This window comes from Bradyrhizobium sp. LA6.1, from assembly GCF_040547805.1.
Taxonomy (GTDB): Bacteria; Pseudomonadota; Alphaproteobacteria; order Rhizobiales; family Xanthobacteraceae; genus Bradyrhizobium; species Bradyrhizobium barranii.
Genome location: NZ_JBEPQK010000007.1, coordinates 170533 through 284688, shown reverse-complemented (window position 1 = coordinate 284688; position 114156 = coordinate 170533). Strand labels below are relative to the sequence as shown.

Genomic DNA, 114156 nt, shown 5'->3' with positions numbered 1-114156 from the left:
GCTCGGCCAGCACCACCTATGGCACGCTGGCCTCGCTCGGCGGCTTGACGATGACCGGTGTGAACGCCAATCGCGTCACGCTCGGCTGGGGCAGCGCAGTCACCACCGCATTGGGCGCGGGCAGCTACAATCGCAGCGGCCCCGACGTTCTCAGCGCGACCGGCTCAGGCGGCGCGGTCTATGTCGGCTCGGTCGCGGTTGGCCTCACCATCGACAGGGCGCCGCTCACCATCAGCGCCAACGCGTCCAAGACCTATGACGGCCTCGCCTTCTCCGGCGGCAGCGTCGCTTATTCCGGCTTCATGAATGGCGAGACTGCATCCGTGCTGTCGGGCACGCTTAGCTATGGCGGTACGGCGCAGGGCGCGGTGAATGCCGGCCGCTACAGCCTGACGGCGTCGGGTCTCTCCTCGGCCAATTATGTGATCACTTATGTCGACGGTTCACTCACCATCAACAAGGCGCCGCTCACCATTGCAGTCAACGGCGTCACGAAGAATTACGACGGCGTGCCGTTCTCCGGCGGCAGCGCGATCTATTCCGGCTTCGTGAACGGGGAGGGGCTGTCCGCGCTGTCCGGCACGCTCGTCTACGGCGGCTCGGCCCAGGGCACGCGTAATCCCGGGGTCTACGGCATCGCCGCCTCGGGGCTGACATCCGCGAACTACGACATCACCTATGTCGACGGCCGGCTCGCGATCATTCCGCGCGACGCAGGCGCCTGTTCGCTTGGGGCCGGCGGCAACCCGGTCTGCGGCGCCACTCCGCCCGATCCCGCCGCGCCCCTCGGGTCGAACGACCAGGCGCCGATCGAGGTCGTGCTGCGTTAGAGCACCCGGTAGCGGCACAATCGCAGCTACGCCGGCAAGGGCGTCCTGCGCTACGCCTGGTGAGACCGCAGAGGCGGCCCTCATCCGTTCGAACCGAAGCCCCGCCGTCTGCGACTTATTTTCGCAGCCGGGCGCTGTGATGTTTCTCCGCCGGATTCGATCGTCGCCCGCTTGCGCGACCCGGCGCGGCTTCGATGCAGGGTTTTTTGAGCCATGAATTGCGGGTCGATTGGCCGGATTTTCGGTCTGCTTTGCGCGGTCACCATTGCCGTGACGGTTGCCGTTCATGCCGACGATACGTCCAACGACCGCGTCATCGCCGAAAAGACCGAGATCATCGCGGCCGATCCGACCAACGCGGTTGCTTACGAGCTGCGTGGCGAAGCCTGGTACCTCAAGCGGGACAAGGATCGCGCCTTCGAGGACTGCAGCGCCGCGATACGGATCGATCCGAATTTCGGGCGGGCTTACAACTGCCGCGGCCGCGCCTATTCGGCGAAGGGCGAACGGGATCGCGCTTTGGCCGATTTCAACGAGGCCATTCGCCTCGATCCCGGCTACGGACCGTCCTACACCTCCCGTGCCCTCGAATATTTCAACAAGCGCGACTTCGATCTGGCGATCGGCGCGTTTACCGAGGCCATCGAACGCAATCCCAAGCAAGCCTACTTTGCTCTTATCAAGAGAGGGGAAGCGTATGCGGCGAAGCGCGACTCCGATCATGCCGTCGCCGATTACAACGAGGCGATGCGGCGCAATCCCGCCGCCGCATGGCCCTACGAGCTGCGAAGCACCGTCCATTTCAACAAGGGCGAGATCGACGAGGCTCTCGACGACTGCAACACCGCCGTCCGTCTGGAGCCCGGGAGTGCTGGCGGTCATTATTGCCGGGCCATCGTGCTCCTGAAAAAGGACGACACCGACAACGCCATCCACGAGCTCGATGACGTCACCAGGATCACGCCTTCCTTCGAGAAGGCCTACTTCGTTCGTGCAACCGCCTGGCGCAAGAAGGGCGATGATCGTCGCGCCATTGCCGATTTCGACGAGGGCATCCGGCTGCAGCCGGGAAATTCGATGGCCTACAGCAATCGCGCCAGCACGCTACGCGACATCGGTGAGCACGCCCGCGCGCTCGCCGACTACAACGAGGCGATACGGCTCGATCCCAACAATCAGGTCGCTCTGGTCAATCGCGGCATCCTCTATATGAAACTGTCCGACGCCAAACACGCGCGCGCCGATTTCAATAGCGTGCTCGCGCTGCCGCCGGGCGACCAATGGGCCGTGGACACGGCGCGCGAAGGACTCGGCTTTTTGAAGTGATGCGTCTCGAAAGAGCGCGCGTCTCCGCTCTCGTGCCCCGGACGCAGCGCAGCGCTTCCCTCGCGATGCGAAGCATCGTCGAGAGCGGTGCGCTGCAGAGCCTTCGCCGGCGCCGCTGTGCGCGTCAGCAGACCGTCGGCAGCAGGCGCCGGACTTCGTCGAGCAGTTCGGGAATCGCCGTCTTGTCACCCGCGAGGTGCTTAAGCAGCGCACTTTGGAATAGTCCGTCGAACAGCGCATAGAGCGCCGCGGGCGACGACGCCGGCCGCTTGCCGCCGAGCTCGGCATAGCGGGAAGCGATGCGCCAGATCATCGCTTCCAGGCTCTTGTCGATCTCGAGTACATCCTTGCGAAACGCCGCCTCGAACATCGCCTGCGAGCGCAGGTCGTACCAAAGGCGGTGCATACGGGCTTCGTTCTGCAGCGTTGCTGCGAGCTTGGCGAGGAAACCCTCCGTCAATTCGTCGCGGCTCGTTGCTGTCGCGACGACATCGTCATATCGCGTCACGCACTTCGCCTTGTAGTGGCGGACGCAGCAGCAGATCAGGTCGAGCTTGTCGCTGAAATAATAGTGGAACACGCCGTGCGTGAACGCCGAGTTCTGCGCGATTTCGCGCAGGCTGGTGCGTGCGAAGCCGAGCTCTCCAAGCGTTTCGAGCGCGGCCTCGGCAAGTTCGACGCGCCGCGCGTTGAACTTCTCGTCGCGCAGCACCTCGGCCGCATCAGCCACACGCCGGGCCGCTCCCGTCACCTGCCGCGCCATCTCGTCCCTTCCTCAGTCCCGTTCTTTCAAGGGCTTATACCGCGCCGACCGCGGAATGCTCCATCCCCTCACAACCACTTCCTTTGACAACTGTCAAATTCGTTCTTGACAAGTGTCAAGATTTTGGCAGAGGTTCGCACCAAGAATTTGGACAGTCGTCAAGACGTCCGACCATGGAGGAACGCTTCGCTGGGTGCCGCCGAAAGGCCTGCGCCCATCGACCTGGTGCGCGCCGATTGGCGCAGCACGAATCGATCACCAGCAACGGAGGAGTGCGTCATGAGTGGGAAGAGCCTTGCAGGCAGGAACGCCCTGGTCACCGGCGGTGCCCGAGGAATCGGCGCGGCCATCGCGCAAGCGTTGGCGCGAGCCGGCGCCTCGATCATGATCGCCGACATCCTGGAAGAGACCGGCCGCGCCAGCGCAGCCGCTATCGCGAAGGAAGACGTCGCCACGGGCTTCGTCCAGCTCGACGTCACCGACGACGCTCAATGGGAGCGGGCGGTTGCCAAGACCGTCGCAACCCTCGGCGGCTACGACATTCTGATCAACAATGCCGGCATCGAGATCACGTCGCTGATCTCCGAGGTCAAGGCCGAGGACGCGCGGCGGATGTGCGACGTCAATATCGTTGGCACCGTGCTCGGCATGAAGCACGCCTTCCGTGCTATGCGCCCGGGCGGGCCGGCCGGCAAGGGCGGCGCCGTCGTCAACATCTCCTCGGTTGCGGCAACGATCGCCTTCCCGAGCATCGCAGTCTATTCGGGCACCAAATCCGCGGTTGACCGCATGACGCGGGTCGGAGCGATGGAAGCCGGCAAGCTCGGCTTCGGCGTGCGCGTAAACTGCATCTATCCGGGCCTGATCCCGACCGACATGGGCATGCAGCTCGCCAACGACATCGTCAAGGTCGGGCTCGCGGCCGACGTCAACGCCGCAGTCGGCTCGGTGGTGGAGCAAACCCCGCTCGGCCGTCTCGCCGAGGTCACGGACATCGGCGATGCCGCAGTGTTCCTGTGCTCGAACGAGGCGCGCTTCATCACCGGCATCGGACTGCCGGTCGATGGCGGCATGGGCATGTAACGACAAAGCCGACAACAAGCATTTCGGAGGAACGCAATGAGCGAGAAGAAGCCCGTCATCGTCTATGGCGCTTCCGGCTATACTGGCCGGCTGGTCTGTGAATACTTGCGCGAATACAACATCCCCTTCATCGCCGCCGGCCGCAGCAATGAGAAGCTCAACGCCGCGATGAAGTCGAATGTAGCGGGCATCGAGACCGCCGACTACGAGGTGGTCAAGGTGCCGCACACCGTGGCTGCGCTGACTGAATTGTTCAAGGGCGCCTCGGTGGTGCTCAACACCGTGGGTCCCTTCGCCAAGTTCGGCGGCGAAGTGGTGCAGGCTTGCCTCGCTTCCAAGTGTCATTACACTGACACCACCGGTGAGCAGGACTGGCTGATCACGCTCGAGCAGGAGTGGGGCACGAAGTTCGCCAATGCCGGGCTGCTGTTGGCGCCAGGCATCGCGCAGATGTACACCACCGGCGAGATCGCCGCGCAGCTGTGCCTGGAGACGCCCGGCCTCGACACGCTGGACATTGCCGTGTTCTGGGGTGGCAGCCCGACCATCGCATCGACGCAGACCATCCTGGTCAACGCCGCGATGGCCAAGGCCTACTATCTGGAGCAGAACAAATACGTCGAGCATCAGCCCGATGCCGGCCTCTACAACCTCGCCATCCCCGGCCAGCACGAGCTGGCGCTGGCGCTGCCCTGGGGCGGCACCTCGCATCCGGTGTGGTTCAAGCGCGATCCGCGCGTCGCCAACGTGAAGGTGCTGGGCGGCGTGTTCAACCGCGGGCTGATGTTGGCTGTGCCGCAGATCGTCGCGGCCGCGCTGGAGGCGACCAAGGATATGAATCCCGACGATCGCTACGCCGCATTGGCGCAGACCGCTGCCGGTGTGATGAACACCATGCCGCCGCGCGAGAACCCGCGCGTCAACAAGTCGATGGATTCGGTGCATGCCTCCGGCCCGTTGGGGCGCGCGCACTGCGTCATCAACGGCAACAGCAACTACAAGCAGACCGGCATGTTGCAGGCCTATGCTGCGGCCCATCTGTTGCAGCAGCCGCCCATGCGCGTAGGCTTCGCCTCCGGCTGCCAGGCGTTCGGCCATCACGAGCTGCTCGGGCAATTGCGCAGCTTCGGGCTCGTCAGTAAGCCTGTTCTGACCGTGCACGATTAAGTCAATCGCGGGTGGCGCGGTCCTCCGCGTCACCCGCTGCTGCTTCGGGTGTTGATCATGCGCTTCATCGATTACCTGGACAAAGGTGCCTCGCTCCGCGCCGACGCGCCGTGCCTCACCATGGATGGACGCGACCTCAGCTATGGCGAGGTGCAGCGGCTGAGCTACCGCGTCGCGCGCGGGCTCGCGCGATCGGGCATTGCTGCCGGCGAGAAGGTCGCAATCCTCTCCGGCAACGATCCGATCGCGTTTGCCTGCGTGTTCGGCATTTCCCGCGCAGGCGCGGTCTGGTGCCCGATCAATCCGCGCAACGAGGCGGCCGAAAATCGGCTCATCCTCGAGCAATTCGACTGCAGCCTGCTGTTGTTTCATTCAAGCTTCGCGGCGATGGTCGAGGCGGTGCGCGCAGAGCTGCCAAAGCTGCGCGCCGTCGTCTGCCTCGATGCCGAGTTGTCCTTCGCGCCCTCGTTCGCCAGCTGGCTCGCCGGCCTTGCAGACGACCACTATCAACGCGAGACGATCGACGATCTTGCGATGATCCCGGGCACCGGCGGCACCACCGGCAAGCCGAAGGGGGTCATGCTGTCGGGCCGCAACATCGAGGCTATGACGGCACTGACGCTGATGGGCTATCCCTTCAAGGGCCGCCCGATCTACCTCGCGCTTGCGCCGCTGACCCACGCGGCCGGCGTGCTGTGTTTCCCGATCATGGCGCTCGGCGGCCGCATCGTGATCATGCATCACCCCGACATCGCAGAATTTCTCGATCTGATCGAGCGCTACCGTGTCACGCACACCTTCCTGCCGCCGACCGTGATCTACATGCTGCTCGATCATCCGAAGCTCGAGTCCGCGAGGCTCGGGTCTCTGCAATGTTTCTGGTACGGCGCGGCGCCGATCTCGGCCGCGCGGCTTGCGGAAGCGCTCCAGCGTATCGGGCCGATGGCGCAGTTGTTCGGTCAGACCGAAGCGCCGATGATGATCTCGATGATGGCACCTAGCGAGCATTACAATGCCGACGGCACGATCGCGATGGAGCGTCTCGCCTCGGCCGGGCGGATCAGCCCGCTGGTGCAGGCCGGTATCATGGATGGCGACGGCAATTTGCTGCCGACCGGCGCCCGCGGCGAGATCGTGGTCCGCGGTTCGCTGGTGATGGAGGGCTATTACAAAAATCCCGAAGCTACGGCGGAAGCCTCCGCGCATGGCTGGCACCACACCGGCGACATCGGCTACATCGACGACGACGGCTACCTCTATATCGTCGATCGCGCCAAGGACATGATCATCACCGGCGGGTTCAACGTCTACTCGATCGAGGTCGAGAACGCGCTGCGGGCGCATGAGGCGGTGCAGGATTGCGCCGTGATCGGGCTGGCGGACGAGAAATGGGGTGAGCGGATCGTCGCCGTGGTGCAGCCCCGCGCCGGCCAAAGCGTCGATGCGACGGCGCTGGCTGCCTTCGTCAAGGCGCGGATCGGCAGCGTCAAGACACCGAAGCAGATCGAAGTCTGGGACGACCTGCCGCGTTCCAAGGTCGGCAAGGTCTTGAAGCCGGACATCCGCGCGCGGCTGGCGGAGCGTTCAGGCGGCTGAGGCGCATCTTATTGCAGCGCCCATCGCTTCGAAGATATCCGCGAGACGCGCTGACGCGGACATTCGCGCGGGCCTGGAACTCTCATCCGTGTCCGGGCAGGCAAAGGCATGTTTCCGCTTTTCGATGCGCGTTTTGGGTGTCACCATGCTTTTGAACGGACGGGAGGGCCGCCATGCGCTGGTGTGTCTCGGTCGGGGCGGTGCTTGTTGCGGGGGCGATCGTCGGAGGTGACGTTGCCAGCATTGCCGCGCCGAGCCCGAAATCAAGGATAGCCGACGCCAGGCACAGCGCACTGTCCGTCAATGTCGAGCTCGTTATCGCCGTCGACGTCTCCTATTCGATGGATCTGGACGAACTCGCCATTCAGCGCGAGGGCTATGCACAGGCCATCGTCTCGAAAGATTTTCTTCAGGCGCTAAGGGCCCGTCCGGCCAGCAAGGTGGCTCTGACCTATTTCGAGTGGTCGATGTCGGGCGACGACAGGATCATCATTCCGTGGCGCGTGATCGACGGCCCGGAATCGGCGGACGCCGTGGCCGCCGAGATCATGAAAACGCCGATTCGCCGAGGTTCGAGCACCTCGATTTCCGGCGCGATCAATTTCGCAGTGCAGCTGTTCGAAGAGAATCCCTATCGCGGGTCGCGGCGCGTCATCGACATTTCCGGCGATGGGCCGAACAACGACGGAGCCCCCGTCACCGGCGCGCGCGACACTGCCGTTGAGAAAGGCATCATCATCAACGGCCTGCCGATCATGGTGAAGGAGCCGTCCTATTTGACGACCGATATCGAGAATCTCGATCTCTATTACGAGGACTGCGTGATCGGAGGGCCGGGTGCCTTCATCATGACAATCAAGGATCGCGAAAAATTCCAGGAAGCGATCCGGACCAAGCTTGTTCTCGAAGTTGCGGGCCTCACGCCGGAGGGGAGGATCGTCCGAACCGCCGAGAAAGAGCCCCGGGTGTCCTGTCTGGTCGGCGAAGAAAAATGGCGGGAGCGCGGGCGACGGTGAGACACCGAAGCTGATCGAAGTCCGGGACGACCTGCCGCGCTCGAAGGTGGGCAAGGTGCTGAAGCCGGACATTCGCGCGCGGCTGGCAGGGCGGTCAGGCAGCTAATCAAGGGTGACGGTGCGTCGGCAATACCCGAGCGGTGCAAGACGACGTTCGGTCGATGTGGTCGCCTTCTCCTACTCGCTACCTTCTGAAGCCGGCTTCGCGCGGAGCGAATTGGCAAAATTGACGAGATACTGCCGCCCATCGCGCTGAGCGAGATCGAGATATGACGGCAACAACGGCGAGTTAACCGCGGAAAGTGCGTCGAGCGCGGCCATCCGCTGATATTCATGCTCCGTGCTCCACGCGCGAAGCGCCAGCGTCTCCGACCTTTTCGACCGCCTGCGCGCGAGAGCAAGAAGCGCTCGCCGGCTTACATACTCATCCGCGTCGTGAAAGAATTGCTCCAACAGTGGTTCGACTTCATCGGCGGCAAATTCGTCGCTCCCAAGCGCATCAGCGAGTTGCCACCGGGCATCTCGCTCCGGCGAATGCGGGGCCAACCTCGCCAAAGCCAGCAGATGAGCCGGCTTGGCCATCAACTCACGCTTGAGTACCTCCACCTCATTGTCGCGAGCAAGGATGTAAAGCAGCAACTCGACGATAGGAGCGCTCCAATGCTGCGGAACGCCCGAATCCAGGAACGCGGCGAAGGCAGTCGTGATCGCGGGCCATTCTCCATAGTCGCATTCCCACTCGTCAGATCTCTGGCCAACAGGGTAGCGATCAGCCCAACGGCGAAATGCCAACACCGCCTCAACGAATCGAGCCTGAGCACCTCCAATGTACGCGATTGGCTCGTCGGTCATGATGGTCTGGTCACGCTTCCATAGCCCGATCCGGCTGATCGAGTAGCCGGAGGATATCGGGCCATAGCACAAAGAAAGCGAGGCGTCCGCTTGGTGCCGCGTCATGGGATGGCCCATAAAAAATGCGCGGGCCGCCTTGAGGCATGCCCGCGCATTTGAATTCGCAGATGTCGCGCTAAGCGTGCGTCAGTGCACGCTCACGGCTTGCAGCTCGTTGCTCCAGGCGTTGGCGACCGCGGCTTCGCGGCTGTCGGTCAGCATGATCGGCGTGCCGTCGGCGGCGTGGAGCGCGAAGAGCTTGAGGCCCGGCGCGATTTTCGGCGCCTCGGGAAACAGGCCCGGCACATCCTCGGAGCGGATCTGCTTCACATAGGCGATATGACCTTCGCCGAGGGTTGCCAGCGTCTCGGGCGAGACGTTCTTGGCTTCGTATTCGAACGCAACGTGACCTTCACTCATGGTCTCGACTCCTTCACAGAAACTAAGCGGTCGAGTCCGCTACTCGTTCCATTATTCGTGCTCATTGATAGCGATTGTCTTAACGATCCTCTCCGGTTCAGGCCGGGCAAGATCGACCGACAGCAGCCCGTTCTTCAGATCCGCACCCAGCACCAGCATCCCCTCCGCCAGCACGAAGGTGCGCTGGAAGTGGCGCGCGGCGATGCCGCGATGGATGTATTGCCGGGACTTGTCGTCCTGCTGACGCCCGCGAATCACGAGCTGGTTTTCCTCAATGGTTACATCGAGTTGGTCGCGGGTGAATCCGGCGACCGCCAGCGTGATCCGCAGCCGCTCGGGCTGGCCGTCCGACCGGTCGCACCTCTCGATATTGTAGGGAGGGTAGCCGTCGGCGCCTTTGACGACGCGATCAAGCACGCGCTCGATCTCGTCGAAGCCCAGAAGGAACGGACTGGAAAGCGTTGGAACACGAGACATAGTTTACAAAGTCCTCTCGAAGCGACTTTGGCATTTCAGGGCCCGGAAGCGGCGCCCCTTGGTCAGCAATATGGTCATAACCCCTTGGGGGTTCAAGGACGTAGCGGGGGCCTGTGGATTGCCCATTTTCGCGCCTGACCCCGCCCGCGGTCGCGCGGAAGCGCCCAATTCGTCACCGGGAACGCAAATGCTCAGGCAAGCCCGGGCATGACGAATCGGCCGACGATTTATCTCAATGAAATCAAACCCCCGGCTACTGTGCATGGGGTTGTTTTTCGCGTTTTTGATCGGCCGGCCCTCGGAACCGCTCAGGCCCCGATCCGCGTCCGTCCGTCGCCGCTGAAAAGGTGCAGCTTCGGCCGTACCGCGGCGACGCGGATCCTCTCACCGATGGCGGGGGCCTCGGTTCCGGGAATGCGGACGATGACCTCGCCGGGCGGCAGTTCGCCGGGGGTGGCGGCGACGCGCTGCTCGTCCTGGGCCCGCGTGCCGTAGACGAAAGTCTCGGCGCCGACGCGCTCGATCGCTTCCACGGTCAGCGGCAGTGCGACGCCGCCGGCCGGGGTCTGGTCGGTGATGACGAAATCTTCCGGGCGGATGCCGAGGATGCCGGCCTCGCCCGCGCTGCCGCCGAGCTGCGATTTGATCTCATCGGCGCGCGTCGACATCAGGTTCATCGGCGGTGCCCCGATGAAGGAGGCGACGAAGGTCGTCGCCGGCTTCTCGTAGATCGCAAGGGGATTGCCGACCTGCTCGACCTGGCCGCCGTTCATGACCACGAGAATATCGGCGAGCGTCATCGCCTCGAGCTGGTCGTGGGTGACGTAGATCGAGGTCGTGTTGAGCCGGCGCTGCAATTTGCGGATCTCGACCCGCATAGCGATGCGCAGCTTTGCGTCGAGGTTCGACAGCGGCTCGTCGAACAGAAACACTTTCGGCTGGCGCACGATGGCGCGGCCCATGGCGACGCGCTGGCGCTGGCCGCCGGAGAGCTGGCGCGGCTTGCGCTCCAGCATCGGCGTGAGCTCGAGCACGCGTGCGGCCTCGTCGACGCGGGTCTTGACCTCGGCCTCCTTCATGCCGCGGTTGCGCAGGCCGTAGGCCATGTTGTTGAAGACGCTCATATGCGGATAGAGCGCGTAGTTCTGGAACACCATCGCGATGTCGCGATCGGCGGGCTCGATCTGGTTGACGACGCGGCCGCCGATGTCGATCTCGCCGCCGGTGACGGTCTCGAGACCTGCGACCATGCGCAGCAGCGTGGACTTGCCGCAGCCGGAGGGGCCGACCAGCACGCAGAACTGGCCGTCGCCGACATCGACGTTGACGCCCTTGATGGCCTCGAAGCCGCCGGGATAGGTCTTGCGGACGTTGCGCAGGGTGACGTTAGCCATGAAAACTCATTCCCAAAACCTACTTCTCGGTCTCGACCAGGCCGCGCACGAACAATTTTTGCATGGCGACGACGACGAACACCGGCGGCAGCATGGCCAGCACGGCAGTCGCCATCACGATCGGCCATTCGGTCAGCGCATCGGTGGTGGTGATCATCTTGCGGATGCCGACCTGGATGGTCTGCATGTCGTCGCGCGTGGTGATCAGCAGCGGCCAGAGATATTGATTCCAGCCGAGGATGAAGAGGATCACGAACAGCGCCGCCATGTTGGTGCGCGACAGCGGCAGCAGCGTATCCCAGAAGAAGCGCAAGGGGCCGGCGCCGTCGATGCGCGAGGCCTCCAGCAGCTCGTCCGGCACGGTCATGAAGAACTGGCGGAACAGCAGCGTCGCGGTGGCCGACGCGATCAGCGGCAGCGCGAGGCCGGCATAGCTGTCGAGCATGTGCAGATCGGCGACGATCTTGTAGGTCGGGTAGATGCGCACCTCGACCGGCAGCATCAACGTGATGAAGATGATCCAGAAGATCGCCATCCGGAACGGAAAGCGGAAATACACGATCGCATAGGCCGAGATGATCGAGATCGCGATCTTGCCGATCGCGATCGCCAGCGCCATCACCAGCGAGTTCAGCATCATGTTGCCGACGGGCTCGCGGGTCGAGCCGCTCGTGCCGACGAAGATGGTCTTGTAGTAGACCTCGAAGAAATGGCCGCCCGGCAGCAGCGACATCTGCCCGTTCGCGATCAGGGCGTTGTCCTGGGTCGAGGCGACGATCGCGATGTAGACGGGGAATGCGACGATCGCGATCCCGATCCAGAGAATCGCGTGGGCGACGTAGCGCCGAAAGCCCTCTTCTTCGACCATCAGTAGGTCACCTTGCGTTCGACGAAGCGGAACTGGATTCCCGTCAGCACAATGACCATGACCATCAGGATCACCGACTGCGCCGCCGAGCTGCCGAGATTGCCGCCGAGCAGGCCGTCGGAATAGACCTTGTAGACCAGCGTGACCGTCGATGTGCCGGGACCGCCGCGGGTCATGGTGTCGATGATGCCGAAGGTGTCGAAGAAGGCGTAAACGATATTGACGACCAGCAGGAAGAAGATCGTGGGCGACAGCAGCGGGAAGGTCACTGTCCAGAACCGCCGCATCGGACGGGCGCCGTCGATCGCGGCGGCCTCGAACACGCTTCGGGGGATGGCTTGCAGGCCGGCGAGGAAGAACAGGAAATTATAGGAGATCTGCTTCCACGCCGCGGCGAGGATGATCAGCCCAGCCGCCTGGTTGCCGTCGAGCAGCGGATTCCAGTCGACGCCCAGGTTGCGCAGATAGCGCGACAGCACACCGAGCGAAGGATGCAGCATGAAGATCCAGAGCACGCCGACCACGGGCGGCGCCACTGCATAGGGCCAGATCAGCAGCGTGCGGTAGAGCATCAAGCCACGCAGCGGCTTGTCCGCCATCACGGCGAGCAAGAGCGCGAAGGACAGCGATGAGACGGCGATGGCGAACGAAAAGACGAACGTACGGACAACCGCCTCGAAATAGGCCGGGTCCTTGAACAGGTCCTGATAATTCTCGAACCAGACGAAGCTTGTCGACAGACCGAAGGCGTCCTGGAGCAGGAAGGATTGGATCACCGCCTGCGCGGCCGGCCAGTAGAAAAAAATCAGGACGATCGCGAGCTGCGGCGCAACCAGCGCGTAGGGCAATAGTTTTGCTTGGAAAATGGCTTGCTTTTGCATGATGTCAGCAGAAGCGGCAGGCCGGGTCGCGGCCTGCCGCTCGTCGCCTCACTTGACGGCGGTTTTTTCGAACTGCCGCAGCATCGTGTTGCCGCGCTCGACGGCAGCATCCAGCGCCTGCTTGGCGGTCTTCTTGCCGGCCAGCGCCTGCTCGATCTCTTCCGACCAGACGTCACGGAGCTGAACCATGTTGCCGAGGCGCAGACCGCGCGAATTGTCGGTCGGCTCCTTGTTGGTCAGCTCGATCAGCGGGGTCTCGAGATAGGGCTGATCCTTGTAGAAGCCTTCTTCCTTCGCCTTGGCGTAGGCCGCCTTGGTGATCGGCAGATAGCCCGAGGCCTTGTGGATGTAGACTTGGCGGTCGGTGTCCGAGAGGAAGGTCAGGAACTTCGCGACACCCTTGTATTCGTCGGCCGACTTGCCGCCCATCACCCAGAGCGAAGCGCCGCCGATGATCGAGTTCTGCGGCGCGCCCTTGACGTCCGGATAGTATGGCATCGGCACGGCGGTGAAGTTGAACTTGGCCTGCGCCTTGACGTTGCCGAAGAACGCCGACGAGGTCAGGTAGATCGGGCATTCGCCGGAGGTGAAGCGGCCTTCGCCGGTGTTGGTGCGGCCGGCATAGTCGTAGGTCTTGGTCTTCTGCAGCTCGACCAGGGTTTCGAGATGCTTGACCTGGAGCGGGCCGTTGAACTCCAGCACGGTGTCGAAACCGTCGAGGCCGTTGGCCTTGCTGGCGAGCGGCACGTTGTGCCAAGCGGAGAGCTGCTCGAGATTGACCCAGGTGACCCAGGAGCCGGAGAAGCCGCAGGTGTCATGACCCGCAGCCTTCAGCTTCTTGGCGGCCTCGAACGTTTCCGGCCAGGTCTTGGGGATCTCGACGTTCGCCTTCTTGAGCTCGTCAAGGTTGACCCACATGACGGTCGACGACGAGTTGAACGGGAACGACAGCATCTCGCCCTTCGAGGTCGAGTAGTAGCCGGTGATGGCGGGCAGATAGATCTTGGGGTCGAACTTCTCGCCGGCCTCGGCCATCAGCTTGTAGACGGGTTTTACGGCGCCGGTCGCGGCCATCATGGTCGCGGTGCCGACTTCGAACACCTGCATGATGTGCGGGGCGTTGCCGGCGCGGAACGCCGCGATGCCGGCGTTCATCGTATCGGGATAGTTGCCCTTGTAGGTCGGGATCACCTTGTAGTCGGTCTGCGAGGCGTTGAAGTCGGTGGCGAGCTTGACGATGACGTCGTTGTTGGCGCCGGTCATCGCGTGCCACCACTGGATTTCGGTCACGGCCAAGGCCGGCGATGCGCCCATGCCGATCGTGATCGCAACTGCGGCAGCCGCCCCAAAGTGTCGAAGAGCCATCAAGTAAACCTCCCTTGGCCGTCAAAAAGAAGCGCTTGCGCTAGCAGCGCCATATGACGTTCACATGACTGTGTAAGCGGGAGAAACGAAAGCAGCAAGCGCGGCCAAAAGGGAAGCTGTCAAATAGGCGAATGCCGAGCGCGCAGCCTCCTCCGTTCGCGGCGCACATGCGTGCCCGCGCCGCAGTGCGGCATTTGCTCGGGTGAGGCGGCGAGGGCGTTTAGCGCTTGCGCTCGGGGCCGCAGACGGTGCCCTGCTCGACCATCGCGTCGATCTCCGATTTGGAGTAGCCGAACTCGCCCAGCACCTCCTGGGAGTGCTGGCTGAATTTCGGCGGCAGGCGGCGCAGGCTCGGCTTGCTGCGATCGAGCCGGATCGGCGAGGCCACGCCCTTGTACCAGTCCTTCTCGATGACATCGCCGCGGGCGATCGTGTGCGGGTTGGTCAAGGCCTGGTCGATCTTCTGCACGGGACCTGCGGGCAGGCCGGCGGCGAGCAGGCGGTTGCACAGCGGCTCGGCCTCGTGCTGGCTGAACACGGCGGCGAGCTCCGCGCGCAGCGCCTCGCGATTGGCGATGCGGTCCTTGTTGCGGGCAAAGCGCGGATCTGTGCCGAGTTCGGGCTTGCCGATTTCCTTGGCGAGCTTGCGGAAGGTGCCGTCATTGCCGACACCGATGAAGATATCGTCGGTCCTGGTCGGGAAGATCGCGTAAGGCACGAGGTTGGGATGCTCGTTGCCGGTGAGCGACGGCGGCTTGCCGTGCATGAAATAATTCGCGGTGTGCGGATGCATGATGGCAAGGCCGGTCTCATACAGCGTCGTCTCCAGGAACTGGCCCTGGCCCGAGCGCTGCCGCTCCGACAGCGCCATCAGGATGCCGATCGCCGCATAGAGGCCGGTGGTGATGTCGACCAGCGGCACGCCGATCCGCATCGGTCCGCTCTCGGGCGAACCGGTCGCCGCGATCATGCCGGTCATCGCCTGGATGATGGCGTCATAGCCGGGATTGCCGCCGCGCGGACCGTCGGCGCCGAAGCCGCAGATCCGGCAATGCACCAGGCGCGGGAATTTCTTGCTGAGCACATCGTTGCCGATGCCCCATTTCTCCAGCGTGCCCGGCTTGAAATTCTCGATCAGGACGTCGGCGGTCTCGAGCATCTTGAGCAGCACGAGGCGGCCGCCTTCGGAGGCGAGGTCGAGGCCGATCGAGCGCTTGTTGCGATTGATGCCGATGAAATAGGCCGCGTCTTCCTCGTGGAACGGAGGGCCCCAGTCGCGCACCTCGTCGCCTGCGGGCGGCTCGACCTTGATCACGTCGGCGCCGTGGTCGGCGAGGATCTGGGTGCAGTAGGGACCGCCGAGCACGCGCGTGAGATCGATGACGCGCAGTCCGCTCATTGCGCCCAAAACGGCTTCAGTCATGCCTTCGCTTCCCCTGTGTCGATCATTGATCACAGGCCTAGCGAGGTTTTTTTGCGCCAGCAATGGCTTGGTGCGTAGGGGCGTATGCGGTGCCGCCGTGCAATCCCGCGGCGTGGCAAAACAACAAAACAAAGGGAAGCGGCCGGCCCGAGGGGGATCTCGGGCCAGCCAATCCGCCGTTTGATCAGACGACCGTCAGGCGAACGTCGACATTGCCGCGCGTGGCATTGGAGTAGGGGCACACCTGATGGGCCTTCTCGACCAGCGCCTCGGCTTCCGCGCGGGCAAGGCCCGGCAGCGAGACGGCGAGATCGATGTCGAGACCGAAGCCGCCGGCCGCGCGCGGGCCGATGCCGACGGTGGAGGTGACCGAGGCGTCAGCCGGAACCTTCGGGCCGCCCTGCGAGGCCACGAACTTCATCGCGCCGATGAAGCAGGCGGCATAGCCGGCCGCGAACAGCTGCTCGGGATTGTTGCCGGCGCCGCCGCCGCCGCCGAGTTCCTTCGGCGTGGTGAGCTTGACGTCGAGCGCGCCGTCGAGGGTCGCGGCATGGCCATCGCGGCCGCCGGTGGCCTTTGCGCTGGTCTTGTACAGGACGTTTACCGACATTTTCGTCTCCTCAGGTGTTCGGGTTGGGGTGGAACCTACATCGCAAACAATTAGATTGCGCGCAATTGAAATTTGCATGCCTCACATTTAATTGTTCGCAATTGAATGTACGGCCGCCCGGTCCCAGAATGGAGGAAACCGCGTGAGATTCTCGATGCCCCGGAAATTATCGGCGCTGGACCCGCAGCGCCTCGACAATCAGATCTGCTTCGCGGTCTATTCGGCCGCGCATGCCTTCAACCGGGTCTACAAGCCGCTGCTGGACCGGCTCGGCCTGACCTACCCGCAATATCTGGTGATGCTTGTGCTGTGGGAGCGCGACGACGTGCCGGTCAAGGACATCGGCGAAAAGCTGTTCCTGGATTCGGGCACGCTGACGCCGCTGCTCAAGCGCCTCGAGGCCGCCCACCTCGTCAAGCGCACGCGCTCGCGCGAGGACGAACGTCAGGTGCTGATCGCGCTGACCCCGCAGGGCCACGCCTTGAAGGAAAAAGCGCGCGCCGTGCCGCAATCGATCCTGGCGGCGTCTGATTGCTCGGTCTCGGAACTGGTCGCGATGAAGGACGAGATCGTCGCGCTACGGGATCGGTTGAATGCGGTGATCGGGGAGTAGGGGGGCGCGGCGAGCTCAATCCTCTCGTACCTCGCCGCGAGTTTCTCTCCTCAAAGCCGCTTCTTTGCAAATGCGCGGCCCGAAGCTGATTTCAGATATTTCTCGAACGCAACAGCCTTAGCCTCATCGCTGAAAGCGATGTAGGTCTTGATGCGCCATGGGCCATACTTTGATGTATGTGGCACTTCGCCGGCGTTGTGCTTTGCGAGCCGGGCTCGCAGATCATCAGTGATGCCGATGTAGAAATGGCCGGAATCGAGGCTTTCGAGAATGTAGACGTACTTCATCCTATCCCCCGCCTTACGCAGTGGATGGACAGTATCTCTCAGGATCAGCTTTTGCCGAGGCCCGGCTTCGCCCTTCGGGCTACGCCGCGGCAGCCTTCGCTAGCTTCGCTACGATGGAGCGGAGCTGGCTTGCCGAGCCGTAGCTCGCGAAGCGAGCGAAGGCTGGTGGAGCCAGGCGGGATCGAACCGCCGACCTCTTGCATGCCATGCAAGCGCTCTCCCAGCTGAGCTATGGCCCCTTAGTCTTCCAGTTGGGAGGATCCTGGTGGATCACTCCCGACCGCCGAGCCTGGTGACTCGCGCGGTGCACCCTTTTTCACAGATCAGGGCTGATCTCAAGTCTCTTCATCACCTCCGACATCACCAATGATGTCCGTGACGTCCTCATCGCCCTCTTCGTCGTCAGCGATAAAGGTCGAATCATCGTCGTCATCGTCCTCGATGGTCTCGTCGACCTCGATGTCGTCCTCGGATTCGGGCACGGCGGCCTTGACCTTGCCGGTGTTTTCCTCGGCGTCGGCCTCCTCGAGCGAGACCTCTTCGACTTCTGCCGGCTCCGGCGTGGTGTCGGCAGCCGGCGTGTGGCGAGGTTCGGCGCCGCGAGTCGCGCGGGCCGGCGCCACAGGCGCGATAGGGACGACTTCGCCGGTATAGGGCGAGATCACCGGATTCTTGTTGAGGTCATAGAACTTCTTGCCCGTGGTCGGGCAAATACGTTTGGTTCCGAGTTCGGACTTGGCCACGGCAGGAATCCTGGGAATGTCTGAAAAGCGGTGTTTCACTTGGCTAGTTGGCGGCCCGCTGTCAATAGCGCATTACGGGAGAAAGACATGCCCGTGACGGCGGGCAGACCTTGTGGTACCTGCCCCGCGAGCCCCGCAGGGATGTTTCGGGCCTATCCAAGGACACAAACTTGACTGATTCCGACAAGCCGACGCCGCTTCAGTCGCGCGCAAGCGGTCCCCTGACCGGGAAAGTACGGGTCCCCGGGGACAAGTCGATCTCCCACCGTGCCCTCATCCTGGGCGCGCTCGCGGTCGGTGAGACCCGGATTTCGGGCCTGCTCGAGGGCGAGGACGTCCTCAACACCGCCAAATCCATGCAGGCGCTGGGCGCCAGGGTCGAGCGTACGGGCGATTTCGCCTGGAAGGTGAATGGCGTGGGCGTCGCCGGCTTCGCCGCGCCCAGGGCGCCGCTTGATTTCGGCAACTCCGGCACCGGCTGCCGGCTCGTCATGGGCGTCGTCGCCGGCTGCCCGATTTCGGCGGTATTCGACGGCGATGCCTCGTTGCGCAGCCGCCCCATGCGCCGGATCCTCGATCCACTCGAGAAGATGGGCGCCAAAGTGGTGTCCGGTGGCGAGGGCGGCCGTCTGCCGCTGACCGTCCAGGGCGCGCGCGATCCGCTGCCGATCACCTACAAGACCCCGGTCGCCTCGGCCCAGATCAAATCCGCCGTGCTGCTGGCGGGCCTGGCCGCGCCCGGCACCACGACGGTGATCGAGACCGAGGCCAGCCGCGACCATACCGAGCTGATGCTGAAGCACTTTGGCGCCGACATCACCTCCGCGCAGGAGGGCCAGCACGGCCGCCGCATCACGCTCATTGGCCAGCCTGAGCTGCATGGCGCCACGGTCGTGGTGCCCGCCGATCCCTCTTCGGCGGCCTTCCCGGTCGTCGCGGCGCTGATCGTCGAAGGCTCCGATGTCGTCCTGTCCGACGTGATGACCAATCCGCTGCGTACCGGCCTGTTCACCACGCTGCGCGAAATGGGCGCCTCGATCGAGGAAAGCCAAGTCCGCGGCGATGCCGGCGAGCCGATGGCGCAGCTGCGCGTGCGCGCGTCGAAACTGCGCGGCGTCGAGGTGCCGCCGGAACGCGCGCCCTCGATGATCGACGAATATCTCGTGCTGGCGGTGGCGGCCTCCTTCGCCGAGGGCACGACGATCATGCGCGGCCTCCAGGAGCTGCGCGTCAAGGAATCCGATCGGCTTGAGGCCACCGCCGACATGCTCCGCGTCAACGGCGTCAAGGTCGAGGTCTCCGGCGACGATCTGATCGTCGAGGGCCGCGGCCATGTCCCCGGCGGCGGCACTGTCGCCACGCACATGGATCATCGCATCGCGATGTCCGCGCTGGTGATGGGCTGCGCCTCCGACCAGCCGGTGACGGTCGACGACACCGCCTTCATCGCCACCAGTTTTCCGGACTTCATCCCGATGATGCGTTCGCTTGGGGCCGAGTTTTCATGATCATCGCCATCGACGGGCCCGCGGCCTCGGGCAAGGGGACACTCGGCAAGCGGCTCGCCCATCATTACGGCTATCGTCATCTCGATACCGGCGTAATTTACCGCGCGGTGGCCTACGCCGTGATGGAATCCGGTCATGATCTCCGGGACGAGGCGGCTGCGGTGCAGGCTGCGCTGGAGCTTGATCCCGAAAAGTTCGGCAATCCCGCCCTGAAGACCCAAGAGGCCGGCGAGGGCGCCTCGATCGTCTCGGCGATCCCCAGGGTTCGCGAGGTCCTGCTCAATTTCCAGCGGCAATTCGCCGCCGATCCGCCCGGCGCCGTGCTCGACGGCCGGGACATTGGAACCGTGATCTGCCCGCATGCCGACGTGAAGATCTTCGTCGTGGCCGACCCTAGGGTCCGCGCCCACCGCCGGACCATGGAGGCCAAGGCGAGGGGCGAGGAGGCGGACGAGGCGGCGGTGCTCGCTGACATCATCCGGCGCGACGAGCGCGACAAGAACCGGCCGATTGCGCCCTTGAAACCGGCCCCGGATGCTTACTTGCTAGATAACTCCCAACTGGATATAGAAGGCGGCGTCCGGGCCGCCATCGACATTATCGAGGCCGTCCGAGCGGGCCGGTCGCGGGGTTAAGCCGCCGCCGTCATTGGAGGAAGCGCCCGCTCCCGCTCTTTGAGGTCGATAACCCCGGTCCCCTGTTTGGGCCCGGCGCGATCCAGGCTCCGGACCAAGATTTCCACGTATCGAACGCGCGGGCCTCAGCCGGCCCGCCTCCGCTGTTCCGCCTCCATACCGGAGCAACGAGCGGTCGCTCGAAGGTCTTGCGGACCTTCCGACACTGCGTGTGCGATGCGCCCATGAACCCAACGGCCGGCACGACATCCGCAACTGGAGAACAAATGGCTTCGATTTCTGCTGATACCTATAGCCCGTCGCGCGACGATTTCGCCGCGATGCTCGACGAGTCCTTCGCAGGTGGCAACCTGCAGGAGAGCTCCGTCGTCAAGGGCAAGGTGGTTGCAATTGAAAAAGACATGGCCGTCATCGACGTCGGCCTGAAGACCGAGGGCCGCGTCGCCCTGCGCGAATTTTCCGGCCCCGGCCGTGAGAGCGAGATCAAGGTCGGCGACGAGGTCGAAGTGTTCCTCGATCGCATCGAGAACGCCCTCGGCGAAGCCGTGCTGTCGCGCGACAAGGCGCGCCGCGAGGAGAGCTGGGGCAAGCTCGAGAAGGCCTTCCAGAACAACGAGAAGGTCAACGGCGTCATCTTCAACCAGGTCAAGGGCGGCTTCACCGTCGACCTCGACGGTGCCGTGGCCTTCCTGCCGCGCTCGCAGGTCGACATCCGTCCGATCCGCGACGTTGCGCCGCTGATGAACAACTCGCAGCCGTTCCAGATCCTCAAGATGGATCGCCGCCGCGGCAACATCGTGGTGTCCCGCCGCACGGTGCTGGAAGAGACCCGCGCCGAGCAGCGTCAGGAGCTGGTGCAGAACCTCGAAGAGGGTCAGGTCATCGACGGCGTGGTCAAGAACATCACCGATTACGGTGCGTTCGTTGATCTCGGCGGTATCGACGGTCTGCTGCACGTCACCGACATCGCGTGGCGCCGCGTCAACCACCCGACCGAGGTGCTCTCGATCGGCCAGACCGTGAAGGTCAAGATCATCAAGATCAACCACGAGACGCACCGCATCTCGCTGGGCATGAAGCAGCTGCTGGACGATCCGTGGCAGGGCATCGAAGCCAAGTACCCGCTGGGTGCCCGCTTCACCGGCCGCGTCACCAACATCACCGACTACGGTGCGTTCGTCGAGCTCGAGCCGGGCATCGAAGGCCTGATCCACGTCTCCGAGATGTCGTGGACCAAGAAGAACATGCACCCCGGCAAGATCGTTTCGACCTCGCAGGAAGTCGAAGTGCAGGTGCTGGAAGTCGATTCCGTCAAGCGCCGCATCTCGCTCGGCCTCAAGCAGACCATGCGCAACCCCTGGGAGGTCTTCGTCGAAGGTCACCCGACCGGTTCGGTGGTCGAGGGCGAAGTCAAGAACAAGACCGAGTTCGGTCTGTTCCTGGGCCTCGAGGGCGACGTCGACGGCATGGTCCATCTCTCCGACCTCGACTGGAAGCTTCCGGGCGAGCAGGTGATCGACAACTACAAGAAGGGCGACGTGGTGAAAGCCGTGGTGCTCGATGTGGACGTCGAGAAGGAGCGCATCTCGCTCGGCATCAAGCAGCTCGAAGGCGACCCCTTCGCCGAGCCGGGCGATGTCAAGAAGGGCGCGGTCGTGACCTGCGAAGTGCTCGAAGTGAAGGAAAGCGGCATCGAGGTGAAGATCACCGGTACCGACTTCTCGACCTTCATCAAGCGTTCGGAGCTCGCCCGTGATCGCAACGACCAGCGCGCCGAGCGCTTCGCCGTCGGCGAGAAGGTCGATGCCCGCGTGATCCAGTTCGACAAGAAGGCCCGCAAGGTCCAGGTGTCGATCAAGGCGCTCGAAGTCGCCGAAGAGAAGGAGGCCATCGCGCAGTACGGCTCCTCCGATTCGGGGGCGACGCTCGGTGACATCCTCGGCACCGCGCTCAAGAACCGCGACAAGTAAGCGAAACACCTGTTTCGCAACCATCAAAGCCCCGGCGCGAGCCGGGGCTTTTTTGTTAGGCCCGTAGCCCGGATGGAGCGCAGCGAAATCCGGGGCCTTGCCACGATCGAAAGCCGTCCCGGATTGCGCTGCGCTCCATCCGGGCTACGCCAGCCTTGTTTTCTTCAAATTACGCCGCAATTGATGTATCCAGATAAGCCAATGGTCACGCTGTGACGGCACAACGCGCCCAGCCTTTCATTTGGAGATATTCCGATGTCGCTTGATTCGGACATCATCGTCGATCGCCGCAGGATTCGTCGCAAGCTGACGTTCTGGCGCGTGATGGCTGCGCTGATCGCGATCGCGGCGATTGCGGGCTTCGCGCTGATCGCAACACCTGGTGCGCGCGGCACGTTCGCATCCGCCGGCTCGATCGCGCGGGTCCAGATCGATGGCCTGATCCGCAGCGACTCCGATCGCACCCAGGCGCTGGAGCGACTGGAGAACTCGCAGGCCGCCGCCGTCATCATTCACATCAACTCGCCGGGTGGCACCACCGCCGGCTCCGAGCAGCTTTATGATTCGCTTGTACGGCTGAAGGCGAAGAAGCCGCTCGTCGTCGTGGTCGAAGGCCTCGCCGCGTCCGGCGGTTACATCACCGCGATCGCGAGCGACCACATCATTGCCCAGCAGAGCTCGCTGGTTGGTTCGATCGGCGTGCTGTTCCAGTTTCCCAACGTCACGGAGCTGCTGAAGACCGTCGGTGTGAAGGTCGAGGAGGTGAAATCCTCGCCGCTGAAGGCCGCACCGAACGGTTTTGAGCCGACCAGCCCCGAGGCACGCGCCGCGCTCGATGCGCTGGTGAAGGATTCCTATGCCTGGTTCAAGGGATTGGTGAAGGAGCGGCGTGGCATGGATGACACGCAGCTCGAAAAAGTCGCCGATGGCCGCGTCTTCACCGGACGCCAGGCGATCGATCTCAAGCTGATCGATCAGCTCGGCGACGAGAAGACCGCCGTGACCTGGCTGGTCGAGCAGAAGGGCGTCAAGAAGGGCCTCACCGTCCGCGATTACAAGCTCCAGCCCCGCTTTGGCGATCTGCCGTTCCTCAAAACGGCTGCTGTCGTCACGCTGGAAGCGCTTGGTTTAGGCTCGATTGCGCATCAGATCGGGCAAACCGGCGTCGCGCAGGCCGTCGATCGGCTCGGAATGGATGGAATGCTGGCCCTGTGGCAGCCGGCTGCGTCAAATTGATGGAACCGGGCGAGCTTCGGAGGCTTTTCCCGTCTGGCGGGTAGCGGGGCAGCCCGCTTTTTCGGCATTTGTCACGCAATTTCCCGACGCCCAACCTTCATTTAGCGTCTTGACAGATCACAGTATTTTCACGGAAATGGTCATCCGCACGCTTCCGGGTCCTATCTCTCGATGATCAAATCCGAACTTGTTCAGCGTATCGCCGAGCACAACCCGCATCTGTACCAGCGGGATGTCGAGAACATTGTGAATGCGATTCTCGAAGAGATCGTAGCGGCTCTCGCGCGCGGTGATCGCGTCGAGTTGCGCGGCTTCGGTGCCTTCTCGGTCAAGCATCGCCCTGCGCGCGCAGGGCGCAATCCGCGCACCGGCGCCCATGTACCCGTCGATCAGAAGAGCGTTCCGTTCTTCAAGACCGGCAAGGAAATGCGCGAACGGCTGAACCGCGACCATCCGGATCCAGGCGCGCCAGACTGAGACCGGCGTCAGGGTTTTCCGCGGTCGCGAGCGATGCGGCCGGAAGCTTGATTCAAGGCGAGCGAAGCGAGATGCGAAAGTTCCTGACCGCGCTGATCGTGATTCCGTTGGGCCTGATCCTGGTGACCTTTGCCGTCGCCAACCGGCATTTCGTTACGGTCTCATTCGACCCCTTCATTACGAACGACCCGTCATTCTCGGTGACGTTGCCGCTGTTCCTGCTCCTCATCCTGGTGGCGGCCCTCGGGGTCCTCGCGGGCGGCTGTGCTGTCTGGTTCGGCCAGCGGCGCTGGCGCCGCGCGGCGCGCCGGAATGATGCGGAGGCACGGGCTGCCAGGACCGAATTGGCCGATCTGCGGGCTCAGGCGGCCGCAGCGAAGCCCCAGCCCCAGCGCCTCCCCGTTCCCTCCGGGGTTGGCCTTTACGGGCCCATCGGGCGAGACAAGCAGCGCGCGACGTTGTAGAAGCGGCCGCAACCGAAAACCCGGTTTTCCGGCCGCAGACCCGCGGCCTTCACCTGCTTCGAGACCATGTCCCTGCTCGTCAAGATCTGCGGCCTGTCCACGCGCGAGACGCTCGAAACAGCGCTCGACGCCGGCGCCGACATGGTGGGGTTCGTGTTCTTTCCACCGTCGCCGCGGCACGTCTCTCTGGAGCTTGGCCGCGACCTCGGCCGCCAGGTGAAGCGGCGCGCGCTCAAGGTCGCGCTCACGGTCGATGCCGATGACGCCACGCTCGACAACATCATGGACGCGCTGTCGCCGGATATCCTTCAGCTCCACGGCAAGGAGAGCGTCGCGCGCCTGCGCGACATCAAGCAGCGGTTCGGCCGTCCGGTGATGAAAGCGGTGCCGGTCGCAACCGCCGCCGATCTCGCCGTGCTGCCTGGCTACGCAGAGGTTGCCGATCGCATCCTGTTCGACGCGCGGGCGCCAAAGGACGCGACACGTCCCGGCGGCCTCGGCGCGGCCTTCGATTGGCATCTGCTCGAAAACCTGGAACTCAAGCTGCCGTATATGGTCTCGGGCGGACTTGATGCCCACAACGTCGCCGAGGCTCTTCGGGTCACGCGCGCCGGCGGCGTCGACGTCTCCTCCGGTGTCGAGAGCGCCTCCGGCGTCAAGGATCCCGAGATGATCAAGGCCTTCATTCGCGCCGCGCGCGCCACCCAAGATGCAAGTCAAGAGTTGAGCGTTCGATGAACATCGCCAAACCAAATTCCTACCGCAGCGGTCCCGACGAGCGCGGGCACTTCGGCATTTTCGGCGGCCGCTTCGTCGCCGAAACCCTGATGCCGCTGATCCTGGATCTGGAGAAGGCCTACACCGCGGCCAAGGCCGATCCGGCCTTCCAGGCCGAGATGAACGGCTATCTCAAGAACTATGTCGGCCGACCTTCGCCGCTCTATTTCGCCGAGCGCCTCACCGAGCATCTCGGCGGCGCCAAGATTTACCTGAAGCGCGAAGAGCTCAACCACACCGGTTCGCACAAGGTCAACAACGTGCTCGGCCAGATCATGCTGGCGCGGCGCATGGGCAAGAAGCGCATCATCGCCGAGACCGGCGCCGGGCAGCATGGCGTTGCCACCGCGACGCTGTGCGCGCGCTTCGGCCTCGAATGCGTGGTCTATATGGGCGCCGTCGACGTCGAGCGGCAGCAACCCAACGTCATCCGCATGGAGATGCTGGGCGCAACGGTGGTCCCGGTGCAGTCGGGCACGCGCACGCTGAAGGACGCCATGAACGAGGCGCTGCGCGACTGGGTCACCAACGTGCACAACACGTTCTATTGCATCGGCACGGTGGCGGGCCCGCATCCCTATCCGACGCTGGTGCGCGACTTCCAGTCGATCATCGGCAACGAGACCAAGACGCAGATGCAGGAGGTCGAGGGACGCCTGCCGGATTCGCTGGTCGCCTGCATCGGCGGTGGCTCGAATGCGATGGGCCTGTTTCATCCGTTCCTCGACGATCCCTCCGTCGAAATTTTTGGCGTCGAAGCCGCCGGCCATGGGCTCACGCAACTGCATGCGGCCTCGATCGCGGGCGGCCGTCCTGGCGTGCTGCACGGCAACCGCACCTATCTCTTGATGGATGCGGACGGCCAGATCCAGGACGCGCATTCGATCTCCGCCGGCCTCGACTATCCCGGCATCGGTCCCGAGCATTCCTGGCTGCACGAGATCGGCCGCGTCAACTATCTCTCCGCGACCGATGACGAGGCGCTCGCAGCATTCCAATTGCTGTCGCGGCTGGAAGGCATCATCCCCGCGCTCGAGCCCGCGCATGCCATCGCCAAGGTGATGGAGCTCGCGCCGAAGCGGCCGAGAGATCACCTGATGGTCGTCAATCTCTCCGGCCGCGGCGACAAGGACGTCCCGCAGGTCGGCGACATCCTGAGGGGCAAGAGCAAGTGACCACGCGTATCGACACCCGTTTCGCCGAGCTGAAGAAAGCGGGCCGCTCGGCCTTCGTCACCTATGTGATGGCCGGCGATCCCGATCTCTCGACGTCGCTCGATATCGTCAAGGCGCTGCCCAAGGCAGGCGCCGACGTCATCGAACTCGGCATTCCCTTCACCGATCCGATGGCCGATGGTCCTTCGATTCAGGCGGCAGGTCTGCGCGCGCTCAAGAACGGCATGACCTTGAAGAAGACGCTGGAACTGGTGCGCGACTTCCGCAAGGACGACAACGTCACGCCGCTGGTGCTGATGGGCTACTACAATCCGATCTACATTTACGGCGTCGACAAGTTTTTGGTTGATGCCAAGACGGCCGGCGTCGACGGCCTGATCATCGTCGATTTACCGCCGGAGGAAGACGACGAGCTCTGCATTCCCGCGCTGAAGGCGGGCCTGAACTTCATTCGCCTCGCGACCCCGACCACCGACGACAAGCGCCTGCCCGCGGTGCTCGCGAACACATCAGGCTTTGTCTACTACGTCTCTATCGCCGGCATCACCGGTGCCGCGGCGGCGGACGCGAATGCCGTCGGTGAAGCTGTCGCGCGCATCAAGCGGCATACCAAGCTGCCGATCTGCGTTGGTTTTGGCATCCGCACGCCGGAGGCGGCGCGCGCCATTGCCGAGAAGGCCGATGGTTCGGTGGTCGGCACGGCACTGGTCGATGCACTCAAGAACAGCCTCGATGCCGAGGGTCGCGCGACCGCCAAAACCGTTAACGCCGTGGCCGAGCTGACGGCGGCCCTGGCTCAGGGTGTCAAGGGCGCGAAAGCTGCGGCCGAATAGGCCATAATTCCGCTTTGGGGGCGGGCGAACACGGCGGCTTGCCGGGCAGAGGCGCGGCCGCCATATATCCTTCAGGCGGCCCTTCCGCGGGGCCCGCACATCGGAGCAAACCATGAACTGGCTTACCAATGTGGTCCGGCCGAAGATCCGCAACATGCTGCGGCGGGAGACGCCGGAGAATCTGTGGATCAAGTGCCCGGATTCCGGGCAGCTCGTGTTCTACAAGGACGTCGAGGCCAACCAGTTCGTCATCCCCGGCTCGAACTACCACATGCGCATGGGCGCAGTGGCGCGTCTGAAGTCGATCTTCGACAACGAGACCTGGTACGATGTCGCGCTGCCCGACGTCACGCCCGATCCGCTCAAGTTCCGTGACGAGAAAAAGTACGTCGACCGCATCAAGGATGCCCGCGCGCGCACCAATCTGAACGACGCGATCAAGGTCGGCTACGGCAAGCTCGAAGGCGCCGCCGTCGTCGTCGCCGTGCAGGATTTCGATTTCATGGGCGGCTCGCTCGGCATGGCCGCGGGCGAAGCGATCGTGCGTGGGCTGGAGCTCGCCGTCGAGAAGAAGTCGCCGTTCATCGTGTTCGCCGCGTCCGGCGGCGCGCGCATGCAGGAAGGCATCCTGTCGCTGATGCAGATGCCGCGCACCACGGTCGCGGTGCAGATGCTGCGCGAAGCAAAACAGCCCTACATCGTCGTGCTGACCAACCCGACCACCGGCGGCGTCACCGCGTCCTATGCGATGCTGGGTGACGTGCAGATCGCCGAGCCCGGCGCGCTGATCGGCTTCGCCGGCGCGCGCGTGATCGAGCAGACCATCCGCGAGAAATTGCCGGAAGGCTTCCAGCGTGCCGAATATCTGAAGGATCACGGCATGGTCGACATGGTCGTGCATCGTCACGAACTGCGCCCGACCCTGGCGCGGCTGTGCCGCCTGCTGACGAGGGCGCCGGCGCAGGAAGGCGCATCGAAATCGGTGCAGCCGGTCGTCAGTCCGGCGCAGATCGTCTCGGCCGCCGAGACGGCGCCGGCCGCGCCGCACGCGTGAACGCATCCTCTGACAGCGCAAAGCCGCCGCTCGGTGAATTGATCGGGCGGCTGTCGGCCCTGCATCAGAAGCGCATCGATCTCGGGCTGGAGCGGATGCACCGCCTGCTCGAGCGGCTCGACCACCCCGAACGCAAGCTGCCGCCGGTGATCCACATTGCCGGCACCAACGGCAAGGGCTCGACGCTCGCTTATCTGCGCGCGACGCTGGAGGCCGCCGGTCTGCGTGTCCATGCCTACACCTCGCCCTATCTCGTCCGCATCAACGAATGTTTTCGTCTGGGCCGCGTCGGCGGCGGGGTGCTCGTCGGCGACGACGAGTTGCGCGCGGCGCTGGAAGAGGTCGAGCGGGTCAATGCCGGCGAAGCCGCGACCGTGTTCGAGCTGAAGACCGCGGCTGCCTTCCATCTGTTCGCGCAGAACCCGGCCGATGTGGTGCTGCTCGAGGTCGGCCTCGGCGGCCGGCTCGATTCGACCAATGTGGTCGACACACCGGCAGCCTGCGTGATTACGCCCATCAGCATGGACCACATGGATTTCCTTGGTGATACGCTGACCTCCATCGCGGGTGAGAAGGCCGCGATCATCAAGCGCGGCGTGCCCGTGATTTGCGCCGAGCAGACGGGCGAGGCGATGGCCGTGATCGAGGCGCAGGCCGGGCGCTTGCGCGCGCCGCTGTTCGCCGCGAACGAGAGCTGGCACGTCAATGTCGAGCATGGACGCCTGGTCTATTCCGACGATCGCGGCCTCATGGATCTGGCGGCGCCGCGCCTGTTCGGCCGCCACCAGTTCGAGAATGCCGGCCTTGCGATCGCGACGCTGCGCGCGATTCCGGCGTTCAAGGTCAACCAGGCGGCCTTCGAGGCGGGCATCGTCGGCGCTGAATGGCCGGCGCGGATGCAGCGCATCACCTCGGGCGAGCTGCTTGCGCTCGGACCGCAGGGCTCGGAGATCTGGCTCGACGGTGGCCACAACGCCGAAGGCGGGCGCGTCGCGGCGGCTGCGCTCGGCGATCTCGAAGAGCGGGTCTCGCGTCCGCTGGTCGTGATCGCGGGCATGATGGCCAACAAGGACGCGCAAGGTTTTCTCGCCAATTTCGCTGGCCTGACCCGTCACATCATCGCGGTGCCGATCCCCGACACCGAAAATGCGATGCCGGTCGATCGCCTCGCGGATGCCGCGCGCAGCCTCGGCATGCGCGTCGAGACCGCGCCCGGCATCGAAGCCGCGCTGCGCGGCTTGGCGAAGCTCGCCTACGAGGTGCCACCGCGCATCCTGATCACCGGCTCGCTTTATCTTGCCGGCCACGTGCTGGGCATCAACGGCACGCCTCCTGCATAGTCTCTTGTCCCGGACGCGCTGCAACGCGTAAGCGTTGCTGCGCAGAGCCGAGACCCAGAGGCCACATGGGCCCCGGCTCTGCAGCGCACCGCACTCGACGATGCTTCGCATCGCGAGGGAAGCGCTGCGCTGCGTCCGGGGCACGAGAGTGATGAGAATGCCAATGCGTTTTGCCGCGATTGCCGACGTCCACGGAAACCATCTCGCGCTGGAGGCGGTGCTTGCCGACATCCGCGCGCAGGGCATCGCCGACATCGTCAATCTCGGCGACATGCTGAGCGGCCCGCTCGATGCCGGCCGGACCATCGAGATCCTGATGCAGCTCGACGCGGTGAACGTGCTCGGCAATCACGACCGCTACCTGCTCGACCGCCCGCCGGAAAAGATGGGATCGTGGGACCGTCCTGCCTACGAAGCGCTCAATGCCGCCCAGCTCGACTGGTTGCGCGCGCAGCCGATGACGCGGGTGTTTCGTGAGCAGGTTTTCCTCTGCCATGCGACGCCCGATGACGACGAGGTCTATTGGCTCGATACCGTGCATCCCGACGGCACGGTGGCGCTATCGCCGCTCGACCGCATCGAGCAGTTCGCGCAAGGCGTCACGCAATCGCTGATCCTCTGCGCCCACACCCATCTCGCCCGCGCGGTGCGGCTGCGCGACGGCCGGCTGATCGTCAATCCCGGCAGCGTCGGTAGCCCCGGCTATCGCGACGTGCATCCATTCCCGCATGTCGTCGAAGCCGGCACGCCGCACGCGCGCTATGCGATCCTCGAGCTTGCCGGGAGTGCATGGCAGGTGACGTTCCGGCACGTCGCATATGACCACGAGGCGATGGCTGCACTCGCGCGCCGCAGCAATCAGCCGGAGCTGGCGAATGCATTGGCGACGGGGTGGATCGGATAGAGGCGCTTCGTCCTGGTTGCCTCGACTCCTGAATAAGCGCTCGTATTGTGAGCATACATATTAAAGAGGGCAGCGTGCGATGAATGACGACAATGTCTGGCGGGGCGAATACGCGGTCGAGACATCGGCAGCCCCGGAGGCGATCTGGAGCATCTTCCGTGATGTGCCCGGTTGGAAAACCTGGAACGCGGGTATCGAGCAGATCGACATTGACGGGCCATTTATAGCCGGGACCTGGTTCACGATGAAGCCTCCCGGCGAGGAGGCACTGCGCTCGCAGCTGATCGAGGTCCGCGAGAACGCGTGCTTCATCGACGAAACGCGAGTCGGCGATCTCGTCATCAAGGTCGCCCATCGCATCGAAGCCCTTGGGGCAGGGCGCACGCGGATCGTTTACGCCGTCGACGCGCGAGGGCCGCAAGCGTCCGAGATCGGTCCGGCTGTCGCGTCGGACTTTCCCGATGTTCTCGCCAGTCTCGCCAAACTCGCCGAAACGAAATCTGCGTGATTGCCGTCGAGCAAAAACAAAACGGCCGGCGGGTTGCCGGCCGTTGAAGAATTCTCAGTTTCGCGCGAAGCGGATCAGACCGCGGAGGTGATCCACTGCTGAAGCTTCGCCTTCGGCGCGGCGCCGACCTGACGGGAGGCCATCTCGCCGCCCTTGAAGATCATCAGCGTCGGGATCGACATCACGCCATACTTGGACGCGGTCTTCGGGCTCTCGTCGACGTTGAGCTTGACGATCTTGACCTTGTCGCCCATCGCGCCGGCGATCTCGTCGAGGGCGGGTGCGATCATGCGGCAGGGGCCGCACCATTCGGCCCAGAAATCGACGACCACAGGGCCGTTCGCCTTGAGCACTTCGGCTTCGAAATCGGTATCGGAAACCTTGCCAACGGCCATTGGAGCACCTCGTACGGTTGAAAGAGAATCGGCGCGACGTGGAATCGCGCCCGGGATCATGGCGTCAACCTATGAACGGCTCCTTGCCGGGTCAAGGACGCTCACGCCGACATGAAGGGATGCCAGCGCCGCGTCCAGCGCGGGGGCTGAAATCTCCATATATTCAAGGGCCTCGGTCCAGAGCAGGACGGCCCGGATCGGCTTTTGGGGATAAAGCCGGGCCAGCACCGCCCGGTACAGCGCGAGCTGCCGGACATAGGCGGCGGGCGCCTCCGCGGCGCTTTTGGGCGCCGCCTGGTTGGTCTTGAAATCGACGATCAGAACCTCGTCCGGACGGACGACCAGCCGGTCAATCTGCCCCGACACCAGCGCTGGCGGCCGCCCCGGCCGGTCCACTCGGCCGACGATCGAGACCTCGGCACGGCTGCCGGCGGTAAACACCGGGGCAAAGCGCGGTTCGGCGATCAGGGCGAGAACCTTGTCGGCCAGCGCGGTCCGGTCGGCCTCCGTCCAGTCGGGCGCGTTGCGCGCCATGAAGCCAAGCGCGGCCTCGCGCCGGCGCTCGGGGGCGATGTCGGGGAGGGATTGCAGCAGCCGGTGCACCAGCGTGCCGCGCTGCAGCGCCACCGCGCGCGACTGCACCGATTCGCCTGGCCGCACGCTTCGGCCGTCCTCGGCCGACTGGCCGGAGGGGCGCACTGGATCGTCATCGACGCTCTCGTGCGGTAACGGCGTCCGCAGCCAGTCCGGCAATGCGATCGATTGGTCCACCGACATCGCAGGCGTGCCGAGCGCCCCGACATCCTCCGGCCGGGCGAATCGGGTCACCTTGCCGAGCGGCGTCTCGATCGTCTGCTTGTCCAGGCCCGAGCCGGTGAGCCCGGTGTCGATGAGGTCATACCAGCTCAGCTTGCGGACCGTCTTCATGTTACCGGGCATGCAGCCGCCGACGATCAGCCGATCGGCCGCGCGCGTCATCGCGACATAGAGCAGGCGGCGATACTCGTCCTCGGTCTCCTCGATCATGGCCTTGCGTGCGTCGGCGACGGGCTTGGGATCGTCGGCCTTGCGCCCGGCCCAGACCACGACTTCGCCGCCATTGCCGCGCGGCACGTGGATCAGCCGGACCCGCTGCGAATCCGCGGGCGATGATGTCGTGTCGACCATGAACACGACGGAGGCTTCCAGGCCCTTGGCGCCGTGCACGGTCATGACCCGCACCTCGTCGCGCGAGATCTCCATGTCGCGCTTCACCTCGGTGTCGGCCGAGCGCAGCCAGGCCATGAAACCCTGCAGCGAGGCCGGTGCCTTGCGCTCGTAATTCAGCGCCAGCTCCAGGAACTCGTCGAGCGCGTCGTTGGCCTCATGCCCGAGCCGGCGCAGGATGCGCGCGCGTCCGCCGTCGCCGCCGAGCAGCCAGGCGTAGAACGCGAACGGAGTCTCCTCGCGCGACCGCGCCTCGCAGGCTTCAAGCCGCCGCAGTGCCGTGGCGAACGTCTCGCTTGTGGCGGCATGTTCGGCAAGCGCGCGGCGCAGCGACCCCTTGCGGCCCCAGGCGAGCTGAAACAGGTCGTCGTCATCGAGCCCGAACAGAGGGCTCTTCAGCGCAACCGCGAGCGCGAGATCGTCCTGCGGCAGCAGCAGCGCGTCCGCAAGATTCATCAGGTCGATGATCGCGATGTGCTCGGTCAGCTTCAGCCGGTCGGCGCCGGCGACTGGAACATTGGCGTGCTTCAGCGCCTGGATCACGGCGTCGAACGCATTGCCGCGCCGGCGCACCAGGATCAGCATGTCGCCATAGCGCAGGGGGCGGCGCTCGCCTTCATGCCCGGTCAGCGTGCCGCTCTCGACCAGTTGCTTGATCTCGGTCTGGATGCGGCGGGCGAGCTTCACCTCCGGGCTGGTGGCGGCGACGCCATCGAACGGTGCGCGCCAGCCCTCGATCTCCTGCCTGTCATCGGGCTCGGCGAGATCCCACAGCTCGATCACGCTCGGGCCCGCATCGGCGAGCGCATTGTGCAGGGGATGGCCGATCTCGACCGAATGGATGCTCTTGTAGATCTGGGGTTCGCGGAAGACGTGGTCGACCGAGTGCAGGATCGCCGCGCCTGAGCGGAACGAATAGGTGAAGGCGACCGGATCGAATTTCAGCCCGGCGGCGGTGAACTTGCGGTGCAGCTCGCGCCGGCGTGCGTCGAATTCTCGGGGCTGGGCGCCCTGAAAGGAGAAGATCGACTGCTTCTCGTCGCCGACGGCAAAGACGGTGCGGTTCAGCCCCTCGCGTGCGCCTTCGCCGGCGGTGAACTCCGAAATGATATGCGCGACGATGTCCCACTGCCGCGGGCTCGTATCCTGGGCCTCGTCGATCAGCACGTGGTCGACGCCGCGATCGAGCTTGTAATGCACCCACCCCGAGGAAACGCGGTCGAACATCGCCAGCGTCTTGTCGATGAGGTCGTCGTAGTCGAGCAGCCCGCGCTCCTGCTTCTCACGGCGGTAGTTTGCGGCGGCCGCGGTCGCGATGTGCAGCAGGGCCGCGGTGCGGTCGCGCATGGTCACCGCGCGGCGCTTCTCGATCAATCCGCTGAGGCGCTGCACCTCGTTCTCGAACAGCCGGGCGACGGATGGGTTGTGATCGCCAAACTTCTTGGTCAGCACCGCCTTGCGCGGCAGTTTTTCGTCGGTGAGGAAGACGCCGAGATAGGCATCGACCTGTGCCGCGCCGGAAAACACCTTGGCCTCGCGGAAACGAGCGGCCTGGCTCTTGTCGGAAGAGGTGCCGTCTTCCAGCGCGAAGGCAATGTCGTCCCAGCGCGACCGCGGCAGGAAGGGACCGTCGAGAATTTCCGTCTCGACGTCCTCGATCCGATCGCTCGCCTCCACGCCCAGCACCGCCGCCATCTGCTCAGCAGCTGCCCCGGCGTTGCCGGCCTCGTCGGTCCAGGCCATGAAATGATCGCGGCTGAGACAGGCCTCGCGCACGACCTCCTTGAAGGTGACGTCGGCCGCACTCGCCATCGCGGTGAGCAGCGCGCGGCCGGTGACGGTCTCCGGATCGCGCGCGGCCTCGAGCAGCACCTTCAGATTGGCGCGCTCCATCATGTCGGTCTGGTCGCGCTCGTCGATCACGGCAAAGCGCGCCGGTACGTTGGCCTCGAACGGAAACTGCTGGAGCAGGCGGGTGCACAACGCGTGGATGGTCTGCACCTTCAGCCCGCCCGGCGTCTCCAGCGCGCAGGCGAACAGCTTTCGCGCTTCGCGGCGCAGTTTTCGATCGGGACGTGGGATGCCGACCGCCTTAATCGCCGCGTCGAGCGCGTTGTCGTCCAGCGTCACCCAATGGCCGAGCGTCGTGAACACGCGTTCGGCCATGTTGGCGGCGGCGGCCTTGGTGAAGGTGATGCAGAGGATCTTTTCCGGCGGCACGCCCGACAGCAGCAAGCGGATCACCCGCTGCACCAGCACATGGGTCTTGCCCGAGCCGGCATTGGCCGACACGAAGGCCGACGCAGTCGGATCGGACGCGCGCGCCTGCCGCGCACGCACTTCGTCGGGAATGGGACGCGGCAGCTTCACCATTCCTCGATCCCCAGGCCGCCGGCCGCGGACCATTCCTTGATCCGGGCGAGGTCGTCATAAGTGCCGTAGCGGTTGGTCCACATCGGCAGGTTCAGCGAGGTGTACGCCTGGTTCTCGTCCTCGAAGGCACGGATCAGCGCCTCCAGCTTGGCCCGTGCTTCGTCGGCGGCCGTGTCCGGCGGCTGCGGCTCGTCGCCTTGCCTATACTTGAGCTCGAGGATGCGCTCTTCGCCGGGTGGATTGTTGCCGCTCAGGCGCACATAGACGAGCTGGCTGACGGACGAACCCGCGTCGATGTCAGGGAACCCGCCCTCGCGCAGGATTGCCGCTTCGAGAGTGAGCTGCGGCGACAGGCCCATGCGGACCTGCTTGCCCGTCGGCGGCTGCCCGGTCTTGTAGTCGAGGATGGCATAGCTGCCGCCCTGGCGCCGCTCGATGCGGTCGGCACGGGCGGAAAGCTGGAAGCTGCGGTCGTTGTCGAGCCGGATCGAGATCTCGCCGCGCGTTTCTGCCGTGATGACCTCGATCACGTCGCGACGCGCCGTCTCCCATTCGCCAAACCAGCGCGCGATGCGCTGGAAACGCGGCCACCACAGTGCGCGCGCTTCGGGGCGCTCCATCAGCGGCTCAAAATACTTCTTACCGATCGCGTGCAGCACGCGGGCGGGATCGTCGGGCAGGCGCGCGGCGTAGCTTTCCGTGAACTCGCCGAGCGCATCGTGAATCGCCGAGCCGCGGTCGGCGGCCGACAGAGGCATGTCGACGGGGTCGAGCGCGTCGAGCCGCAAAATGTGCTTTGCGTAGATCGTGTAGGGATCACGCAGCCAGTCCTCGATCGCGGTGACCGACATCTTGAGCGGCCGCGTCGCGCGCGGCGGCCGCGGCTCGGGCTGCTTGACCGGCCTGACCTCGTCGGGCTGGTCCAGCGCGCCCGCAAACTGCACGTATTTTTCGCCCGCGCGGATGGCCGTCTTCCAGAACTCGCCGCCCGCGACCGCCTCTAACCGGTGCAGGAAGCGCGAGGCGACCGCTGGTGCGCCGCCGGCCTTCGCGGAATGGGTCAGGATCACCTCGCCGCCGCCGAGCAGTTGCGCGAAATCGTGTGCGGAGAGGCCGATACGGCGCTCCGGCAGATCGAGGCCAAGCTCGTGCCGCATCGGCCGGCTGAGCCAGGGATCGATGCGCGGCGCCGGCGGCCAGACGCCTTCGATCAAGCCGCCGATGATGATCCGGTCGGCCTGCATCAGGCGCGATTCCAGCGGGCCGTAGATCTGCAGCCGCGCGCCGGGTCTGTCCCGCCGCCGCACGGCCCGGTCGCTGAACGCGGTCTGGAAAACGTCGGCATAGTCAGACAGCGTCACCATCAACCCGCTGGTGGTGCCGCCGCGCAGGAGGTCGTCGAAGGCGGCTGCGAGCGCCAGGCCCTCGCGCTCCTCGAAAGCGAGCGGGATGCCCTGCTCGTCGCGCGACAGTTCGATCATGATCTCGCGATGCCGGTGCGCGAGCTCGGCGAAGTCGTACGGTTTCGATGACGCGAGACTCTCGATCGGCGCCAACGCTTGTCGCAGGGCATCGATCAGCGCCTGGATGCGATCGAGGTCCTCTGCCTTCAGACGCGCACGTGGCTCCGCGTGGTGGAGCGCAGAGACCTCCTTGCGCCACAGCTTTGCCAGCTCCTCGCGGAAACGATTGAATTCGCGCAGCAGGCCCGCGGTGCCCGCAGGCGGCCGCGTGCCGCGCAGGACTGCAAGCTCGAGGCCCTCGATTGCCGCCTTCCATGCGCCAGGCAGCCGGCCAAGCCGGCACAGCGGATGCTTCAGCATCGCCAGCAGCGTCGGCGGCTCCAATCCCTTGGTCGCAGCCTCGGCCGCGAGGCGCGCAAAGACACCGGCGGATGTTTCCATCAGCACGTCGCCGCCGGAATCGTCGAATGCGAGATCCCATCGCGTCAGCGCGGCCATCACCCGCCGCGCCAGCGCGCGGTCCGGCGTCACCAGCGCCGCCGATTTGTCGAGATGGCGCGCCTCGCGCATCGCAATGGCGATCGCGAGGGCCTCCATTTCGGGATTGGGCGCCTCGACCACCGCGAGGTTTGACATGCCGCCGGCGATCTTCGCTGCGACATCCGGTTGCTTCAGCCGGTCGTGCCAGACTTCCGTCTTGGCAGATGGCCGCATCGATTCGGAGGCGAGCAGATCGCGGCCGCCGTCCGCTGCCGGTTGAAGCAGCTCGACATCGCCGCGCTTGATGCCGAAGCGATCCAGCAGCGCGTGCATGGCATATTGCGGATGGTTCGACGCCGGGTGCTCTGCGAACTTGCCGAGCGAGTCGCGTACGCCACCGATGGTGCGCCAGGCGTCGTCGTCGAGGTCGGTGTCGAGGCCGGGCAGCACCACGGCACCATGCGGCAGCGATGCGACCGCATGCAGGAATTTTGCGGTGGCCGGCATCGAGCCGGTCGAGCCGGCGGCGATCACCGGACCATGGGGATGCGCGGTCAACCGCCTGGCTTCCGCCGCGATCAGGAGGTCGCGCCGCGCCGCGGGCTCGATCCGGTTGATCTCCGCGAGATGACCGGGCCAGGCAATGCGCGCGATGCGCAGGAATTCGAGCGAGTGCTGCCAGTAGCGGTCGAGCATATCCGGCACCAGGCCGTCGAGCGCGCTCCAGTCGACGCCGCGCGTCACCATGTCGTCGATCAGGCGTACGAGGTCGCCGGCCAGCGCGAGTGTCGAGGCGGGGCCGCCGACCACCAGCGGGGACAGCACCGGGCCCTTGGCCCAGGCGGCGACAAGCTGCGCCAGCGTCAGCCGCCGTTCCAGCTCGCCAAGCCGCGGCGGAATGTCGAGCGGCGCTCCGCCGGAGAACTGCTCGCCCTCGTCGGCGAAAGCGAGTTCGTCCTCGTCGATGTCGCCGAGCGCGACGATGCGCGGCAGCACCACTGCATCTGCCTTCATCTCCTCGAGAAAGATCTCGCGCACGACGCGCATGGCGCGCCTTGTCGGCAGGTACAGCGTGGCATCCGCAAGCCGCACCGGTTCCTTGCGCGCCTCGAATCCGTCGACCAGCCGGCCGTCGAGCAGGCTCGAGACGACCGTGCGCAGGAACGGAACTGAGATGGGAACGCTGAAAACGCGCATGGGCTGCCTGATTCGGGAATCAGGCGCCAATATAGGGAGGCGGATTCAAATGGATATGGGTGGAGGGGAGATAGTCCCCGCTGTTCGCTTTACACCGCTCTCGTGCCCCGGACGCAACGCGGCATGAAATGACGCGTTGCTGAGCCGGGGCCTATGCTGCTTGGTCGAATTTGCGAGCTTGCCGGGTCCCGGCTCTGCGGAGCGGCACGTCGCGCCGCGTCCGGGACACGAGAGCGGCTTACGCCACGCTCTCCAGAAACGCCTCTTCCGCCGCATGCACCGCATCTGGCGTGCCGACATGCATCCAGACGCCGTCGAGGCGGAGGCCGAACAGCCGCTCCTGCTCGTTGGCGCGGTCGAACATCTTGGTCAGCGAGAACTCGCCCTGCGGTGCGTTGGCGAAGATCGAGGGCGACAGGATCGCCGCGCCGGCATAGACGAACGGAACGACCTCTTTTTCCTTGCGCTTGCGCAGGGCGCCGTCGGGCAGCATGCCGTAATCGCCGCGGCCGCTATAGCCGATGCTGGTCGCGGTCGGCGCCATCAAGAGCAGGATGTCCATGCGCTCAGGGTCGAAGTTTTCCGCAAGCCGCGCCAGGTTCGAGCGCACGCCGTCGATCCACAGCGTGTCGGAATTGACATGGAAGAACGGCGCGTCGCCGAGCAGCGGCAGCGCCTTGACCACGCCACCACCGGTGCCGAGCACCTGGTCGCGCTCGTCCGAGATGGTCACGCGCGGATGCTGGCGGGATGCGGTGTGATTGATGATCTGGTCCGGCAGATAGTGCACATTGACGATCGCCTCGGTCACGCCGGCGTCGCCGAGCTTGTCGAGCACATGATCCAGCAGCGGCTGGCCCGCCACCGGCACGAGCGGCTTCGGCATCTTCTCCGTCAACGGACGCATGCGCAGCCCGAACCCCGCGGCGAGCACCATGGCTTTGGTCGGTTTGACGGACATCGTTCGCTTTCTCAGACTCTTCTTTCCCGGAATCCTGGACTTGAGAACTTTTGAAGTTCGCGTACGCAGCAATCCTAACACGGACCGCAATTGGCCGCACCGCGTCTTAACCGCCTTAACCACCTGCCGTGACGGTTGTACGACGGGTGTGGCCGTCACGCCCCAACGGATGTGGAACGCGCCTTCTTCTTCTTGTCGCCGAGCTTGAGAAAATTGACGCCGATCTGGTCTCCATTGACCCACGCCAGCTCGCAGCGCCGGTACGCAAGTCCGGTGGACGACAGCAGGAGAAAAAATTCCTTCAGATGCAGGCCCTCGACCGAGCCGTCGATGGTCAGCTTGGCGCCGCTCTCGGAGACGTCCTCCATGGTGCACTCGCGCCGCCAGGTGCCGTCGATCCCCATCATCTGCGCCGGTATCCCGCGCTCGAAAACAACCCGGCTGTTGCCACGATGGTCCGTCTTGACCGCCATCTGCCCTTGCTCCAGCCCCGTCCTTGTCCGGCTGCCTGCGGGCGATGATACCGATGCGATGGCTAACAGGCGGTAAATCGGGCCGCGAATCAGGCTTGGGGCTGCTCTTGAGGCTGCTCTTGGGACGGCTCTTGGGACGCCCCCTGGGGCGGCGGGACGTTGGCGAGATACCAGTCGCGCAGGTGAGCCAGCGCGGGATGTGCCAGCGAGCGCTGGAGGTAGGTCCAGATCCGCGGCTGGTGGCGCAGATAATGCGGCTTACCGTCGCGGCGGTTGAGGCGGGCGAAGGTGCCGAGCAGGCGCGTGTTCCGCTGCGCCGACATGATGGCGTAGAGCTCGGCGAAGCCGGCCGGATCGAAGCTCGCATCGGCCGTGCGCCGCGCCTTGATGTAGCGCGACAGCAGTGTCAGCTCGAGCGTCTCAGGGACGTCGATACGCGCGTCCTGCAGCAGCGACACTACGTCATAGGAGTGCGGCCCGAGCACGGTGTCCTGGAAGTCGATCACGCCGACGCGCGCCATGCCAGTACGATCGGCGAGCCAGATCAGATTGGGCGAGTGGTAGTCGCGGATGATCCAGGTTTTTGGCGCGGCCAGCGGCTTCTTCAGCAGCTCGCGCCACATCGCGAAGAATTCCGCGCGCTTCTCGTCGCTCAGTGGCGCGTTGCGATCGGGCAGATACCATTCCGGCATCAACCCGATCTCGATCAGCAGCGCCTCGGTGTCGAAGGCAGGAATGGTGTAGGTCTGATCCGCCAGCCGCAGCGTCTCCGGCAATGTCTTGCTGTGCAGCACGGCCAGCACGTCGGTCGCAGCTTCGTAACGTTCGGCGATCGGGCGCGGCGGATCGCCTTCGATCACGCCGTCGCTGCCGAAATCCTCGGAGATCAGGAAGCCGTGGTCGAGATCGTAATGGTGGATCGCGGGCGCTGAGACTCCCGCCACGCGCAAGCCTTCGTCGACGGCAACGAACGGCTTGATGTTCTCGGCAAGATGCACCGCCGCGCTGTAGGATTTTCCGTTGTACATTGCAGCGCCGTCGGGCCGCTGCGGAAAGTTCATGAGGATGACGATCTCGTCGTCGCGCAGCAGTCGCGCATAGGAGCGGGTCGAGGCATCGCCGGCCATGTGCTTGCGCGTTGCATCCATGTAGCCGGATGCCTCGAGGAATTCCCGCAGCGCCTTCAGCCGCGCGACTTGCGCGGCGGCCTTGCCGTAACCGGTGATGTCGGCGGCGCGCGCATTCGAGCCCAGCGCCGGCCGGTGCGTCAGCGCGATGTCGATGCGGTCTTGCGGCATCGCTGACGGTGCGCGTTCCGGCCATTCGATCAGGACGAGCGTGGCATCGGGAAGCGGCGACAGGCCGATCTCCTCGAGCTCGCTCTCGTCCTCGACGCGGTAGAGATCGGCATGCATCACCGGAAACGGCGGCAGCTCGTAACCCTGCACCAGCGTGAAGGTCGGGCTCGGAACTTCCAGCGCCTCGTCGCCGGCGAGATAGCGGATCATGGCGCGCGCAGCCGCAGTCTTGCCGGCACCGAGATCGCCGGTGAGGGTGATGACGTCGCCGGGGCCGACCAGCAGCGCGAGGTCGGCCATCAATTGCGCGGTGGCCGTCTCGTTGACAAGCGCGACGGAGAATGTGGTCGGTTCAGTCATTCGGCGGCGTCGCGATGCGCCGCCTGGTCGGTCGGGAAGTCGCAGATCACGACCGTGCCTCTGCCCACGATCGAATCCACCCGCACCTTGCCGCCATGCAGCTCGACGAAGGAGCGCACCAGCGACAGGCCGAGCCCGGCGCCGCGGTGACGCGACCCCTGCGAGCGGCTTTCGAACCAGTTGAACACCTTGTCCTTCATGTCGGCAGGTATTCCAGGCCCGGAATCTGTCACAGTGAAGACCACGCTGCGTTCGGTGCGGCGTGCGCTGATGCCGACGGTGGAATCCTGTGGAGAAAACCCGACGGCGTTCGCGAGGAGGTTATAGAGCACCTGCACCACGCGCTTCTCGTCGCCGACGAAGCTGCCGATATCCGGCGCGATCTCGACCTTGAGGCGGATGCGGTCGGTGGCGAGGCGGTCCTGGATGCCCTCGGCGGCGAGCTCAATGGCCTTGCTGACGTCGACCGGGCCGAGTTCCAGCTTCATGGCGCCGGCGTCGATCGTGGCGAGATCCAGGATGTTGTTGGTCAGCGCCAGCAGGGCGTTGGTCGATTTGGTGACGTAGTCGAGATATTCGGCCTGTTTCGGCGTCAGCGGCCCGGTCGAGGGATCGCTGAGGAAATGCGCGAAGCCGATGATGGTGGTGAGCGGCGAGCGCAGCTCGTAGGAGACGTGGTGGACGAAATCCACCTTCATCTGGTCGGCGGCCTCCAGCGCCTCGTTGCGCTCGCGCAGCGCACGCTCGACATTCTCGGTGTCGGTGATGTCCTGGAACGTCAGCATGGTCGCGCCGTCATGCAGCGGACGGATCATGCCGTCGAGCACGCTGCCGTCCTTGCGCTCGAGCTTCAGCGGCACGTCGGCGCGGCTCTCGATCGAGGTGACGGCCTCGCGGATCTGCCGCCAGACTTGCGGGTCGTCGAACAGCTGATGGCACCAGCCTTCGACCGTCTGGATGTGCGGCTCGTCGCGCATGGCGTCGCTCGACAGCTTCCACATCCGGACGAAGGCCGGGTTGAACAGCTGCGCCCTGCCGTTGCTGCCGAACACCGCGACGCCCTCGGCGAGGCTGTCCAGCGTCTCGCGCTGGACGCGGATCATGCCGTCGAAGCGGCGGGCAAGCTCGAGGCTTTCGGTGACGTCGTCGAACAGATAGGTGACGCCGCCTTCCGGATTCGGCGTGGTGACGACGGAGAGCGCGCGGCCGTCGGGCAGGTACCAGGTGTCCTTGGCGGCCTCGACCGCGCGATAGGCCTCGTGCAGCTTGGCCTTCCAGGCGCGGAAGTCCGGCTGCTCCGGCAGCTTGCGCGCTGCGCGGAGTTGGTCGAGCACGCTGGAATCGTCGGGATTGGCGTCGAGGAAGATGCGGTCGAGGTCCCACAGCCGGCGGTAGGAATCGTTGTAGAAGGCGAGCCGGCGCTGGCCGTCGAACACGGCAACGCCCGAGGAGAGCTGGTCCAGCGTGCGACGATGCGCCTCCGCCATCCGCACCAGCGCCGAGCTCAGCGCATCCGCCTCGCTGGCATCGATGGCGACGCCGACATTGCCGCTGCCGACATTGACAGCGCGGACGTCGTAGATGCGCCGCTCGCCGCCGATCACGATCGGCAGTCGCGAGGTGAAACTGGCCGCGTCCTTCAGGCCTCGCTCCATCGCGGTCCGGTCGGCACTGTCGAGCAGCTCGAGCTTGCGCTGCTGGGCGTCGGTGGCGCTGCTTGCCTCGGTCGCGCGTACATAGGCCGGATTGGCGTAGCTCAGCGTGCCGTTCTCGGCCTTGGCCCAGATCGGCCAGGGAGCCGCGGCGGCAAAACCGCGCAGCATCTCGGTCTCGTCGGCAAGTGCCTTGTAACGCAGATTGGTCTCGGCCAGATCGCGCCGGAGACCGGAGAGTTCGCGAATCCTGACGATGGCCTGGCCGCCGATGGCGCGGCCGATGGCCTCCAGCGTGTGGCCGTGCGCGGTGGTCAGCGTCAGCTGGAACCCGTCGCCGCGGTCACGCAGCGCATCGACCGCGTGATCCATTTGGAGCGCGGGCTCCGGCGGCAGCCATGTTCCGAACGCGAGGACGCGCTGGGGGGAGGAATCGCGCGGCAGCACCATGGAGATGTCGCCGGAAATCTGCGCGCGATTGTCGCCGGCGGGCCAAGAGATCAGGATCTGCGGCTCGGCGAACAGCAACGCGCCGAAGCGATCGGACTGGAGTTGCAGTTCCCCGATCCGCGCGCGCAGCCGCGCCTCGTTGTTCGCCGTGCGCACGCGCGTGCGCATCAACAGGATCGCGGCCACGACCGAGAAGCCGAGCAGCGCGAGCGCGGTGGCCAGCACCGCGAGTTCCTGCCGGTTGAAGTCCAGCATTATGGAAAGTGTGTCGACGAGGTCGGCAGCCTCAGCCGGCGCAGCCGGCAGCAGCGCCGCGAGAGCGCCTCCCAACAAGCCGTTGCGCGCCAACGATGTGCACGACAGCAGCGTCCGACGCATCGACACGATCACGCCTGACATAGTTGCCCCAGATCGCACGAATTTGCGCGCGGCGACCCCCGTCGCGCGCGAATCAAACGACAATACCCCCACCGTGACTCCAGCGGTAAGAGTCCAGATCGTGAACGCAAAGGCGGTCCCACAAAAATGCCGGGCGCGCGGTTCCAATCCACCTAGTTCTTCGGGATGATTCGGCTGGAGTTGCCGTGTGTTAGCGGCCGGTCGAGCCGAAGCCGCCGGCGCCGCGATCGGTCGCGGACAATGTTGTCACGGGAACCAGCGCGGCCTGCACCACCGGCGCGATCACCATCTGCGCGATGCGCTCGCCGCGCTTGACCACGAAGGGCGCTGCGCCGTGGTTGATCAGGATCACCTTGATTTCGCCGCGGTAGTCGGCGTCGATGGTTCCGGGTGAGTTCAGCACGGTGACGCCGTGCTTGGCGGCAAGCCCCGAACGCGGCCGCACCTGCGCCTCGTGGCCGGGCGGCAGCGCGACCGCGAGGCCTGTCGGCACCAGCGCATATCGGCCGGGGGCGAGCGTCAGCGGCTCGCTGTCGGGAACTGCGGCCATCAGGTCGAGGCCGGCGGCTTCGGAGGTCTGGTAGGTCGGCAGCGGAAGGCCTTCGGCGTGGGCCAGTTGCTGCAGTTCGACCGTGACTTTCGTGCTCAAGATGCCGGCTCCCGGGATTTGTCGGTCACGCTCTTTGCGACATGCGCGACCAGCTCGATGGCGACCTGTTCCTTGGTCATCACCGGCCAGGAATCAACTGCGATCTCGCCGTCCTCCTCACCATTCTTGCGACTGATCAGATGCACGGTGTTGCGGTCGCCGCCCATGACACCGGTCGCCGGCGAGACGTCGTTGGCGACGATCCAGTCGCAGCCCTTGCGGGCCAGCTTGGACTTGGCGTTGTCGATGAGGTGCTCGGTCTCGGCGGCAAAGCCGATCACCAGCGGTGGGCGCCGGTCGGTCAGCTTCGAGATCGTGGCGAGAATGTCGGGATTCTCGACCAGCTGAAGCGGCGGCATGCCGGCCGAGGTCTTCTTCAGCTTCTGCTCGCCCTCACTGGCGACCCGCCAGTCGGCGACCGCGGCCGCGAAGATCGCGATGTCGGCGGGAAGCGCCGCCTGCACCTGCTCCAGCATCTGCCGGGCCGATTCCACCCGCTTCACCGTTACGCCCGGGGGATCGCCGAGATCGACCGGGCCGCTGACCAAGATCACCTCGGCACCTGCGGCTTGCGCGGCGGCGGCGATGGCAAAGCCCTGCTTGCCGGACGAGCGGTTGGCGATGTAGCGCACCGGGTCGATCGGCTCGTGGGTAGGGCCTGCGGTGATCAGCACGCGCTTGCCGGCGAGCGGGCGCGGCACCGGCGGCCGCAGCAGCCGCTCGGCGGCGGTGGCGATCTCGATCGCCTCGGACATGCGGCCCACGCCGGCTTCGCCCGCCTCGGCCATCTCGCCTGAATTCGGGCCGATCAGGACCACGCCGTCACGCTGAAGCTGCGTGACGTTGCGGCGGGTCGCCGCATTCTTCCACATCAGCGGATTCATCGCCGGCGCCAGCAGGACCTTGCGGTTGGTCGCGAGCAGGATGGCGCTGGCGAGATCGTCGGCATGGCCATTGGCCATCTTCGCCAAGAGATCGGCGGTCGCGGGCGCGACGACGATCAGGTCGCAGTCGCGCGCCAGGCGGATGTGACCGGCGTCGAACTCGCTCTGCGGGTCGAACAGGTCGGTGTAGACGCGCTCATGCGACAGCGCGCTCACGGCCAGCGGCGTGACGAATTGCTGCGCCGCCTTGGTCAGGACGCAACGGACCTCGATCCGGCGTTCCTTGAGCCGGCGGATCAGGTCGAGCGACTTATAGGCCGCGATTCCGCCCCCGATGATCAGGGTGACGCTGGCCTCGGGAAGGGCGCCGGTCCGTTGCGGCGTGGGGGCGGTAGATTGGGCCGGCGGCAGCGCAAACGGCGTCAGCGGCTCCTCGCGGCCCTCGATCAGCTCCCCGAGGATGACCCGGACCTCTTCCTCGACCGACCTGCGGTTCCTGGCCGAGCGCAGGCGCAAATAGGTTTTGACGCCCTCGTCGAGCTTGCGGATGGTCAGGCTTGCCATGACGCCCCTCCAGCACGGAATGATAGCGATAGCGATGCTATCGTTTCCGTGATTGCAGTGCAATCACAGATTCCGAACGGCGATCAGGATTCCGATGAAGGTGGCGGCGATGATCCAGAGCGCCACGGTGCGCCAGCGATTCTTGCGGCCTTCGCTGCGGCCCATCGCGGCGATGCTCTCCGGCGACAGCCGGATGCCTTCCCGCGTCATGGTCTCGAGCTGCTCGAGCACCGCGACCGAGCGCTGCGCGATGTCGGGCAGGCGCATCAGCACGCGGGCGAGGTCGCTGCCGCCGGAGAGCGCGCCCTGCACGCGGCCGATCGGGCCGAGATTGCGCTCGATCCATTCGCGCACCACGGGGTCGGCGACCTTCCAGATGTCGAGCTTGGGATCGAAGGCGCGCGCCACGCCCTCGACCACCACCATGGTCTTCTGCAGCAGGATCAGCTCGGGCCGCGTCGTCATGTCGAACAGGCCGGTGACCTCGAGCAGCAGCGTCAGCAGCCGCGCCATCGAGATCTCTTCCGCCGTGCGGTTGTGAATGGGCTCACCGATGGCGCGGATCGCTTGCGCGAAATTCTCGACCGAGTGATGCGCCGGCACATAGCCCGCCTCGAAATGCACCTCGGCGACGCGGCGATAATCGCGCGTGATGAAGCCGAGCAGGATCTCGGCGAGGAAGCGCCGCTCCTTCATCCCGAGCCGGCCCATGATGCCGAAATCGACCGCGACCAGACGGCCGGCGTCATCGAGGAACAGATTGCCCGGATGCATGTCGGCGTGGAAGAAGCCGTCGCGGAGCGCGTGGCGCAGAAAACTCTGGATCACCTTGCGGCCGAGATCGGGCAGGTCGACCTGCGCCTCTGCAAGGCGCTTGTGATCGTTCAGCGCGATGCCGTCGATCCACTCCATCGTCAGCACGTTGTGCGTGGTGCGGTCCCAATCGACGGTTGGCACGCGAAAATCAGGATCGTCGCCCGTGTTCTCCGCCATCTCCGACATTGCAGCCGCTTCCAGCCGCAGGTCCATCTCCATCGCGACCGAGCGCGACATGGTGTTGATGACTTCGATCAGGCGCAAACGCCGCGCCTCGCTCGAATAGGTCTCGGCCTTGTGCGCGACGTAGAAGAAATCGGAGAGATCGCGGCGGAATCGCGAGGCCACGTTGGGCCGCAGCACTTTTACGGCGACCGGCTTGCGGATGCCGTCGCGCAAGACTTCGCCGCGATGCACCTGCGCGATCGAGGCTGCCGCGACCGGCGGGCCGAGGCTCGCGAACACGTCCTTGAGCGGACGCTCCAGCGAGCTCGCGATCGCAGCTTCCGCTTCGGCTTGCGAAAACGGCGGCAAGCGATCCTGGAGGCTTTCCAGATCACGCGCCATGACGACGCCGACGACGTCGGGACGCGTGGCCAGAAACTGCCCGAGCTTGAGATAGGCCGGGCCCATCCGGGTCAGCGCGCGCGTCAGCCGTGGTCCGTGCTTTGGACCGCGCCGTTCGACGAGGCGCGCAAGCTTCAGCGCGAGTTGCCCTGGCGGCGGCACCAGGGTCGGATCGACGGAACCGAACACGCCCTCGCGCGCAAACACGAACGCGGCGCGGATCAGGCGCGAAATGTGGGTAATGGAAGAAATCACAAACGCCAGCCCGAATGCAGTGCGACGATGCCGCCGGACAATGTCTGCCAGCTGACGCGGGCGAAGCCGGCGTCGCGGATCATGTCGGCGAAGGCGTTGGGTTTCGGAAACTTGCGGATCGATTCGACGAGATACTGGTAGGACTCGGCGTCGCCCGTGACCATGCGGCCGAGCGGCGGGATCACCTTGAACGAGAACAGGTCATAGATCCGGTCGAGCCCGGGCATCTCGACGGTGGAGAATTCCAGGCACAGGAAGCGGCTGCCGGGCTTGAGCACGCGATAGGCCTCGCGCAGCGCCAGGTCGATCCGCGGCACGTTGCGAATGCCGAAAGCGATCGTATATGCGTCAAAGCTGCGGTCGGCGAAGGCGAGCGCTTCGGCGTTGCCCTCGACGAAATCGACCTGGGTCTCGAGATGCCGCTTCGCGGCACGCTCGCGGCCCACGGCCAGCATCTCGGCGTTGATGTCGCACACCGTGGCATGGAAGCCGGGACCTGCCGCCTTGGCAGCGCGGAACGAGATGTCGCCGGTGCCGCCGGCAACGTCGAGCAGCGCGAACGGCCGGTCACCCCGCGGCGGGTTGAGCGCGGTGATCATGATGTCCTTCCAGACCCGGTGCAGGCCACCGGACATCAGGTCGTTCATCAAGTCATAGCGCGACGCCACGCTGTGAAACACATCGTTCACCAGCGTCTGCTTGTCCCCCAGGGGAACGTCCCTGAAGCCAAAATGCGTGGTTTCGCCCGGCCGATCCATTACTCTACTCCACTGGGCGGACCATAGCGCGGCCGCCGCAATGGCGCTATCACACCGCCCTCATAAGGTGAATGCCTGACCATGCCTGAATTGCCCGAAGTCGAGACCGTCCGCCGCGGCCTTCAGCCCGTCATGGAGGGTGCGAAAATCCTCGTCGCGGAGGCCCGCAGGCCGGATCTGCGCTTTCCCTTCCAGCCCGATTTCGTGGCCCGGCTCCAGGGGCAGGTCGTCACGGGGCTTGGCCGCCGTGCAAAATATCTCATGGCCGATCTCGCCTCCGGCGACGTGCTGCTGATGCATCTGGGGATGTCGGGCTCGTTCCGCGTCATCAAGCCGGACAACGAGGCCGCGCCGGGCGAGTTTCACTACCCGCGGGCTAAGGACTCCACGCACGACCACGTGCTGTTTCGGATGTCGTCCGGCGCCGACATCGTGTTCAACGACCCGCGCCGCTTCGGTTACATGAAAGTGATCGCGCGCAACGCGCTTGAGGACGAGCCGCTGCTGCGCGATCTCGGCCCCGAGCCGCTCGGCAATGAATTCGACGCCGCGATGCTGGCGCGGTCGTGCGAGGGCAAGACGACGAGCCTGAAGGCCGCGCTGCTCGACCAGCGCGTGGTCGCCGGGCTCGGCAACATCTATGTCTGCGAAGCGCTGCATCGCTCGCATCTGTCGCCGCGCCGCATTGCTGCGACGCTCGCGACCAAGGGTCGCAAGGGTGTTGGCGGCGGCGAGCCGACCGATCACGCGAAGCGGTTGGTGAGTGCCATTCACACTGTGCTGAACGACGCGATCAAGGCCGGCGGATCGAGCTTGCGCGACCATCGCCAGACCTCGGGCGAGCTCGGCTATTTCCAGCATTCCTTCAAGGTCTATGACCGCGAGGGCGAGACCTGCAAGACGCCAGGCTGCGGCGGCACCGTGAAGCGATTCACCCAGAACGGCCGGTCGACCTTCTGGTGCCAGAAATGTCAGAAGTGAAGATCGGGCCTGCCGCCGATAGGCCGTGAGTCTCGGCGAAGGCGACGACCCCACCACGCCGTCATTGCGAGCGCAGCGAAGCAATCGAGAAGCCCTCCGCGGAGAGCTGCGCTCGCAATGACGAGGAGGATGGTTGCTCGTCTAGAAAACGCGAAGCGAAGCAATCCGGCCGGGCTGGTGGCCGGATTGGTTCGTCGCTTGGGCTCTTCAACCGGATAAGTGAAGAGGCCGCCTGTCGTCCGAGCGATCGCCCCGCTCAGGACGCCAGCGTCGTGGTCTCGTCCGCCGCGTGTTCGGCGGCGACGTGCAGCATCCCGTCCGCGACCGAGATGACCTGGTCGATCAGGACATTGGTCGTGGCTTCGAGCTCGAGCCGGGTCTCGATCCAGCGCCAGAGGCCGCGGATCTCGTCCGCCGACTTGCCGTTCGGCGCGAATTCGCTGACGGCGAGGCCGCTCGCGAGCGAGTCCTGGTGGTCATTGCGCATCACGATCAACGGGCGCGCGAGCACTTCGGCGAGATCGAGCGCGGCTTCCTCGGCGAGGGTGTTGGCGGCGTTGTCGATGCGCTGGCCTCGGATCGGCGCCTGGTTCAGCACGAAGCCGTAGGGCCGCTTCCAGGCGCGCGCGACGCTGAGCGTCGAGACGGTCGCCTCGATGTCGGCGACGCTCGGGCGGGCCGGAATCAGGCAGAGGTCGGAATGGCGGATCGCGGCGGTGGTCGCGGCGCTGAGGCCGGCCGCGGTGTCGACGATCGCGAGCCGCAGGCCGCTGTCGGCCAGCATCTTCAGGCGCGGCGCGATGTCGGCGGCGTGATAGATCGGCTCGACGACGAGATCGTCAGCGTGGCGGCGACGCAGCCAGTTGGACAGGGTACCCTGCGGGTCGGTTTCGATCAGGCGGACGGTGAAGCCGGCCTGCTTGGCCGCCAGCGCGAGGCCGATGGCAAGCGTGCTCTTGCCACTGCCACCCTTTTGGGTGGCCAGTACGATCGTGTGCATGGAAAGTTGAATCCTTTGGAATGCTTGGGTCTGTGGGGTAACGCCACGCGAACGTGCATCGCTTCTCGATGCTGAGCTCTACTCGCTCAGGACGTGCCCTGCCCGATCCAAAGGGGACCGCGGATGTCCGAATCAACGCCAACGATGATGGCAGAATCGGGAATGCCAGCTAATCCGTACCAATACTGGACCCGTCGTCGCCCGTATGATGTGCTTGCCGCCGTGAATAAAAGGGGCAGGCGGCATGGACGGAAACTGGCGCGACCGGACGGCAACGACCTTTGAATGCCAGAAGATGCCGGCGGTCTCGAGCCGCGGCATGGTGGTCAGCAACCATCCACTGGCCTCCAGCGCCGGCGCCGAGATGCTGGCCGCGGGCGGCAACGCCATCGACGCCGCGATCGCGACCCTGTTCACGCTGACCGTGGTCGAGCCGATGATGGTCGGCATCATCGGCGGCGGCATGGCGCATATACGTCTGGCTGACGGCAGCCACCGTTTCATCGACGGGCAGAGCACCGTGCCTGCGGCGGTGCGTGACACCAGCTACACATCCGCGCCGGGCGCGGCGCATGACGTGTTCGACACCGTCGGCAACGAGAACCTCAACGGCCCGAAGGCGGTCGCCACGCCGGGCTCGCTGAAAGCCTGGTGCGAGACGCTGCGCCGGTTCGGCACCATGTCGCTTGGCGATGTGATGCAGCCCGCGATCAAGCATGCCGCGCGCGGCTATGCGGCGACGCCGTACTTGCACGAATGCATCAGCGAGAGCGCTGCCGAGATGCGCAAGGACAAGCCGATTGCGGCGATCTATTTGCCTGATGGCGAGCCGCTCAAGGTCGGCGAACGCGTGGTGCAGGCCGAATATGCCGAGACGCTCCGCACCATCGCCGACCACGGCGAGACCGCGCTCTACGAGGGGCCGCTTGGTGACATCCTCGTCGACTACATGGAGAAGACCGGCGGCTTCATCCGCCGCAACGATCTCACCGGCTACAAGACCGTCGAACGGCAACCGATCCGCGCCGACTATCGCGGCTGGACCATCCTTGGCCCGCCGCCGCCCGCGGCCTCCGGCGTCCACATCGCGCAGATGCTGAACATTCTGGAGGGCTATGACATCGGAGACCTCGGTTTCGGCACGCCGGAGACAATCCACTATCTCGCCGAAGTCCTGAAGATCGCCTTCGCCGATCGCGCCGCGGCCAGCGGCGATCCGGATTATGTCGGCGTCCCCGTGGAGCGGCTGACGTCGAAGGCCTATGCCGAGGAACGCCGCCGCGCCATCGATCCGGCGCGGGCGCAGGCCTGGGGCGCCGGCGTCTCGCAGCTCGAAGGCGCGCACACCACGCACATGACCGCGGCGGACGCGTTCGGCAACGTCGTCGCGACCACGCAGACCATCAACAATCTCTTCGGCGCCAAGATCATGATTCCGGGCCTGGGCGCCATCGCCAACAACTACATGAACCTGTTCGATCCGCGTCCCGGCCATGCGCTGTCACTGGCGCCGGGCAAGCGCGTCACCACCTCGATGTCGCCGATGATGGCGCTGCGCGACGGCAAGCTGCGCTATGCGCTCGGCCTGCCCGGCGGAAAACGCATCTTCCCCAGCGCGATGCAGGCGCTGGTCAATCTGATCGACCACGGCATGAGCCTGCAGGAAGCGGTCGAGGCGCCGCGCATCTGGACCGAGGGCAACGCGCTCGAAGTCGAGCAGAAGGTGCCGGAGGCCGTGCGCGCGAAGCTTGCGGGCCTCGGCCACAAGGTGGCGCCCGTCGCGACGGTGGCGGGCGGCATGAACGGCATTGCCTTCCACGACGACGGCACCATGACCGGCGCCGCCTGCTGGCGCGCGGACGGCACGCCGGTGGGAATTTCGGGCGGGCTTGCGAAGGCCGGGATCAGGTTCAGGCTGAGCTGACCGCGCATTCACAAGGACGGTGCGCTCGTACCTCTTGTACAACTGACGTCGTCCAATCGCCGGCAGGTGTCGCGACCGCAAATCCAGCGGTTCGCGGTTTTCGAACCTCCGCGGTATTTTTCGGTGCGAGGCAGATGTCGCCTATGCGGCCCGATCCGCGCAGATGACGGCACAAGTTCGGCAATGTAGGGTGCGGAACACTGGCGGCAGGCTCGTCGATCAGCGTCTGAGTAAGGCTGTGCGTATGGGCGGCGATATAAGCGGCGACTTCCTGGCCGGCGGCGGCGAGATGGGCGCTTTGACGCGAGCGTTTGACTGGTCAAGCACATCCGTGGGCTCTCCGGACACTTGGCCCCAAAGTCTTCGAGTTACAGTGCGGCTCGTTTTGACCTCGCGGCACCCGATGTTCATTTGGTGGGGACCAGAACTCATCCAGTTCTACAACGATGCATACCGGGAGACGATGGGGCCGGAAAGGCACCCAAGCGCTTTGGGCGCGCGCGGCCGTGAGTGTTGGGCCGAGATCTGGGACATCATTGGTCCCCAGATCGAGTACGTCATGTCGGGCAAGGGGGCGACCTGGAATGAGGACCAGCTGGTGCCGGTGACCCGTCACGGGCGCCGCGAGGACGTTTGGTGGACGTACAGCTTTGGTCCAATTGATCTTGAAGGCAAGGTGGGCGGCGTGCTTGTCGTCTGCAGGGATGTCACGTCCGAGCATATGGCAAGGGAAGCGCTGAACCTCATCAATGAGGAGCTGAAGCACCGCGTCAAGAACACGCTTGCAGTGTTGAGCGCGGTAGCTGCCCAGACATTTCGCGACCCGACGAGCAAAGCCGATCTCGAAAAGTACCAGGCACGGCTCGGCGCGTTTGGACGAGCGCAGGACTTGCTGACCGCATCAAATTGGGCGGCCGCACCACTCCACGATGTGATCGGCACTGCTCTTGCACCTTATCGGACAGGCGAAGGCCGCTTCATCGTCTCGGGTCCTCCACTCGTTGTGAAATCTAGACAAGCGCTTGCTCTGTCATTGGCGCTCCACGAGCTCGCAACCAACGCTTCGAAGTACGGCGCTCTGACCGTAGCGGGAGGCTGCGTATCGATTACATGGTCAACCGAGGCTCAGGATGGCGAGTCAAAATTTGTCTTTGTCTGGCAGGAGATTGGCGGTCCGTCCGTATCGAAACCCGTCGGCACAGGCTTTGGCTCCAGGCTGATTTCCCGCGTGCTGAAGGACGATTTCAGCGGTTCCGTTGACGTTTCGTATGACTCGGCCGGGTTTACATGCAGGCTGACCGCGCCCCTCGAAAATCTGGGACCTTTGCCAAAAACCACGTGAGACCGTGCAGGAGCTGCGTGGCTCAACGGAGAGGCATTGCGTCCCGCACCGCGTCCGGGACACGAGAAGAGTATTGTTCTCCCTCGCCTACTTCCGCACGCAGATCACGCGGACGACGGCCGCCTTCGCATCCGTCGACGTGCCATTCGCAGTGACGGCGTTCGCCTTCAGGAAATCGCGCACCGTTTCCGCAGACACCATCACCGCTTGCGACGCCGGCACCGATGTCGCGGGCCCCGCGAGCATCGCCGGCTTCAACAGCGCGACGCCGGCGAATTTGCCGTCGCCGTCGATCGCCGGGCTGCCGGAGAAGCCGACCGCCGGCGGAGGCGACAGCGCGGAATCGCTTGCTGTGACCGGCGCCAGCGCGCCCTTGAGGCTCGATACGCCCGCAGCTCCGCCCTGGCTCTGCGGATCGGCAATACCGATGACGTCGACGCTTGTCTTCGCTGTACCGCCGGTGAGGCTGAGCGGCTTCAGGCCGCGCGCGCCGTAGATGTGCAGGAGCGCGAGATCGTGCTCCTTGTCCTCGGCGAGACGATCGGCGCTGCCATAGCCGGCAATGGTGATCGCGAGACAGCTATCGGTGACGAGGCGGTCGGTGACAATCGCACCGTCGTCGCTGACGACGATGCCGGTGCCGTATTCGACGGTCTTGCGCGGCGGCGGCCCGGCCTGCGGTCCTGTCGGAAACGCGTTGAACGCGCTCGACATTGCAATCACGACCGGCTCGACGGTGTTCTCGGTCGCCTGGTCGTAGAGGATCGTCATGGTGCGGACTTCGTCGCCCTTAAAGGTGCCTCGCACGTAGAATTTCTTGAGGCCCTGCAACCCCGACAACACGAAGAAGTCGGGCTTCACCACGGTGTAGTCGACCTTGCGCCCCGACGGTTCCTTCTCCAGCTCGGCGAGTTTCGCCGTGGTCGGGTTCGCCTCCTTGCGGCGGCTCAGCAGCACCTGCACCGTGCCGGTCGGCGAAGTCCATTTCGAGCCGTTGGCATCGGTCACCTGCTGCGGCACCAATTTGCCGGGGATGCCGAGCCGGGCGCCGCTGGTCGGCTCCATCACGATCTTCCAGCCGACGCTCTCCTGCTTCCGCCGCGCGGTCTCGGTGAGCGCGGCGCGCTCCTGCGGATTGAGCACGCCGGTCGGCTTGCCACCCTTGACATTCTGATATTCCTTGATCGCCTCGACCATGCGCGCGCTGACGTCGCCGGTGATGGCGCCGTTATATTGGCCGACCCAGGCGAGGTCGGACTGGAGCGACAGCCGTTCCGCCTGCGCCATCGCATCAGCCGTCGCCGACGGCGTCTGCAGTGCGGGAGGCCGGATCGGCACGGTCTGGACCGGCTTCGGCTTGGTGCCGGGGATCTCTGGCGTCGTCATCTGCGCGCTAGCGCCTGTGGCAGCCGCAAACATCAGTGTTGCCGCAAGCATCGATCTCATGACAAATCCAGCCAGCCCATTGAACGTGCTACCATTGAAGCACATCTCGTTGGTCGCGAACAATGTTGGGGTGGTTCAGGCTAAGAGCCGAGCCACGCACTGAGGCCCTCATCCTGAGGAGCGGCCGAAGGCCGCGTCTCGAAGGATGGCCGCAGGCGAGATCGGGGCCTTCATGGTTCGAGACGCGCGTTCCGCGCTCCTCACCATGAGGATTTGAGAGAACGAAGGACGACGATGCTGAGCCCGGACGAACTGGAACGCTATGCCCGCCATATCGTGCTGCGCGACGTCGGCGGGCCGGGCCAGGCTGCGCTGAAGCGGGCCTCCGTGCTGGTGATCGGCGCCGGCGGGCTCGGCGCGCCCGCGCTGATGTATCTGGCGGCCGCCGGCGTCGGTACGCTCGGCGTGGTCGATGACGACGTGGTCTCGCTGTCAAACCTCCAGCGCCAGGTGATCCATACGACGCCCGATATCGGCCGGCACAAGGTCGAGAGCGCGGCCGAGCGGATCTCCGCGCTCAATCCGCATGTCCGCTTCGTCGGCCACGCCACCTGGCTCAATGCCGACAATGCGCTGAGCATGATCGGAGACTACGATCTCGTGCTCGACGGCTCCGACAATTTCTCGACGCGTTATCTGGTCTCGGATGCCTGCTTCTTCGCGAAGCGGCCGCTGATCACGGCGGCGCTCGGCACCTTCGACGGCTCGCTCACCACCATCCGCGCGCATGAGAAGAACGAGCAGGGCGTGTTCAATCCGACCTATCGCTGCCTGTTTCCGGAAGCGCCGCCGCCCGGCACCGTGCCGGCCTGCGCGGAGGCCGGCGTCATGGGCGCGCTTGCGGGCGTGATGGGCTCGATGATGGCGCTGGAGGCGATCCGCGAGATCGTCGGCTTCGGCGACGGCCTCGTCGGCCGCCTCCTGATGATCGATGCGCGCGCGATGCGCTTCGAGACGCTGCGCTACGCGCGCGATCCGGCCAATCCGCTCAACGGCGATGGGCCTGTCATCACGGACCTCAGCGCCCATCGCACCTGATCGCTGCCGCTACCGCGTGGCCGGCTTCTCGCTGTCGAGATGCGCCATCTGCTCGGCCGCGTAGCGCGTGCCGGAAGCGACGTCGGGCGGAAATGCTTTTGCAAGCGCCGCGAGATGCGCCGGCGTCAGCGTTACCTTCGCCGCGCCGAGCGCTTCGGTGAGACGGTTGCGCGTGCGTGCGCCGACCAGCGGTATGATCTCTTTGCCCTGCGCCGCTACCCAGGCGATCGCAACTTGCGCCGGCGTTGCGCCGATCTCTGTGGCGATCGCCCGCAGGGATTCCACCAGCGCGAGATTGGCGTCGAGATTTGCGCCCTGGAAGCGCGGCGTCATCAGCCGGTAATCCCTGCCGGTCTTGCCGGAGTCCTTCGACCAATGGCCGCTGATCAGGCCGCGCGCCAGCACGCCGTAGGCCGTGATGCCGATGCCGAGCTCGCGGCAGGTCTTGAGGATGTCGCGTTCGATGCCGCGCTCGATCAACGAGTATTCGATCTGGAGATCGGCGATCGGATGCACGGCGTGCGCGCGGCGGATGGTGTCGGAGCCCACCTCGGACAGGCCGATATGCCTGATGTAGCCGGCCTTCACGAGATCGGCGAGGCCGCCGATCGTCTCCTCGATGGGAACGTTGGGATCGAGACGCGCCGGACGGTAGATGTCGATGTAATCGGTGCCGAGGCGCTGCAGCGAATAAGCCAGGAAGTTTTTGGTCGCGGCTGGCCTTGTGTCCATGCCGGAGAATTCGCCGGCGGGACCGCGCAGCGCGCCGAACTTCACGCTGATCTGCACCTTGTCGCGCGACACATCCTTCAGGGCCTCGCGCACCAGCATTTCATTGTGGCCCATGGCGTAGAAATCGCCGGTGTCCAGCAGCGTGATGCCGGCATCGAGCGCCGCATGGACCGTGGCGATGCTTTCGCCGCGGTCGGCGGGGCCATAGACCTCCGACATGCCCATGCAGCCGAGACCAAGGGCGGAGACGGTCGGACCGGTTGAACCGAGTTTGCGCTGTTCCATGATGGTTCTCCTCGAAAAGGCGGCAGGCTGATTGTGCCGCGTGACGAGGCCAGATATGCGCCTGACCGATTAGGCTGATAAGCTGGACAATCCAGAATGGCTTGTTCATCATAACGAACAATGGCCGAGCCCGATCTGCGTGATCTCGACGTCTTCGTGGCGGTTGCCCGCACCCGCAATTTCCGGCGTGCGGCGATTGAAATTCGCGTGTCGGTGTCGAGCCTTAGCCAGCGGCTGCGGGACCTGGAGGAGCGCCTTGGCGTCCGCCTGATGAACCGCACCACCCGCAGCGTCGCACTGACCGAGGCGGGCGAGCTGCTGTTGTCTCGCATCGCTCCGGCGCTGCGCGATGTCGGCGATGCCCTGGACCAGGTCCGCGGCCTGCGCGAAGTGGCTTCGGGCCGCCTGCGCATCAACGCGCCGCCGCCGGCGGTAGATCTCGTGCTGGCGCCGATGGTCGGGCCGTTCCTTGCGACCTACCCGCAGGTCGATCTCGACATCGTTTCCGAAAGCGGCTTCGTCGACATCGTCAGCGCGGGCTACGATGCCGGCGTGCGTTATGGCGAGCACCTCGCGCAGGACATGGTGGCGATCCCGCTGAGCGGTCCGCAGAGCTATGTCGTCGTCGCATCGCCTGCGTACATCGCGCGCCGCGGCACGCCGAAGCATCCGAAAGATCTGCTCGACCATGATTGCATCCGCGCCCGCTACTCGAGCGGCGTCATGCATGACCTGGAGTTCGAGAAGGCTGGCCAGATCGTGAAGGTCGATCCGCCGGCAAAGCTGATCTCGACCAACATGGGCCTTGCCATGCGCGCTGCGCTCGACGGCGCCGGCATCTGGGCGACGCTCGATGGCTACGTCCATGACGCCGTGACGTCCGGCGCGCTGGTCAGCTTGATGGAAGATTGGTGCGAGCCGTTTCCCGGCCCGTTCCTGTACTATCCGAGCCGGCGCCAGACGCCGCCCGCGCTACGCGCTTTCATCGATTTCGTCGCGGACTGGCGCAAGCGCGAAACGCGCGGCAAATAGACCTCAGAGCATGCTCGGCAGCACGCGGTCCGGCGGCTTGTGCGCGTCGAGGAAGGTGCGGATGTTGATGATCACCTTCTCGCCCATCTCGACCCGGCCCTCGATCGTGGCCGAGCCCATGTGCGGCAGCAGCGTCACCTTGCCGGCCTTGGCGAGCCGCACCAGCTTTGGATTGACTGCGGGCTCGTGCTCGTAGACGTCGAGGCCGGCGCCGCCGATCTCGCCGCCCTCGATCAGCTTGATCAGCGTGTCCTCGTCGGTCACCTCGCCGCGCGCGGTGTTGACGATGTAGGCGTCCTTGCGGATCAGCTTCAGCCGCCGCGCCGACAGCAGATGATAGGTCGCCGGCGTGTGCGGACAGTTCACCGAGATGATGTCCATCCGCGCCAGCATCTGGTCGAGGCTTTCCCAATAGGTCGCGCCAAGCTCTTCGGCGATCTTCGGCGCCACCGGGCGGCGGTTGTGGTAGTGGATCTGGAGCCCGAAGGCGCGGGCGCGGCGCGCGACCGCCTGGCCGATGCGGCCCATGCCGATGATGCCGAGGCGCTTGCCGCCGATGCGGTGGCCGAGCATCCAGGTCGGCGACCAGCCGGGCCAGGGCTTTCCTTCGGTCAGGATCGAGGCGCCTTCGATCATCCGGCGCGGCACGGCCAAGATCAGCGCCATGGTCATGTCGGCGGTGTCTTCGGTCAGGACTTTTGGCGTGTTGGTGACGGTGATGCCGCGGGCATGCGCGGCCTCGACGTCGATATTGTCGACGCCGTTGCCGAAATTGGCGATCAGGCGGAGCTTGCAGTCGGGCTGGTTGACGATGTCGGCGGTGATGTGGTCGGTGACGGTCGGAACCAGCACGTCGGCGGTGCGCGCGGCCTCAGCGATCTGCTCGGCCGACATCGGTGTGTCGTCGAGATTGATCCGCGCGTCGAACAGCTCGCGCATCCGGGTCTCGATCGAGTCCGGCAGCTTGCGCGTCACCACCACGAGGGGCTTTTTCTTCACCGACATGTCATGCCCTCATGAGGCGCCGCAAGCCGCCTCTGTTACCAAAGGCCGGCCGTTGAGGCCTCATTAACCCGGTTGTTCGACACTGCCTTTGCCGTGTCGTCCCCGGCGCTTCCTTCAAGCTCCCCCGACATTTCCGACCGGAAAATCGGGGCAAACTGGTTGTTCAGATGTCCGTCCTCTCTAGCAGAAGGCCGGGCCAAGACAAGAACCACGGGTTAAGGCTTCGGGAACACGGGAGATGGGCTTACGCGGCAGGTTCGGAATTTAGGGTGAGGGCCCGGCGCGGCGGGGCCCTCGACAGGAGACGGGTTGATGGCGTTGGGGCGTTTTTGTTCGGTGATGGCGCTCGTTTGCACCTGGTTGAGCGCCTCGGTCAGCCCCTCCCATTCGGCGAAGGACAGCACCCCCCAGACCGCGAGCGGCCTGCCGGTGCCGCGTTATGTCAGCCTCAAATCGGATCACGTGAACGTCCGCGCCGGCCCGACCAAGGACAATGACGTCGCCTGGGTCTACACCCGCGCCGGCCTGCCGGTCGAAATCACCGCCGAGTTCGAGAACTGGCGCCGGGTGCGCGATTCCGAAGGCGCCGAGGGCTGGGTCTATCATTCGCTGCTGTCGGGCCGCCGCACTGCGGTCGTCACCATGAAGCACAAGGACGACCTCGCCCCGATCTACGACCGGGCCGATCCTGACAGCGCGGTTGCGGCCAAGCTCCAGGCCGGCGTCGTCACGCAGGTCAAGAAGTGCACTGCAAACTGGTGTCGCGTCACCGGCAACGGCTTTGACGGCTGGATCCAGCAGGAGCGCCTCTGGGGCGTCTATTCGGACGAGCAGGTCAACTGACCCGAAGGGTCATCCCGGGATCTCGAGATTCCCCGATGCGCAATTGCGCATCTGAGGTCTGGTCCTTCGGACCATCCCGGAATGACCGTGCAAATAGCAATGGCCGGGACAAGCCCGGCCATGACGGCTAAACTAACGGCGTAGAACGATCTTCAGCGCTTCTTGCGCAGGCGCACGACCATGTCGATGCGCGCGATCTCGTAACCCTCGGGCACCTCCGGCATCTTGGACAGCGCCAGATGCGGATCCTCGATATCGACTAGCTCGTGGCTGTTCTCGAGGTAATAATGGTGGTGGGTGGTGACGTTGGTGTCGAAATAGGTCTTGGTGCCGTCGACGCTGACCTGGCGCAGCAGGCCGGCATCGGTCAGCTGGTTCAGCGTGTTGTAGACGGTCGCGAGCGACACCGGCACCTTGGCCAGCGTCGCCTCCTCATAGAGCATTTCAGCTGTGAGGTGACGAGCACCCTTGCCGAACAGGAGCCAGCCGAGCGCCATGCGCTGGCGCGTCGGACGAAGCCCCGCGGACTGGAGCATTTCGTTGACGTCGTGCCACGGGCAGCCGGTCAAGGCCGGCTGGCGGCCGGACAGGAGGGCGGCGGAATGGACGTCGTCGTCGTGATGGGGCGCGGGATTCTCGCTCATTTCCAGATTTCGGGCACGCGTGGACACTGCATCTATATGCAATATATGGACAGATAGATGCAGATGCAAGTTTCTCGCAACTAGAGAGGTTCTAATGACAAATGGAACCGGGCGAGCAGGTGGTCACTTTACCTTCATGAGATCGCTTTGCCACCCGAAATGCCTGTGTTAGAGAGCCCGCGGTTCCGCTTGGCCGATTATGGCGCAGCCGGGCATTGAGGCCCGGCCCGCAGTCCATCCTGGCTCGTGGCAGTCGCGCCTGATGACGGGAATTGGCGCGGCTTTCCGAACGAAACGGGGCCCATTTTCGCCAGAAACGCCGCTCAATCGGGATTTGAACAGAGGCTTCCGCATGCTGAACAGGCGCAACGGCTACGAATACGAAGATCTGCTGGCATGTGGCCGCGGCGAAATGTTCGGCCCGGGCAATGCCCAGCTGCCGCTGCCGCCGATGCTCATGTTCGACCGCATCGCGGAAATCAACGACAATGGCGGGGAGTTCGGCAAGGGAATGGTGCGGGCCGAGCTCGACGTCAAGCCCGACCTCTGGTTCTTCGGCTGCCACTTCAAGAACGATGCCGTGATGCCCGGCTGCCTCGGCCTCGATGCGCTGTGGCAGATGGTCGGCTTTTTTCTGGGCTGGAGCGGTGGAGAGGGGCGCGGCCGCGCGCTTGGCCTGAACGAGCTGAAGTTCAGCGGCCAGGTGCTGCCCGAGGCCCGTAAGGTTGTGTACAACATCGATATCAAGCGCGTGATGCGTTCAAAGCTGGTGCTCGGTATCGCCGACGGATGGCTTTCGGTCGATGACCAGATTATCTATCGCGCGAAGGATCTGAAGGTCGGCCTGTTCAAGCAGGGCGTGAGCCTGGGCTGAGCGCATCACCAAGAAAGACAACGATTTAGGCGAGGCTGTCATGAGGCGGGTTGTGGTCACCGGGATGGGTATCGTCTCGTCCATCGGAAACAACACCCAGGAAGTGCTTGCGAGCCTTCACGAGGCGAAGTCAGGTATTTCGCGGGCTGAAAAATATGCCGAACTCGGTTTCCGTTCGCAGGTGCAAGGTGCGCCGACGATCGATCCTGCGACGGTCGTCGACCGGCGTGCGATGCGCTTCCTCGGCCAGGGCGCGGGGTGGAATCACATCGCGATGGAGCAGGCGATCCAGGATTCCGGTCTGTCGCCCGAAGAAATCTCCAACATCCGCACCGGCATCATCATGGGTTCCGGCGGCCCGTCGGCCCGCACCATCGTCGAATCCGCTGACATCACCCGCACCAAGGGGCCGAAGCGCGTCGGACCGTTTGCCGTGCCGAAGGCGATGTCGTCCACGGCCTCCGCGACGCTCGCGACCTGGTTCAAGATCAAGGGCGTGAACTATTCGATCTCCTCGGCCTGTGCGACGTCGAACCATTGCGTCGGCAACGCCTATGAGACGATCCAGATCGGCAAGCAGGACATCATTTTCGCCGGCGGCTGCGAGGAGCTGGACTGGTCGCTCTCGGTGCTGTTCGACGCCATGGGCGCGATGTCGTCGAAGTACAACGACACGCCCGCCACCGCCTCGCGTCCCTATGACGTCAACCGCGACGGTTTCGTCATTGCCGGCGGCGCCGGCGTGCTGGTGCTGGAAGAGCTCGAACATGCCAAGGCGCGCGGCGCGCGCATTTACGGCGAGATCGTCGGCTACGGCGCGACGTCGGACGGTTACGATATGGTCGCGCCCTCCGGTGAAGGCGCCGAGCGCTGCATGCGCATGGCGATGTCGACGGTGAAGACAAAGGTCGACTACATCAATCCGCACGCGACCTCGACGCCAGCAGGCGATCCGCCGGAGATCGACGCGCTCCGCCGCGTGTTCGGCGCCGGCGAGAAGTGCCCGCCGATCTCGGCGACCAAGGCGCTGACCGGCCATTCGCTCGGTGCGACCGGTGTGCAGGAGGCGATCTACTCGCTGCTGATGATGAACAACGGCTTCATCTGCGAGAGCGCGCACATCCAGGAGCTCGATCCCGTGTTCGCCGACATGCCGATCGTGCGCAAGCGCATCGACAACGTCAAGATCGGCACCGTGCTGTCGAACTCCTTCGGCTTCGGCGGCACCAACGCCACGCTGGTGTTCAGCCGGCTGGATGTGTGACGTCATTGCGGACGCACTGGTAGTTTTTTCGTCATGGCCGGGCTCGTCCCGGCCATCCACGTCTTTGCTACCGGTTGCGGAAGAACGTGGAAGCCCGGGCATGACGGAGAGCGGAGAGTAATTGCGAGATGGAAGGACTGATGAAAGGCAAGCGCGGTCTGATCATGGGCATCGCCAATGATCATTCGATCGCCTGGGGCATGGCGAAGGCGCTGCATGCCCACGGTGCCGAGCTTGCCTTCACCTTCCAGGGCGAGGCACTGGGCAAGCGCGTCAAGCCGTTGGCGGAGCAGCTCGGCGTGGAATTGGTGCTGCCTTGCGACGTCGAGGACATTGCCAGCGTTGATGCGACCTTCGCCGTGCTGCGCGAGAAATGGGGCAAGCTCGATTTCGTCATCCACGCCATCGGCTTTGCCGACAAGAACGAGCTGAAGGGCCGCTACGCCGACACCAGCCGCGAGAACTTTTCGCGCACCATGGTGATCTCCTGCTTCTCGTTCACGGAGGTCGCCAAACGCGCCGCCGAGCTGATGACGGAGGGCGGCAGCATGATCACGCTGACCTTCGGCGCCTCGGAGCGCGCGATGCCGAATTACAACGTGATGGGCGTCGCCAAGGCGGCGCTGGAAGCTTCCGTGCGCTACCTCGCCTCCGATTTCGGACCGCGCGGCATCCGCGTCAACGCGATCTCCGCAGGCCCCATCCGTACGCTCGCCGGCTCGGGCATCGGCGAGGCGCGTGCGATGTTCGGTTTCATGCAGAAACATTCGCCGCTCCGCCGCGGCGTCACGCTCGACGAGCTCGGCGGCTCGGCGCTGTATCTGTTGTCGGATCTCTCCGGCGGTGTGACCGGCGAGATCCACTATGTCGATTCCGGCTACAACATCATCCTGATGCCGAGGCCCGACGATTTGAAATCGTCAGAGTGATTTCGTAGGGTGGGCAAAGGCGCAGAGCGCCGTGCCCACCATCTCTCCTCGATCGCAGAGAGACGCGGTGGGCACGCTCCGCTTTGCCCACCCTACGAGTTCTGAGCTTGCCTCACCCCGCCGCGATCTTTTCCGCCCGCTGGAACGCCGGCCGCGCCATGCAGCGCGCGAGATAGGCATCGAAGGCCGGGCGCGACGGCACCATCTTGAACAGGCGGACCGCGAAGTTCAGGCCGGAGCCGACCGTGATGTCGGCGGCCGAAAATTCCTCGCCGAGGATCCACGGTCCCTTCGCGAGCGCAGCTTGCAGCACGTCGAACACCTGTGTCGCGCTGCCCCAGGCCGCGGTCGAGGTCGGGATCTCGATCTTGGTGAAGATCTGGATGATGGCAGGCTCGATGCAGCCCGGCGAGAAGAACAGCCATTGCAGATAGCGCGCACGGCGCGGGTCGGCCACGGCAGGCGCCAGCTTCGTGTCGGGATAGCGGTCGGCGATGTAGGCGCAGATCGCGGCGGCTTCGCCGAGCGCGGCATCGCCGTCGCTGAGCGCCGGCACCTTGCCCATCGGATTCACCTTCAAATAATCCGACGCTTTCTGCGCACCGGTCGAGATGTCGGTCAGCACGCGCTCATAGGGCAGCCCGCTCTCTTCCATCAGCCAGAGCGTCGTGAACGAGCGCGAGCGTGGCGACCAATAGAGCTTGATCATGGAGCGGACCTTTCATCGGCGAGAGGTAAACAGCGCGCAATTCATGGCGCGTTTGCCGCGTATTCGCAACGCACTACGCCTAGGCAAGAGGTCAGCTGCGCGAACGACATGTTGGTCAACGCGACCGGTTGACGGTGGCGTTCTCAAGCAGCGCGCAGGATGTCCTAGTGCCGGAGCAAGGGCGGCAATGTCTTGTCGAGACTTGCCGTCAGCATGGCGCGCACGCCGTCGCGCAGTACCGGATTATTGGCAACATCCGCAGGCTTCTCCGGAAACATTGTCCGATCCAGCTCGCGCGATGGTCCACCAAGCGGATTGCGCAGCAAGCGGTCGACGTAGGTGTCGTCAGTCATCAAGGCCTGCGCTTCCTTGATCAACGTAAAAGTCCCGCCGTCGTAAACACGGATGTACATTATCGCGTAGAGATGCACGGATCCGTCGTAGGGGTACCGCGAGATTCCAATGCCGTATTCGCGATGCGTTCCGCCGTGCCGGTGCACGACGACATAACGTTCGCAACGGAGTCTTGGTGCGAGAAACCGAACGAAGTCCGCGATGTCTCTTTCGGCACGGTAGAAGAACGGATTTTGCTCCCGCCGGCCACCGGATTTCAACTCTTCCCTTGTGTAGGAGATTCTACGCACGGAGCGGCCGGGCGCAGCCGCGCGAACACGGGACACGACGAGGTCGTCGAGTGCCCACGTGGTCACGGAGGCCCGCGAGTATTTGTCGAGGAACTCCAGGGGACCGAAGTTCTTAATCATGAAGAGATCGCCGGCGATCGGGATGACGCCGATCTGACATGGGCCGCTCTCTGCTGGTGTCGTTGGGGACGCGTTCGATGACTTGGCCGTGCTCGTCTTTGACGCAGCCTGGGCCCCGACTCCCGCCGTCGAGAGCAGATGAGCCGCGACGATTATCGCGAAGGCCTGCATCGCCTTGATCGTCGCTTTCTTACGAGCTTGGCTTCCTTTCAGCATCGTCACTGCACGAAATATGGCGGCAGGATCTTGTCCAGCCGTTTGGTCAGGAAGTCGCGCGTGGTGTCGCGCAGGGCGGTGTTGTTGGCGGAGTCCGCGGCCGCCTCCGGAAACATGGACTTGTCCACCTTCTGCAAAAGCTCGTTCGAAACGAAGTTGTCTGCCATATGCTTCATGACACCTTCGAACGTCACGGCGGGGCCCTTCATGATCTCGAAGGTGCGGCCGTCGACCCATGTCACGCCGATATAGGCGAAGACATACGCGTAGGAGATGAGACCGACACCCCGGCTGAAGATGCCGACGCCGCTGAGCGACTGATTGGTCCCGTCAAGCTGTCCTTCGCTGCGCATGACGACGAGATAGCGCTCGCAACCGGCATTACCCGCGACCTGCCGGATCAGGTTCGACAGCTCTTCACGCTGATTGCGGAACAGGCCGGATTTGGGGTGGTAGTAGGAATCGAGCGCGCCCTTGGCGTAAGTGATCCGTCGCACCGGCGTGTTGCCTGCTGCGGCCCGCGCCCGCGCAAAGACGAGGTCGTCAAGGCCCCAGGATACCGGGACTTCCGCATAGTCGTTGCCGAACACGGTCAGACCGATCTTCTGGACGACAAAGATGTCGGCGGTCCCAGCAATCACGCCGACGCCGCAAGGACCAGCAGTCGCCGACTCCGCAGGCTTCGGCGTCGCCTTCGGCTTCGTCGTCGCTTTCTTGGCTGTCGGCTTTGCCTGTGGTGCGGTCTGAGCGGCGGGAGCGGTGGTTGCGGGAGGGGTTTGCGCTGCTGCCGAAGTCAGGAAGGACAGCAGGATGAGCACCGGGGCAGCAAGTCGAAACATGGATTCCAAGGATCAGAGGCGGGAGGTCATCGGATACGCCACACTAGGGTGGGATCGTGACAACCGCAAGCTGCAGCCCGAGATCGCTGTCTATCCGGTGAGCCGCTGCCGCTTCCACCGATAATACCTCATCACGAACCCGTTCGACGGCTCGATCTCTTCCTTCTCGAACACAAAGCCTTCGCGCTCGTACCAGCGCCAGGCTCTTTCGTTTTCGCGGACGCAGCGCAGGTACATTTCATCCGGCATTTGCGTGCGCGTGAAGGCGAGCAACTGCCGTCCGAGCGATTGGCCTTGGTAGGCGGGCCCGACGAAAAGCATGTCGAGATAGAGTTTCGGCAGATGCAGCGCCAGCATGGCGGCGATCGTACCGTTGTCGTCGGCCACGAACAGGCTCCAGCCGTTCTCGATCTCGCGCCTGATGCGTGCGCGCAGATTTGCCAGCAGGAATTCGCTCGCCTCGGCGAGGCCGGTGGAGACCCAGCTTTCCATCCAGACGCGGCCGATCTCGTCATATTCGTCGGTGCGCGCGGGACGGATGACGGGATCAGACATTGGTGCTCTCAGTTCGATCTGCCGCCTTGCGCGGGGGCTCGCTTGAATGATCCCGGCTATTCAGGAAAATTCCCGCCTACCCACGTTGGCCGCGCGTGGCTTGCCGCGGGCGCGCCTTGCCGGCCGACAGGCACACCACCTCGGAGATCTGCAGCAGCTGCCGCGCCAGCGGGCTGGTCTTGCGCCAGACCATGCCGATGGTGCGCGAGGGCTCGGGATCGCGGAAGCGCGACAGCGAGACCGAGGCCGATCGTGTCTCCACCGACACCGCCATTTCCGGGATCAAGGTGACGCCGATGCCGGCGCTGACCATCTGGACCAGCGTCGACAGCGAATTCGCATCCAGCATCTCGCGCGGCGGCGCCGATTGCATGTTGCAGAACGACAGCGCCTGATCGCGGAAGCAGTGCCCCTCTTCGAGCAGCAACAGCCGCATCTCGCGCATCATCTCGCGCGATGGCACCGGTGTGCCTTCGTCGGAGCCCGGCCGCACCAGCAGGAATTTTTCATCGAACAGCGCGACTTCGGTGAGCGAAGGCTCGGACACCGGCAGTGCGACGATGGCCGTGTCGAGCCGGCCTTCGACCAGTTCCTGGATCAGCCGCGGCGTCATCGTCTCGCGCACGCGGATGTCGAGCTCCGGATGCATGCGCGTGAGATTCTTGGTGATCTTCGGCAGCAGATAGGGCGCGATCGTCGGGATCATGCCGATCCGCAGCCGGCCCGCAAACCGGTCCTGCGAGGCGCGCGCGAAATCGCCGAGCTCATCGACCGAGCGCAGGATGTCGCGGACGCGCGGTGCGAGCTCCTCGCCGAACCGGGTCAGTGCCACCTGCCGGGCGCTGCGCTCCAGCAGCAGGCCGCCGAGCGCCTCCTCCAGTTCCTTGATCTGCATCGACAGGGCCGGCTGGGAGATCGAGCTTGCCTCCGCGGCGCGGCCGAAATGGCCGTGACGCGCCAGCGCGTCGAAATATCTGAGCTGGCGCATCGTCACGTTGGCCATCAGAAAATCCTATCGCAGCGATCATTAAAGTCAACTTCCCCTGATCGAATGCGAAGCCTAGAGTAATTCTACCTGGTCAAAGGCGCGAGTTCGACGCCACCAGAGGAGGTATTCATGGATGACACTTCGAAGTGCCCGTTTTCGGGCGGAAAACCCACGCGCGTGAACCGCGACTGGTGGCCGACCCAGCTCAGCATCGAGATGCTGCACAAGAATTCCACCCTGTCCGACCCGATGGGCAAGGAGTTCGACTATGCCAAGGAGTTCAAGTCGCTCGACCTGAATGCCGTCATCAAGGACCTGACGGCTCTGATGACGGACTCACAGGAATGGTGGCCTGCCGATTTCGGCCACTATGGCGGCCTCATGATCCGCATGGCCTGGCACAGCGCCGGCACGTATCGCACCACGGACGGCCGCGGTGGCGCCGGAGCCGGTCAGCAGCGTTTCGCACCGCTCAACAGCTGGCCCGACAACGCCAATCTCGACAAGGCGCGCCGTCTGCTCTGGCCGATCAAGCAGAAATACGGCCGCAAGATCTCCTGGGCCGATCTGATGGTGCTCGCCGGCAACGTCGCGCTGGAATCGATGGGCTTCAAGACCTTCGGTTTCGCCGGCGGCCGCGCCGACGTGTGGGAGCCGGAAGAGCTCTATTGGGGTCCTGAAGGCACGTGGCTGGGCGACGAGCGCTACAGCGGCGAACGCCAGCTCGCCGAGCCGCTCGGCGCGGTGCAGATGGGCCTGATCTACGTCAATCCGGAAGGCCCGAACGGCAAGCCTGACCCGGTCGCTGCGGCAAAGGACATCCGCGAGACGTTCGCCCGCATGGCGATGAACGACGAGGAAACCGTCGCGCTGATCGCCGGCGGCCACACCTTCGGCAAGACCCACGGCGCGGGCGATCCGTCGCTGGTCGGTCCGGAGCCGGAAGCGGGCGCGCTCGAGGATCAGGGCCTCGGCTGGAAGAGCAAGCACGCTTCGGGCCTGGCGGGCGATTCCATCACCAGCGGTATCGAGGTGACCTGGACGACGACGCCGACGAAGTGGAGCAACAACTTCTTCGAGAACCTGTTCAAATACGAATGGGAGCTGACGAAGAGCCCGGGCGGCGCGAATCAGTGGACGGCCAAGGGCGCCGAGGCGATCATTCCGGATGCCTTCGACAAGTCGAAGAAGCACCGGCCGACGATGCTGACGACCGACCTCTCGCTGCGCCTCGATCCGGCCTACGAGAAGATCTCGCGTCGCTTCCTGGAAAACCCGGATCAGTTCGCGGACGCCTTTGCCCGCGCCTGGTTCAAGCTCACCCACCGCGACATGGGTCCGATCCAGCGCTATCTCGGCCCGCTGGTGCCGAAGGAAACGCTGATCTGGCAGGATCCGATTCCGAAGGTGAACCACGAGCTGGTCGGCGACCAGGACATCGCCGCGCTGAAGACCAAGATCCTGGCTTCGGGCCTCTCGGTCTCCGAGCTGGTCTCGACCGCGTGGGCGTCGGCCTCGACGTTCCGCGGCTCGGACAAGCGCGGCGGCGCCAACGGCGCGCGCATCCGTCTGGCCCCCCAGAAGGATTGGGAGGTGAACCAGCCGGCTCAGCTCTCCAAGGTCCTCGGCAAGCTCGAAGCGATCCAGAAGGACTTCAACGCATCAGCCGGTGCGAAGAAGGTCTCGCTCGCCGACCTCATCGTCCTCGGCGGTTCTGCCGCGGTCGAGAAGGCCGCGAAGGATGCCGGCGTCGACGTGAAGGTTGGCTTCACGCCGGGCCGCATGGATGCCTCGCAGGAGCAGACCGACGCGGACTCCTTCGCCCCGCTGGAGCCCCGGGCCGATGGCTTCCGCAACTACGTCGGCAAGAAGCATCAGTTCCTGCAGCAGGAGGAAGCTCTCGTCGATCGCGCGCAGTTGCTGAAGCTGAGCGGACCCGAGCTGACGGCGCTCGTCGGCGGCCTGCGTGTACTCGGCGCCAATGCGAACGGTTCGAAGCACGGCGTCCTCACAGCGAAGGTGGGCACGCTGAGCAACGACTTCTTCATCAACCTGCTCGACATGAGCGCGCAGTGGACGCCGGCGGCTGACGGTACCTACGAGGCCCGCGACCGCAAGACCAACGCGGTGAAGTGGACCGGCACGCGCGCCGACCTGATCTTCGGTGCGCACTCGCAGCTCCGCGCCTTCGCCGAGGTCTATGCCTCGTCGGACGCCAAGCAGCAGTTCGTGCAGGACTTTGTGAAGGCCTGGACCAAGATGATGAACCTCGACCGGTACGACCTCGCGGCCTGATCCCTGAGCTTTAAGCAAGCGACAAACAAAAAGGGCGGCCGAGAGGCCGCCCTTCGTGTTTCTGATATGCGGAGCGATTACTCGCCGGCTGCTTCGCGCTGGGCCTTCTCGCCGTCGCCGCCCTTGCCCTCGAGGTCTTCGCCGGTGGTCTGGTCGACCACCTTCATCGACAGCCGGGTCTTGCCGCGGTCGTCGAAGCCGAGCAGCTTGACCTTGACCTTGTCGCCTTCCTTGACGACGTCGGAGGTCTTCTGCACGCGCGCCGAAGCGAGCTGGCTGATGTGAACGAGACCGTCCTTGGAGCCGAAGAAGTTCACGAAGGCGCCGAACTCCATCACCTTGACGACGGTGCCGTCATAGATCTGGCCGACTTCCGGATCGGAGGCGATCGACTTGATCCACTTGATCGCGGCCTTCATCGCCTCGCCGTCGCTGGAAGCGACCTTCACGGTGCCGTCGTCCTCGATGTTGACCTTGGCGCCGGTCTTCTCGACGATCTCGCGGATCACCTTGCCGCCGGTGCCGATCACTTCGCGGATCTTGTCGGTGGCGATCTTGAAGGTTTCGATGCGCGGCGCGTATTCGCCGAGCTCGGCGCGGGCGTTGGTGAGCGCCTTGGCCATCTCGCCGAGGATGTGGATACGACCATCCTTGGCCTGACCGAGTGCGACCTTCATGATCTCTTCGGTGATGCCCTCGATCTTGATGTCCATCTGGAGCGAGGTGATACCCTGTTCGGTGCCGGCCACCTTGAAGTCCATGTCGCCGAGATGGTCTTCGTCACCGAGGATGTCCGAGAGAACCGCGAAGCGCTTGTCTTCGAGGATCAGGCCCATCGCGATGCCCGCGGTCGGCCGCTTCAACGGCACGCCGGCATCCATCAGCGCCAGCGAGGCGCCGCAGACCGAAGCCATCGAGGACGAGCCGTTCGACTCGGTGATCTCCGACACCACGCGCGTGGTGTAGGGGAACTCGTGATGCGGCGGCAGCACCGGGTGGATCGCGCGCCAGGCCAGCTTGCCGTGGCCGATCTCGCGGCGCTTGGTGCCGCCGAGGCGACCGGTCTCACCGACCGAGTAGGGAGGGAAGTTGTAGTGCAGCAGGAACGTCTCTTTGTACGTTCCGGACAGCGCGTCGATATACTGCTCGTCCTCGCCGGTGCCGAGCGTGGTCACGACCAGCGCCTGGGTCTCACCGCGGGTGAACAGCGCCGAGCCGTGGGCGCGGGGCAGCACGCCGACTTCGGCGATGATGTTGCGCACGGTCTTGCTATCGCGGCCGTCGATGCGCTTGCCGGTGTCGAGGATGTTCCAGCGAACGATCTTCGCTTCCAGCTCCTTGAACACGCCGCCGATGCGCAGCTTGTCGTATTTCGGCTCCTGCCCTTCGGGGAAGTAGTGAGCGATCACCTTTTCCTTGACCTTGCCGACCGCGGCGTAGCGATCCTGCTTGACCGGAATGGCGTAGGCGGCGCGCAGCTCCTGCTCGACGAGGCCGAGCATTTCCTTCTCGAGCGCCGAGTTGTCGATCACCGTGACTTCGCGCGGCTCCTTGGCGGCCTTCTCGGCGAGCTCGATGATGGCGTTGATCACCGGCTGGAAATGGCGGTGACCGAACATCACCGCGCCGAGCATGATGTCCTCGTTGAGCTCCTTGGCTTCCGATTCCACCATCAGCACGGCGTCGGCCGTGCCGGCGACCACGAGGTCGAGCTGGGTGTCGACCATCTCGTCGAGCGTCGGGTTGAGAATGAACTCGTCGTTGGCGAAGCCGACGCGCGCTGCGCCGATCGGGCCCTTGAAGGGCGCGCCGGACAGGGTCAGCGCGGCCGATGAGGCCACCAGCGCCACGATATCGGGATCGTTCTCCATGTCGTGCGACAGCACGGTGACGATCACCTGGGTCTCGTTGCGCCAGCCGTCGACGAACAGCGGACGGATCGGACGGTCGATCAGGCGGGAGACCAGCGTCTCCTTCTCGGTCGGACGACCCTCGCGCTTGAAATAGCCGCCGGGAATGCGGCCGGCTGCGTAGGTCTTCTCCTGGTAGTCGACCGTCAGCGGCAGGAAGTCGACGCCTTCGCGCGGCGCCTTCGCCGCGACAACGGTGGCGAGCACCACGGTCTCGCCATAGGTGGCGACGACGGCGCCGTCGGCCTGACGCGCGATCTTGCCGGTTTCAAGCTTGAGAGGGCGTCCACCCCAGTCGATCTCGACTGAATGCTTATTGAACATAGAGGTCTTCTTTCATGGGTTCTCGAAAGAAGGACGGCCCGAAAAACAAAAACCATGCGCAAGATTGCGGGACGTTGATCGAAGCGGGCGATCAGCGTCCTGCGATCCTGCCATGGTTTTCGGATTTCGGATGGCGTCCATCCTTTCGGGTCATACGGGCGCCTTGCCCGTTGTGCCCAGCCGCCGGATTGCTGCTGGACTGTCAGTCGGCACGAACGCGAACACCGGATTGCGGTCCTCGCCCATCGTGCCCGGGTGCTAGCCGTCAACGGCTCGCACCCGACGCGCACGCAGCCTCGATCAAAAACCTTTAAACAAACGCTTTCGTTCGAAACCGCGCACGAAAACGCGCGCCAGTGGCGCGCGCAGGAACACTTAACGACGAATGTTGTGCTTCTCGAGCAGCGCCTTGTAACGCGCCTCGTCCCTCTTCTTGAGGTAGTCGAGCAGCGAGCGGCGGGTCGAAACCAGCTTCAAGAGGCCGCGACGCGAATGGTTGTCCTTCACGTGGGTCTTGAAATGGTTGGTGAGGTTGTTGATGCGTTCCGACAGGATCGCGACCTGAACCTCCGGCGAGCCGGTGTCGCCGGCCTTGTTGGCATTCGTCTTGATGACTTCCGCTTTGCGTTCTGCGGCAATCGACATCGTCAATTTCTCTCGTTGCGACCGGTGCTGGCAGTCAGACCGGTCAGGTTGAACACACGCTTGGGGATGATTTCGCCGTTGCCGACTTCAGCAAGCGCCAATAGACGGCCTGCCACCGTGACATAGACTGTGCCGCTACTAGTGGGCGCATCCCGTCCGCGCAATAAAACGGCCTGGCCCCGATGGAGCCTTGCCGCATCAGCCCGAGTGACGGCCAGTGCCGGGATGTCGTCCAGCGCGGTCTCAACGGGCATAAGCGCGTCGGCGAGGCTGCCCTCGCCGGACGCGGCTCTATCGCATAAAGCCTCCAACTGATCCAGCGGAATCATGTCGTTCTCGTCAAATGGGCCGACCAGGGTCCGCCGCAGCGCGCAAATATGGCCGTAAGTGCCGAGAATCCGGCCCATATCGCGGGCCAGCGCCCGGACATAGGTGCCCTTGCCGCACTCCGCCTCGAACACCGCCCGGTCGTTATCCGGTTGATCCACAAGGGTTAAATGATGAATTTCGACCGGACGGGGGGCCAGTTCCACGATCTCGCCGTCGCGGGCCAGGTCATAGGCGCGCTCGCCCTGGACCTTGATCGCGGAATAGCGCGGCGGGATCTGCTCGATCACCCCGGTGAAGCGGGGCAGCAGGGCCAGGATGGCCTCCCGGGTCGGACGCTGGTCGGAGGTCGCGGTGACCCGGCCCTCGATATCATCGGTGTCGCGCTCCTCGCCCCAGCACACGGTGAACTGGTAGCGCTTGCGGCCGTCCATCACGAAGGGAACCGTCTTGGTGGCCTCGCCGAGCGCGATCGGCAGGCCGCCGGAGGCGAGCGGGTCGAGCGTGCCGGCGTGTCCCGCGCGCTTGGCGTTGAACAGGCGCTTGAGCACGGCGACGGCTTGCGTCGAGGTCATGCCGATCGGCTTGTCGAGCACGACCCAGCCATGGACGTCGCGGCGGTCGCGGCGCGGCTGGTTGCCCTTCTGCTTGTTGGCGCGGGGATCGTTGTTGACGCGGCGCGGCTCCTGATGCGGCTGGGAATCGCCGCCGAGATCCGCAAAATTATTTTTCTGCACGTCGCGCTGATCGGTCTCTTCGCCGCCGATCGTGCCGTGAGCCGGGTCCATCGTCATCGCTCTTCTTCCCGATCCGAATCCGGATCCTGTTCCAGGTCCTTCTGCACCGCAGGTGTTCGCAAAAGCTTCTCGATCCGTTCCGCTTCGTCGAATCGTTCGTCGACGCGGAAACGAAGGTCAGGTGCAAATTTCAGGTTAACGCGCCGCGCGACTTCGCCGCGCAGGAATTTCTTGTTGCGCTCGAGCGCAGCGATGATGACCTCGGTGTCGCGGCCACCGAGCGGCATCACGTAAACCGTTGCGAGCTTCAGGTCGGGCGACATCCGAACCTCCGGCACGGTGATGATGTGACCTTCGAGGTCCGCATCATGCACATTGCCTTGCGCCAGAATCTCGGCCATCGCGTGGCGAACCTGCTCGCCGACACGCAACTGGCGTTGCGAGCCGCCCGGCGCGGAACTTTTCTTCTGATGGTGGCGGGGCATGGTTGAAAATCACCTCGTCGTGCCCGCGTTTGGGACACGAGCATTGTCATTTGTCCTGTTGAAACGAATGCGGCGCGGATGGCCGGAATAAATCCGGCCATCGCACTCCCGCAATTTCAGCTCAAAAAGATCCGGGCGCTTCGGTAAGATTTGGACTTACAGGGAGCGCTGGATCGTCTCCACGCGATAACACTCGATCACGTCACCGGCACGCATGTCGTGGTAGTTCTCGAAGGCCATGCCGCACTCCTGACCGGACTGGACTTCCTTCACTTCGTCCTTGAAGCGCTTCAGCGTCGACAGCTTGCCTTCGTGCACGACGACGTTGTCGCGGATCAGGCGCACATTGGCGCCGCGTTCCACGGTGCCGTCGGTGACGCGGCAGCCGGCAACCTTGCCGACCTTGGAGATGTTGAAGATCTCCAGGATCGCGGCATTGCCCAGCATGGTTTCACGCAGGGTCGGCGCGAGCAGGCCGCTCATCGCCTTCTTCACGTCGTCCACGAGGTCGTAGATGATGTTGTAGTAGCGGATCTCGATGCCGTTGCGCTTGGCGGCCGCAGCCGCCTCCTTGTTGGCACGAACCGAGAAGCCGATGATCGCGGCGTTGAAGCCTTCCGCGAGCGTCACGTCCGATTCCGAGATGCCGCCGACGCCGGCATGCAGGATGCGGGCTGCGACTTCGTCGGTGCCGAGCTTCTCCAGCGAGCCGAGGATCGCTTCGAGCGAGCCCTGCACGTCGGCCTTGATGATCAGCGGGAATTCCTTGCGGCCCGCCGTCTTCAATTGCGACATCATCTGCTCGAGCGAGCCGCGCATGCCGGAGATCGAGGCAGCCGCGTTCTCGCGCTTCTGGTGCGCGCGATAGCTGGTGACCTGGCGGGCGCGGGCTTCGTTCTCGACCACCGCGAGACGATCGCCGGCCTCCGGCGGACCGTTGAAGCCGAGCACCTCGACCGGAACCGAAGGACCGGCCTCATGCACCGTCTCGCCCTGATCCGAGATCAGCGCGCGGACGCGGCCCATCTCGGCGCCGGCGACGATGATGTCACCGACACGAAGCGTGCCGCGCTGGACCAGCACGGTCGCGACCGGGCCACGGCCGCGATCGAGCTTGGCTTCGATCACGGTGCCTTCGGCCGGACGCTCCGAATTGGTCTTCAGGTCGAGGATGTCGGCCTGGAGCGCGATCATCTCGAGCAGCTTGTCGAGATTGGTCTTGTTCTTGGCTGACACTTCGACGTCGACGACTTCGCCGCCGAAGGATTCGACCTGCACCTCGTGCTGGAGCAGCTCGGTGCGCACGCGCTCGGGCTTCGCATCGGGCTTGTCGATCTTGTTGATGGCAACGATGATCGGCACCCGCGCCGCCTTGGCGTGGTTGATGGCTTCGATCGTCTGCGGCATGACGCCGTCATCGGCAGCAACCACCAGCACGACGATGTCGGTCACCTTGGCGCCGCGGGCGCGCATCGCGGTGAACGCGGCGTGGCCGGGCGTGTCGATGAAGGTGATCTTCTTGCCGCTTTCGGGCGACAGCACCTGATAGGCGCCGATATGCTGGGTGATGCCGCCGGCTTCGCCGGAGACGACGTTGGCATGGCGGAGCGCGTCGAGCAGCGAGGTCTTGCCGTGGTCGACGTGACCCATCACGGTCACGACGGGCGAACGCGTCTCGGTGTCGGTGGAATCGTCGGTGGCGTCGAACAGGCCTTCTTCAACGTCGGACGCGGCAACGCGCTTGACGGTGTGACCAAGCTCTTCGGCGATCAGCTGCGCAGTGTCGGCGTCGATCACGTCGGTGATCTTGTGAATCGCGCCCTGCTTCATCAGCATGCGGATGATTTCCACCGCGCGCTCGGCCATGCGGTTGGCGAGCTCCTGGATGGTGATCGCTTCCGGAATGACCACCTCGCGGATGAGCTTTTCCTTCGGCTCGTTCGCGGCATGGCCCTTCAGGCGCTGAGTGCGGCGGCGGAACGAGGCGATCGAGCGCTCGCGCACGTCGTCGGCATTGAATGCGGTCACGACCGTCAGGCGACCGCGCTCCTTCTGCGGGCCGGGTTTGTGGGTGGGCTTGGGGGCTACCACGGGACGCGCGGCGCCGCCGGGACCGCGACGGATCTGGCGCGGACCATCGTCCTCGTCCGGTCCGGCTGCGACCGCGGGAGCGCGACCCAACGGGCCGCCTCCCGGCCTCGCGGTGGTCGTTCCAGGGCGCGCGGTGGTTGTTCCCGGGCGTGCCGTGGTCGTGGTGGTGCCGGGGCGTGCTGCGGGCGCGCCAGGACGTGGCGCGGGAGCGGCCGGGGCGGCAGTTGCAGGGCGCGCGGCTGACGCCGGCTGTTCGCCTTCGCCAAAACGCTTCTTGGCCTCGGTTTCGGCCTTGCGCTTGGCTTCCTCTTCGTGGCGGTGGCGCTCATCCTCGGCCTTGCGGCGGGCCTCGGCAGCTTCGCGCTCGACGCGTTCGGCGGCTTCGCGGACAGCGCGGCGCTGGGCTTCGTCTTCGGCCTGGCGGCGCTCTTCGACTTCGCGCACCTTGGCGTCGGCCAGCGCGCTGGCGCGGGCGGAACGTTCGTCCTCGGTCAGCGTGCGCAGCACCACGCCGGAGCCGGCGTTGCGGGGCGGAGCCGGGCGTGCCGGAGCGGGAGCAGGCGCGGCCGGTGCCGGCTTTGCAACAACCGCGGGAGCTTGCGGTTCGGGGCTGCCGTCGACGCGGCGCTTGCCGCGCTTCTCGACCACGACCTGCTTGCTGCGGCCATGGCTGAAGCTCTGACGCACAGTGCCCGTTTCGACGCGCGGCTTGAGCGATAGCGTCTTGCTCGGAACGCTCAGCTTCTTGTCGTCAGGGGTCTTGGTATCAACCATTCAGCAGTCCTAATCCTGATCTTTGTTAACGTTGTGCGTTGCCGCACCGTCCTATCGGGTCGTCGTTGTCTCTCAGAAATCCTGGCCGGGCTTTTCGGCAGTCTTGTCATCGTCCGCCATCCGGTATCGGACCAGCATCTGGCTACGTGACAGGAATGACTTGCTCGCCGGGCCCGCGAGCAGGGCAGCATGTATCACATTTGACCGGGTAAGTGCCAAATCCAATTCTATCGATTTCAACGCAGTGACGACGGGAATCTGCGGCTTGGCGCCGCGATTCCCGTCATTTTGACGTGCCAGCATGTCCAATTTGCGGATTCCGTCCGCGGCCCCATCGCTGGCATGGATCAGGACCTCGACCGTGCCTTCCCGCAGGGCGCTTTCGACCTTGCCGAAGCCGGCCACAATCTGGCCCGCCTTGGCGGCAATCCCAAGGGCTTCCGTCACACTCCGAACCAGGAGCGCCTCGATGTCGGCGGGAAGCGTCTGGGGAGTGCGCAGCTCGCGCTTGAAGGCTTTGCTAAATTGGTGACGCCGCACGGCTTCCGCAACCACCTCGCGCGAGGCGGTGACCCACATGCCGCGTCCGGGCAGCTTGCGCTTGAGATCGGGAACTATGTCGCCTTGCGGCGAAATGACGAAGCGGATCAGCTCGTCGATCGGCCGGACCTCGCGACTGACCGCGCACATCCGCATGGTCGCGGACCTTTCGGTCCGCGGTCCATGGTCGAGATCGTGGTCAGTATCTGCGAGCATCCGGGCGACATTCTCCTTCGTCCTTAAGCCGGCTGATCTTCGGTCGCCTCGGCCTCTTCGGCGGGCTTCGCGAGATCGGCTTCGGTGATCCAGCCGGCCTTGACGCGGGCCTGCATGATCATGGCTTCAGCATCGTCACGGGAGATCTCGATACCGTCGAGCGCACCCGGATATTTGGTCTGCTCGCCGCCTTCCTTGCGCTCGGTCCAGCCGACCAGATCGTCGGTGGCGCAGCCGGCGAGGTCTTCGACGGTCTTGATGTCGTTCTCGCCGAACTTTACCAGCATCTTGGAGGTGACGCCCGGCACGTCCTTGACGGCGTCCTCGACACCGAGCTCCTTGCGCTTGGCCTCGATCTCGGCCTCCTGCTGCTCGAGATATTCGCGGGCACGGTTCTGGAGCTCCTGAGCGGTCTCCTCGTCGAAGCCTTCGATGCCGGCGAGTTCCTTGAGGTCCACCATCGCGAGTTCCTCGACCGAGGTGAAGCCTTCGGACGCCAGCAATTGGCCGACCACTTCGTCGACATTGAGCGATTCCATGAAGACGCGGGTGGAGTTCTCGAAGTCGGCCTGGCGGCGCTCCGATTCCTCCTGCTCGGTCAGGATGTCAATGTCCCAGCCGGTGAGCTGCGAGGCCAGACGCACGTTCTGGCCGCGGCGGCCGATCGCCAGCGAGAGCTGGTTGTTGGTGTCGGGCACGACGACCTCGATGCGCTCGCGGTCTTCGTCGATGACGACCTTGGAGACTTCCGCCGGCGCCAGCGCGTTGACCACGAAGGTCGCGATGTCGGGCGACCACGGGATGATGTCGATCTTCTCGCCCTGCAGCTCGTTCACCACCGCCTGCACGCGCGAGCCGCGCATGCCGACGCAGGCGCCGACGGGATCGACCGAGGAATCGCGGGAAATCACGCCGATTTTCGCGCGCGAGCCGGGATCGCGGGCCACCGCCTTGATCTCGACGATGCCGTCATAGATTTCAGGCACTTCCTGCGCGAACAGCTTCGCCATGAACTGCGGATGGGTGCGGGAGAGGAAGATCTGCGGGCCGCGGGTCTCGCGGCGGACGTCGAAGATGTAGGCGCGGACGCGGTCGCCGTTGCGGAACACTTCGCGCGGCAGCATCTCGTCGCGGCGGATGATGGCTTCACCGCGGCCGAGGTCGACGATCACGCTGCCATATTCGACGCGCTTGACGACGCCGTTGACGATGTCGCCGATGCGGTCCTTGAATTCCTGATATTGGCGGTCGCGCTCGGCCTCGCGCACCTTCTGCACGATCACCTGCTTGGCCGATTGCGCGGCGATGCGGCCATATTCCAGCGGCGGCAGCGTATCGGCGATGGTGTCACCGACCTGGGCGCCGGGATTGGCGCGCTGCGCATCCACCAGCGAGATCTGGTTGGAATGATTTTCGACCTTCTCGACCACCAGCATGTGGCGCGACAGCCGCAGCTCGCCCTTCTTCGGGTCGATCTCGGCATGAACGTCAGTCTCGCTGCCGTAACGTGCCCGCGCCGCCTTGGCGATGGCGTCTTCCATCGCCGCGATGACGATGCCGCGGTCGATCGATTTCTCGCGCGCGACGGCATCGGCGATCTGGAGCAATTCAAGTCGATTGGCGCTGACTGCCATGGCTAGTCTCCTTCGTCAGGCTCGATCTCGCCCCGCCGCGCGCGTTCGGCGGCCAGGCGGTGCTTCTTCGTATTGGTCGGTGCCGGCTTCTTTTTTTGCGGCTTGGTGTTCTTGGTGATCTTCGCACTGATTTCCGCGTGCGGTGCAGCCGGCGGCTCGATGCCGAGATCGCGGCGCATCTGGCGCTCCTCGGCCTTGCCGCGGCGCATGGATTCCGCGATCAGCTCGTCGGTCAGCACCAAGCGTGCCTCACCGATGTCTTCCATCGTCAGGAGAACGTCGGGATTATCGTTCGCCTTGGCGTCGTCGCGATGCAGGTGCACGCGGTCGCCTTCGACGGCACCAAGCATGCCACGGAACCGCTTCCGCCCCTCATGGGCGACCGCCATGTCGATCTTCACCAGATAGCCGGAATAGCGCTCGAAATCCGAGCGGCGCACCAGCGGACGGTCGATCCCCGGCGAGGAGATTTCCAGCCGATAAGCGCGGTCGATGGGGTCGGCGACGTCGAGCACGGGCGACAGCGCCCGCGAGATCGCTTCGCAATCCTCGAGCTGCATCGAGCCGTCCGGCCGCTCGGCCATGATCTGCACGGTGCAGCCGGCCTCGCCGGAGATGCGGATCCGCACCAGGCGGTAGCCCATGCCCTCGAGCACCGGACCTGCGACCGCGGACACACGTGCCGCCACGCCCGGCTCGACCACGAGCCTCGGCTCGGCCAGCAACTCGGCATCCGTGGAACCAGTGTTCGGTTCGGTCATATCAGGGGTCAAGGCGCTCGATGGTTAAGGCTTGGTTAAGACTTGAACAGGTTAGGATTTGCAGAGCCTGTTTCGGAACTCTTTATCCCGGCAGCTCGCCGGGCCGCATATCTTCCACCAAGCCGCGCTCAGGTAATAAAAAAGAGCGGGTCCTTTCGGGCCCACTCTCACTACGCGGATCGTATGAGAAGATGAATTGGCGCTGATATAGCCCTTTCCGTCCTCCCGGACAAGGCCCATCGCGGGAAAGACGAGGCTTTTTGCGCCCGGCCTGTGGCCCCCCCGCGCAACGCTTCCTTCATCTAGGAGGCCTAAATTCCCTGATTGTGGGGCGGCTTGGACCAAGGGCGCACCCGCGGCGTGCCCTGTACGAGTTGCGTTTTCATGACCGCTGCCACGTCGCTCATTCCCGGACTGGACGAGATCGTCAAACGCGGCGACCCCCGGCGTCGCGGTGAGATCGCGCGCGCCATCGCCCAATTGTTCTTCCAGGACGCCGAGAAGCTCCGTCCCGATCTCGTCGATCTCTTCGACAATCTGCTGATCGATCTCGTTCCGCATGCCGAGCTTGCCTCGCGCGTCGACCTCGCCGAGCGCTTCTCGCGCCTGAACAATGCGCCGCCGCATCTGGTGAGCCAGCTCGCGCGCGAAAACGAGATCATGGTGGCGGGTCCCGTGCTACGCCGCTCGCCGGTGCTCGACGACGCCGCTCTCATCGAGATCGCGCGGCTGAAGGGCCAGGGCCATCTGCTGGCGATGACCGAGCGCCCCGCGCTGTCGGCTGCCATCACCGACGTGCTGGTCGAGCGCGGCGATCGCGACGTGGTGCGTCGCGCCGCGGGCAATGCCGGCGCGGCGTTCTCGCAAGGCAGCTATTCCGAGCTGATCAAGCGTGCGTCGCAGGACGGCGTGCTGACGCTCAAGATCGGCCAGCGCAACGATCTCTCGGGCGAGCACCTGAAACAGCTGCTCGACGGCACGCTCGACGTCATCCGCCGCCGCCTCTCGAGCGTGGTCAATCCTGTGCGCCAGGTCGAGATCAAGCGCGCCATGGCGGCGATCGAGGAGGCCGCGCTGCCGCCGGGGCCGCGGCGCGATTTCTCGGATGCACAGCGCACGGTGCTGACCTTGCATCGCGAGGGTCATCTCGGCGAGAGCGCGCTGCTCGGCTTCGCCAAGGCGCTCAAATACGAGGAATCGATCGCCTCGCTCGCGGCGATGTCCGGTGTCCGCCTCTCGATCCTCGATCGCCTGGTCGCGGGCGACCGCTACGATCCGATTCTCATTCTGGGGCGCGTGCTCAATCTCGGCTGGCCCACGGTGCGCGCGCTGATCCTGATGTGGTACGGCCCGCATCGCACGCCGGCCGATGCCGATCTCGAGCAGGCGCGTGTGAACTTCACGCGCCTGATGCCGTCAACGGCCGAGCGCGTCGTGAAATTCTGGCGCAACCGTCAGACGATTTAATCAAAGTACGGATCTTCGTCGTCATGGCCGGGCTTGTCCCGGCCATCCACGTTCTTGCTGCCTACAGAAGGAAAGTACGTGGATGCCCGGGACAAGCCTGGGCATGACGATTATCGATGGACCGCGCGAAGAATCTATGCGCGCCTGAACCGCAGATACGTCGTCTTGCGCCCTTCGCGCGTGGCCTTCCGGCCGTAGCGCGTCATGGTGTAGCCGTCCCATGGTTGACGGAAATCGTCGGCACGCTCCGCAAGCCAGACGAAATCCGTCGACCGCGACAGATGCATCAGCGTCCACGCGCAGTAATCGTCGATGTCGCACACGAAACGGAATTCGCCACCCGCCTTCAGCACACGTGCCATCGCGGCGATGGTGCGGTCCTGGACGAAGCGCCGCTTCCAGTGCCGCCGCTTCGGCCAGGGATCGGGATGGATCAGGTCGATCCGCGACAGCGATGCCTGCGGCAGCCAGGCCAGCAGCTCGGCCGCATCGCCCGCGAACAGGCGGATGTTGCCGATGTTGGCGGCCTCGATCTGCGCGAGGATCTTTGCCATGCCGTTGACATAGGGCTCGCAGCCAATGAAGCCGGTCGTGGCGAAGTTCTGGGCCTCGGCCGCAAGATGCTCGCCGCCGCCGAAGCCGATCTCGAGCCGCACATCGTCGACCGCGGGATCGAAGATCTCGTTGGCATTCGCCGGCTTCTCGCCCTCGATGTCGAGTGAAAGATGCGGCAGCAGATGATCGATCAGCTCGGCCTGGTGCTGCCTGAGCTTGTGGCCCTTGCGGCGACCGAAGAAGGCGCGCTCGCTGTCATCGCGATCGGGATCTGATTTTCGTTCGCTCATCGCAGCGTCTGGTACAGGCGATGGAGCAGCCGCGCACGGGGTTCGAGCGACGAGAGGTAGATCTGCTCATAATGGGTGTGTGCGCCCTTGCCGTCGACGCCGAGTCCATCGAGCGTTGCGGTGTGGGCGGCGGTGAAATTGCCATCCGAGCCGCCGCCGGTGTGGGTGTCGATCAGCTCGAAGCCGATCTCGGTGGCAAGCGACTTCGCATGCTCGTACAGCGAGGCGCCTGCATTGCTCTTCTCGTAGGGCGGACGGTTGAGTCCGCCCGTGACCTTGACCGTGACGCCATCCGTCTTCGACGTCAGCCCGAGGATCTTGCCGACGAACTCCTCCGCGTCGGCAAAGCTCGGCACGCGCAGGTCGACTTCGGCATAGGCCTCCTCCGGCGTGACGTTGGGACGCGTGCCGCCGCGTGCCACGCCGACATTCACCGTGACGCCGCGTGCCAGATCGTTCATCGCTTCCAGCGCCAGGATGACGTTGGCAAGCTCGCGGATCGCGCTGCGGCCATCCTGGGGCCGCGTGCCGGCATGTGCGGGCACACCCTTGATGAATACTTCGAATCGTCCGACGCCCTTGCGCCCGGTGACGATCTTGCCGCCGTCGCGCGCGGGCTCCGTCACCAGCACGTATTTGGCCTTGCGCCCTTCCGCCTCGATCAGCGCGCGCGAGGTCGGGCTGCCGATCTCCTCGTCGGAGGTGAACAAATGGGTGATGCCGAGCGGCGAGCGATCGCCGGCGGCGCAGAGCGCGCGAAAGGCGTGATGGGCGATATAGGCGCCGCCCTTCATGTCGTAGATGCCGGGACCGAACGCGCTGTCGCCCTCGACCTTGAACGGCAGGCGCTCGATGAATCCCATGGGATGAACGGTATCGAGGTGGCTCAGCACCAAAATGCCCGGCCGGTCCTGGCCCCAGGTCGAGCGTGCAGCGAGATGATCGCCGCAGCCATCGACGCCGGCGACGCGCTCGAGCGTAACCGGCAGATCGCGGTATTGCTCCGCGACCACGGAGATCAGCTTGTTGACCTGTTCAGGTGTGTCCGTCGGCGTCTCGATCTCCACCCAGCGGCGGATGCCATCGAGAATAGTTTGTGAATCGAACCAATTGGACTTGGTCATGAACGCATCTGTGCCTTTGAACCGCATCATCGAAGAGGGCGCGCACCAAAAACGCGCCCGCAAATGACGACATAGGCCAGATTTGACGCAGTCTCAAATCGGATTGAGCCGTCGCGTCAGCGTTTGTCGGGACCTTCGCGGGCGGCGATCTGCTCGACGAGATCGACGATCGAGCGGCGCATCTTCGAATCAGTGATTCGGGTGAACGCCTTGGTCAGAGCGAGACCTTCGGAGGTCGCGAGGAAGTCCGACACATACGACGGCGAGGCGCCTTCGGCGAAGCCGTCCGGGCCAGCTACGCCGCTCGGTCCGCCCTCGAACAGGAACGACACCGGCACCTGCAGAATCTCGGCGATCTGCTGGATGCGGCTTGCGCCGACGCGATTCGTGCCCTTCTCGTACTTCTGGATCTGCTGGAAAGTCAGGCCCAAAGCTTCACCGAGCTTTTCCTGGCTCATGCCCAACATGATGCGGCGCATACGCACGCGGCTGCCGACATATTTGTCAACAGGGTTGGGCGCTTTCGACATTTCCTCAGCCTCCAAACATCACCTTCGGCGCAATCACAAGAATGCCTCCGGTGCCAGCAGCGTCAAAATCAAACCCTGTTATTGGGAAACATTGCGGAGAAATTTAGCAACGCCCACTGTCTTTTGCAGCCGGTGCAGAATGAGGAGGGCGCGTGCAGTCTGTCAACCGTGGGACTACGGTTGTCAAAGGATTCCGGTCGCGGCGGCCGCGAGGCGTGATCAGGGGTGCCGTTTGGCAACACGTCGGCGGACCGCCAGAAACACGGCCAGCGCAACGAGCATGGCTGCGGGCACGTCGCCCACCCGCGCATAGACGGTCGGCGGAATTGCGGCGGGCAGGTTTGCATCCAAAATGCCTTCGACGCCGAGGCCGAGGCTGGCAACGGTTCGTCCCACCGGATCGATCACCGCTGACACGCCGGTATTGGCGGACCGGACCAGCGGCAATCCGAGCTCGATCGCACGCATCCGGGCCTGCTCGAGATGCTGATAGGGACCGGTCGATATGCCGAACCAGCCGTCATTGGTGAGGTTCACGATCCAGCCCGGACGCTCATTGCGGCCGGCGACCTCGCCTGGAAAAATTGCTTCGTAACAGATCAGCGGCAGCGCGGGCGGCGCGCCGGGCACCGATAGCGCATGTCGCACGCTGCCCGGAATGAATCCGCCGCGCACGCGCGTGAGTTGCTCAAAGCCGAGCTTCTCCATCAAGTCCTGGTAGGGCAGGAATTCGCCGAACGGCACGAGGTGCAGCTTGTCATAGACCGAAAGCACGCTGCCGTCGTGATCGATCACGTAGATCGAGTTGTAGGCGCGCGTGATCGGCGTGCCCCGCGGCAGGTCGGGGGCGCGAACCGAGCCCGTGATCAGCACCGTACCCTTCGGCAGCAGCTCGGCGATCTGCGCCATCGCGTCGGCTTCGCGGGTCAGGAAGAACGGAAAGGCGGATTCCGGCCAGATCAGGATGGTGGCATCGCGCACGCCGGTCGATTGCGGCCCCGAGGCGCGGTCCGACAGCGCCAGGTATTTCTTCATCACCTCCGCCTTGGCGGCGTAGTTGAATTTCGCGTCCTGCTGGAGGTCCGGCTGCATCAGGCGCAGCTTCGCGCCCGCGACCATCGTGGTCGGATGCAGCGACAGGCGGATCGCGCCGAAGATGCTCATGACAATCAGAAGGGCAATCGCAGCAGCCGGCGCGCGCCATGCCGGGCGGCGATCGGGCGTACGGTCGATCAGCGCCGCCGGGCTTGCGAAGATCGCAACGCTAAGGAACGTCATGCCCCACAGGCCGATCAGCGACGCTGTCTGCGCCAGCGGCAGCGGCTCTGACAGGGCATAGCCGAACGCGTTCCAGGGGAAACCGGTCAATGCGTGACCACGCAGCCATTCGGCGATGGTGAGACTTGCGGCGAGCGCGAGGATGCGCGTGGCATCCTTGGTCCAGAGCAGGCGGGCCAGCGCGAATCCGATCGCGGTGAAGATGGAGAGATAGGCCGGCAGGCCAAGCACGGCGAACGGCGTCAGCCACGCGAACACGTCGGCGTCGACGAAGAAGGCGTAGCCGATCCAGTAGAGGCCGGGGACGAAATAGCCGAGCCCGAACCAATAGCCCGTCAGTGCCGCGGCAGGGACGCCGCGATATCGTCCGGCGCCCGCGCCGTCGATCAGCCAGACCAGCACCGGGAAGGTGATGAACAGCACCGGAAAGACATTGAATGGCGCCAGCGCCAGCACCGACAGCGCACCGCATCCCATCGCGATGAGCGCACGCTTCCATCCCCAGGTGAGGATGATGGCAAGCGCAATCTGCCGAAACCGCTGGAACGGGCTCACTGCGAACCGGTCCCGTCGCTTGGCGGCGGGACGGGCGTGTCGCTGGAAGGCGGTTGACCGCTCTCCGGCGTGGCTTCGCGGCGGCGGCTCTCGCGCTGGGTACGCGGCGCAGGGCGCTCCTTCCGTGTCGAGATGCGCAGCCGCTTGACGCGGCGCGGATCGGCATCGAGCACCTCGATCTCGTAATGGCCGGGGCCGGAGATCACCTCGCCGCGCACCGGCAGGCGCCCGACGAAGCTGACGAGATAGCCGCCGAGCGTCTCGACTTCCTCACCCGCCTCGCCGGTGACGAAATCCTCTCCGATCACCGTGCGGACGTCGTCGAGGCTGGCGCGGGCGTCTGCAATGAAGGCGTTGTCGGGCAGCCGCACGATCGAGGGCGGCTCGTCGCTGTCATGCTCGTCGTCGATCTCGCCGACGATCTGCTCGACGATGTCCTCGAGCGAAACCAGTCCGTCGCTGCCGCCATATTCGTCGACCACCAGCGCCAGATGAATGCGCGTCGCCTGCATCTGCGCCAGCAGGTCGATCGCCCGCATCGACGGCGGCACGTAGAGCAGCTTGCGGATGATGCGCGCATCCTGCAGCGGTAGCGCCAGGTCGACCGTACGCAGGTCGAGGCCGGCCGGCAGCGGTTTCTTGCGCTTGGTTTTCGTGGCCTCGGACACCCGTGCGCGCGCGGTCATGAAAGCGAGCAGATCGCGGATGTGGACGATGCCGACGGGGTCGTCCAGCGTCTCGTTGTAGACGACGAGACGCGAATGGCCGGCGCTCTCGAAGCGGTCCATCAATTCGCCGAGCGGGATGTCGCGCTTCACCGCGATGATGTCGGCACGATGCACCATGACGTCGGCGATGCGGCGCTCGTGCAGACCGAGGATGTTGCGCAACATGGTGCGCTCGACGGTCGAGAAGCCGGTGTCGTCAGGCGTCGTGGCATCGAGCACGACCTGGAGATCGTCGCGCACCGATCCCGCCTTCCAGCCGAACAGGGTGCGAATGGCACGCAGCAGCCAGCCTTCCGCGGTCGGCCGCATCACCTCGCCTGATGTCACCACGACCGGCAAATTGGCGGTATTGCGCGGATTGTCGTGAATAGGGTCGGAATCGGGCATCTCAATGCGTCCCCGGGCGGTCTGCATAGGGATCGGGTATGCCGAGATGAGACAGGATCTCTCGTTCGAGCGCTTCCATCTCCTCCGCGTCGCCATCGTTCTCGTGATCGTAGCCGACCAGGTGCAGGAAACCATGCACGGCGAGATGGCTCAAATGATGATCGAACGGCTTCTGTTCCTCGTCCGCCTCGCGCCGCATGGTCTCGTAGGCGATCGCGATGTCGCCGAGCATGCGCGGCGCATCGCCTTCCTTCCACTCGCCCTCCGGCTGGAGCGCGGGAAACGACAGCACGTTGGTCGGCTTGTCGATGCCGCGCCAGTTGCTGTTGAGCGTACGGATACCGGCATCATCGGTCAGCATCACGGCCACTTCGGCGTCGGCAACGTCCTCGTCGACACTCTCGGCGGCGGCCGCCACCGCACGCTGGATCACCGCTTCGGAATCGGGTTCGCGCTGCCAGCAATCGGCAACGACGAGGACCTCGGTCATGGGAAGGTTTGGATGTGACATCTTGTCTGTTCGGAACCAAAGGACGCCCTGTCCGCGCCCGTATGGTCCGGTTGTTGTCTCGTCAGGATTTACCGGCGGCCGGCCGCTGCGGCTGCCCCTCATAGGCAGAGACGATTCGTGCCACGAGCTCGTGGCGGATCACGTCCTCGGCTTTGAAATGAACTTGTGCAATACCTTCGACGCCGCCCAGCAGGCGCGTCGCTTCCGCAAGGCCCGAAGTCTGGCCGTTCGGCAGGTCGATCTGCGAGGGATCGCCGGTCACGATCATGCGGCTGTTCTCGCCGAGACGGGTCAAGAACATCTTCATCTGCATAGACGTGGTGTTCTGCGCCTCGTCCAGGATGATCGCGGCGTTGGTCAGCGTGCGGCCGCGCATGAAGGCGAGCGGCGCGATCTCGATCTCGCCGGTCTGGAGCGCCCGCTCGACGATGCGCGCGTCCATGAGATCGTAAAGCGCGTCGTAGATCGGACGGAGATACGGATCGACCTTCTCGCGGAGATCGCCGGGCAAAAAGCCGAGCCGCTCGCCGGCCTCGACCGCCGGACGCGACAGGATGATCTTGTCGACTTCCTTGCGCTCGAACAGCTGCGCGGCATGCGCGACCGCGAGCCAGGTCTTGCCGGTGCCGGCGGGGCCGATGCCGAACACCAGCTCGTGGCGCTTCAGCGCGCGGATGTAGGAATCCTGCGCGGCAGTGCGTGCGCGCACCGGGCGCTTGCGCAAATTGATGCTGTCGAAGGTGGATTTGGCCGATTTGGCGTCGAATTCGAACAGCGAGCCCTGTGCGATCACGGCGCGGATCGCGCCTTCGACTTCGCCCTGGTCGAGATCCTGCCCCTTCACGGCCTGCGCGTAGAGTGTCTCCAGCACGCGGCGCGCGGCGTCGCAGCCGTCGCGCGTGCCGCCGATGGTGATGTGGTTGCCCTTGGAGTCGACCACGACGCCGAGCCGCCGCTCGATCTGGGCGAGATGCTGGCCGTAGGGGCCGACCAACGCGGATGCGGCGCGGTTGTCGTCGAAGTCGATGACGACCTGGGTCTCGGGCGGAACTTGCATGTCGCGGTCAAATTTGCGGCTGGGAGCGAACGAAGACGAATCCGATGCGCTTTTTGGCAAGGGTTCAGGCTCCAATGGCTTGCGATAAAGCGGGCTCGCGCGCGTTACGCGGCGTCACGAGCTCACCGAGGAAACTATAGCGTTCGAGGCTGTCGATCCGGACCGGCAGGATTTGTCCGATGATGTCGGGCGAGGCCATCACATGCGCAGGCTGGAGGAAGGCAGTGCGGCCGACGATCTGGCCCTCCTTGCGGGCCGGACGCTCGAACAGCACATCGACCGTTGAGCCAATCGCGGCCTTGTTGAAGGCCGATTGCTGGCTGTCGATCAGTTCCTGGAGCCGCTCCAATCGCTGGTCCATCTCGGCGGGGGACACCGTCTCCTGCATATCCGCGGCCGGCGTTCCCGGCCGGGCGGAGTATTTGAACGAATATGCGGCAGCGTAGCCGATTTGCGTGACAAGCGCGAGGGTGGCGAGAAAATCTTGCTCGCTTTCACCGGGGAAGCCCACGATAAAATCTGATGAAAAAGCAATGTCTTGGCGCGCGGACCGGAAACGGTCGATGACACGCCGATAATCATCGGCGGTATGTTTCCGGTTCATGGCGGCAAGAATCCGGTCCGAACCCGACTGCACCGGCAGGTGCACGAACGGCATCAGCTCGCCGAGATCGCGATGGGCTGCAATCAAACTGTCATCGACATCGCGGGGATGGCTGGTCGAATAGCGCAGCCGCGCGATGCCGGGAATCTTCGCCAGATGTTCGAGCAATCGGCCGAGCGGCCAGCTTGTCCCGTCCGGTCCCTCGCCATGATAGGCGTTGACGTTCTGCCCGATCAGCGTGAGCTCCCGGACGCCGTTGTCAGTCAGCCGCTTCACGTCATCGACGATCTTCGCCACGGGACGCGAGACTTCGGCGCCGCGCGTATAGGGCACCACGCAGAAGGTGCAGAATTTGTCGCAGCCCTCCTGCACCGTGACGAAAGCGGAAATGCCGCGCGCGCGGATTGCATCGGGTTTTGGCTGGGCCAGGAAGCCGAACTTGTCAGCCGCGGGAAATTCGGTCTCGATCGCGCGGCCTTCGTCGCGCGCTCGCTTCAACAACTCCGGAAGGTGATGATAGCTCTGCGGGCCGACCACGACGTCCACCACCGGCGCGCGGCGCGTGATCTCAGCACCCTCGGCCTGCGCCACGCAGCCCGCCACCGCGATCTGCATCGCCCGGCCCCCGCGCGCGGCCTCGTCCTTGGCAACCCGCAGCCGGCCAAGCTCGGAATAGACCTTTTCGGAGGCCTTCTCGCGGATATGGCAGGTGTTGAGGATGACGAGGTCGGCATCCTCCGCGTTGGCCGTCTCCACGAATCCTTCCGGAGCCAGCGTGTCCACCATGCGCTGGGCATCGTAGACGTTCATCTGGCAGCCATATGATTTGATGTGCAGCTTGCGCGGCGGCGTCATGGAACCCGGAATTGAGGTGGAGGACGCCCCTCAGATATAGGCTGGAGGGGCGAAAATCCAGCGAATGGAGCCCTCAACGGGATTCCGGGCGCTCCCAAAGGGGAGACAGGTCCCAAAACCCCTCGAATCGGGCCCGCCTGGCGTGGATCCAGCACTACACGCGAGGGGCGGCGAGCCATTCCCGAAAAAACTCTTCCTGCGCGTCGACCGAGGCCGGGGTCACATCAGGCCCGGTGTCGAAGATTTCGACGAGGTCGGCCATGCGCGCATGGACACCTTTCTTCATCCGGTATGCCTTCAGCCCGGCTCCCATGTCCCTCGCCATTGCGGACGGATACACATTGAGGCTGGCGCCGTAGCAGAATGGGATAAGCCCTTCACGCTCGAGCTGACGGCGGATCAAGCACAGGGCCTCGAAGAAATCGGGGGCTTCAGCTTCGATCATCTTTCCGCGATAGGTGCAGGTCAGCTTGCAGACGACAGGATCAATTTCGTACTCGGTGATTACTGCCCTTTCGTCGTTACTGCCGCCGATCAGAGCGATGTTGTGTTGCTCGTCCATGGTCCCGACACGCTCTTTACGACCGAAGCTCGGCCATACCGACGTTTCGCTGGACCAACTCCGGCAACTGATGCATGTCGGCAAAGGTCAGGTCGGCCCCGGCCTTGCGCAGGGTCTCGGCATGGCCGTCCCCGCAATGGCTGCCCCCATGGAAGCCGAACACGGTCATGCCGGCCGCTCGCGCCCCGGCGATGCCGGCCAGGCTGTCCTCGATCACGACGCAGCGCTCGGGCGCCACGCCCATTTCCTTGGCCGCGAACAGGAACAGGTCCGGTGCCGGCTTGCCGTTCTTGACCTGCGAGGCCGAGAAGATGTTCGGCGCGAGGCGCTCATAGAGGCCCGTGCTTCCCAGGCTCACCTGCATGCGCTGATGCGAGCCGCTCGAGGCGACGCAGACGGCCTGCGTGACGACATCGAGCACATCGTGGATGCCGCGGATCGCTTCGAGGTCGGCTTCGAACGAGCGGAACAGCTCGTCCTGCAGATCGCTGTGATAGGCCTCGGGCAATTTGCGACCGAGCTCGGTCTCGATCTCCAGATTGGCCTGCCGCGTCGAGCGACCGAGGAAGCGCGCGAATACCTGCTCCGAGGTGATGGAATAGCCGTGCCGCGTGAGTACATCGGCATGGGCGCGACAGGAGATCACCTCGCTGTCCACGAGCACGCCGTCGCAATCGAAGATGATGAGATCTATAGGCACGAGGGCATGATCCGGAAAAGTGTGAAGCGGTTTTCCGACAAGATCATGCCACTTAAGACGTCGGCTTGTCGTCGTCGAGCGGGACGCAATAGAGCTCGAGCCGATGGTCGACCAGCTTGTAGCCGAGCTTGCGGGCGATCTCCGCCTGCAGCTTCTCGATCTCCTCGGAGGTGAACTCGATCACCTTGCCGTCGCGCAGATTGATGAGGTGGTCGTGATGGCTGTCGCGCATCGTCTCGTAGCGCGCGCGGCCCTCGCGGAAATCATGGCGCTCGATGATGCCGGCATCCTCGAACAGCTTGACGGTGCGATACACGGTCGAGATCGAGATCTTGTCGTCGACGGCGACGCAGCGCCGGTACAGTTCCTCGACGTCGGGGTGGTCGACCGATTCCGCCAGCACGCGGGCGATGACACGGCGCTGCTCGGTCATGCGCATGCCGGTGGCGGCGCAGCGAGCCTCGATGCCGGTCGCCTTGGAGGCGGAGGAAGGTTTAAGTCCAGTCATAGTGTGTCTGCCTGACGGGGGCGCTTTCTGCCATCAATGTTACGACAAGTCACGTCGCATCAGAAGTGCGTTCAATTGTTCCCCGTTGGGCTGCTTATAGTAGCGTTCGCGGCGCCCGACCACCATGAATCCGGCCCGATCGTAGAGCCGCCGCGCCGGCTGGTTATTTTCCTCGACTTCGAGAAATATTGTGCGCACGCCGCGCCCTGCGAGGTGGCCGAGATGCGTCATCAGCAGCGTGCCGGACAGCCCGCGGCCGCGGTGAGCCTGGTCGACCGCGATGGAGAGGATTTCCGCTTCGTCCGCGCCGATCCGCGACACCGCGAATCCGATGGTCTTGCGGCCGAGCCGCAACCGGTGCACGAGCGTGTTGCGCTCGCCGATCATGCCTTCGAACTCGCCTTCGCCCCAGCCGCGGGCAAAGGATTGTCCGTGCAGCTGCGCCAGCCGCGCGGCGTCGCGCGTGGAGGCCGGCTCGACGGCGGCCGTGCCGCCGCGCCACCATTCCGAAAGCCATCTCATCATGAGGTTGCGGCTTGTGCTGCGAACGGTGGCTGTGCGGCCGGCTTTGCGTCGGGTGCCTTCAGATAGAACGGCCGCGCCGGCGTGGTTTCGGGATTGGCCGCGGCGCCGAGCCAGGCGACCCAGCCGATGTCGGGCGCGGGCTGGGCGTCGACCGCAACGGGTTGCGGACCGTCCTTCGGCCAGCGATCGGCGAGGATCTTTGCGGCATTGCCGACCAGATGCGGCGCACCGAATTGCGAGGCCGCGATCGCCGCGTCAATTGGCACGACGCTCGGCCGCACCAGCGGGCTACCGTCGCCGGCTACGATCTGGAAGTAGACGTGATCGTGCCGCGCATCGATCGCCGAGATCACCGGCGCCGTTCCGCTCTGGCCGACGACGGTGGCGGCATAGGCCGAAAGCGTCGTCAGCCCGACCGCGGGCCGCTTCGCCGCAAGCGCAAGGCCGCGCGCCGCCGAAATGCCGACCCTCAGGCCCGTGAAGCTTCCGGGACCGACGGTGACGGCGATGCGGTCGAGCGAGGTGAAGGCAAGATCGGCCGATTGCATCACGCGCGCGATCATCGGCATCAGCGCTTCGGCGTGGCCGCGCTTCATCAGAAGCGATTCCTCCGCAAGCAGCTGGCCGGCGTCGGTGTCGAGAACGGCAGCCGCGCACGCTTCCAGCGCGGTATCGAGGGCAAGGATCAGCATCGAATCAGCTTAGTCGGTCGAGCCGCGGTCGAACCAGTCCAAGTTTGATTTCTCGACAGGCGCACGATCGGCCCCGTAATTCTACGTGGACGCGAAGGCGACAAAATTTTCGCTCCCCATTTTCGATGCGGATGCATTAATTTGCAACCTTAGAGATAGCTAAGTGATTGAAATGTTGGCATTTTAAGTAATCATTAGCAAACCAATGACACCGTCAACGGGCGGGAGAGTGAGTCAACGACGACTCAGACGCGGCGCTTTTGGCAGATCAAGCCGCGCCCGTTCAGTCATTTGGAAAGGTTCATTTATGTCTTTTTGGCGAAGCGGTTCTTCGGCTAGGGAGGCTTTGGCTCAGGTCATTGCACTCGGCAAGTCGCAGGCGGTCATCGAATTCAATCTCGACGGCACCATTATCACGGCCAACCAGAATTTCCTGGACGCGATGGGCTACCGGCTCGACGAGATCGCCGGCAAGCACCACAGCATGTTCGTGATGCCGGAGGAGCGGGGCAGCGCGGCCTATCGCGAGTTCTGGGCGCAGCTCGGCCGCGGCGAATATCATCAGCCGAATACAAGCGGCTCGGCAAGGGCGGTCGCGAGATCTGGATCCAGGCGTCTTATAATCCGATCATCGACGAAGCCGGCAAACCGGTGAAGGTCGTCAAGTTCGCGACCGACATCACCGCGCGCAAGATCCGCAGCCTCGAAGATGCCGGCAAGATTTCCGCGATCGGCCGCGCCCAGGCGGTGATCGAGTTTAATCTCGACGGCACCATCATCACCGCCAACGAGAATTTCCTGAGCACGGTGGGCTATCGGCTCGACGAGATCCAGGGGCAGCATCACAGCATATTCGTGGGGGCAGGTGAGCGCGATAGCGCAGCCTATCGCGAATTCTGGGCCAAGCTCGGCCGCGGCGAATTCCAGTCCGGCGAGTACAAGCGCTTCGGCAAGGGCGGCAAGGAGGTCTGGATTCTCGCTTCCTACAATCCGATCCTCGATGAGGCCGGCAAGCCGTTCAAGGTGGTGAAGTTCGCGACCGACGTCAGTGCGCAGAAGCTGTCGAATGCGAATTTTGCCGGGCAGATCGAGGCGATCGGCAAGTCGCAAGCCGTGATCGAGTTCAGCATGGACGGCAAGGTTTTGATGGCCAATGAAAACTTCCTCGGCGCGCTCGGCTATACGCTGTCCGACATCGTCGGCAAGCATCACAGCATGTTCGTGGGCACTGACGAGCGCGACAGCGAAGCCTATCGGGCCTTCTGGGCCAGGCTGAACGCCGGTGAATTCCAGTCCGGCGAATATCAACGCATCGGCAAGGGTGGCCGGCAGGTCTGGATTCAGGCCTCCTACAACCCGATCCGCGACCTCAACGGCAATCCGTTCAAGGTCGTGAAATACGCCTCCGACACCACCGCCCAGGTGATCGCGCGCAAGCGCAGCGAGAAGGTGCGCGACATGATGGAATCGGTTGCCGCCGGCGCCGAGGAGCTCAACGCCTCGGTGCGCGAGATCGCCGAAGCCATGACGCGCTCGCGCGAGACCGCATCGACCGCGGTCGATCGGGTCGAGGCGGCGGACCATCAGGCGCAGCGGCTGACGCAGGCGGCGGAGTCGATGAGCATGATCGTGCAGCTGATCGGCAGCATCACCGGTCAGATCAATCTGCTGGCGCTGAACGCCACCATCGAATCCGCGCGCGCCGGCGAGGCCGGTCGCGGCTTTGCCGTGGTGGCATCTGAAGTGAAGAACCTCGCCAATCAGGCCAAGCAGGCCGCCGACCGGATCGAGCAGGAGATCGGCAATCTGAACGGCATCTCGGTCGACGTCGTCGCCGCGCTGGGGGCGATCCGGGGCGCGATTGAGGGCGTCAGCGAATATGTGTCGTCAACGGCCGCCGCCGTCGAGGAGCAGAGCACCGTCACCAGCGAAATGTCGGCGAGCATGCGCAAGGCCGCGGAAGAGGCGGCGAGTATCGGCCAGGCGGCGTAGGAGAGATCTCGTAGGGTGGGCAAAGCGAAGCGTGCCCACCTCTTCTTTTCGCGATGATTGCATCGTGGGCACGGCGCAAGCGCGCCTTTGCCCACCCTACGGCACTTCGCCTACATCGGCCGGACTTCGACCACGTCGGGCACGAAATGCTTAAGCAAATTCTGGATGCCGTGCTGGAGCGTCGCGGTCGACGACGGGCAGCCGGCGCAGGAACCCTTCATGTTCAGATAGACGATCCCGTCCTTGAAGCCGCGGAAGGTGATGTCGCCGCCGTCATTGGCGACCGCGGGCCGCACGCGGGTCTCGATCAGATCCTTGATCATGTCGACCGTCTCGGCATCGGACTCGTCGAAGAACTCATCCTCGTCGTCGAGCTCGGCATCGCTTGGAGCCGCGCCATCGGCGAGCAACGGCGCGCCGGACATGTAGTGCTCCATGATGGCGCCGAGGATCGCGGGCTTGAGCTGCTGCCATTCACCGTTCGCCTTGGTCACGGTGATGAAATCCGATCCATAGAACACGCCGGTGACGCCGGGCACGTCGAACAGCTTTTCGGCCAGCGGTGAGCGCGTGGCCGATTCGCGGCTCGAAAATTCCATCGGGCCGCCGTCGACGACGACGCGACCGGGAATGAACTTCAGCGTGGCGGGATTGGGGGTGGCTTCGGTTTGAATGAACATGGTTTTCTCCAGACGTCGCCGGTTCAAGGCCGGCGCGCAAGCTATCCAGTAGCAGATGGCGACGGGGAACGCACGGTCAAGGGGTGGGTAGGATGTTTCGTTGCGATATCAGCGGGTTAGGACACTTTAATATTCCCGCGCCGTCATGGCCGGGCTTGACCCGGCCATCCACGCCTTGCTTCGTGGCGCCAAGAACGTGGATGCCCGGGCCTTCGCCGCGCCGAAGCGGCTTCGGCCGCGCAGGCGGGACAAGCCCGGGCATGACGGATATCTGGTTGGCCGCAGTCCAGATAGGGACGCCTACGACAGCGAATCCACGCTTCCATCGCTCAGCGCGCCCGAGATGATCGTCACCGGCACCGGGAACGTGCCCAGTTCATGCGCCAGCAGCGAGACCAGCGGTCCCGGACCCTCCGCGCCGGGATTGGCGGCGAGCACCAGCATGGCGATGTCAGGGTCCTCGTCGATCACAGCGAGCAGTTGTTCCATCGCATCGCCTTCGCGGATCACCCGCTCCGGCGTGATCGCGGCGATGCCGTTGGCGCGGCCGGCGGCGCGGTCGAGCGCGGCTTCAGCCGCCTCCTGCGCCTCGGCGCGCATGATCTCGGCCACCCCGAGCCATTCCTGACTCTGCTGCTCGGGCTCGATGATGCGCAGCATCACCACGCCGCCGCCGGCGCGGATCGCCCAGCGGCTGGCATAGTAGACCGCGCGATCCCATTCGGCGGTGTCATCGACGATCACGAGGCATTTGGGCTTGTGACCCGGCTCGAAGCAAAGTCGCTTGCTGGTCATGCATGTCCCGGAATGTGCACGGACGGCATGCTGCCACACTCCCTCACGCTTGGGGAGAGGAGAAGCGGCCGGCGCAGTGGGCGCCGGCCGGGTCTCGCAAATGCGGGGAATCAGCGCCGGCGGATGAAGCCGACGATGTCCTTCGAGAGCTTCATGGTCTCGTCGGCGATGGCGCGGGCCCGGTCGGCGCCATCGTTCAGGATCGCGTCGATATGGCCGGGGTCGGCGACGAGGCGCTTCATCTCGCCGGCGATCGGCGAGAGTTTCGTGACGCACAGATCCACCAGCGCATTCTTGAAGCTGGAGAACTGGCCGCCGCCGAATTCTCTGAGCACGTCGGCCTTGGAGCGGCCGGAGAGCGCGGCGAAGATGCCGACGAGATTGTCGGCCTCGGGGCGCGCTTCCAGGCCCTTTTCCTCTGACGGCAGCGGCTCCGGATCGGTCTTCGCCTTGCGTACCTTCTGCGCGATGGTGTCGGCGTCGTCGGTCAAATTGATGCGCGAATTGTCGGAGGCGTCCGACTTCGACATCTTCTTGGTGCCGTCGCGCAGGCTCATCACGCGCGTCGCGGGGCCCGTGATCAGCGGCTCCGGCAGCGGGAAGAACAGGCCGTCATTGGCGCCGAGGCTGCGGATCGAGTCACCAAAGTCGTTGTTGAACTTCTGCGCGATGTCGCGCGAGAGCTCGAGATGCTGCTTCTGGTCCTCGCCGACCGGAACGTGGGTGGCGCGGTACAGCAGAATGTCGGCGGCCATCAGCACGGGATAGTCGAAGAGGCCCACGGACGCGTTCTCGCGGTCCTTGCCGGCCTTCTCCTTGAACTGGGTCATGCGGCCCAGCCAACCCATGCGCGCGACGCAGTTGAAGATCCAGGCGAGCTCGGCGTGGCCGGAGACCTGGCTCTGGTTGAACACGATGTGCTTCTTCGGATCGATGCCGCTCGCGATGAACGCCGCGGTCACCTCGCGGGTGTTGCGCGCGAGCTCGACCGGTCCGCCCCAGACGTCCACACCTTGCGTGATCGCGTGCATGTCGACGACGCAATAGATGCAGTTGTGGGTTTCCTGCATCTTCACGAAGTTGACGATCGCGCCGAGATAATTGCCGAGATGCAGATTGCCCGTCGGCTGGACGCCCGAAAAGACCCGTTCAACGAATGCCATGGTAAGTCTTCCTGGAAGGTATTCGGCCGTCGTTTCCAACAGCGGCGCTGCCCCGTCAAGGGTAATTCGATGGCGTCACGCCTCGGACTCGGTCCGGGCCGGGCGCTTCAGGACGTTAGCCGTCTCGCGCCATGAGGCCGCGCCGAGGACCTGCAGGAGCACGCCATAGACGGCGATTCCGGCTGCGATCTGCACGCCCAGGACGATGAAGCGGATCAGCCCATGCGCCTCGGCGGGCGACAGGCCGGTCGTGAGCCAGAGCAGGGCGCCCATGGCAGCCGCGGCGAGCACGATCCGCGGCAGCCGGTTGCGGGCGGCCGCATCGACCGAGAAGCCGAACTCGCTGGTGCCTTTCCGCAGCAGCGAGATCGCACTGCTCCAGGCGCCGGCCGCGATGCTGGCGGCGATTCCGGTCGCGCCAAGGACGTGTCCGAGCACGACAGCGAGGGCGATCGCGACCACAAAGCCCTTGGCGGTCGCCAGCAGCGGCGTCATCGTGTCGCTGCGGGCATAGTAGGCCGGCGACAGCGCTTTGATCAGCACATGCGCCGGCAGGCCCAGCGCCAGCCACATCAGCGCATGCGCGGTGGCCGTACTGTCGTCCGCGCTGAATGCGCCATGCTCGAACAACAGTCGCACGATCGGTTCGGCCAGCACGACGAGGCCGAGCGTCGCGGGCAGCGCCAGCCCGGTCGCCAGTTCCAGCGCGCGCGATTCCGCATGCGCCACGGCGTCACGGTCGCCGCTACGCACCGCGCGCGTCAGCTCCGGCACCAGCACCGTGCCCATCGCGACGCCGACGATACCGAGCGGCAGCTCGATCAGGCGGTTGGCGAAATAGAGCCAGGACACGGCGGAGGGCGTTGCAGAGGCGATGATCGCGCCCGCGACCATCAGCCATTGCGGGCCCGAGCTTGCGATCATGCCGGGGATTGCCTTGGCGAAAAAGCCGCGCATCTCCTGGTCGAAGCTGATCCGCAGCGGCGTCGCCAGTCGCGCGCTTCGCTGCGACAGCAGCATCAGCAATTGCAGCAGTCCGGCCACGCCGACGGTCGCCGCCAGCATCCATGCTGCGAAGCCGGCGTCGGCATGCCAGACGAGCAGCATCGCAATGGCCGCAATCAGCGCGATGTTGAACAGCAGCGGCGAGAATGCCGTGAGTGCAAAGCGCCCCTGCGCATTGAGCAGCCCCATCAGCACGGTGACAGGTCCGGCGAAGGCGAGATAGGGCAGCATCAGCCGCGCGTTCGCGACGGCGAGATCGAGCGTGCCGCTACCCAGAAATCCGGGCGCGATCACCGTGATGATCAGTGGCATCAGCAGCGCAATCGCGATCGAGATCGCGATCAGCGCCGCGCTGACCGTGCCGAGCACGCGTCCCGCGAAGGCGGAAGCGGCCTCTTCGCCATCACGGTCACGGACGCGCAGCCAGGCCGGGATCAGGGCCGCGTTCAGCGCCCCCTCGCTGAGCAGCCGCCGCACCACATTGACGAGCTGGAACGCTGCTAGAAACGCATCGGCCACGGCGCCCGTGCCCAACAGAGCGGCAATCATGGAATCGCGCGCAAAGCCCAGCAGCCGCGAGGCCAGTGTTCCCGTCGAGACTGTCAGGAAGGAGCGGATCATTGCGTCGACATAATACCGTTGCTTGCCCGGGCAGGGCCGGTCGTGATAGGCCGCGAGCCAGATTTCAGACCGACAGGAAGCGGATTTCCGCGGGTATCGCAATCCGCCAAACAGGATCAAGGTGAATGGCTGACGTGAAATATGACGTTCTCGGCATCGGCAACGCGCTGTTCGACGTGCTGGTCAAGACCGACGAGGCCTTTTTGGGCAAGCACGGCATGACCAAGGGCAGCATGTCCCTGATCGACGAGGCGCGGGCCGCCGCCATCTACAAGGACATGGGCCCGGCGACGGAAGTCTCGGGCGGCTCTGCCGCCAATACCATCGTCGGCATCGGCAGCCTCGGCGCACGCGCGGCCTATGTCGGCAAGGTCAAGGACGACCAGATCGGCAAGCTCTATGTCCACGACATCCGCGCCGCCGGCGTCGCCTTCAACACGCCCGCTGCGAAGGATGGTCCTGCGACCGGCTGTTCCTACATCCTGGTCACTGGTGACGGCGAGCGCACCATGAACACCTATCTCGGCGCCGCGCAGGACCTGTCGCCTGCCGACATCGATCCGGCCGAGATCGCTTCTGCCGGCATCGTCTATCTCGAGGGCTATCTCTGGGATCCCAAGAACGCCAAGGACGCCTTCGTCAAGGCGGCGCAGATCGCCCATGATGCCAAGCGCAAGGTGGCGCTGACGCTGTCGGATTCGTTCTGCGTCGATCGCTATCGTGACGAATTCCTCGGGCTGATGCGCAACGGCACCGTCGACATCGTGTTCGCCAACGAATCCGAGCTGCATTCGCTCTACACGACCTCGGATTTCGACACCGCGCTGAAGCAGCTGCGCAACGACGTCAAGCTCGGCGTGGTCACCCGCAGCGAGAAGGGCTGCGTGGTGGTGACGCCGACCGAGGCCGTCGCAGCGCCGGCCTCACCGATCGCGAAGCTGGTGGACACCACCGGCGCCGGTGATCTCTTCGCCGCCGGCTTCCTGTACGGTCTCGCGCGCAACCTTGCGCACAAGCAGTGCGGCGAGCTCGGCGCGCTCGCGGCCGCCGAGGTGATCCAGCACATCGGCGCGCGGCCGCAGGTGTCGCTGAAGGAGCTCGCCCAGCAGCGCGGGCTGACGGTTTAACTCCGCTTTCTCCCCGTCATTGCGAGGAGCGTAGCGACGAAGCAATCCAGACTATCTCCGCAGAGGCAGACTGGATTGCTTCGCTGCGCTCGCAATGACGCCGTACCCTAAGCCGTCTTCGCCGCCTTCAATCCCAGCCGCTGCTCCACCGCATCGCGCATCACGAATTTCTGGATCTTGCCGGTCACGGTCATCGGAAACTCGTCGACGAACTCCACATAGCGCGGGATCTTGTTGTGCGCGATCTGGCCGTCGCAGAACGCGCGAACCTCTTCGGCCGTCAGCGTCTCGCCCGGCCTGACGCGGATCCAGGCGCAGAGCTCCTCGCCATAGCGGGTGTCGGCCACGCCAAAAATCTGCACGTCCTGAATCTTGGGGTGGCGATACAGGAATTCCTCGATCTCGCGCGGATAGAGGTTCTCGCCGCCGCGGATCACCAGATCCTTGATGCGGCCGACGATGTTGCAATAGCCCTCGTCGTCGATGGTGGCGAGATCGCCAGTGTGCATCCAGCCGTTAGCATCAAGCACGTCCGCCGTCTTTTCCTTCTCCTCCCAATAGCCCAGCATGATGCTGTAGCCGCGGGTGCAGAGCTCGCCGCGTTCGCCGCGCTTGACGATCCTGCCCTCGAGATCGACGACCTTGACCTCGACATGCGGATGAATCCGTCCGACGGTCGAGACGCGCCGTTCGAGCGGGTCGTCCGTCGCGCTCTGGAAGCTGACCGGACTGGTCTCGGTCATCCCGTAGGCGATGGTGACCTCGCGCATGTTCATCTCGGTGTTGACGCGCTTCATCACCTCGATCGGGCAGGGCGCGCCCGCCATGATGCCGGTGCGCAGCGATGTCAGGTCGAACTTTGGGAATTCGGGGTGATCGAGCTCCGCGATGAACATCGTCGGCACGCCGTACAGCGCCGTGCACTTTTCCTGCTCGACCGCGCGCAGCGTCGCGAGCGGATCGAAGCCCTCGCCGGGATATACCATCGTCGTGCCGAGCGTGACGGAGGCGAGGTTGCCCATCACCATGCCGAAGCAGTGATAGAGCGGCACCGGAATGCAGATGCGATCCTGCTCGGTCAGGTGCATCGCACGGCCGGTGAAATAGCCATTGTTGAGGATATTGTGGTGCGTCAGCGTCACGCCCTTGGGCGATCCCGTGGTGCCGCTGGTGAACTGGATGTTGACGGGATCGTCGAATTGCAAGGCAGCGCCGAGTGCAGTGAGCTGCTCGCGATGCTGCGCTCCGCCCATGCGCGCGACCTCTTCGAACGGGATCGTACCTGATGCCGCGGGGCCACCGATCTGGATCACCATCCGCAAGTCCGGCAGTCGCGCTGCGTTGAGTTGTCCGGGCTTGGCGCCGGCCAGTTCCGGCAGCAGCGTGTTGAGCATCTCAATGTAATGACTGGTCTTGAACACGGTCGCCGTGACGATCGCCTTGCAGCCGACCTTGCGCAGCGCGAACTCCAGCTCGCTCAAGCGGTAGGCGGGATTGATCGTCACCAGGATCAGGCCGGTGAACTGGGTCAGCGTCCATTCCGGCCGGTTCAGCGACCAGATGCCGATCCGCTGCCCTCGCTCGAGGCCGAGTGCGAGAAAGCCGGCGGCGAGCGCGTCGACCCGTTCGGCGAATTCGGTCCAGGTCCATCGCACGCCGTGGCTAGGCGAGACCAGCGCCTCGCGATGGCCCCAGCGCCGCACGGCGCGGTCAAGGCTGCGGCCGATGGTTTCGCCGAGCAGCGGCGTGTCCGAGATGCCGCAAACATAGCTGTCGGCTTTATCAGACAATTCGAAATCCTCTCGTCAAAGATAGTCAGTGCGATCTTTTTCGGTCGTCATGCCCGGGCTTGTCCCGCCTGCGCGGCTGAAGCCGCTTCGGCGCAGCGAAGGCCCGGGCATCCACGTTCTTCGTGCAGCAAGGTCAGGCGTGGATGGCCGGGACAAGCCCGGCCATGACGTGTGGGGAGAGCGCGGCTCTCCCTTAGGCCGCCTTCTTCCCGCTGCCCGCATCGAGCCCGGCATATACGCCACGCTCGAATCCCGTGAAGGCCTCGATGCACTTGGCGTCGACGAACGGCAACACCTGCATCAGGATCACGCCGGAAACATCGCGCGCCGGGTCGATCCAGAAATAGGTGTTGGCGAGACCGGCCCAGGCGAGGCTGCCGGCGCTGCGGCCCTCCGGCGTCTTGGCAGTATTGATCAGGAAGGACAGCCCCCACTTCTTCACGATGTCGGGGAAGAGATCGACATCGTTAGTGTACATGGGCGCAACCGTCGTCATCTTGCCAATGGTGAGATCGCCGATGTGGTTCTGGCCCATCAGCGCGACCGTCTCGGGCTTCAGCACCTGGTTGCCGTTGCCGCGGCCCTTGTTGAGGATCATCTGGGTGAACTTGATGTAGTCGCCGGCAGTGCCGTAAAGGCCGCCGCCGCCCATGCAAAATTCCGGATTCTGCTCGATCTCGAACGGGATCGGCGCCAGCGATCCATCCTCGCCGCGAGCATGGGTGGCGACCAGCCGCTGGCGCATGTTGTCGGTGATCTTGAAGCCGGTGTCGCTCATACCGAGCGGAGTGAAGAGATTGTCGCGCAGATAGGCATCGAGCCGCTTGCCGCTCACGGCTTCCACTGCCTTGCCGACGAAGTCGATGTTGATGCCGTATTCCCAGCGCGTACCGGGATCAGACATGATCGGCGTCTTCAGCGCGACGTCCTGGCAGGAGAAGATGTTCGGGGTTCCGGTCTTCTCCAGATAGACCGCGAGATCGCCGTTCCACACATTGTAAGCAAAACCGGCGGTGTGGGTCATGAGCTGACGCAGCGTGATCGCGCCCTTCGCCGGTCGCAGCTTCGGCTCGCCCTTGGCATCAAAACCTTCGAGCACCTGCGGCTTGGCGAGGTCGGGCAGCACCGAACCGATCGGCGCATCCAGCGACAGCTTGCCCTGCTCGACGAGCTGCATCGCGCCCGCTGAAGTCACCGCCTTCGTCATCGAGGCGATCCAGAACACGCTGTCGTCAGTCATCGCATCGGGCTTGGACAGGTCGCGCTTGCCGAACGCGCCTTGATAGATCACGTCGCTGCCGCTGGCGGCGATCGCGACGACGCCGGGAATCTCCTTGGCGTCGCTCTTCTGGCGCAGGATCTCGTCGATCTGGGCTTTGCTTTGCATACGCGTTTCCTCCGGTTTGATTATTGTTGGAAGCGAATGATTGTCCTCCTGCACGGTCCGCGCGGCAAGCGCGTCCAGATGCCCGCGCCGGTCGCGATGTCGTGACTTGACGGTCCGCGGCGTGCGCAGGACGAGAGGGGGCTGAACTGCAACACTCCGTCACAATCTGCGGTGGATGGCCGCAACTCACCGTGACCGTGGATGGGCTCTGGCGATATGTTTCACGTGTTTGAAGCACTTGAAACATTTTGTGCGTTGCGGCGTTTCCGCACGCGGCCAATCGACGGCCAACGTTAAGACTTGATGCAAATATTGGCGGTCGTTCATGGCCGCGAGGGGGACCTCAGATGATTTCGACCTGGAGCGAATGGAAGCGCTATCCCCGTCCCGGACGGGGCGACAATCTCGAGGCGCCGATTTCGCCCGGCATTTACGAGGTCCGGATCGCCGGCACCGGCGCGCTCTATTCGTTCGGCGCCGTCGACAATCTGGCGCAGGCGCTGGCGCTGCTGCCGGTGGGCTCGAAATCCTGGTTCGGCCGCCGCGACACCTCCGACGTTCCTGATCTCGAATACCGGACGTGCGCGACGTCCTCGAAGGCCGACGCCAAGGCGGCCGCCGAGCGCATGATCGGCCGGCGCGAGACTTATATGAGTGGCGCGGCATAACCGCGCCGTTGCCACTTTAACTCCCAGCAGATGTGCGTTGCGGGACGGTGCATTGCGCGCCGTCTGTCCCTATATTCGGGGCCGATCCGATCGCGCCCCGAGGAGTAACGCCATGACCCCGACTGCCGCCGCACGCGCCCCGCAAGCCACGTCCAATCTGCGCGACCGGTTGAAGGATCCGTCGTTGCTGAAGGAGGCCTGCTACATCGACGGCGCCTGGGTCGGCTCGCCGGTCTTCGCGGTGAACAATCCCGCGACCGGCATCGAGCTCGCGAAGGTTCCGCAGCTTGGTGCGGACGATACGACCAAGGCGGTCGAAGCCGCCGAGCGCGCCTTTCCGGCCTGGGCCAAGCACACCGCCAAGCAGCGCTCCAACATCCTGCGTAAATGGTTCGAGCTGATCATCGCCAACCGCGAGGATCTCGCGCTGATCCTCACCTCCGAGCAGGGCAAGCCGCTCTCCGAGGCGCTCGGCGAGGTCGATATCGGTGCCGCCTATATCGAGTTCTTCGCCGAGGAAGCCCGTCGCGTCTATGGCGAGACCATTCCGAGCCAGCGGCCCGATGCGCGGCTGCTCGCGATCAAGCAGCCGATCGGCGTCTGCGGCGCCATCACGCCGTGGAATTTCCCGAACTCGATGATTACCCGCAAGGTTTCGCCGGCGCTGGCGGCCGGCTGCACCGTGGTGCTGAAGCCCGCCAACGAGACGCCGCTCTCGGCGCTGGCGCTGGCCGTGCTCGCCGAGAAGGCCGGCGTGCCCAAGGGCGTGCTCAACATCATCACCGGTGACGCGCCGCCGATCGGCAAGGTGCTGTGCGAGCACCCGGCGGTGCGCTTCGTCGGCTTCACCGGCTCGACCGCGGTCGGCAAGATCCTCTACCAGCAGGCCGCCGTCGGCGTGAAGCGGCTCGGCCTCGAGCTCGGCGGCAATGCGCCGTTCGTGGTGTTCGACGATGCCGATATCGATGCCGCGGTCGAAGGCGCGATCGTCTCGAAATACCGCAATATGGGTCAGACCTGCGTCTGCGCCAACCGCATCTACGCCCAGGACAAGATCTACGACGAGTTCGTGCAGAAGCTCTCGAAGAAGGTCGCGGCGATGAAGATCGGCGATGGCACCGAGAGCGGCGTCACGCAGGGCCCGCTGATCAATTTGAAAGCGGTCGACAAGGTCGAGCGCCACATCGCGGACGCCGTCAAGCGCGGCGCCAAGGTCGTCACCGGCGGCAAGCGCAGCGAGCTCGGCCGCTCCTTCTTCGAGCCGACGGTGCTTGCCGACGTCAAGTCGGACTCGCTGGTGGCGCAGGAAGAAACGTTTGGCCCGCTCGCGCCGGTGATCCGCTTCAAGGACGAAGCCGATGTGATCGCGATGTGCAACGCCTCGCCGTTTGGCTTGGCTTCGTACTTCTACTCCCGCGATCTCGGCCGCGTCTGGCGCGTCGCCGAAGCGCTGGAATCCGGCATGGTCGGCGTCAACACCGGCCTGATCACGACCGAAGTCGCGCCCTTCGGCGGCGTCAAGGAAAGCGGCCTGGGCCGCGAAGGCTCGCGTCACGGCATGGAAGAATATGTCGAGATCAAATACGTGATGATGGCGGGGGTTTAAGACCGTCGCCGATCAGTCCTTGCTTCGACGCAGTTCGCTCGGACTGCGTCCGAGCTCGCGTCGCATCCATTTGGCCAGATGAGACTGATGGGCAAAGCCCGCTTCGAGGGCAACATCGCTTAGCTTGCGATCGCCTTGAAGGAGGAGCTGGCGCGCGTGCTCCACTCTCCTTCTCAGGATGTAGCGATGAATCGTGACATCCATGGCCGCCTTGAACCATGTACGCAGATGTGAGCTGCTGACGCCGGCCTCGCGGCTGAGAATGTCGATTGTGAGCGGCTGGTCGAGATTTGCATCGATATAGGCGAGGACTCTCTGGAGCTGCGCGTTCGAGAGGCGGATGGCCTCTCCCGGCGGATCATTCGCCAGGTTGATCAATTCGACCGCCAGGGCCATTCCCACGTTTTCGGCAAACAACGGGCCGCTCGGCGAGCCCGCTTTCACGTCGCTTTCGAGAGCCTGTCCAAGCAGAACGATGCGGTCATTCCGCAGCATATGATGATGCGTGAGCCGGGCGGCTGCCAATTGTCGACTCCTTGATGCTGCATGGTCCAGCATGCCTGGTGCGAGCCGGATCTGAAGCGACTGGTAGGGCGTCTCAGCCACGAAGCCGCCGATGGCGCCGGACGGAACCACATCGATATCGCCGGCCTGACGTAGAAACTGCTCCCCGGTCTCGAGACAGAATGAGCGCGTCGCCCGGCTGAGGTGGATGATGATGCGGTGATCGCCGATCGGCTCCAGCGCAACGGCGTCAGGCTCGGTTCGCCTGGCCGCAGCGGTGGCGCCGGCCGATGTTGACGCCGAACTCGGTCTCGCACGCATGGGCCAGGCTCCAGATCTTGGCGGAACGTGTTCGATATTTGGCGGATCGTGCGCGATTTTCAACGGCGCGGGTGTCAAAGAACTCATCTGTCGTTTCCCGACAAATGAGGATGCCAAGTGAGTCACTACGTGATTGTGGGAGCCGGCCCGGTCGGGCGCGAAACCGCGCGCCTTCTGGCGGAAGAAGGACACAGTGTCATCCTGACCAGCAGGAATGCCGGATCGCTCAATGCCGGCGATGTGCGTACGGTTTCGTCAGATGCCACCGATGCCGCACAGCTGGCGGTACTCAGCAAGGGCGCGGATGCGATCTTCATGTGCGCGATGGCGGCCTATCATCGTTGGCCGACCGACTTCTTTCCGATCATGGACGGAACGGTCAAGGCGGCCGAGCAGGTTGGTGCCAGGCTGCTCGTGGTCGGGAATGTCTATGGCTATGGCGCGGGATCTGCGAGCCCTCTCACGCCGGACCTGGAGCCGGACCCGACCACCCGAAAGGGCACGACCCGGCACATCATGTGGCAGCGTGCGTTGCGATCGAGCGTTCCCGCCCTTGAAGTGCGGGCGAGCGATTATCTCGGCGAGGGCGCAGTCGCCTATTTTTCCCTGCTGGCGTTGCCGTCGCTGCTTAGGAACGAGCCGGTTGCCTTCCTCGGCGATCCGGATGCCGCGCATGCCTGGTCTTTCACCAAGGACACGGCGAAGACGCTGGTTGCAGCGTCGCGCTTCACTGGAGAATGGGGCCGCGCCTTTCACGTGCCGTCGCAGTCGGCGTCGGTGCGCGAACTGGTACGGAGATTCGCAGCCGCGCTGAAGATCGACGCTCCTGGCCTGTCGCGACTCGCCCCGGCTGAGCTGGAAGGCATCGGCTTCAGCGAAGGGATCGAGATGGCCTATTTGTTCGAAAAGCCGCTTTTGCTCGATGCCGGCGATACAGAGAAACTGCTGGGCGTCACCGCGAGCAGTCTGGACACCATGGTTCGCGACACACTTTCGCAAGTAGCAGACATGGTTGCGACAGGGAAGGAAGCAAAATGAGTGAACAGGTGACCAATCTCGTCCAGAACTACATCGCGGTCTGGAACGAGAGAGATGCCGGGAAGCGCCGGTTGCTGATCGACAGAGTCTTCAGCGACGCGTGCGTCTATATCGATCCGAATGACTCGGTGGCTGGAAAGGATGCGATCGAGCGCCTGGTGCAAGCCTTGCAGGCGAGACTTCCGGATCTCCGCTTCACGCTCGCCGGTCACGTGAATGCGCATCACGATCAGATCCTGTTCGGCTGGACGCTGGCTGCGCCCGGAGCCGCAACACCTGCCGCCACAGGCGTCGACATGGCGGTGTCGGACGGTGACCGCATTCGGCAGCTTCATGGATTTGTAAATCCGCGGGACCAATAGCGTGTAGCCCGGATTGCGCTCCGCTCGATCCGGGCTACAGGTCCGTCACCGCCGCAACACCGCAATCGTCCGGTTCGCGAACGTCAGCCGCTCGGCCATGACCGACACGAAATAGGTCAGCAGCTTGTGGCTGAGCGCGGGGTCCTCGTCCCTGATCGCGTCGAACTGGAGCGTGTTGAGCACGTAGAGCACGCTGGCGACCTCGGCCTGGATCGTCGCGCTGCGCGGCGTGTTCGACACCAGTCCCATCTCGCCGATCGTGTTGTAGCGCCCCAGGCTGCGCACGCGCGTGGTGCGGTCGTCGTCGGCGGGGACCATGATGCCGACGCGGCCGTCGAGGATGAAATGCATGGAATCGGCGGGGTCGCCGGCCTGCACGATGATGTCGCCGGCCTCGACCTCGAGGCGCTGGCAGCGGTGGATCAGCGCGTCGGCGTCCGCCTCGCTGTCGAGTATCCCGGTGAACCAGTCGCGCAGGCTGGCTTCTTCCTGCTCCCGCCCCTGATGCCGCGAGATGATCTCGTTCTCGCACCATTCCAGCGCATGATCGAGCTCGCCGATGATGGTGACGCCCTCGCCGACGAAGTCGCTGGAGCGCAGCACCTTCTCGGCCGCCGCCGACAGATGCACCAGGATCAGCTCGACGCCGAGATCATGCGCGCTGCGCTTGATCTGGGCGAAGCTGTAGGCGGCCGAGGAATCGACGCCGGTGACGAGCTTGAAGTCGAACAGCAGATAGCGGCGCTCCGGGCGCTCCTGGAGCAGCTGCTTGACGTGCTGGTAGAGCCGGTTGGCGGAGCCGAAGAACAGATAGCTCTGCAAGTTCAGACCCTGGATGTTGCCGCCATGGGCCAGCAGCACGTCCTGGTCGTCGCGCGAGCGGTCGAGCGAGGAGCGATATTCCGAGCCGTCGAAACTGTATTTGATCGACTCCACCCGTGCGGCGCTGAACGCAAACGTCGCGCAGCCGATGATCACGCCGATCAGAATGCCCGGCACGAAGCCCCAGGTTACGATGATCGCGATGATGGCGATCAGCGAGAGATATTCGAGCTTCGAGAGCCGCTTGCGCGACTCGATGATCCATTTGTGGAGCTGGTCGGCACCGAGATAGAGCAGAAGGCCACCGATGACGAATTTCGGGATGAAGCCGAGCAGATCGGGCGCGACGGCAAGCATCAGCAGCGACAGTGCCGCGACCGTAAGACCGGACAAGCGCCCGCGGCCGCCGCTGGAGAAATTGAGGATCGAGCGGCTGATCGAGCTGCAGCCGGCATAGCCACCCAGCATGCCGGTCAGGATATTGGCGGCACCGGTGACGTTCAGCTCGCGCTCCAGATTGGCCTCGCGATGCACGGCAACCTCGATGCCGGTGGTGTTGAACAGGGTGCTCGAGGCCGTGACAAAGATGACGGCAACCACGTTGCCGAGCAGATCCGGCACGGCAAACCAGGGATAGCGGGCGAGATCGTCGGTGTGCCAGGGCAGCACGAAGACCGCCTGCGGCGGCGGCTGAAAGGTCCAGCCCAGGGCGCGAGCGTGATCGAATGAAACGCCGGTGATCCAGAACGCCAGATGCGCCGTGAGCACGCCGCCGACCAGGATGATCGGCAGTCCGAACGGGCTGCGCGAGCGATGCCAGGTCAGGTACAGCACCAGCGCCATCGCGCAGGCGGCGCCCAGCTCCAGCAATGTGGTGCCGTTGGTGAAGTGCGTCAGCGTCGTGAGCTGGAGCGGGTGGTTGGTGATCACCCGCACCGCGCCCAGGGCGATGAGAAGCCCGGTGGCGCCGAGGAAGCCGCCGACGACGGGATAGGGCACGTAGCGGATGGCGCGGCCCAGCCGCGTCAGGCCCAATCCGCACAGCACCAATCCGGTCAGCACCGTCGACAGGCCGAGCGTGATGAGAACCGGCGAGAGTAGCGGTGCCGACAGGTTCGCCGTCTCGAGGCGTTCGACCACCGAGGCTGCCAGAATTCCCGTCACCGCCGCGGTCGAGCTGTCGGGAGCACCAATTGCGAAAGGCAGGGAGCTGCCGAGCCCGATGACGATCGCAAGCACCGCGGAACTGACGAACGTCGCCGTGATTCCGTAGGACAGGTACGGCGAGAGCGGCCCGGCGAAGATCAGCAGCGAATAGGACAGCCCGAAGGTGACGGTCAGGACGCTGGCCGCCGTTCCGCCCAATATATCATTCAACGCACGCTTGAGGGCCGGATTGAATCGCGAAGCCGGGCTGAAAATAATTGCTGGATCGGTCACGCCGTTGCGCTCGCCCCTGAAAAGTCCCGTCCCGAGACGTAGACGAGTACGGGCTTAGCGCAACTGGATTTTTGTAACTGTGAAATATCCGACAGTTTTGCCGCGACCCGGTGAGGATCCCGTTCACAACGTGTGAATGGTCAATCATATGGTGGACGGAAAAACCGAAGCTTTGGCGCACATTTAGTGTCGTGGCAGAAAGCCGTTCCACGCCCACCGCTGTCATTCCCCGCGAAAGCGGGGAATCCAGTACGCCGCAGCCTCTCCGTATCCCATCGCCGTCTCTGGAATACTGGATCGCCCGGTCAAGCCGGGCGATGACAGTTGAGGGTGTGGCGAACAGCTTTCCAATCCCGTCATTGCGAGGAGCGAAGCGACGAAGCAATCCAGACCGTTACCGCAGAGGGATTCTGGATTGCTTCGCTTCGCTCGCAATGACGGAGCGAGACGAAACAGCCGGGCTAAATCTTCAGCTCTTTCCCCGTCACGCGCCTGTAGGCTTCGAGATAGCGCTTGCTGGTTGCATCCACGACGCTGGCGGGCAGCGGGGGCGGCGGCGCGTCGCCGTTCCAGCGGCCGGCGTGGCGCTCGACGTCGAGATAATCGCGCAAAGGCTGCTTGTCGAAGCTCGCCTGCGCTTGGCCGGGCTTGTAGGCATCGACCGCCCAGAAGCGCGAAGAATCCGGCGTCATGACCTCATCGATCAGGATGATGCGGCCATCCTTGTCGCAGCCGAACTCGAACTTGGTGTCGGCGATGATGATGCCCTGCTCGCGGGCGAGCTCCTCGCCGAGTGTATAGACCGCGCGCGTCATGCTCTCGAGCGTGTAGGCGACCTCGTCGCCGACGACTTCGCGCATCTTGGCGATGGTGATGTTCTCGTCATGGCCGGTCTCGGCCTTGGTCGCGGGGCTGAAGATCGAAGGATCGAGCTTCTCGCTCTCGACGAGGCCCGCCTTCAGCTTCTCGCCGGCCAGCGTGCCGCTGGCGGCATATTCCTTCCAGGCCGATCCCGAGAGATAGCCGCGGATCACGCATTCGATCGGGAAGACGGTGGTGCGGCGCGACAGCATGGCGCGGCCGAGGATCTCGGCGCGATGCGGCTTCAAGGCCGGCACGGCGGCAATGATCTCGTCGGCGTCGGCGCTGATCATGTGATGCGGCACCACGCCTTCGAGCTCGTTGAACCAGAATGCGCTGATCTGGGTCAGCACCGCGCCCTTCATCGGGATGGTCTCGCCCATCACGACGTCGAAGGCGCTGATGCGGTCGGTGGTGACGAGCAGCAGGCGGTCGTCGTCGACGGCGTAGATATCGCGCACCTTGCCGCGTCCGATCTTGGGCAGGGGCAGGTCGCTGGAGAGCATGGCGGTCATCGGCAGGGCCTTCGCAGACAAGTCCATCGGACAGGAGATTCAGGCCGCACTGGATGGTACGGCCTAAATCGGGATAGCCTATTCCGGCAGCGGAATGAACTCATGTTCCTGCGGAACCCCGGCGAAGCGGCCGGTTTTCCAGTCCTCCTTGGCCTGCTCGATCCGCTCCTTGCTGGAGGAGACGAAATTCCACCAGATGTGGCGCGGGCCTTCCAATGCATCGCCACCGAGAAACATCATGCGCGTCGCTTTCAACGCCTTCACGGTGATGCGGTCGCCGGGCCGGAAGATCAGCAGCCGCGGCCCCTCGTACCGCTCGTTCGCGATCTCGACCTCGCCGTCGACGACGTAGATGGCGCGCTCCTCGTGGTCGGGGTCGAGCGGCACGCTGGCGCCCGCGACCGCCGTGACCTCGGTGTAGAACCAGGGCGACACCATCGTCACCGGCGAGGTGATGCCGAAGGCGGAGCCCGCGATCACCCGCGCGGTAAAATCGCGCTCGGAAATCATCGGCAGATCGCCCGCGCCGTAATGCTGGAACGACGGCGCGATCTCTTCGGATCCGGCCGGCAGCGCGATCCAGCTTTGCAGGCCCAGCATCTGCTGGCCCGAGGCGCGCTGTGCGTCCGGGGTGCGCTCGGAATGGGCGATGCCGCGGCCGGCGGTCATCAAGTTCATCGCGCCGGGCGCGATCTCCTGGACGTTGCCCTCGCTGTCGCGATGCATGATCGAGCCGTCGAACAGATAGGTGACGGTGGCAAGCCCGATATGCGGATGCGGCCGCACGTCCATGCCCTTGCCGGAGACGAACTGCACGGGGCCGAAATGATCGAAGAAGATGAAGGGCCCGACCATTTGCCGCCTGCCATGCGGCAGCGCGCGCCGCACCACGAATCCGTCGCCGAGGTCGCGGGTGCGTGGCACGATGACGAGATCGAGTGCGTCGCAGGACATGGGATCGCCGAGCACGGGATCGTTCGAGGGTTGCCAGCTCATCTTGGTCTCCTGTTTCTTGCTGGTATGATCGTAACAGAACAATGTCGGGAACGGGAGAAGACCGATGATCCCACCGCTCAAGCCAGGCGCCAGGCTGCTCGAGGTCACAGGACCCAGAATCGAGACGGAACATTTGATCCTGCGGCCATGGCGCGCGGGCGATATTGCACCGAACGCAGCGATGCTGTCCGATCCCGGCACCGCCCGCTTCATCGCCGCCGACGGCAAGCCGGTCACGACCGAGATTGCCGGCTGGCGTAACGCGGCCGTGATCTCCGGGCACTGGGCGCTCCACGGCTTCGGCATGTTTGCGGTCGAGGAGAAATCGAGCGGCAGCTACATCGGGCGGGTTGGTCCGTGGTGTCCGCCGGGCTGGCCCGGCTTCGAGGTCGGTTGGGGCATCGCCAGGGAATTCCGCGGCAAAGGTTATGCGGTGGAAGCGGCCAGCGCGTCGATCGACTGGGTGTTCGACAGCTTTGAGATCGACGAGATCATGCACTGTATCGAGAGCACGAATACGCCGTCGCAGGGCGTGGCGCGCAGCCTGGGCGCCCGGAAGGAGCGCGAGATCGATCTGTTCGGCAAGCCGGCCGACGCCTGGATCACGTCGCGCGCCGCGTGGACCCGGCGAAATTGAATCGGTCTTTGATCTGAACTAGGTTCGCGTCACGCGCGTGCGTGCGCGATCGGGTCGACCGGATGCTGCTTGCCCATCTCGAACTTGCCTTTCGCGCCGGCGCCGTGGCGCTGCTGTTAGTGTTGGCGGCATCGTTGTTCTCGGACTTCCGCAACGTGCTGGCGGCTCGCCTCGGCGCAGCCTTCGCGCTCGGCTCGGCCGCGCATGCGGTGAGCTATTCGGTTGGCGTGACGTCGCTGGTGCCGGCCTGGCATGCGCCGCTGATCGCACTGTCGACCGGCAATATCGTGGTGTTCTGGCTGTTCACGCGCGCGCTGTTCGACGACGATTTTCGCTTGCGCTGGTGGCATGGGTTGATTTGGGCTCTGGTGACAGCGTTCAGCTTCGCCGGGTGCGTCTGGACCGCGCCGGGCGGGAACGTGCGGTTCTCCGTCACCGTGGTGAACCTGATCGTGCTCGGCTTCATCGCGCTCGCGGTAGGGCAGACGATCGCCTCGTGGCCGGCCGACCTGGTCGAGCGCCGGCGGCGTGTCCGCGTCTTCATCGTCTGCGCCGCCGCGCTCTATGGCGGACTGAACGCACTGCTCCAGATTGCCGTCGCCGGCAGCGACGTCGGCGATGCCGCCAACACCATCAATGCCGGCGTGCTGGCCTGCGTCGTCGCGGCCATCGCCTACGCGATGATGCGTGTCGATGGCGCGGACCTGTTTCCGGTCGCGGCTGAGCCCGCACCGGCGATCGCGCCGAGCCAGCCTGTGGCCGAGGACGCCGCCGACCAAAAACTCACCGACGCCTTGATGCGCCTGATGGCGGACGAGCGGATCTATCGCCAGGAGAACATCACCATCGGCGTGCTGGCGGGCCGGCTGAAAATTCCCGAATACAGGCTGCGCCGGCTGATCAACCAGCGGCTCG

The 114156-nt window shown here is 64.7% G+C and carries 102 protein-coding genes, 1 tRNA gene and 1 pseudogene (2 of these 104 cut by a window edge); 39 read left to right on the top strand and 65 right to left on the bottom strand.

Features of this window, described 5'->3' with window-relative positions:
* Both ABIB99_RS20445 and ABIB99_RS20440 read left to right on the top strand, forming a co-directional pair.
* On the top strand, window positions 1–830 hold the final stretch of the coding sequence (locus ABIB99_RS20445) for a two-partner secretion domain-containing protein (protein WP_354177308.1). 2683 nt of this gene lie to the left of the window's left edge; 830 of the gene's 3513 nt are visible here — the last part of the coding sequence; its start codon lies off the left edge, out of view; it ends in the stop codon at window positions 828–830.
* Window positions 831–1043: 213 nt separating this feature from the next.
* Window positions 1044–2156 (top strand): tetratricopeptide repeat protein, encoded by a 1113-nt coding sequence (locus tag ABIB99_RS20440; protein ID WP_354177306.1) that lies wholly within the window; start codon window positions 1044–1046, stop codon window positions 2154–2156.
* 124 nt (window positions 2157–2280) lie between these two features.
* Here ABIB99_RS20440 and ABIB99_RS20435 read toward each other — a convergent pair whose 3' ends face one another.
* Window positions 2281–2919: a TetR/AcrR family transcriptional regulator gene (locus ABIB99_RS20435; protein WP_085405011.1), complete on the bottom strand. Its 639-nt coding sequence runs from the start codon at window positions 2917–2919 to the stop codon at window positions 2281–2283.
* Window positions 2920–3198: 279 nt separating this feature from the next.
* On the opposite strand from ABIB99_RS20435, the gene ABIB99_RS20430 reads away from it, so the two are divergent.
* From ABIB99_RS20430 to ABIB99_RS20415, 4 genes are all read left to right on the top strand, one after another.
* On the top strand, window positions 3199–4002 hold the full coding sequence (locus tag ABIB99_RS20430) for an SDR family NAD(P)-dependent oxidoreductase (RefSeq protein ID WP_354177304.1): 804 nt from the start codon (window positions 3199–3201) through the stop codon (window positions 4000–4002).
* Window positions 4003–4038: 36 nt separating this feature from the next.
* Complete coding sequence (locus ABIB99_RS20425; RefSeq protein ID WP_354177302.1) at window positions 4039–5169, top strand: DUF5938 domain-containing protein; 1131 nt, start codon at window positions 4039–4041, stop codon at window positions 5167–5169.
* A 57-nt stretch (window positions 5170–5226) separates the two neighbouring features.
* Window positions 5227–6765, top strand: a complete 1539-nt coding sequence (locus ABIB99_RS20420) for an acyl-CoA synthetase (protein ID WP_354177300.1) — start codon at window positions 5227–5229, stop codon at window positions 6763–6765.
* Between the two features lie 173 nt (window positions 6766–6938).
* Window positions 6939–7781 (top strand): DUF1194 domain-containing protein, encoded by an 843-nt coding sequence (locus ABIB99_RS20415; RefSeq protein WP_354177298.1) that lies wholly within the window; start codon window positions 6939–6941, stop codon window positions 7779–7781.
* 177 nt (window positions 7782–7958) lie between these two features.
* Here ABIB99_RS20415 and ABIB99_RS20410 read toward each other — a convergent pair whose 3' ends face one another.
* The 9 genes from ABIB99_RS20410 to ABIB99_RS20370 all read right to left on the bottom strand — a co-directional run bounded on the left by ABIB99_RS20410 (window position 7959) and on the right by ABIB99_RS20370 (window position 16110).
* Complete coding sequence (locus tag ABIB99_RS20410; protein WP_354177297.1) at window positions 7959–8738, bottom strand: HEAT repeat domain-containing protein; 780 nt, start codon at window positions 8736–8738, stop codon at window positions 7959–7961.
* An 81-nt stretch (window positions 8739–8819) separates the two neighbouring features.
* On the bottom strand, window positions 8820–9092 hold the full coding sequence (locus tag ABIB99_RS20405; RefSeq protein WP_011083553.1) for a BQ00720 family protein: 273 nt from the start codon (window positions 9090–9092) through the stop codon (window positions 8820–8822).
* A 51-nt stretch (window positions 9093–9143) separates the two neighbouring features.
* Entirely contained in the window at window positions 9144–9569 is a 426-nt protein-coding gene (locus tag ABIB99_RS20400) for an Hsp20 family protein (protein WP_018645065.1), read from the bottom strand.
* Window positions 9570–9877: 308 nt separating this feature from the next.
* Window positions 9878–10963, bottom strand: coding sequence for a sn-glycerol-3-phosphate import ATP-binding protein UgpC (locus ABIB99_RS20395; protein ID WP_354177296.1), 1086 nt, complete (start codon window positions 10961–10963; stop codon window positions 9878–9880).
* A 19-nt stretch (window positions 10964–10982) separates the two neighbouring features.
* Window positions 10983–11831 (bottom strand): sn-glycerol-3-phosphate ABC transporter permease UgpE, encoded by an 849-nt coding sequence (ugpE, locus tag ABIB99_RS20390; RefSeq protein ID WP_063980180.1) that lies wholly within the window; start codon window positions 11829–11831, stop codon window positions 10983–10985.
* A complete protein-coding gene (gene ugpA / locus ABIB99_RS20385) occupies window positions 11831–12712 on the bottom strand; it encodes a sn-glycerol-3-phosphate ABC transporter permease UgpA (protein WP_354177295.1) in 882 nt (293 codons plus the stop codon). Before ugpA ends, ugpE begins: the two co-directional genes overlap by 1 nt.
* Window positions 12713–12760: 48 nt before the next feature.
* Complete coding sequence (ugpB, locus tag ABIB99_RS20380; protein ID WP_135214036.1) at window positions 12761–14077, bottom strand: sn-glycerol-3-phosphate ABC transporter substrate-binding protein UgpB; 1317 nt, start codon at window positions 14075–14077, stop codon at window positions 12761–12763.
* Window positions 14078–14297: 220 nt separating this feature from the next.
* On the bottom strand, window positions 14298–15500 hold the full coding sequence (locus ABIB99_RS20375; protein WP_354177293.1) for a CaiB/BaiF CoA transferase family protein: 1203 nt from the start codon (window positions 15498–15500) through the stop codon (window positions 14298–14300).
* A gap of 184 nt (window positions 15501–15684) precedes the next feature.
* On the bottom strand, window positions 15685–16110 hold the full coding sequence (locus ABIB99_RS20370) for an organic hydroperoxide resistance protein (RefSeq protein ID WP_045004850.1): 426 nt from the start codon (window positions 16108–16110) through the stop codon (window positions 15685–15687).
* Between the two features lie 154 nt (window positions 16111–16264).
* On the opposite strand from ABIB99_RS20370, the gene ABIB99_RS20365 reads away from it, so the two are divergent.
* Complete coding sequence (locus ABIB99_RS20365; RefSeq protein ID WP_014490915.1) at window positions 16265–16723, top strand: MarR family winged helix-turn-helix transcriptional regulator; 459 nt, start codon at window positions 16265–16267, stop codon at window positions 16721–16723.
* Window positions 16724–16773: 50 nt separating this feature from the next.
* On the opposite strand, the gene ABIB99_RS20360 is transcribed toward ABIB99_RS20365, so the two are convergent.
* The 3 genes from ABIB99_RS20360 to ABIB99_RS20350 form a co-directional block, all read right to left on the bottom strand.
* Window positions 16774–17010: a GIY-YIG nuclease family protein gene (locus tag ABIB99_RS20360; RefSeq protein WP_166063842.1), complete on the bottom strand. Its 237-nt coding sequence runs from the start codon at window positions 17008–17010 to the stop codon at window positions 16774–16776.
* A 163-nt stretch (window positions 17011–17173) separates the two neighbouring features.
* Window positions 17174–17249, bottom strand: a tRNA-Ala gene (locus ABIB99_RS20355).
* Between the two features lie 96 nt (window positions 17250–17345).
* Window positions 17346–17753: a TIGR02300 family protein gene (locus ABIB99_RS20350; protein WP_063980175.1), complete on the bottom strand. Its 408-nt coding sequence runs from the start codon at window positions 17751–17753 to the stop codon at window positions 17346–17348.
* A gap of 170 nt (window positions 17754–17923) precedes the next feature.
* Between ABIB99_RS20350 and aroA the strand changes: the two genes are divergently transcribed.
* The 13 genes from aroA to ABIB99_RS20285 all read left to right on the top strand — a co-directional run bounded on the left by aroA (window position 17924) and on the right by ABIB99_RS20285 (window position 30634).
* Complete coding sequence (gene aroA / locus ABIB99_RS20345) at window positions 17924–19261, top strand: 3-phosphoshikimate 1-carboxyvinyltransferase (protein ID WP_354177290.1); 1338 nt, start codon at window positions 17924–17926, stop codon at window positions 19259–19261.
* A complete protein-coding gene (cmk, locus tag ABIB99_RS20340; protein WP_028149796.1) occupies window positions 19258–19896 on the top strand; it encodes a (d)CMP kinase in 639 nt (212 codons plus the stop codon). The genes aroA and cmk overlap by 4 nt, the downstream gene beginning before the upstream one ends.
* A gap of 266 nt (window positions 19897–20162) precedes the next feature.
* A complete protein-coding gene (rpsA, locus tag ABIB99_RS20335; RefSeq protein WP_063980172.1) occupies window positions 20163–21866 on the top strand; it encodes a 30S ribosomal protein S1 in 1704 nt (567 codons plus the stop codon).
* A gap of 255 nt (window positions 21867–22121) precedes the next feature.
* Window positions 22122–23102, top strand: coding sequence for a signal peptide peptidase SppA (sppA, locus tag ABIB99_RS20330; RefSeq protein WP_028149797.1), 981 nt, complete (start codon window positions 22122–22124; stop codon window positions 23100–23102).
* 171 nt (window positions 23103–23273) lie between these two features.
* Window positions 23274–23579, top strand: a complete 306-nt coding sequence (locus ABIB99_RS20325) for an integration host factor subunit beta (RefSeq protein ID WP_007598410.1) — start codon at window positions 23274–23276, stop codon at window positions 23577–23579.
* Window positions 23580–23650: 71 nt separating this feature from the next.
* The gene (locus tag ABIB99_RS20320; protein WP_071917042.1) at window positions 23651–24043 is read left to right on the top strand and encodes a lipopolysaccharide assembly protein LapA domain-containing protein; all 393 of its coding nucleotides are present in this window, start codon (window positions 23651–23653) and stop codon (window positions 24041–24043) included.
* A gap of 66 nt (window positions 24044–24109) precedes the next feature.
* Window positions 24110–24781, top strand: coding sequence for a phosphoribosylanthranilate isomerase (locus tag ABIB99_RS20315; protein ID WP_135214039.1), 672 nt, complete (start codon window positions 24110–24112; stop codon window positions 24779–24781).
* Window positions 24778–25995 carry a tryptophan synthase subunit beta gene (gene trpB, locus ABIB99_RS20310; RefSeq protein WP_028149800.1) on the top strand — a complete coding sequence of 406 codons (1218 nt, stop codon included), beginning with the start codon at window positions 24778–24780 and terminating at the stop codon, window positions 25993–25995. Before ABIB99_RS20315 ends, trpB begins: the two co-directional genes overlap by 4 nt.
* Window positions 25992–26828 carry a tryptophan synthase subunit alpha gene (gene trpA, locus ABIB99_RS20305; protein ID WP_354177287.1) on the top strand — a complete coding sequence of 279 codons (837 nt, stop codon included), beginning with the start codon at window positions 25992–25994 and terminating at the stop codon, window positions 26826–26828. The genes trpB and trpA overlap by 4 nt, the downstream gene beginning before the upstream one ends.
* 112 nt (window positions 26829–26940) lie before the next feature.
* Entirely contained in the window at window positions 26941–27882 is a 942-nt protein-coding gene (accD, locus tag ABIB99_RS20300) for an acetyl-CoA carboxylase, carboxyltransferase subunit beta (RefSeq protein WP_063980168.1), read from the top strand.
* Window positions 27879–29222, top strand: a complete 1344-nt coding sequence (locus ABIB99_RS20295) for a bifunctional folylpolyglutamate synthase/dihydrofolate synthase (protein WP_354177285.1) — start codon at window positions 27879–27881, stop codon at window positions 29220–29222. The genes accD and ABIB99_RS20295 overlap by 4 nt, the downstream gene beginning before the upstream one ends.
* A 163-nt stretch (window positions 29223–29385) precedes the next feature.
* On the top strand, window positions 29386–30126 hold the full coding sequence (locus ABIB99_RS20290) for a metallophosphoesterase family protein (RefSeq protein ID WP_354177283.1): 741 nt from the start codon (window positions 29386–29388) through the stop codon (window positions 30124–30126).
* A 79-nt stretch (window positions 30127–30205) separates the two neighbouring features.
* The gene (locus ABIB99_RS20285) at window positions 30206–30634 is read left to right on the top strand and encodes an SRPBCC family protein (protein ID WP_354177281.1); all 429 of its coding nucleotides are present in this window, start codon (window positions 30206–30208) and stop codon (window positions 30632–30634) included.
* 74 nt (window positions 30635–30708) lie between these two features.
* On the opposite strand, the gene trxA is transcribed toward ABIB99_RS20285, so the two are convergent.
* The 11 genes from trxA to ubiE all read right to left on the bottom strand — a co-directional run bounded on the left by trxA (window position 30709) and on the right by ubiE (window position 47834).
* Complete coding sequence (gene trxA / locus ABIB99_RS20280; protein WP_007598398.1) at window positions 30709–31029, bottom strand: thioredoxin; 321 nt, start codon at window positions 31027–31029, stop codon at window positions 30709–30711.
* Between the two features lie 69 nt (window positions 31030–31098).
* Entirely contained in the window at window positions 31099–34608 is a 3510-nt protein-coding gene (gene addA, locus ABIB99_RS20275; protein ID WP_354177280.1) for a double-strand break repair helicase AddA, read from the bottom strand.
* Window positions 34602–37748, bottom strand: a complete 3147-nt coding sequence (gene addB / locus ABIB99_RS20270; protein ID WP_354177279.1) for a double-strand break repair protein AddB — start codon at window positions 37746–37748, stop codon at window positions 34602–34604. The genes addA and addB overlap by 7 nt, the downstream gene beginning before the upstream one ends.
* 238 nt (window positions 37749–37986) lie before the next feature.
* The gene (locus tag ABIB99_RS20265; protein ID WP_071908906.1) at window positions 37987–38709 is read right to left on the bottom strand and encodes a nucleotidyltransferase family protein; all 723 of its coding nucleotides are present in this window, start codon (window positions 38707–38709) and stop codon (window positions 37987–37989) included.
* Between the two features lie 155 nt (window positions 38710–38864).
* Complete coding sequence (locus ABIB99_RS20260; protein WP_014490931.1) at window positions 38865–39182, bottom strand: PilZ domain-containing protein; 318 nt, start codon at window positions 39180–39182, stop codon at window positions 38865–38867.
* A gap of 89 nt (window positions 39183–39271) precedes the next feature.
* The gene (gene tsaE, locus ABIB99_RS20255; protein WP_354177277.1) at window positions 39272–40840 is read right to left on the bottom strand and encodes a tRNA (adenosine(37)-N6)-threonylcarbamoyltransferase complex ATPase subunit type 1 TsaE; all 1569 of its coding nucleotides are present in this window, start codon (window positions 40838–40840) and stop codon (window positions 39272–39274) included.
* The gene (locus ABIB99_RS20250) at window positions 40837–43341 is read right to left on the bottom strand and encodes a sensor histidine kinase (RefSeq protein WP_354177276.1); all 2505 of its coding nucleotides are present in this window, start codon (window positions 43339–43341) and stop codon (window positions 40837–40839) included. Before ABIB99_RS20250 ends, tsaE begins: the two co-directional genes overlap by 4 nt.
* Window positions 43342–43531: 190 nt before the next feature.
* Complete coding sequence (gene dut / locus ABIB99_RS20245) at window positions 43532–43990, bottom strand: dUTP diphosphatase (protein WP_354177275.1); 459 nt, start codon at window positions 43988–43990, stop codon at window positions 43532–43534.
* Window positions 43987–45438 (bottom strand): bifunctional phosphopantothenoylcysteine decarboxylase/phosphopantothenate--cysteine ligase CoaBC, encoded by a 1452-nt coding sequence (gene coaBC, locus ABIB99_RS20240; RefSeq protein ID WP_354177273.1) that lies wholly within the window; start codon window positions 45436–45438, stop codon window positions 43987–43989. Before coaBC ends, dut begins: the two co-directional genes overlap by 4 nt.
* Before the next feature lie 63 nt (window positions 45439–45501).
* Window positions 45502–47076, bottom strand: coding sequence for a 2-polyprenylphenol 6-hydroxylase (gene ubiB, locus ABIB99_RS20235; RefSeq protein ID WP_354177272.1), 1575 nt, complete (start codon window positions 47074–47076; stop codon window positions 45502–45504).
* On the bottom strand, window positions 47073–47834 hold the full coding sequence (gene ubiE, locus ABIB99_RS20230) for a bifunctional demethylmenaquinone methyltransferase/2-methoxy-6-polyprenyl-1,4-benzoquinol methylase UbiE (RefSeq protein WP_085405034.1): 762 nt from the start codon (window positions 47832–47834) through the stop codon (window positions 47073–47075). Before ubiE ends, ubiB begins: the two co-directional genes overlap by 4 nt.
* 81 nt (window positions 47835–47915) lie before the next feature.
* Here ubiE and mutM point away from each other — a divergent pair, with 81 nt between their 5' ends.
* Window positions 47916–48815 carry a bifunctional DNA-formamidopyrimidine glycosylase/DNA-(apurinic or apyrimidinic site) lyase gene (gene mutM / locus ABIB99_RS20225; protein WP_063980156.1) on the top strand — a complete coding sequence of 300 codons (900 nt, stop codon included), beginning with the start codon at window positions 47916–47918 and terminating at the stop codon, window positions 48813–48815.
* A gap of 256 nt (window positions 48816–49071) precedes the next feature.
* On the opposite strand, the gene ABIB99_RS20220 is transcribed toward mutM, so the two are convergent.
* On the bottom strand, window positions 49072–49815 hold the full coding sequence (locus tag ABIB99_RS20220) for a nucleotide-binding protein (RefSeq protein WP_354177270.1): 744 nt from the start codon (window positions 49813–49815) through the stop codon (window positions 49072–49074).
* A gap of 244 nt (window positions 49816–50059) precedes the next feature.
* On the opposite strand from ABIB99_RS20220, the gene ggt reads away from it, so the two are divergent.
* Window positions 50060–51739: a gamma-glutamyltransferase gene (gene ggt, locus ABIB99_RS20215; RefSeq protein ID WP_354177268.1), complete on the top strand. Its 1680-nt coding sequence runs from the start codon at window positions 50060–50062 to the stop codon at window positions 51737–51739.
* Window positions 51740–51983: 244 nt separating this feature from the next.
* The gene (locus ABIB99_RS20210) at window positions 51984–53081 is read left to right on the top strand and encodes a sensor histidine kinase (protein ID WP_354177267.1); all 1098 of its coding nucleotides are present in this window, start codon (window positions 51984–51986) and stop codon (window positions 53079–53081) included.
* 87 nt (window positions 53082–53168) lie between these two features.
* Here ABIB99_RS20210 and ABIB99_RS20205 read toward each other — a convergent pair whose 3' ends face one another.
* A complete protein-coding gene (locus ABIB99_RS20205) occupies window positions 53169–54527 on the bottom strand; it encodes a serine protease (RefSeq protein ID WP_354177266.1) in 1359 nt (452 codons plus the stop codon).
* A 234-nt stretch (window positions 54528–54761) separates the two neighbouring features.
* Here ABIB99_RS20205 and ABIB99_RS20200 point away from each other — a divergent pair, with 234 nt between their 5' ends.
* Complete coding sequence (locus ABIB99_RS20200; protein WP_039155124.1) at window positions 54762–55565, top strand: HesA/MoeB/ThiF family protein; 804 nt, start codon at window positions 54762–54764, stop codon at window positions 55563–55565.
* A 9-nt stretch (window positions 55566–55574) separates the two neighbouring features.
* Here ABIB99_RS20200 and ABIB99_RS20195 read toward each other — a convergent pair whose 3' ends face one another.
* Window positions 55575–56582: an aldo/keto reductase gene (locus tag ABIB99_RS20195; RefSeq protein ID WP_354177264.1), complete on the bottom strand. Its 1008-nt coding sequence runs from the start codon at window positions 56580–56582 to the stop codon at window positions 55575–55577.
* Window positions 56583–56702: 120 nt separating this feature from the next.
* On the opposite strand from ABIB99_RS20195, the gene ABIB99_RS20190 reads away from it, so the two are divergent.
* Window positions 56703–57614: a LysR family transcriptional regulator gene (locus ABIB99_RS20190; protein WP_071908915.1), complete on the top strand. Its 912-nt coding sequence runs from the start codon at window positions 56703–56705 to the stop codon at window positions 57612–57614.
* 3 nt (window positions 57615–57617) lie between these two features.
* Here ABIB99_RS20190 and ABIB99_RS20185 read toward each other — a convergent pair whose 3' ends face one another.
* A complete protein-coding gene (locus ABIB99_RS20185; protein ID WP_247306046.1) occupies window positions 57618–58619 on the bottom strand; it encodes a 2-hydroxyacid dehydrogenase in 1002 nt (333 codons plus the stop codon).
* A gap of 312 nt (window positions 58620–58931) precedes the next feature.
* Between ABIB99_RS20185 and ABIB99_RS20180 the strand changes: the two genes are divergently transcribed.
* Window positions 58932–59462, top strand: a complete 531-nt coding sequence (locus ABIB99_RS20180; RefSeq protein ID WP_354177262.1) for an SH3 domain-containing protein — start codon at window positions 58932–58934, stop codon at window positions 59460–59462.
* A gap of 152 nt (window positions 59463–59614) precedes the next feature.
* Here the strand turns inward: ABIB99_RS20180 and irrA are convergent, their stop codons facing one another.
* A complete protein-coding gene (gene irrA, locus ABIB99_RS20175) occupies window positions 59615–60106 on the bottom strand; it encodes an iron response transcriptional regulator IrrA (protein ID WP_063980150.1) in 492 nt (163 codons plus the stop codon).
* A gap of 352 nt (window positions 60107–60458) precedes the next feature.
* Here irrA and fabA point away from each other — a divergent pair, with 352 nt between their 5' ends.
* The 3 genes from fabA (at window position 60459) to fabI (ending at window position 63173) form a co-directional block, all read left to right on the top strand.
* A complete protein-coding gene (fabA, locus tag ABIB99_RS20170; protein ID WP_354177407.1) occupies window positions 60459–60980 on the top strand; it encodes a bifunctional 3-hydroxydecanoyl-ACP dehydratase/trans-2-decenoyl-ACP isomerase in 522 nt (173 codons plus the stop codon).
* Window positions 60981–61020: 40 nt separating this feature from the next.
* On the top strand, window positions 61021–62244 hold the full coding sequence (gene fabB, locus ABIB99_RS20165) for a beta-ketoacyl-ACP synthase I (protein WP_071908918.1): 1224 nt from the start codon (window positions 61021–61023) through the stop codon (window positions 62242–62244).
* 128 nt (window positions 62245–62372) lie between these two features.
* Window positions 62373–63173, top strand: coding sequence for an enoyl-ACP reductase FabI (fabI, locus tag ABIB99_RS20160; protein ID WP_135214062.1), 801 nt, complete (start codon window positions 62373–62375; stop codon window positions 63171–63173).
* A 112-nt stretch (window positions 63174–63285) separates the two neighbouring features.
* On the opposite strand, the gene ABIB99_RS20155 is transcribed toward fabI, so the two are convergent.
* The 5 genes from ABIB99_RS20155 to ABIB99_RS20135 form a co-directional block, all read right to left on the bottom strand.
* Window positions 63286–63882, bottom strand: a complete 597-nt coding sequence (locus ABIB99_RS20155; RefSeq protein ID WP_354177260.1) for a glutathione S-transferase family protein — start codon at window positions 63880–63882, stop codon at window positions 63286–63288.
* Between the two features lie 164 nt (window positions 63883–64046).
* Complete coding sequence (locus tag ABIB99_RS20150) at window positions 64047–64862, bottom strand: hypothetical protein (protein ID WP_135214064.1); 816 nt, start codon at window positions 64860–64862, stop codon at window positions 64047–64049.
* 2 nt (window positions 64863–64864) lie between these two features.
* Complete coding sequence (locus ABIB99_RS20145) at window positions 64865–65701, bottom strand: hypothetical protein (RefSeq protein WP_354177259.1); 837 nt, start codon at window positions 65699–65701, stop codon at window positions 64865–64867.
* Window positions 65702–65791: 90 nt separating this feature from the next.
* Window positions 65792–66256 carry a GNAT family N-acetyltransferase gene (locus ABIB99_RS20140; protein WP_354177258.1) on the bottom strand — a complete coding sequence of 155 codons (465 nt, stop codon included), beginning with the start codon at window positions 66254–66256 and terminating at the stop codon, window positions 65792–65794.
* Between the two features lie 76 nt (window positions 66257–66332).
* Window positions 66333–67259 (bottom strand): hydrogen peroxide-inducible genes activator, encoded by a 927-nt coding sequence (locus tag ABIB99_RS20135; protein WP_028150571.1) that lies wholly within the window; start codon window positions 67257–67259, stop codon window positions 66333–66335.
* A 114-nt stretch (window positions 67260–67373) separates the two neighbouring features.
* Here ABIB99_RS20135 and katG point away from each other — a divergent pair, with 114 nt between their 5' ends.
* A complete protein-coding gene (gene katG, locus ABIB99_RS20130) occupies window positions 67374–69539 on the top strand; it encodes a catalase/peroxidase HPI (RefSeq protein WP_354177257.1) in 2166 nt (721 codons plus the stop codon).
* 77 nt (window positions 69540–69616) lie between these two features.
* Here the strand turns inward: katG and pnp are convergent, their stop codons facing one another.
* From pnp to rimP, 8 genes are all read right to left on the bottom strand, one after another.
* Entirely contained in the window at window positions 69617–71773 is a 2157-nt protein-coding gene (gene pnp / locus ABIB99_RS20125) for a polyribonucleotide nucleotidyltransferase (RefSeq protein ID WP_354177256.1), read from the bottom strand.
* Between the two features lie 375 nt (window positions 71774–72148).
* Window positions 72149–72418, bottom strand: coding sequence for a 30S ribosomal protein S15 (gene rpsO / locus ABIB99_RS20120; protein ID WP_008131787.1), 270 nt, complete (start codon window positions 72416–72418; stop codon window positions 72149–72151).
* Between the two features lie 2 nt (window positions 72419–72420).
* Window positions 72421–73539 (bottom strand): tRNA pseudouridine(55) synthase TruB, encoded by a 1119-nt coding sequence (gene truB / locus ABIB99_RS20115; RefSeq protein WP_354177254.1) that lies wholly within the window; start codon window positions 73537–73539, stop codon window positions 72421–72423.
* The gene (gene rbfA / locus ABIB99_RS20110) at window positions 73536–73967 is read right to left on the bottom strand and encodes a 30S ribosome-binding factor RbfA (RefSeq protein ID WP_028150575.1); all 432 of its coding nucleotides are present in this window, start codon (window positions 73965–73967) and stop codon (window positions 73536–73538) included. The genes truB and rbfA overlap by 4 nt, the downstream gene beginning before the upstream one ends.
* A gap of 156 nt (window positions 73968–74123) precedes the next feature.
* On the bottom strand, window positions 74124–76832 hold the full coding sequence (infB, locus tag ABIB99_RS20105; RefSeq protein WP_071908927.1) for a translation initiation factor IF-2: 2709 nt from the start codon (window positions 76830–76832) through the stop codon (window positions 74124–74126).
* A 72-nt stretch (window positions 76833–76904) separates the two neighbouring features.
* Window positions 76905–77588, bottom strand: a complete 684-nt coding sequence (locus ABIB99_RS20100; RefSeq protein ID WP_354177252.1) for an RNA-binding protein — start codon at window positions 77586–77588, stop codon at window positions 76905–76907.
* 23 nt (window positions 77589–77611) lie between these two features.
* Complete coding sequence (gene nusA, locus ABIB99_RS20095) at window positions 77612–79222, bottom strand: transcription termination factor NusA (RefSeq protein WP_085405048.1); 1611 nt, start codon at window positions 79220–79222, stop codon at window positions 77612–77614.
* A 2-nt stretch (window positions 79223–79224) separates the two neighbouring features.
* Window positions 79225–79983 carry a ribosome maturation factor RimP gene (rimP, locus tag ABIB99_RS20090; RefSeq protein ID WP_354177250.1) on the bottom strand — a complete coding sequence of 253 codons (759 nt, stop codon included), beginning with the start codon at window positions 79981–79983 and terminating at the stop codon, window positions 79225–79227.
* A gap of 384 nt (window positions 79984–80367) precedes the next feature.
* Here rimP and ABIB99_RS20085 point away from each other — a divergent pair, with 384 nt between their 5' ends.
* Window positions 80368–81450 (top strand): DUF2336 domain-containing protein, encoded by a 1083-nt coding sequence (locus ABIB99_RS20085; RefSeq protein ID WP_354113251.1) that lies wholly within the window; start codon window positions 80368–80370, stop codon window positions 81448–81450.
* 134 nt (window positions 81451–81584) lie between these two features.
* Here ABIB99_RS20085 and trmB read toward each other — a convergent pair whose 3' ends face one another.
* The 13 genes from trmB to tsaB form a co-directional block, all read right to left on the bottom strand.
* Complete coding sequence (gene trmB, locus ABIB99_RS20080; protein WP_354113252.1) at window positions 81585–82295, bottom strand: tRNA (guanosine(46)-N7)-methyltransferase TrmB; 711 nt, start codon at window positions 82293–82295, stop codon at window positions 81585–81587.
* Complete coding sequence (locus ABIB99_RS20075; protein WP_063980134.1) at window positions 82292–83449, bottom strand: M20 family metallopeptidase; 1158 nt, start codon at window positions 83447–83449, stop codon at window positions 82292–82294. The genes trmB and ABIB99_RS20075 overlap by 4 nt, the downstream gene beginning before the upstream one ends.
* A gap of 86 nt (window positions 83450–83535) precedes the next feature.
* Window positions 83536–83949 carry a helix-turn-helix domain-containing protein gene (locus ABIB99_RS20070; protein WP_008131807.1) on the bottom strand — a complete coding sequence of 138 codons (414 nt, stop codon included), beginning with the start codon at window positions 83947–83949 and terminating at the stop codon, window positions 83536–83538.
* A 219-nt stretch (window positions 83950–84168) separates the two neighbouring features.
* On the bottom strand, window positions 84169–85782 hold the full coding sequence (lnt, locus tag ABIB99_RS20065; RefSeq protein WP_063980133.1) for an apolipoprotein N-acyltransferase: 1614 nt from the start codon (window positions 85780–85782) through the stop codon (window positions 84169–84171).
* Entirely contained in the window at window positions 85779–86897 is a 1119-nt protein-coding gene (locus ABIB99_RS20060) for a hemolysin family protein (RefSeq protein ID WP_063980132.1), read from the bottom strand. The genes lnt and ABIB99_RS20060 overlap by 4 nt, the downstream gene beginning before the upstream one ends.
* Before the next feature lies 1 nt (window position 86898).
* Entirely contained in the window at window positions 86899–87387 is a 489-nt protein-coding gene (gene ybeY / locus ABIB99_RS20055; RefSeq protein WP_223153827.1) for an rRNA maturation RNase YbeY, read from the bottom strand.
* Window positions 87388–87469: 82 nt separating this feature from the next.
* Window positions 87470–88465, bottom strand: coding sequence for a PhoH family protein (locus ABIB99_RS20050; RefSeq protein ID WP_063980131.1), 996 nt, complete (start codon window positions 88463–88465; stop codon window positions 87470–87472).
* Window positions 88466–88529: 64 nt separating this feature from the next.
* On the bottom strand, window positions 88530–89924 hold the full coding sequence (gene miaB / locus ABIB99_RS20045; RefSeq protein WP_063980130.1) for a tRNA (N6-isopentenyl adenosine(37)-C2)-methylthiotransferase MiaB: 1395 nt from the start codon (window positions 89922–89924) through the stop codon (window positions 88530–88532).
* A 154-nt stretch (window positions 89925–90078) separates the two neighbouring features.
* Complete coding sequence (locus ABIB99_RS20040) at window positions 90079–90486, bottom strand: hypothetical protein (protein WP_354113254.1); 408 nt, start codon at window positions 90484–90486, stop codon at window positions 90079–90081.
* 16 nt (window positions 90487–90502) lie between these two features.
* Window positions 90503–91186 carry an HAD family hydrolase gene (locus tag ABIB99_RS20035; protein ID WP_063980128.1) on the bottom strand — a complete coding sequence of 228 codons (684 nt, stop codon included), beginning with the start codon at window positions 91184–91186 and terminating at the stop codon, window positions 90503–90505.
* Between the two features lie 52 nt (window positions 91187–91238).
* Window positions 91239–91694: a Fur family transcriptional regulator gene (locus ABIB99_RS20030; protein WP_028150589.1), complete on the bottom strand. Its 456-nt coding sequence runs from the start codon at window positions 91692–91694 to the stop codon at window positions 91239–91241.
* A 39-nt stretch (window positions 91695–91733) separates the two neighbouring features.
* Window positions 91734–92219: a ribosomal protein S18-alanine N-acetyltransferase gene (gene rimI, locus ABIB99_RS20025; protein WP_063980127.1), complete on the bottom strand. Its 486-nt coding sequence runs from the start codon at window positions 92217–92219 to the stop codon at window positions 91734–91736.
* Window positions 92216–92911 (bottom strand): tRNA (adenosine(37)-N6)-threonylcarbamoyltransferase complex dimerization subunit type 1 TsaB, encoded by a 696-nt coding sequence (tsaB, locus tag ABIB99_RS20020; protein WP_354177246.1) that lies wholly within the window; start codon window positions 92909–92911, stop codon window positions 92216–92218. Before tsaB ends, rimI begins: the two co-directional genes overlap by 4 nt.
* A 307-nt stretch (window positions 92912–93218) precedes the next feature.
* Between tsaB and ABIB99_RS20015 the strand changes: the two are divergent.
* Window positions 93219–94903 (top strand): annotated as a pseudogene (locus ABIB99_RS20015) (methyl-accepting chemotaxis protein).
* A 110-nt stretch (window positions 94904–95013) separates the two neighbouring features.
* On the opposite strand, the gene ABIB99_RS20010 reads toward ABIB99_RS20015, so the two are convergent.
* The 4 genes from ABIB99_RS20010 to murJ all read right to left on the bottom strand — a co-directional run bounded on the left by ABIB99_RS20010 (window position 95014) and on the right by murJ (window position 99167).
* Window positions 95014–95583 (bottom strand): NifU family protein, encoded by a 570-nt coding sequence (locus ABIB99_RS20010; RefSeq protein WP_028150592.1) that lies wholly within the window; start codon window positions 95581–95583, stop codon window positions 95014–95016.
* A 300-nt stretch (window positions 95584–95883) separates the two neighbouring features.
* The gene (locus ABIB99_RS20005) at window positions 95884–96378 is read right to left on the bottom strand and encodes a universal stress protein (protein WP_063980124.1); all 495 of its coding nucleotides are present in this window, start codon (window positions 96376–96378) and stop codon (window positions 95884–95886) included.
* A 110-nt stretch (window positions 96379–96488) separates the two neighbouring features.
* Entirely contained in the window at window positions 96489–97541 is a 1053-nt protein-coding gene (trpS, locus tag ABIB99_RS20000; RefSeq protein WP_085405057.1) for a tryptophan--tRNA ligase, read from the bottom strand.
* 75 nt (window positions 97542–97616) lie between these two features.
* The gene (murJ, locus tag ABIB99_RS19995) at window positions 97617–99167 is read right to left on the bottom strand and encodes a murein biosynthesis integral membrane protein MurJ (RefSeq protein WP_354177244.1); all 1551 of its coding nucleotides are present in this window, start codon (window positions 99165–99167) and stop codon (window positions 97617–97619) included.
* Between the two features lie 125 nt (window positions 99168–99292).
* On the opposite strand from murJ, the gene ABIB99_RS19990 reads away from it, so the two are divergent.
* Window positions 99293–100294, top strand: a complete 1002-nt coding sequence (locus ABIB99_RS19990) for an adenosine kinase (protein ID WP_354177243.1) — start codon at window positions 99293–99295, stop codon at window positions 100292–100294.
* A gap of 107 nt (window positions 100295–100401) precedes the next feature.
* Here the strand turns inward: ABIB99_RS19990 and ABIB99_RS19985 are convergent, their stop codons facing one another.
* A complete protein-coding gene (locus ABIB99_RS19985) occupies window positions 100402–102084 on the bottom strand; it encodes an AMP-binding protein (RefSeq protein ID WP_354177241.1) in 1683 nt (560 codons plus the stop codon).
* Window positions 102085–102277: 193 nt separating this feature from the next.
* A complete protein-coding gene (locus ABIB99_RS19980) occupies window positions 102278–103471 on the bottom strand; it encodes a serine hydrolase domain-containing protein (protein ID WP_354177240.1) in 1194 nt (397 codons plus the stop codon).
* A gap of 347 nt (window positions 103472–103818) precedes the next feature.
* On the opposite strand from ABIB99_RS19980, the gene ABIB99_RS19975 reads away from it, so the two are divergent.
* The gene (locus ABIB99_RS19975) at window positions 103819–104139 is read left to right on the top strand and encodes a hypothetical protein (RefSeq protein WP_028150598.1); all 321 of its coding nucleotides are present in this window, start codon (window positions 103819–103821) and stop codon (window positions 104137–104139) included.
* 112 nt (window positions 104140–104251) lie between these two features.
* Window positions 104252–105745: an NAD-dependent succinate-semialdehyde dehydrogenase gene (locus tag ABIB99_RS19970; protein ID WP_354177238.1), complete on the top strand. Its 1494-nt coding sequence runs from the start codon at window positions 104252–104254 to the stop codon at window positions 105743–105745.
* A gap of 12 nt (window positions 105746–105757) precedes the next feature.
* Here the strand turns inward: ABIB99_RS19970 and ABIB99_RS19965 are convergent, their stop codons facing one another.
* Window positions 105758–106657 carry a helix-turn-helix transcriptional regulator gene (locus ABIB99_RS19965; RefSeq protein WP_187387847.1) on the bottom strand — a complete coding sequence of 300 codons (900 nt, stop codon included), beginning with the start codon at window positions 106655–106657 and terminating at the stop codon, window positions 105758–105760.
* A 30-nt stretch (window positions 106658–106687) separates the two neighbouring features.
* Here ABIB99_RS19965 and ABIB99_RS19960 point away from each other — a divergent pair, with 30 nt between their 5' ends.
* Window positions 106688–107608 (top strand): NAD(P)H-binding protein, encoded by a 921-nt coding sequence (locus tag ABIB99_RS19960; RefSeq protein WP_354177236.1) that lies wholly within the window; start codon window positions 106688–106690, stop codon window positions 107606–107608.
* An 8-nt stretch (window positions 107609–107616) separates the two neighbouring features.
* A complete protein-coding gene (locus tag ABIB99_RS19955) occupies window positions 107617–107970 on the top strand; it encodes a nuclear transport factor 2 family protein (RefSeq protein WP_354177234.1) in 354 nt (117 codons plus the stop codon).
* 45 nt (window positions 107971–108015) lie between these two features.
* On the opposite strand, the gene ABIB99_RS19950 is transcribed toward ABIB99_RS19955, so the two are convergent.
* The 3 genes from ABIB99_RS19950 to ABIB99_RS19940 form a co-directional block, all read right to left on the bottom strand.
* The gene (locus ABIB99_RS19950; RefSeq protein ID WP_354177233.1) at window positions 108016–110232 is read right to left on the bottom strand and encodes a SulP family inorganic anion transporter; all 2217 of its coding nucleotides are present in this window, start codon (window positions 110230–110232) and stop codon (window positions 108016–108018) included.
* Between the two features lie 461 nt (window positions 110233–110693).
* Complete coding sequence (locus tag ABIB99_RS19945) at window positions 110694–111608, bottom strand: phosphoribosylaminoimidazolesuccinocarboxamide synthase (RefSeq protein ID WP_354177405.1); 915 nt, start codon at window positions 111606–111608, stop codon at window positions 110694–110696.
* A 78-nt stretch (window positions 111609–111686) separates the two neighbouring features.
* On the bottom strand, window positions 111687–112604 hold the full coding sequence (locus ABIB99_RS19940) for a pirin family protein (protein WP_354177232.1): 918 nt from the start codon (window positions 112602–112604) through the stop codon (window positions 111687–111689).
* A gap of 64 nt (window positions 112605–112668) precedes the next feature.
* Here ABIB99_RS19940 and ABIB99_RS19935 point away from each other — a divergent pair, with 64 nt between their 5' ends.
* Complete coding sequence (locus tag ABIB99_RS19935) at window positions 112669–113241, top strand: GNAT family N-acetyltransferase (protein ID WP_166347542.1); 573 nt, start codon at window positions 112669–112671, stop codon at window positions 113239–113241.
* A gap of 62 nt (window positions 113242–113303) precedes the next feature.
* On the top strand, window positions 113304–114156 hold the 5' portion of the coding sequence (locus ABIB99_RS19930) for an AraC family transcriptional regulator (protein ID WP_354177403.1). The gene runs 209 nt beyond the window's last position; 853 of the gene's 1062 nt are visible here — the first part of the coding sequence; its start codon is at window positions 113304–113306; the stop codon falls past the right edge of the window.

Bases quoted from the DNA above. Each gene is read 5' to 3' on its own strand.
- ABIB99_RS20440 (WP_354177306.1), top strand. From the start codon at position 1,044: ATGAATTGCGGGTCGATTGGCCGGATTTTCGGTCTGCTTTGCGCGGTC.
- ABIB99_RS20435 (WP_085405011.1), bottom strand. From the start codon at position 2,919: ATGGCGCGGCAGGTGACGGGAGCGGCCCGGCGTGTGGCTGATGCGGCC.
- ABIB99_RS20430 (WP_354177304.1), top strand. From the start codon at position 3,199: ATGAGTGGGAAGAGCCTTGCAGGCAGGAACGCCCTGGTCACCGGCGGT.
- ABIB99_RS20425 (WP_354177302.1), top strand. From the start codon at position 4,039: ATGAGCGAGAAGAAGCCCGTCATCGTCTATGGCGCTTCCGGCTATACT.
- ABIB99_RS20420 (WP_354177300.1), top strand. From the start codon at position 5,227: ATGCGCTTCATCGATTACCTGGACAAAGGTGCCTCGCTCCGCGCCGAC.
- ABIB99_RS20415 (WP_354177298.1), top strand. From the start codon at position 6,939: ATGCGCTGGTGTGTCTCGGTCGGGGCGGTGCTTGTTGCGGGGGCGATC.
- ABIB99_RS20410 (WP_354177297.1), bottom strand. From the start codon at position 8,738: ATGACGCGGCACCAAGCGGACGCCTCGCTTTCTTTGTGCTATGGCCCG.
- ABIB99_RS20405 (WP_011083553.1), bottom strand. From the start codon at position 9,092: ATGAGTGAAGGTCACGTTGCGTTCGAATACGAAGCCAAGAACGTCTCG.
- ABIB99_RS20400 (WP_018645065.1), bottom strand. From the start codon at position 9,569: ATGTCTCGTGTTCCAACGCTTTCCAGTCCGTTCCTTCTGGGCTTCGAC.
- ABIB99_RS20395 (WP_354177296.1), bottom strand. From the start codon at position 10,963: ATGGCTAACGTCACCCTGCGCAACGTCCGCAAGACCTATCCCGGCGGC.
- ugpE (WP_063980180.1), bottom strand. From the start codon at position 11,831: ATGGTCGAAGAAGAGGGCTTTCGGCGCTACGTCGCCCACGCGATTCTC.
- ugpA (WP_354177295.1), bottom strand. From the start codon at position 12,712: ATGCAAAAGCAAGCCATTTTCCAAGCAAAACTATTGCCCTACGCGCTG.
- ugpB (WP_135214036.1), bottom strand. From the start codon at position 14,077: ATGGCTCTTCGACACTTTGGGGCGGCTGCCGCAGTTGCGATCACGATC.
- ABIB99_RS20375 (WP_354177293.1), bottom strand. From the start codon at position 15,500: ATGACTGAAGCCGTTTTGGGCGCAATGAGCGGACTGCGCGTCATCGAT.
- ABIB99_RS20370 (WP_045004850.1), bottom strand. From the start codon at position 16,110: ATGTCGGTAAACGTCCTGTACAAGACCAGCGCAAAGGCCACCGGCGGC.
- ABIB99_RS20365 (WP_014490915.1), top strand. From the start codon at position 16,265: ATGCCCCGGAAATTATCGGCGCTGGACCCGCAGCGCCTCGACAATCAG.
- ABIB99_RS20360 (WP_166063842.1), bottom strand. From the start codon at position 17,010: ATGAAGTACGTCTACATTCTCGAAAGCCTCGATTCCGGCCATTTCTAC.
- cmk (WP_028149796.1), top strand. From the start codon at position 19,258: ATGATCATCGCCATCGACGGGCCCGCGGCCTCGGGCAAGGGGACACTC.
- rpsA (WP_063980172.1), top strand. From the start codon at position 20,163: ATGGCTTCGATTTCTGCTGATACCTATAGCCCGTCGCGCGACGATTTC.
- sppA (WP_028149797.1), top strand. From the start codon at position 22,122: ATGTCGCTTGATTCGGACATCATCGTCGATCGCCGCAGGATTCGTCGC.
- ABIB99_RS20325 (WP_007598410.1), top strand. From the start codon at position 23,274: ATGATCAAATCCGAACTTGTTCAGCGTATCGCCGAGCACAACCCGCAT.
- ABIB99_RS20320 (WP_071917042.1), top strand. From the start codon at position 23,651: ATGCGAAAGTTCCTGACCGCGCTGATCGTGATTCCGTTGGGCCTGATC.
- ABIB99_RS20315 (WP_135214039.1), top strand. From the start codon at position 24,110: ATGTCCCTGCTCGTCAAGATCTGCGGCCTGTCCACGCGCGAGACGCTC.
- trpB (WP_028149800.1), top strand. From the start codon at position 24,778: ATGAACATCGCCAAACCAAATTCCTACCGCAGCGGTCCCGACGAGCGC.
- accD (WP_063980168.1), top strand. From the start codon at position 26,941: ATGAACTGGCTTACCAATGTGGTCCGGCCGAAGATCCGCAACATGCTG.
- ABIB99_RS20290 (WP_354177283.1), top strand. From the start codon at position 29,386: ATGCGTTTTGCCGCGATTGCCGACGTCCACGGAAACCATCTCGCGCTG.
- ABIB99_RS20285 (WP_354177281.1), top strand. From the start codon at position 30,206: ATGAATGACGACAATGTCTGGCGGGGCGAATACGCGGTCGAGACATCG.
- trxA (WP_007598398.1), bottom strand. From the start codon at position 31,029: ATGGCCGTTGGCAAGGTTTCCGATACCGATTTCGAAGCCGAAGTGCTC.
- addA (WP_354177280.1), bottom strand. From the start codon at position 34,608: ATGGTGAAGCTGCCGCGTCCCATTCCCGACGAAGTGCGTGCGCGGCAG.
- addB (WP_354177279.1), bottom strand. From the start codon at position 37,748: ATGCGCGTTTTCAGCGTTCCCATCTCAGTTCCGTTCCTGCGCACGGTC.
- ABIB99_RS20265 (WP_071908906.1), bottom strand. From the start codon at position 38,709: ATGTCCGTCAAACCGACCAAAGCCATGGTGCTCGCCGCGGGGTTCGGG.
- ABIB99_RS20260 (WP_014490931.1), bottom strand. From the start codon at position 39,182: ATGGCGGTCAAGACGGACCATCGTGGCAACAGCCGGGTTGTTTTCGAG.
- tsaE (WP_354177277.1), bottom strand. From the start codon at position 40,840: ATGACTGAACCGACCACATTCTCCGTCGCGCTTGTCAACGAGACGGCC.
- ABIB99_RS20250 (WP_354177276.1), bottom strand. From the start codon at position 43,341: ATGTCAGGCGTGATCGTGTCGATGCGTCGGACGCTGCTGTCGTGCACA.
- coaBC (WP_354177273.1), bottom strand. From the start codon at position 45,438: ATGGCAAGCCTGACCATCCGCAAGCTCGACGAGGGCGTCAAAACCTAT.
- ubiE (WP_085405034.1), bottom strand. From the start codon at position 47,834: ATGGATCGGCCGGGCGAAACCACGCATTTTGGCTTCAGGGACGTTCCC.
- mutM (WP_063980156.1), top strand. From the start codon at position 47,916: ATGCCTGAATTGCCCGAAGTCGAGACCGTCCGCCGCGGCCTTCAGCCC.
- ABIB99_RS20220 (WP_354177270.1), bottom strand. From the start codon at position 49,815: ATGCACACGATCGTACTGGCCACCCAAAAGGGTGGCAGTGGCAAGAGC.
- ggt (WP_354177268.1), top strand. From the start codon at position 50,060: ATGGACGGAAACTGGCGCGACCGGACGGCAACGACCTTTGAATGCCAG.
- ABIB99_RS20210 (WP_354177267.1), top strand. From the start codon at position 51,984: ATGGGCGGCGATATAAGCGGCGACTTCCTGGCCGGCGGCGGCGAGATG.
- ABIB99_RS20205 (WP_354177266.1), bottom strand. From the start codon at position 54,527: ATGAGATCGATGCTTGCGGCAACACTGATGTTTGCGGCTGCCACAGGC.
- ABIB99_RS20200 (WP_039155124.1), top strand. From the start codon at position 54,762: ATGCTGAGCCCGGACGAACTGGAACGCTATGCCCGCCATATCGTGCTG.
- ABIB99_RS20195 (WP_354177264.1), bottom strand. From the start codon at position 56,582: ATGGAACAGCGCAAACTCGGTTCAACCGGTCCGACCGTCTCCGCCCTT.
- ABIB99_RS20190 (WP_071908915.1), top strand. From the start codon at position 56,703: ATGGCCGAGCCCGATCTGCGTGATCTCGACGTCTTCGTGGCGGTTGCC.
- ABIB99_RS20185 (WP_247306046.1), bottom strand. From the start codon at position 58,619: ATGTCGGTGAAGAAAAAGCCCCTCGTGGTGGTGACGCGCAAGCTGCCG.
- ABIB99_RS20180 (WP_354177262.1), top strand. From the start codon at position 58,932: ATGGCGTTGGGGCGTTTTTGTTCGGTGATGGCGCTCGTTTGCACCTGG.
- irrA (WP_063980150.1), bottom strand. From the start codon at position 60,106: ATGAGCGAGAATCCCGCGCCCCATCACGACGACGACGTCCATTCCGCC.
- fabA (WP_354177407.1), top strand. From the start codon at position 60,459: ATGCTGAACAGGCGCAACGGCTACGAATACGAAGATCTGCTGGCATGT.
- fabB (WP_071908918.1), top strand. From the start codon at position 61,021: ATGAGGCGGGTTGTGGTCACCGGGATGGGTATCGTCTCGTCCATCGGA.
- fabI (WP_135214062.1), top strand. From the start codon at position 62,373: ATGGAAGGACTGATGAAAGGCAAGCGCGGTCTGATCATGGGCATCGCC.
- ABIB99_RS20155 (WP_354177260.1), bottom strand. From the start codon at position 63,882: ATGATCAAGCTCTATTGGTCGCCACGCTCGCGCTCGTTCACGACGCTC.
- ABIB99_RS20150 (WP_135214064.1), bottom strand. From the start codon at position 64,862: ATGCTGAAAGGAAGCCAAGCTCGTAAGAAAGCGACGATCAAGGCGATG.
- ABIB99_RS20145 (WP_354177259.1), bottom strand. From the start codon at position 65,701: ATGTTTCGACTTGCTGCCCCGGTGCTCATCCTGCTGTCCTTCCTGACT.
- ABIB99_RS20140 (WP_354177258.1), bottom strand. From the start codon at position 66,256: ATGTCTGATCCCGTCATCCGTCCCGCGCGCACCGACGAATATGACGAG.
- ABIB99_RS20135 (WP_028150571.1), bottom strand. From the start codon at position 67,259: ATGGCCAACGTGACGATGCGCCAGCTCAGATATTTCGACGCGCTGGCG.
- katG (WP_354177257.1), top strand. From the start codon at position 67,374: ATGGATGACACTTCGAAGTGCCCGTTTTCGGGCGGAAAACCCACGCGC.
- pnp (WP_354177256.1), bottom strand. From the start codon at position 71,773: ATGTTCAATAAGCATTCAGTCGAGATCGACTGGGGTGGACGCCCTCTC.
- rpsO (WP_008131787.1), bottom strand. From the start codon at position 72,418: ATGTCGATTGCCGCAGAACGCAAAGCGGAAGTCATCAAGACGAATGCC.
- truB (WP_354177254.1), bottom strand. From the start codon at position 73,539: ATGACGATGGACCCGGCTCACGGCACGATCGGCGGCGAAGAGACCGAT.
- rbfA (WP_028150575.1), bottom strand. From the start codon at position 73,967: ATGCCCCGCCACCATCAGAAGAAAAGTTCCGCGCCGGGCGGCTCGCAA.
- infB (WP_071908927.1), bottom strand. From the start codon at position 76,832: ATGGTTGATACCAAGACCCCTGACGACAAGAAGCTGAGCGTTCCGAGC.
- ABIB99_RS20100 (WP_354177252.1), bottom strand. From the start codon at position 77,588: ATGCTCGCAGATACTGACCACGATCTCGACCATGGACCGCGGACCGAA.
- nusA (WP_085405048.1), bottom strand. From the start codon at position 79,222: ATGGCAGTCAGCGCCAATCGACTTGAATTGCTCCAGATCGCCGATGCC.
- rimP (WP_354177250.1), bottom strand. From the start codon at position 79,983: ATGACCGAACCGAACACTGGTTCCACGGATGCCGAGTTGCTGGCCGAG.
- ABIB99_RS20085 (WP_354113251.1), top strand. From the start codon at position 80,368: ATGACCGCTGCCACGTCGCTCATTCCCGGACTGGACGAGATCGTCAAA.
- trmB (WP_354113252.1), bottom strand. From the start codon at position 82,295: ATGAGCGAACGAAAATCAGATCCCGATCGCGATGACAGCGAGCGCGCC.
- ABIB99_RS20075 (WP_063980134.1), bottom strand. From the start codon at position 83,449: ATGATGCGGTTCAAAGGCACAGATGCGTTCATGACCAAGTCCAATTGG.
- ABIB99_RS20070 (WP_008131807.1), bottom strand. From the start codon at position 83,949: ATGTCGAAAGCGCCCAACCCTGTTGACAAATATGTCGGCAGCCGCGTG.
- ABIB99_RS20060 (WP_063980132.1), bottom strand. From the start codon at position 86,897: ATGCCCGATTCCGACCCTATTCACGACAATCCGCGCAATACCGCCAAT.
- ybeY (WP_223153827.1), bottom strand. From the start codon at position 87,387: ATGACCGAGGTCCTCGTCGTTGCCGATTGCTGGCAGCGCGAACCCGAT.
- ABIB99_RS20050 (WP_063980131.1), bottom strand. From the start codon at position 88,465: ATGCAAGTTCCGCCCGAGACCCAGGTCGTCATCGACTTCGACGACAAC.
- miaB (WP_063980130.1), bottom strand. From the start codon at position 89,924: ATGACGCCGCCGCGCAAGCTGCACATCAAATCATATGGCTGCCAGATG.
- ABIB99_RS20040 (WP_354113254.1), bottom strand. From the start codon at position 90,486: ATGGACGAGCAACACAACATCGCTCTGATCGGCGGCAGTAACGACGAA.
- ABIB99_RS20030 (WP_028150589.1), bottom strand. From the start codon at position 91,694: ATGACTGGACTTAAACCTTCCTCCGCCTCCAAGGCGACCGGCATCGAG.
- rimI (WP_063980127.1), bottom strand. From the start codon at position 92,219: ATGATGAGATGGCTTTCGGAATGGTGGCGCGGCGGCACGGCCGCCGTC.
- tsaB (WP_354177246.1), bottom strand. From the start codon at position 92,911: ATGCTGATCCTTGCCCTCGATACCGCGCTGGAAGCGTGCGCGGCTGCC.
- ABIB99_RS20010 (WP_028150592.1), bottom strand. From the start codon at position 95,583: ATGTTCATTCAAACCGAAGCCACCCCCAATCCCGCCACGCTGAAGTTC.
- ABIB99_RS20005 (WP_063980124.1), bottom strand. From the start codon at position 96,378: ATGACCAGCAAGCGACTTTGCTTCGAGCCGGGTCACAAGCCCAAATGC.
- trpS (WP_085405057.1), bottom strand. From the start codon at position 97,541: ATGGCATTCGTTGAACGGGTCTTTTCGGGCGTCCAGCCGACGGGCAAT.
- murJ (WP_354177244.1), bottom strand. From the start codon at position 99,167: ATGATCCGCTCCTTCCTGACAGTCTCGACGGGAACACTGGCCTCGCGG.
- ABIB99_RS19990 (WP_354177243.1), top strand. From the start codon at position 99,293: ATGGCTGACGTGAAATATGACGTTCTCGGCATCGGCAACGCGCTGTTC.
- ABIB99_RS19980 (WP_354177240.1), bottom strand. From the start codon at position 103,471: ATGCAAAGCAAAGCCCAGATCGACGAGATCCTGCGCCAGAAGAGCGAC.
- ABIB99_RS19975 (WP_028150598.1), top strand. From the start codon at position 103,819: ATGATTTCGACCTGGAGCGAATGGAAGCGCTATCCCCGTCCCGGACGG.
- ABIB99_RS19970 (WP_354177238.1), top strand. From the start codon at position 104,252: ATGACCCCGACTGCCGCCGCACGCGCCCCGCAAGCCACGTCCAATCTG.
- ABIB99_RS19965 (WP_187387847.1), bottom strand. From the start codon at position 106,657: ATGAGTTCTTTGACACCCGCGCCGTTGAAAATCGCGCACGATCCGCCA.
- ABIB99_RS19945 (WP_354177405.1), bottom strand. From the start codon at position 111,608: ATGACCGCCATGCTCTCCAGCGACCTGCCCCTGCCCAAGATCGGACGC.
- ABIB99_RS19940 (WP_354177232.1), bottom strand. From the start codon at position 112,604: ATGAGCTGGCAACCCTCGAACGATCCCGTGCTCGGCGATCCCATGTCC.
- ABIB99_RS19935 (WP_166347542.1), top strand. From the start codon at position 112,669: ATGATCCCACCGCTCAAGCCAGGCGCCAGGCTGCTCGAGGTCACAGGA.